Origin of the sequence: Falcatimonas sp. MSJ-15 (assembly GCF_018918265.1) — a bacterium.
Classification (GTDB): domain Bacteria; phylum Bacillota; class Clostridia; order Lachnospirales; family Lachnospiraceae; genus Falcatimonas.
On record NZ_JAHLQC010000003.1, the window covers coordinates 173,015 to 284,523 of the forward strand.

General features: G+C 36.1%; 94 protein-coding genes, 6 tRNA genes and 5 pseudogenes (1 of these 105 cut by a window edge). 84 read left to right on the forward strand and 21 right to left on the reverse strand.

The features are described 5' to 3' along the window. Positions 1 to 1,997: the 5' portion of an RICIN domain-containing protein gene (locus KQI85_RS16870; RefSeq protein ID WP_216574640.1), read on the reverse strand. It extends 1,333 nt beyond the left edge of the window; only the first 1,997 of its 3,330 coding nucleotides appear in the window; its start codon is at positions 1,995 to 1,997; its stop codon lies beyond the left edge, outside the window. A gap of 615 nt (positions 1,998 to 2,612) precedes the next feature. Between KQI85_RS16870 and KQI85_RS03130 the strand changes: the two genes are divergently transcribed. Continuing rightward, complete coding sequence (locus tag KQI85_RS03130) at positions 2,613 to 3,908, forward strand: MATE family efflux transporter (protein ID WP_216574641.1); 1,296 nt, start codon at positions 2,613 to 2,615, stop codon at positions 3,906 to 3,908. A 128-nt stretch (positions 3,909 to 4,036) separates the two neighbouring features. Here KQI85_RS03130 and KQI85_RS03135 read toward each other — a convergent pair whose 3' ends face one another. Continuing rightward, a complete protein-coding gene (locus KQI85_RS03135; protein WP_216574642.1) occupies positions 4,037 to 6,139 on the reverse strand; it encodes a methyl-accepting chemotaxis protein in 2,103 nt (700 codons plus the stop codon). Positions 6,140 to 6,229: 90 nt separating this feature from the next. Beyond that, entirely contained in the window at positions 6,230 to 7,120 is an 891-nt protein-coding gene (locus tag KQI85_RS03140; protein ID WP_216574643.1) for an alpha/beta hydrolase, read from the reverse strand. 907 nt (positions 7,121 to 8,027) lie between these two features. On the opposite strand from KQI85_RS03140, the gene KQI85_RS03145 reads away from it, so the two are divergent. From KQI85_RS03145 to KQI85_RS03300, 31 genes are all read left to right on the forward strand, one after another. Continuing rightward, positions 8,028 to 10,274: an alpha-amylase family glycosyl hydrolase gene (locus tag KQI85_RS03145; protein ID WP_216574644.1), complete on the forward strand. Its 2,247-nt coding sequence runs from the start codon at positions 8,028 to 8,030 to the stop codon at positions 10,272 to 10,274. Positions 10,275 to 10,451: 177 nt separating this feature from the next. Next, the gene (locus KQI85_RS03150; protein ID WP_216574645.1) at positions 10,452 to 12,575 is read left to right on the forward strand and encodes a methyl-accepting chemotaxis protein; all 2,124 of its coding nucleotides are present in this window, start codon (positions 10,452 to 10,454) and stop codon (positions 12,573 to 12,575) included. 440 nt (positions 12,576 to 13,015) lie between these two features. After that, positions 13,016 to 13,549 carry a stage V sporulation T C-terminal domain-containing protein gene (locus tag KQI85_RS03155; protein ID WP_216574646.1) on the forward strand — a complete coding sequence of 178 codons (534 nt, stop codon included), beginning with the start codon at positions 13,016 to 13,018 and terminating at the stop codon, positions 13,547 to 13,549. Between the two features lie 247 nt (positions 13,550 to 13,796). Continuing rightward, positions 13,797 to 14,015, forward strand: coding sequence for a helix-turn-helix transcriptional regulator (locus KQI85_RS03160; RefSeq protein ID WP_216574647.1), 219 nt, complete (start codon positions 13,797 to 13,799; stop codon positions 14,013 to 14,015). Between the two features lie 14 nt (positions 14,016 to 14,029). Beyond that, positions 14,030 to 14,635: a DUF1819 family protein gene (locus tag KQI85_RS03165; RefSeq protein ID WP_216574648.1), complete on the forward strand. Its 606-nt coding sequence runs from the start codon at positions 14,030 to 14,032 to the stop codon at positions 14,633 to 14,635. An 11-nt stretch (positions 14,636 to 14,646) separates the two neighbouring features. Beyond that, positions 14,647 to 15,207 (forward strand): DUF1788 domain-containing protein, encoded by a 561-nt coding sequence (locus KQI85_RS03170; protein WP_216574649.1) that lies wholly within the window; start codon positions 14,647 to 14,649, stop codon positions 15,205 to 15,207. 91 nt (positions 15,208 to 15,298) lie between these two features. Further along, positions 15,299 to 18,847 carry a BREX system P-loop protein BrxC gene (gene brxC, locus KQI85_RS03175; RefSeq protein WP_216574650.1) on the forward strand — a complete coding sequence of 1,183 codons (3,549 nt, stop codon included), beginning with the start codon at positions 15,299 to 15,301 and terminating at the stop codon, positions 18,845 to 18,847. Positions 18,848 to 18,862: 15 nt separating this feature from the next. Then, entirely contained in the window at positions 18,863 to 22,375 is a 3,513-nt protein-coding gene (gene pglX / locus KQI85_RS03180; RefSeq protein ID WP_216574651.1) for a BREX-1 system adenine-specific DNA-methyltransferase PglX, read from the forward strand. A 15-nt stretch (positions 22,376 to 22,390) separates the two neighbouring features. Next, the gene (locus KQI85_RS03185) at positions 22,391 to 23,293 is read left to right on the forward strand and encodes a hypothetical protein (protein WP_216574652.1); all 903 of its coding nucleotides are present in this window, start codon (positions 22,391 to 22,393) and stop codon (positions 23,291 to 23,293) included. A 42-nt stretch (positions 23,294 to 23,335) separates the two neighbouring features. Continuing rightward, entirely contained in the window at positions 23,336 to 24,793 is a 1,458-nt protein-coding gene (locus KQI85_RS03190; protein ID WP_216574653.1) for an RNA-binding domain-containing protein, read from the forward strand. 6 nt (positions 24,794 to 24,799) lie between these two features. Next, positions 24,800 to 27,403, forward strand: a complete 2,604-nt coding sequence (gene pglZ, locus KQI85_RS03195; RefSeq protein WP_216574654.1) for a BREX-1 system phosphatase PglZ type A — start codon at positions 24,800 to 24,802, stop codon at positions 27,401 to 27,403. A 20-nt stretch (positions 27,404 to 27,423) separates the two neighbouring features. Then, positions 27,424 to 29,541, forward strand: coding sequence for a protease Lon-related BREX system protein BrxL (brxL, locus tag KQI85_RS03200; protein WP_216574655.1), 2,118 nt, complete (start codon positions 27,424 to 27,426; stop codon positions 29,539 to 29,541). Continuing rightward, the gene (locus KQI85_RS03210; RefSeq protein WP_253293722.1) at positions 29,542 to 30,696 is read left to right on the forward strand and encodes a toll/interleukin-1 receptor domain-containing protein; all 1,155 of its coding nucleotides are present in this window, start codon (positions 29,542 to 29,544) and stop codon (positions 30,694 to 30,696) included. A gap of 3 nt (positions 30,697 to 30,699) precedes the next feature. Continuing rightward, positions 30,700 to 30,894, forward strand: coding sequence for a hypothetical protein (locus KQI85_RS03215; protein WP_216574657.1), 195 nt, complete (start codon positions 30,700 to 30,702; stop codon positions 30,892 to 30,894). Positions 30,895 to 30,992: 98 nt separating this feature from the next. Continuing rightward, complete coding sequence (locus KQI85_RS03220; protein ID WP_216574658.1) at positions 30,993 to 31,508, forward strand: stage V sporulation T C-terminal domain-containing protein; 516 nt, start codon at positions 30,993 to 30,995, stop codon at positions 31,506 to 31,508. Positions 31,509 to 31,933: 425 nt separating this feature from the next. Then, on the forward strand, positions 31,934 to 32,209 hold the full coding sequence (locus KQI85_RS03225) for an HU family DNA-binding protein (protein ID WP_216574659.1): 276 nt from the start codon (positions 31,934 to 31,936) through the stop codon (positions 32,207 to 32,209). Positions 32,210 to 32,331: 122 nt separating this feature from the next. After that, positions 32,332 to 32,571 (forward strand): RNA-binding S4 domain-containing protein, encoded by a 240-nt coding sequence (locus KQI85_RS03230; RefSeq protein ID WP_216574660.1) that lies wholly within the window; start codon positions 32,332 to 32,334, stop codon positions 32,569 to 32,571. Positions 32,572 to 32,721: 150 nt separating this feature from the next. Continuing rightward, positions 32,722 to 33,006 (forward strand): sporulation protein YabP, encoded by a 285-nt coding sequence (yabP, locus tag KQI85_RS03235; protein WP_216574661.1) that lies wholly within the window; start codon positions 32,722 to 32,724, stop codon positions 33,004 to 33,006. Positions 33,007 to 33,010: 4 nt separating this feature from the next. After that, the gene (yabQ, locus tag KQI85_RS03240) at positions 33,011 to 33,403 is read left to right on the forward strand and encodes a spore cortex biosynthesis protein YabQ (RefSeq protein WP_216574662.1); all 393 of its coding nucleotides are present in this window, start codon (positions 33,011 to 33,013) and stop codon (positions 33,401 to 33,403) included. 26 nt (positions 33,404 to 33,429) lie between these two features. Further along, on the forward strand, positions 33,430 to 33,729 hold the full coding sequence (locus KQI85_RS03245) for a septum formation initiator family protein (RefSeq protein ID WP_216574663.1): 300 nt from the start codon (positions 33,430 to 33,432) through the stop codon (positions 33,727 to 33,729). 166 nt (positions 33,730 to 33,895) lie between these two features. Next, a tRNA-Met gene (locus KQI85_RS03250) sits at positions 33,896 to 33,969 on the forward strand. A gap of 172 nt (positions 33,970 to 34,141) precedes the next feature. Beyond that, the gene (locus KQI85_RS03255; protein WP_216574664.1) at positions 34,142 to 35,338 is read left to right on the forward strand and encodes a SpoIIE family protein phosphatase; all 1,197 of its coding nucleotides are present in this window, start codon (positions 34,142 to 34,144) and stop codon (positions 35,336 to 35,338) included. A gap of 330 nt (positions 35,339 to 35,668) precedes the next feature. Then, on the forward strand, positions 35,669 to 37,246 hold the full coding sequence (tilS, locus tag KQI85_RS03260) for a tRNA lysidine(34) synthetase TilS (RefSeq protein ID WP_216574665.1): 1,578 nt from the start codon (positions 35,669 to 35,671) through the stop codon (positions 37,244 to 37,246). After that, on the forward strand, positions 37,239 to 37,763 hold the full coding sequence (gene hpt, locus KQI85_RS03265) for a hypoxanthine phosphoribosyltransferase (RefSeq protein WP_216574666.1): 525 nt from the start codon (positions 37,239 to 37,241) through the stop codon (positions 37,761 to 37,763). Before tilS ends, hpt begins: the two co-directional genes overlap by 8 nt. A gap of 81 nt (positions 37,764 to 37,844) precedes the next feature. Further along, entirely contained in the window at positions 37,845 to 39,683 is a 1,839-nt protein-coding gene (gene ftsH, locus KQI85_RS03270) for an ATP-dependent zinc metalloprotease FtsH (RefSeq protein ID WP_371820528.1), read from the forward strand. Positions 39,684 to 40,809: 1,126 nt separating this feature from the next. After that, positions 40,810 to 42,921 carry a glycoside hydrolase family 13 protein gene (locus KQI85_RS03275; protein ID WP_371820529.1) on the forward strand — a complete coding sequence of 704 codons (2,112 nt, stop codon included), beginning with the start codon at positions 40,810 to 40,812 and terminating at the stop codon, positions 42,919 to 42,921. 169 nt (positions 42,922 to 43,090) lie between these two features. Further along, positions 43,091 to 43,172 (forward strand) — tRNA-Tyr (locus KQI85_RS03280). A 6-nt stretch (positions 43,173 to 43,178) separates the two neighbouring features. After that, positions 43,179 to 43,264: transfer RNA gene (locus KQI85_RS03285), tRNA-Leu, on the forward strand. Between the two features lie 71 nt (positions 43,265 to 43,335). Further along, a tRNA-Phe gene (locus tag KQI85_RS03290) sits at positions 43,336 to 43,408 on the forward strand. A gap of 6 nt (positions 43,409 to 43,414) precedes the next feature. After that, positions 43,415 to 43,485: transfer RNA gene (locus KQI85_RS03295), tRNA-Gly, on the forward strand. A gap of 27 nt (positions 43,486 to 43,512) precedes the next feature. Beyond that, a tRNA-Gly gene (locus KQI85_RS03300) sits at positions 43,513 to 43,584 on the forward strand. Between the two features lie 237 nt (positions 43,585 to 43,821). Here KQI85_RS03300 and KQI85_RS03305 read toward each other — a convergent pair. After that, on the reverse strand, positions 43,822 to 44,511 hold the full coding sequence (locus KQI85_RS03305; RefSeq protein WP_216574667.1) for a Crp/Fnr family transcriptional regulator: 690 nt from the start codon (positions 44,509 to 44,511) through the stop codon (positions 43,822 to 43,824). A gap of 186 nt (positions 44,512 to 44,697) precedes the next feature. Between KQI85_RS03305 and KQI85_RS03310 the strand changes: the two genes are divergently transcribed. The 4 genes from KQI85_RS03310 to KQI85_RS16460 all read left to right on the forward strand — a co-directional run bounded on the left by KQI85_RS03310 (position 44,698) and on the right by KQI85_RS16460 (position 48,654). Further along, positions 44,698 to 45,522 carry an ATP-binding protein gene (locus tag KQI85_RS03310; RefSeq protein WP_216574668.1) on the forward strand — a complete coding sequence of 275 codons (825 nt, stop codon included), beginning with the start codon at positions 44,698 to 44,700 and terminating at the stop codon, positions 45,520 to 45,522. A 123-nt stretch (positions 45,523 to 45,645) separates the two neighbouring features. Then, on the forward strand, positions 45,646 to 47,241 hold the full coding sequence (gene hcp, locus KQI85_RS03315; protein WP_216574669.1) for a hydroxylamine reductase: 1,596 nt from the start codon (positions 45,646 to 45,648) through the stop codon (positions 47,239 to 47,241). 179 nt (positions 47,242 to 47,420) lie between these two features. After that, entirely contained in the window at positions 47,421 to 47,981 is a 561-nt protein-coding gene (locus tag KQI85_RS03320; RefSeq protein ID WP_216574670.1) for a biotin transporter BioY, read from the forward strand. Between the two features lie 517 nt (positions 47,982 to 48,498). Then, positions 48,499 to 48,654 carry a hypothetical protein gene (locus KQI85_RS16460; protein ID WP_253293723.1) on the forward strand — a complete coding sequence of 52 codons (156 nt, stop codon included), beginning with the start codon at positions 48,499 to 48,501 and terminating at the stop codon, positions 48,652 to 48,654. A gap of 105 nt (positions 48,655 to 48,759) precedes the next feature. On the opposite strand, the gene KQI85_RS03330 is transcribed toward KQI85_RS16460, so the two are convergent. Next, complete coding sequence (locus tag KQI85_RS03330) at positions 48,760 to 49,038, reverse strand: hypothetical protein (protein WP_216574672.1); 279 nt, start codon at positions 49,036 to 49,038, stop codon at positions 48,760 to 48,762. Positions 49,039 to 49,167: 129 nt separating this feature from the next. Next, the gene (locus KQI85_RS03335; RefSeq protein WP_216574673.1) at positions 49,168 to 49,755 is read right to left on the reverse strand and encodes a hypothetical protein; all 588 of its coding nucleotides are present in this window, start codon (positions 49,753 to 49,755) and stop codon (positions 49,168 to 49,170) included. 516 nt (positions 49,756 to 50,271) lie between these two features. On the opposite strand from KQI85_RS03335, the gene KQI85_RS03340 reads away from it, so the two are divergent. From KQI85_RS03340 to KQI85_RS03395, 12 genes are all read left to right on the forward strand, one after another. After that, a complete protein-coding gene (locus KQI85_RS03340; RefSeq protein ID WP_216574674.1) occupies positions 50,272 to 51,786 on the forward strand; it encodes a CehA/McbA family metallohydrolase in 1,515 nt (504 codons plus the stop codon). Further along, positions 51,765 to 52,508, forward strand: coding sequence for an HAD family hydrolase (locus KQI85_RS03345; protein ID WP_216574675.1), 744 nt, complete (start codon positions 51,765 to 51,767; stop codon positions 52,506 to 52,508). The genes KQI85_RS03340 and KQI85_RS03345 overlap by 22 nt, the downstream gene beginning before the upstream one ends. A 486-nt stretch (positions 52,509 to 52,994) precedes the next feature. Then, the gene (locus KQI85_RS03350) at positions 52,995 to 53,390 is read left to right on the forward strand and encodes a hypothetical protein (protein ID WP_216574676.1); all 396 of its coding nucleotides are present in this window, start codon (positions 52,995 to 52,997) and stop codon (positions 53,388 to 53,390) included. A gap of 23 nt (positions 53,391 to 53,413) precedes the next feature. Next, positions 53,414 to 54,415: a type II toxin-antitoxin system antitoxin SocA domain-containing protein gene (locus KQI85_RS03355; protein ID WP_216574677.1), complete on the forward strand. Its 1,002-nt coding sequence runs from the start codon at positions 53,414 to 53,416 to the stop codon at positions 54,413 to 54,415. Between the two features lie 340 nt (positions 54,416 to 54,755). Next, positions 54,756 to 55,538: a prolipoprotein diacylglyceryl transferase gene (lgt, locus tag KQI85_RS03360; protein ID WP_216574678.1), complete on the forward strand. Its 783-nt coding sequence runs from the start codon at positions 54,756 to 54,758 to the stop codon at positions 55,536 to 55,538. Positions 55,539 to 55,865: 327 nt separating this feature from the next. Next, positions 55,866 to 56,543, forward strand: coding sequence for a response regulator transcription factor (locus tag KQI85_RS03365; protein WP_216574679.1), 678 nt, complete (start codon positions 55,866 to 55,868; stop codon positions 56,541 to 56,543). Positions 56,544 to 56,736: 193 nt separating this feature from the next. Continuing rightward, positions 56,737 to 57,798 carry a sensor histidine kinase gene (locus KQI85_RS03370; protein WP_216574680.1) on the forward strand — a complete coding sequence of 354 codons (1,062 nt, stop codon included), beginning with the start codon at positions 56,737 to 56,739 and terminating at the stop codon, positions 57,796 to 57,798. Between the two features lie 130 nt (positions 57,799 to 57,928). Then, positions 57,929 to 58,696 carry an ABC transporter ATP-binding protein gene (locus tag KQI85_RS03375; protein WP_253293724.1) on the forward strand — a complete coding sequence of 256 codons (768 nt, stop codon included), beginning with the start codon at positions 57,929 to 57,931 and terminating at the stop codon, positions 58,694 to 58,696. Beyond that, positions 58,689 to 60,749: an FtsX-like permease family protein gene (locus KQI85_RS03380; RefSeq protein ID WP_216574681.1), complete on the forward strand. Its 2,061-nt coding sequence runs from the start codon at positions 58,689 to 58,691 to the stop codon at positions 60,747 to 60,749. The genes KQI85_RS03375 and KQI85_RS03380 overlap by 8 nt, the downstream gene beginning before the upstream one ends. 18 nt (positions 60,750 to 60,767) lie before the next feature. Beyond that, positions 60,768 to 61,343 (forward strand): GNAT family N-acetyltransferase, encoded by a 576-nt coding sequence (locus tag KQI85_RS03385; protein WP_216574682.1) that lies wholly within the window; start codon positions 60,768 to 60,770, stop codon positions 61,341 to 61,343. Between the two features lie 125 nt (positions 61,344 to 61,468). After that, a complete protein-coding gene (locus KQI85_RS03390) occupies positions 61,469 to 63,424 on the forward strand; it encodes an ABC-F family ATP-binding cassette domain-containing protein (protein WP_216574683.1) in 1,956 nt (651 codons plus the stop codon). 189 nt (positions 63,425 to 63,613) lie between these two features. Further along, the gene (locus tag KQI85_RS03395) at positions 63,614 to 64,198 is read left to right on the forward strand and encodes a 50S ribosomal protein L25 (protein ID WP_216574684.1); all 585 of its coding nucleotides are present in this window, start codon (positions 63,614 to 63,616) and stop codon (positions 64,196 to 64,198) included. Positions 64,199 to 64,397: 199 nt separating this feature from the next. On the opposite strand, the gene KQI85_RS03400 is transcribed toward KQI85_RS03395, so the two are convergent. Genes KQI85_RS03400 through speD form a run of 4 tightly spaced genes read right to left on the reverse strand, consistent with a single transcriptional unit; the run spans position 64,398 to position 67,796 of the window. Continuing rightward, a complete protein-coding gene (locus KQI85_RS03400; RefSeq protein ID WP_216574685.1) occupies positions 64,398 to 65,906 on the reverse strand; it encodes a polyamine aminopropyltransferase in 1,509 nt (502 codons plus the stop codon). A gap of 7 nt (positions 65,907 to 65,913) precedes the next feature. Continuing rightward, positions 65,914 to 66,345: a DUF350 domain-containing protein gene (locus KQI85_RS03405; RefSeq protein WP_216574686.1), complete on the reverse strand. Its 432-nt coding sequence runs from the start codon at positions 66,343 to 66,345 to the stop codon at positions 65,914 to 65,916. A 30-nt stretch (positions 66,346 to 66,375) separates the two neighbouring features. Further along, complete coding sequence (locus KQI85_RS03410; RefSeq protein ID WP_216574687.1) at positions 66,376 to 67,443, reverse strand: DUF4178 domain-containing protein; 1,068 nt, start codon at positions 67,441 to 67,443, stop codon at positions 66,376 to 66,378. Next, complete coding sequence (gene speD, locus KQI85_RS03415; protein ID WP_216574688.1) at positions 67,443 to 67,796, reverse strand: adenosylmethionine decarboxylase; 354 nt, start codon at positions 67,794 to 67,796, stop codon at positions 67,443 to 67,445. Before speD ends, KQI85_RS03410 begins: the two co-directional genes overlap by 1 nt. A 481-nt stretch (positions 67,797 to 68,277) precedes the next feature. Here speD and KQI85_RS03420 point away from each other — a divergent pair, with 481 nt between their 5' ends. Together KQI85_RS03420 and KQI85_RS03425 are read left to right on the forward strand one after the other, a co-directional pair. Further along, positions 68,278 to 69,975, forward strand: coding sequence for a B12-binding domain-containing radical SAM protein (locus KQI85_RS03420; protein WP_216574689.1), 1,698 nt, complete (start codon positions 68,278 to 68,280; stop codon positions 69,973 to 69,975). 189 nt (positions 69,976 to 70,164) lie between these two features. Further along, entirely contained in the window at positions 70,165 to 70,914 is a 750-nt protein-coding gene (locus KQI85_RS03425) for a PolC-type DNA polymerase III (RefSeq protein ID WP_216574690.1), read from the forward strand. Positions 70,915 to 71,089: 175 nt separating this feature from the next. Here the strand turns inward: KQI85_RS03425 and KQI85_RS03430 are convergent, their stop codons facing one another. Next, positions 71,090 to 71,692 (reverse strand): tetratricopeptide repeat protein, encoded by a 603-nt coding sequence (locus KQI85_RS03430; protein ID WP_216574691.1) that lies wholly within the window; start codon positions 71,690 to 71,692, stop codon positions 71,090 to 71,092. Between the two features lie 367 nt (positions 71,693 to 72,059). On the opposite strand from KQI85_RS03430, the gene KQI85_RS03435 reads away from it, so the two are divergent. The 6 genes from KQI85_RS03435 to KQI85_RS03460 all read left to right on the forward strand — a co-directional run bounded on the left by KQI85_RS03435 (position 72,060) and on the right by KQI85_RS03460 (position 78,305). Continuing rightward, positions 72,060 to 73,613, forward strand: coding sequence for a VanW family protein (locus KQI85_RS03435; protein WP_216574692.1), 1,554 nt, complete (start codon positions 72,060 to 72,062; stop codon positions 73,611 to 73,613). A 384-nt stretch (positions 73,614 to 73,997) separates the two neighbouring features. Further along, positions 73,998 to 74,978: an AIR synthase-related protein gene (locus tag KQI85_RS03440; RefSeq protein WP_216574693.1), complete on the forward strand. Its 981-nt coding sequence runs from the start codon at positions 73,998 to 74,000 to the stop codon at positions 74,976 to 74,978. Between the two features lie 688 nt (positions 74,979 to 75,666). Further along, entirely contained in the window at positions 75,667 to 76,149 is a 483-nt protein-coding gene (locus KQI85_RS03445) for an Lrp/AsnC family transcriptional regulator (RefSeq protein ID WP_216574733.1), read from the forward strand. Continuing rightward, positions 76,146 to 77,315 carry an aminotransferase class I/II-fold pyridoxal phosphate-dependent enzyme gene (locus KQI85_RS03450; RefSeq protein ID WP_216574694.1) on the forward strand — a complete coding sequence of 390 codons (1,170 nt, stop codon included), beginning with the start codon at positions 76,146 to 76,148 and terminating at the stop codon, positions 77,313 to 77,315. The genes KQI85_RS03445 and KQI85_RS03450 overlap by 4 nt, the downstream gene beginning before the upstream one ends. Positions 77,316 to 77,328: 13 nt before the next feature. Beyond that, the gene (locus tag KQI85_RS03455; protein WP_216574695.1) at positions 77,329 to 77,799 is read left to right on the forward strand and encodes a chemotaxis protein CheX; all 471 of its coding nucleotides are present in this window, start codon (positions 77,329 to 77,331) and stop codon (positions 77,797 to 77,799) included. A gap of 14 nt (positions 77,800 to 77,813) precedes the next feature. Next, positions 77,814 to 78,305, forward strand: a complete 492-nt coding sequence (locus tag KQI85_RS03460; RefSeq protein WP_216574696.1) for a tRNA (cytidine(34)-2'-O)-methyltransferase — start codon at positions 77,814 to 77,816, stop codon at positions 78,303 to 78,305. Between the two features lie 192 nt (positions 78,306 to 78,497). On the opposite strand, the gene KQI85_RS03465 is transcribed toward KQI85_RS03460, so the two are convergent. The 3 genes from KQI85_RS03465 to KQI85_RS03475 are packed head-to-tail and all read right to left on the reverse strand — an operon-like array spanning position 78,498 to position 83,018. Continuing rightward, positions 78,498 to 79,922 carry a cell wall metabolism sensor histidine kinase WalK gene (locus tag KQI85_RS03465; protein ID WP_216574697.1) on the reverse strand — a complete coding sequence of 475 codons (1,425 nt, stop codon included), beginning with the start codon at positions 79,920 to 79,922 and terminating at the stop codon, positions 78,498 to 78,500. Further along, positions 79,919 to 80,623 (reverse strand): response regulator transcription factor, encoded by a 705-nt coding sequence (locus KQI85_RS03470; RefSeq protein ID WP_216574698.1) that lies wholly within the window; start codon positions 80,621 to 80,623, stop codon positions 79,919 to 79,921. Before KQI85_RS03470 ends, KQI85_RS03465 begins: the two co-directional genes overlap by 4 nt. 16 nt (positions 80,624 to 80,639) lie before the next feature. Beyond that, positions 80,640 to 83,018 carry an endonuclease MutS2 gene (locus KQI85_RS03475; protein ID WP_216574699.1) on the reverse strand — a complete coding sequence of 793 codons (2,379 nt, stop codon included), beginning with the start codon at positions 83,016 to 83,018 and terminating at the stop codon, positions 80,640 to 80,642. Between the two features lie 188 nt (positions 83,019 to 83,206). Between KQI85_RS03475 and KQI85_RS03480 the strand changes: the two genes are divergently transcribed. The 15 genes and pseudogenes from KQI85_RS03480 to KQI85_RS03550 all read left to right on the forward strand — a co-directional run. Next, positions 83,207 to 84,517, forward strand: a complete 1,311-nt coding sequence (locus KQI85_RS03480) for a S1C family serine protease (RefSeq protein ID WP_216574700.1) — start codon at positions 83,207 to 83,209, stop codon at positions 84,515 to 84,517. A 90-nt stretch (positions 84,518 to 84,607) separates the two neighbouring features. Beyond that, complete coding sequence (locus KQI85_RS03485; RefSeq protein WP_216574701.1) at positions 84,608 to 85,555, forward strand: HD domain-containing protein; 948 nt, start codon at positions 84,608 to 84,610, stop codon at positions 85,553 to 85,555. An 11-nt stretch (positions 85,556 to 85,566) separates the two neighbouring features. Then, complete coding sequence (gene rlmD / locus KQI85_RS03490; RefSeq protein ID WP_216574702.1) at positions 85,567 to 87,225, forward strand: 23S rRNA (uracil(1939)-C(5))-methyltransferase RlmD; 1,659 nt, start codon at positions 85,567 to 85,569, stop codon at positions 87,223 to 87,225. Positions 87,226 to 87,268: 43 nt separating this feature from the next. Then, the gene (locus KQI85_RS03495) at positions 87,269 to 87,649 is read left to right on the forward strand and encodes a hypothetical protein (RefSeq protein WP_216574703.1); all 381 of its coding nucleotides are present in this window, start codon (positions 87,269 to 87,271) and stop codon (positions 87,647 to 87,649) included. A gap of 212 nt (positions 87,650 to 87,861) precedes the next feature. Continuing rightward, complete coding sequence (locus KQI85_RS03500; protein WP_216574704.1) at positions 87,862 to 88,008, forward strand: hypothetical protein; 147 nt, start codon at positions 87,862 to 87,864, stop codon at positions 88,006 to 88,008. Between the two features lie 15 nt (positions 88,009 to 88,023). Then, a complete protein-coding gene (locus tag KQI85_RS03505; protein ID WP_015569151.1) occupies positions 88,024 to 88,761 on the forward strand; it encodes a hypothetical protein in 738 nt (245 codons plus the stop codon). Positions 88,762 to 89,193: 432 nt separating this feature from the next. Continuing rightward, positions 89,194 to 89,610, forward strand: a pseudogene (locus KQI85_RS03510) (tyrosine-type recombinase/integrase); the annotation flags it as partial. Positions 89,611 to 90,270: 660 nt separating this feature from the next. Beyond that, the gene (locus KQI85_RS03515) at positions 90,271 to 91,308 is read left to right on the forward strand and encodes a helix-turn-helix domain-containing protein (RefSeq protein ID WP_216574705.1); all 1,038 of its coding nucleotides are present in this window, start codon (positions 90,271 to 90,273) and stop codon (positions 91,306 to 91,308) included. 111 nt (positions 91,309 to 91,419) lie between these two features. Then, positions 91,420 to 91,623 carry a hypothetical protein gene (locus KQI85_RS03520; protein WP_216574706.1) on the forward strand — a complete coding sequence of 68 codons (204 nt, stop codon included), beginning with the start codon at positions 91,420 to 91,422 and terminating at the stop codon, positions 91,621 to 91,623. Positions 91,624 to 91,843: 220 nt separating this feature from the next. Further along, entirely contained in the window at positions 91,844 to 92,857 is a 1,014-nt protein-coding gene (locus KQI85_RS03525; protein ID WP_216574707.1) for a virulence RhuM family protein, read from the forward strand. A 6-nt stretch (positions 92,858 to 92,863) separates the two neighbouring features. Next, entirely contained in the window at positions 92,864 to 94,855 is a 1,992-nt protein-coding gene (locus KQI85_RS03530) for a recombinase family protein (protein ID WP_371820536.1), read from the forward strand. Positions 94,856 to 94,955: 100 nt separating this feature from the next. Continuing rightward, a complete protein-coding gene (locus tag KQI85_RS03535) occupies positions 94,956 to 96,254 on the forward strand; it encodes a hypothetical protein (RefSeq protein ID WP_216574708.1) in 1,299 nt (432 codons plus the stop codon). Between the two features lie 93 nt (positions 96,255 to 96,347). After that, positions 96,348 to 96,527: a hypothetical protein gene (locus KQI85_RS03540; protein ID WP_118445739.1), complete on the forward strand. Its 180-nt coding sequence runs from the start codon at positions 96,348 to 96,350 to the stop codon at positions 96,525 to 96,527. 124 nt (positions 96,528 to 96,651) lie between these two features. Beyond that, entirely contained in the window at positions 96,652 to 97,455 is an 804-nt protein-coding gene (locus KQI85_RS03545) for a ParA family protein (protein ID WP_216574709.1), read from the forward strand. After that, a pseudogene (locus tag KQI85_RS03550) lies at positions 97,410 to 97,583 on the forward strand (CHAP domain-containing protein); the annotation flags it as partial. The gene KQI85_RS03545 and the pseudogene KQI85_RS03550, both read left to right, overlap by 46 nt. Before the next feature lie 32 nt (positions 97,584 to 97,615). On the opposite strand, the gene KQI85_RS03555 reads toward KQI85_RS03550, so the two are convergent. Beyond that, the gene (locus KQI85_RS03555; protein WP_216574710.1) at positions 97,616 to 97,975 is read right to left on the reverse strand and encodes a helix-turn-helix transcriptional regulator; all 360 of its coding nucleotides are present in this window, start codon (positions 97,973 to 97,975) and stop codon (positions 97,616 to 97,618) included. Between the two features lie 248 nt (positions 97,976 to 98,223). On the opposite strand from KQI85_RS03555, the gene KQI85_RS03560 reads away from it, so the two are divergent. From KQI85_RS03560 to KQI85_RS03615, 13 genes and pseudogenes are all read left to right on the forward strand, one after another. Continuing rightward, a complete protein-coding gene (locus KQI85_RS03560; protein ID WP_216574711.1) occupies positions 98,224 to 99,090 on the forward strand; it encodes an AraC family transcriptional regulator in 867 nt (288 codons plus the stop codon). Between the two features lie 2 nt (positions 99,091 to 99,092). Then, complete coding sequence (locus KQI85_RS16465; RefSeq protein ID WP_253293726.1) at positions 99,093 to 99,317, forward strand: hypothetical protein; 225 nt, start codon at positions 99,093 to 99,095, stop codon at positions 99,315 to 99,317. A gap of 21 nt (positions 99,318 to 99,338) precedes the next feature. Continuing rightward, a complete protein-coding gene (locus KQI85_RS03565) occupies positions 99,339 to 100,142 on the forward strand; it encodes a C45 family peptidase (RefSeq protein ID WP_253293727.1) in 804 nt (267 codons plus the stop codon). A 1-nt stretch (position 100,143) separates the two neighbouring features. Beyond that, positions 100,144 to 100,338, forward strand: a complete 195-nt coding sequence (locus tag KQI85_RS03570; RefSeq protein WP_081703188.1) for a cysteine-rich KTR domain-containing protein — start codon at positions 100,144 to 100,146, stop codon at positions 100,336 to 100,338. Between the two features lie 472 nt (positions 100,339 to 100,810). After that, positions 100,811 to 101,239 carry an ECF-type sigma factor gene (locus tag KQI85_RS03575; protein WP_216574712.1) on the forward strand — a complete coding sequence of 143 codons (429 nt, stop codon included), beginning with the start codon at positions 100,811 to 100,813 and terminating at the stop codon, positions 101,237 to 101,239. 586 nt (positions 101,240 to 101,825) lie between these two features. Beyond that, positions 101,826 to 102,182, forward strand: a complete 357-nt coding sequence (locus KQI85_RS03580) for a type II toxin-antitoxin system PemK/MazF family toxin (protein WP_216574713.1) — start codon at positions 101,826 to 101,828, stop codon at positions 102,180 to 102,182. 111 nt (positions 102,183 to 102,293) lie between these two features. After that, positions 102,294 to 102,446 carry a hypothetical protein gene (locus KQI85_RS03585; RefSeq protein WP_015522582.1) on the forward strand — a complete coding sequence of 51 codons (153 nt, stop codon included), beginning with the start codon at positions 102,294 to 102,296 and terminating at the stop codon, positions 102,444 to 102,446. A 52-nt stretch (positions 102,447 to 102,498) separates the two neighbouring features. Next, positions 102,499 to 104,169 (forward strand): recombinase family protein, encoded by a 1,671-nt coding sequence (locus tag KQI85_RS03590; protein WP_216574714.1) that lies wholly within the window; start codon positions 102,499 to 102,501, stop codon positions 104,167 to 104,169. A gap of 342 nt (positions 104,170 to 104,511) precedes the next feature. Next, entirely contained in the window at positions 104,512 to 105,000 is a 489-nt protein-coding gene (locus KQI85_RS03595) for a Panacea domain-containing protein (protein WP_253293728.1), read from the forward strand. Beyond that, positions 104,993 to 105,793 carry a hypothetical protein gene (locus KQI85_RS03600; RefSeq protein ID WP_216574715.1) on the forward strand — a complete coding sequence of 267 codons (801 nt, stop codon included), beginning with the start codon at positions 104,993 to 104,995 and terminating at the stop codon, positions 105,791 to 105,793. The genes KQI85_RS03595 and KQI85_RS03600 overlap by 8 nt, the downstream gene beginning before the upstream one ends. Positions 105,794 to 105,838: 45 nt before the next feature. Further along, a pseudogene (locus KQI85_RS03605) lies at positions 105,839 to 106,024 on the forward strand (transposase); the annotation flags it as partial. A gap of 393 nt (positions 106,025 to 106,417) precedes the next feature. Beyond that, positions 106,418 to 107,188 carry a hypothetical protein gene (locus tag KQI85_RS03610; protein WP_216574716.1) on the forward strand — a complete coding sequence of 257 codons (771 nt, stop codon included), beginning with the start codon at positions 106,418 to 106,420 and terminating at the stop codon, positions 107,186 to 107,188. A 288-nt stretch (positions 107,189 to 107,476) separates the two neighbouring features. Next, positions 107,477 to 107,614, forward strand: a complete 138-nt coding sequence (locus KQI85_RS03615; RefSeq protein WP_371820539.1) for a hypothetical protein — start codon at positions 107,477 to 107,479, stop codon at positions 107,612 to 107,614. 3 nt (positions 107,615 to 107,617) lie between these two features. Here KQI85_RS03615 and KQI85_RS16895 read toward each other — a convergent pair. The 6 genes and pseudogenes from KQI85_RS16895 to KQI85_RS03640 all read right to left on the reverse strand — a co-directional run. After that, positions 107,618 to 107,995: pseudogene (locus tag KQI85_RS16895) on the reverse strand (hypothetical protein); the annotation flags it as partial. A gap of 94 nt (positions 107,996 to 108,089) precedes the next feature. Beyond that, positions 108,090 to 108,983 (reverse strand): SEC-C metal-binding domain-containing protein, encoded by an 894-nt coding sequence (locus KQI85_RS16900; RefSeq protein WP_173816613.1) that lies wholly within the window; start codon positions 108,981 to 108,983, stop codon positions 108,090 to 108,092. Next, complete coding sequence (locus KQI85_RS03625) at positions 108,983 to 109,468, reverse strand: hypothetical protein (protein ID WP_173816612.1); 486 nt, start codon at positions 109,466 to 109,468, stop codon at positions 108,983 to 108,985. The genes KQI85_RS16900 and KQI85_RS03625 overlap by 1 nt, the downstream gene beginning before the upstream one ends. Positions 109,469 to 109,634: 166 nt before the next feature. Continuing rightward, on the reverse strand, positions 109,635 to 109,850 hold the full coding sequence (locus tag KQI85_RS03630) for a transposon-transfer assisting family protein (RefSeq protein WP_216574717.1): 216 nt from the start codon (positions 109,848 to 109,850) through the stop codon (positions 109,635 to 109,637). 1 nt (position 109,851) lies between these two features. After that, a pseudogene (locus KQI85_RS03635) lies at positions 109,852 to 111,072 on the reverse strand (YodL domain-containing protein); the annotation flags it as partial. A 50-nt stretch (positions 111,073 to 111,122) separates the two neighbouring features. Next, the coding region (locus KQI85_RS03640) for an integrase core domain-containing protein (RefSeq protein WP_216574718.1) at positions 111,123 to 111,509 on the reverse strand (387 nt) is incomplete at its 5' end.

The window sequence follows — 111,509 nt, forward strand, 5'->3', positions numbered from 1 at the left end:
TATTTCTGTGCATTAACATTCTTAATATAATACCATCCGTCAGATAATGAGGCAGCAGTTACTGAAGATGAAGAATCTGAACTGCTTCCTGAATCAGGAACTGTATTTGTAGTATGGCTGCCTACTGTATATACTTTTGGCTGTGAAGGAAGGGCATATCCTGTACCAAGATAGTAATCTGTATAAGCACCCTGATTATAACCTACATTCTGTGCAGCAACCTGACAACGGTATTGTGTATTGTGCATTAATGTATAGATTCTGTATGATGTAACGTCTGTTGTACTATAGATACGAAGAGCATTGCCATCTGTTGTTGGCCAGATGATCTCTTCTCTCCAGTCACCTAAGATATCAGCAGTAAGACAAGTGTTGGCTTTAGTTGTATTGTTGGATGTAACTCCTTCACCTGTGAGAATTCTTCCGTTGGTATAATCATCAACATAAGTTCTGTCAAGTGCTTCCTGTTCAAGATCTGCATCCCAGTATATAGCATAATTCATACCCCACTTAGTGATGTCAGACCATTTGCCGACTTTGTTACCTTTTGCATCATATAGAACTGAATCTGCGTATGAAGCCATCTCAGCTGTTGAATTACCAGGGATAAAGTTACCGGCGATACAGCGTCCTGTATCGGTAGAAGCTTTTACTCTGAATAATATCTTACCTGTCTTGGCATCCCATTCTGCAGAACCATAAGTCTCTTCAAAACAACCCCATACTTCAAGGCCGTCTCTTGTAGGATCAAAATCACTTACATGAATAGCATCACCATGTTTGAGTCCTGTTGAATATAGACCTTTTCCGTTGTGGTCGATTGTACATGCACCATATACAATCTCATCGTATCCATCACCGTCAACATCAGCAGTAGCAAGATTATGGAATCCCTGACCTTTGTAAGCTGAGTTGCCTGATGAATTGCTGTCAAATGTCCAGCGTTTGCTTAATTTTTTGTTTTTTACATCGTAAGCTACAAGGACGGATCTTGTATAATAGCCACGACACATAACAACACTAGGTGTCTTGCCATCAAGGTAAGCTACAGTTGCAAGGAAACGGTCAACTCTGTTGCCATAGCTGTCGCCCCATGAAGATACTTTACCTCTTCCTGGCTCATAGTCGATAGTATCAAGGGCAGCACCTGTTTTACCATCGAATAATGTAAGGTACTCAGGACCGGATAAGATATATCCGTTTGAGTTACGGTAATCCTTTGATTTGTCACCGATATATTTGCCTTTGCCGTCTTTTGTTCCATCGGCAGTCTTGCATACCATCTCGGCATAACCGTCACCATCAAAGTCATATACCATGAATTGTGTATAGTGAGCACCGGCTCTTATATTAACACCAAGATCAATTCTCCAGAGCATAGTTCCGTCTAACTTGTAGGCGTCAAGATAGACATTACCTGTATACCCTTTTTGTGAATTGTCTTTAGAATTAGATGGATCCCATTTTACGATAATCTCGTATTCACCATCACCATCAAGGTCAGCGACACTACAGTCATTAGGTGAGTAAGTGTAAGTCTCACCTGACTTAGTTTTGCCTGAAGCAGGTTTTTGTAATTTGACATCCTTATACTGGTTGCCCCATACAGATACTGCATCAGACTGTTCACTTTCTTTGCCATTAACTACAGTTCTTATGTAGTAACTTGAAGAAGTGCTTCCTGATTTGTCAAGGAAGTTTGTGCTGTCTGTGATTACACTGCTGTTGATTTTCTTGCCATCACGATATACGTTAAATCCTATGTTAGTAGGATCTGTGCCAAGATATCTCCAGCCGACATACACGCCATCTGTAGTCTTCATGGCAATAAGACCACGATCGAGATATTCAACCTGCCTTGAACCAGAGGCAGCTTCAACTGTGCTTTGGTTAGTCTTTTTGTCATAGACATACAGAGAAGTTGTGGCAACTGCAACTGCAAGGAGTGCAGCACCCGCTTTCTTTAGAAAGCTGAGCTTCTTTACGTTTTTTTTCATAAAACCTCCTTATGAAATATAAAATTAAAAAATCCGAAATAGTTAATTGTATGAATGATCAATGGGGATTTTGTTGAAAATGTACAATTAATAGGGCGCAATTTTGGACTTTTTTATATTATATAAAACGTAGTACTATTTTACTATAAGGCGAAAGTACCAATAGAACTAGTACGATAGACTTATTTTTGAAAAATATGTCAAAAAACTGTTTAAAAATATTTAGTTTCTACTGAAATTTTCAGAATAAATACGCAAAAACGGGAAACTAATAAAAAGTTTCCAAACGAAGAAAATAGGATTTTCAAGCTAAAATCAGGAACTAGGTATGCGAAAATTCAAATATAGACAACTTTTTGTTTTGAGTGTGGACATAAAAAATATAATATGTTACACTTGTTAAGTCGGACGGTGCATTGGATGCACCCTGCAAGGTGTTTTGGATTATTAATGTAAGTAATGGGATTAAAACCATATGATAGATGTGCATTTGCAATGTAGAATATACTATAAGTTACATATTGTAATCTGAGATTCCCGGATGGACAGAGATAATTGGCCAGATAAGACATTAATCTTATCTGGTTTTTTTATTAATAATAGGAGGATATGAAAATGAATGTAAAGAAACAGTTTATGAAGTATGTGTCGCTTAATATCCTTGGAATGATAGGATTGTCGTGCTATATACTTGCAGATTCATACTTTATATCAAAAGCACAGGGAGCTAATGGACTTACTGCACTTAATCTTGTACTTCCTTTGTATAATCTGATATTTGCAATAGGTGCAATGATTGGTGTTGGTTCAGCAATAAGATATTCTGTCGGCAAATCAAAAGGTGATGCAGACAGTGAGAGATATGTATGGAATGCAATTGTATGGAATGGAATTATTGGAGTTATATTTATCTTAATTGGATTATTTTTAGCAGAGCCACTCTTAAGAATGCTTGGAGCAGATGATGAGATAGTAAAAGTCGGAGTACCTTATACAAGAATATTTATGATGTTTGCACCAATGTTTATGTGGAATCTTACTGCTAATGCGTATGTAAGAAATGATAATGCACCACATATTGCCATGATAGCTACACTGTCAAGCAGTCTTTTTAATATAGTATTTGATTATGTGCTTATGTTCCCGCTTGGATTGGGAATGAGAGGTGCAGCGTTAGCAACAGCCTTATCACCGGTAATAGGAATTGCAATATGTATGACACATCTTTTATCTAAGAAAAGCAGTGTTAAAGTAAAAGTATGTATGATATCAGTTAAAAAACTTGTCATGTCATGTCAGGTTGGTGTATCTGCATTCGTTGCGGAGATATCATCAGGTGTTATAACACTTGTATTTAACTATATTATATTAACACTTACAGGTAATGTCGGAGTTGCAGCTTATGGAGTTGTTGCTAATGTTGCACTTGTAGTAGTTGCTGTATTTAACGGAATTGCGCAGGGAAGTCAGCCACTTATCAGCAGTTCGTATGGAAAAGGTGATGAAAAAGATGTAAAGATACTTCGTAATATGTCACTTATAACAGGTTTTGTATGTGCAATAATTCTCTATACATTCTTATATGTATGCACTGACAATGTAGTTGCAATATTTAATGGTGAGAATGATATAATGCTTGCAAAATATGCACATGAAGGTGTGAGAATATATTTTATAGGAATATTTTTCTCCGGACTTAATATAATCGGCAGCAGCTTTTTTAGTGCTGTTGAGAGAGTAAGAGGTGCATTTATAGTATCAATGCTTAGAGGATTTGTCCTTATAATATTAAGTGCTTTTATAATGTCAGCACTTCTTAAGATGACAGGAATATGGATGGCTTACGCAGTGGCAGAAGCTATTACCTGTGTTATAATGTTTGCATTTATGCGTGAAAAAAAGAAAAATTAGAAAACAAAAAATAAAATCCATAAAGCAAAGAAGAAACGAAAAATAGCCATGACTTTTGCTATATTTTAATTAAAAAGACTAATTAAGTAGCATATAAGCATGGCTATTTTTATTGGATTTTTAGTATATTATTTTTTGTTAAAATAGTTATGTATATATTCCATAATCTCGTGGTTATCTTCAGGCATCTGACATCCAACGATAAAAGAGCCTTCGTTGTTAGAACTTCGTATAATGCGGCCTTCAAGAATATTCCTTGTTCCAATGTTAAAATCGTCAACAGTAACAGATACATGCTCACCTTTGCACTCCTTAAATGCTTCATTATGGCATTTAAAAGAGAAGCCGTTGGCACTTATATTACATAATCTTGCGTCATAAGTCTTGTTAGTCTCTTTTATAAGAACTTTACAACTGTTAGAGATATCTATACGAGGATATTTTCTTCTGTTAATAATAGTAGGTTTTGATGCAACATAGATTACAAAACGGTGGGAACTTCTATCATCAGCCTTAATAATATCAGCATTTTCAAAGCAATATAGGACATTACCGGCAGTGATTTGTATATTACAAGCACAAGGCATACGTTTTACCGGAAGATCTTTTTCAAAAGATATAAGCAGATGATCATTCTCATTAGAGATAATCTCACCATGATATTTATCTTCATCTTTAGCATCTTTTGTAAATGTTACAAAGGCTTTCATTCCACTTACAAGATCTTCAACACCCATGAAACCACCTGTTCCAAGTTCGCTCATAAGTGCTTCAACAACAGTCTCTATGTGATCTATATTAGTAGCAGTTTCAGCATATTTGCTAAGCATAATCTTGGTTGTATCATCAGATGCTTCAATGCATTGAGTCATAGTATCTACAACTTGTGATACCTGTTCCATATTATTAACAAGATGTGAGTTGGAAGTTTCAACTTCTCTTATAGCAGAATCAATGACATCTATATGATTACCAAGAAGTGTTGCATCATCAGTAATGGTGCTTACGCTTTTATTGATATCAGTAATCTTTGAGATTGTAACCTGAATAAGCCTGAGTGTCTCTTCCACAGATGAAGTCATCTTGTCAGAAGTTTCTCCAAGACGAACAAGAGCATTTTTAATCTGACTTGATGAATCTTTAGTATCTGAACTTAATGAACGAATCTCATCAGCTACAACAGCAAAGCCTTTACCGGCTTCACCGGCTCTTGCAGCTTCAATAGAAGCATTTAATGCAAGGAGATTAGTCTGTCCGGATATATTCTCAATTGTTGAAATCTCAGATTTAACCATCTCGAATTCGGATTGAAATTCTTTTAATACATTCTCGACTTCTATTGAGAGTGCTGACATAGTATTAGTAGTAGTTACAACACTTTCAAGTTCGGAATAACTATTTTGGGCATGTTCTCCTGATTCATTAGTGAGTTTAACCATATCAGATATAAGACCTACAACGTTTTGCACTTGTTCATTGATATCTGTTGTCATATCAAGTGAAGAAGAAGTCTTTTCCTGAAGAACCTGATTATTATCATTAAGTTCATTCATCTTGGTAACGACATTAGTGGCACCATCTTTATTCTCGATAGCAAGTTCACGAACAACAGTTACACCATCGACAACAGCATTGCTTGCATTTTTAACCTTAGATACAGTCTTGATAACACGATCAAGATCAGATTTGATGCTGTCTGTCATTGCACCGTCAGATTCATTAAGATGATTAATTGACAATACATAACAGATATAACACAATACAATGCATGAGAATTGAAGCTGATAATTCTTAATATCAGCAGCTGATGTCACGCCATTTAGGCATTTGATTATGATGTTTAATATGATACTCATCGAATTGGTTATTGCACAAAATACCATAAAACGTCTGTTTTTATAGATTACAAGCAGACTTGTTACAGGAAAAATATAAGTAAATGCGATTGGTGAATCTGATGTACATATTACAAAAGTATAGAATATTCCATAACCAATAGCAAGTGTATGCCTGTAATAGTCTGTTGAAGGTGACTTAAGTTTAAGCATAATCTGACCTGCTATAAAAGGCAGCCAACAGAGTATCAGAAATACTATATAAAAATTTGAAGGATACAGACCGTCTTTTACATCTGTTCCATAATTAGCAGTTAACAGCAGTGCGAATATAAGCCATATATTTCTGGCTCTCTTATTGGCTTTAGCTTTAAAAGCTTTGGCATCATAATTCATAAATACTCCTCCTTGTTGTGATTATAATATATGCAATTACAATTAGCCGTCATAATATAAAAAGCGTTGCAATTACTATATAGAAGTTTATTAAAAAGTCTTTAAATATTGTGTCATATTATGTATCTCGCATATACTCTCTGGAATATATGGCTCAAACACGCTGAATGCGTGAGTAAGTTTCTTGTTTTTAGGGTAATCTGTAAGTTTGTGAATAATATTATATTTTGTGAGTGCTTTTTCAAATCGGATGGTATAATTCCTTAGCATGTCATTGTGGCTTGTAACAAGATAGCATGGTGGAAGCGAGCCGGCAATATCTTTGATATCTGGATTGGTATATGGAGCGAAAGAACTGCGTTTATAATGTTTTCCATATAAAAAAGACGGAAGAAACATACCTATCTTGTCATATCTTGTTGTATAGAACATCCCACTTATAAGACCGAGAGCACGGATTTTTAATGATGAAGGACGTACTTTAGCTGCCAAGGCAAGTTTGTCACAGTTTTGCATTGCAACTGTGTATATGGATATACAGGCACCGCCACTGTCAGCTACCAGATATACCTTATCTTTATCACAGTTATATCTGTCTAATAGATTGTCATTAATATAATCCATAGCTCTTGAGAGATCATCATATTGTCCAAATGCATCAACATCAGGAACAAGACGATATTCGACACTGAATACTATAAAACCACATTTGCACAGATTAGCACAATAATAGCTGTTGAATTCTTTGCTGCCAAGAATCATTCCGCCGCCATGGACATTGACAATAACAGGAAGTGCATTATTCTTGTTATTAGCCGGACGATATACATCAATTCTGTGTGCTTTTTCACCATCACCATAAGGAATATCATGTATAATGGAGACATCTTCAGGCAGTTTCATTAACTCGCTTCGTCTTAATGAAGATTCATTGAACTCCTGACGCTGCTTATAAAACATATTTCTTAAAAAATTATCCATATAATAAATACCTCATAAAATAAAATATACAATACAAAATATTAATCGTCACGAGATCACAAAATGTGAACTTAGATAAATCTACATTTAAAAATCTCATAAGGAAGGTTTTCTAAGATTTCGGACAATTGTATGTATCAACGAAAACACGCTTTCGCTAAGTGTCAATCGTAACGGTACTAAGTTTGTTGGAAGTCTTTGCCTTCCAACGCACTAAGTGCCGACGATTTCCCCATTGTTTTCTTTTGATACATACAATTGTCCGAAATCCAATATACGTTTTTTAGAGATTTTTAAATGCAATACTGGCTTACGATATAATATTTTCGCAAATATATATTAGCTTTTGCGAAAGTGTAACTGCGAAACTCAGCGATAACGTAAATCAGATTGGCAGAGTATAAATAGCATCATAAGAAAACAATGTGGTAATCGTCGGCACTTAGTGCGTTTTACACCGTAGGTGTAGAACAAACTTAGTACCGTTACGATGGACACTTAGCGAGAGCGTGTTTTTGTTGATGCTATTTATACTCGGTCAATCTTGAATATCCCCTATTTGAGTTTCGCTTAGATATATTTTCGAAAAAACTTTCAGAAAGATTATCACAATTGTGACAGTGGATGAGTGTAAGAAATATGAGAGTAAAAGATAAAGAGACAGCGGATTAGTGCAGGATGTACATAAAATAGTGCAGAATGTATAGAAAATATGTAAAAAATTATGCAAAGTGACATTATCGAATTGTTTCGAAAAATAAATGTTGCACAAATTGCGAAAAGAAACTAAAATAAAGTTGTTAAACTTTAAATGGCCATGAGAGTTTACATGAAACCTAATTGAATAACACAACAATATGACATATCACAGATAAATATGTCATAACCAGTTAAACGGGAGGAAACCATGAAACTTAAGAATTTACGCAACACGTTCACGACAGTTTTGTTATCAGCAGCTTTTGTTATAAGTAGCGGTTCTTTAGCTACTCCCTTAAATGTAGAGGCTGCGAACCAGTCAGATGTCTATTATGGACTTGCAGATAATATTCAGGATGGAGTTATACTGCATTGTTTTGACTGGACATACCAGCAGATAATTGATGAACTTCCTGATATAGCAGCAGCAGGTTTTACATCTGTACAGACATCACCGGCACAGGCTGCGGTTACAGGATATAGTACATGGTATTATCTATATCAGCCTAATGGTTTTTATATCAATAACTCAGGACTTGGCTCAGAAGAAGATCTAAAACGTCTATGCGATGAAGCAGACAAATATGGAATAAAAGTAATTGTAGACGTTGTAGCAAATCATCTTGCCGGAGATCATTCCAACATAGATGGAGAACTTAAAGGTTCACAATTCTGGCATTGGTATGGTAACAGTATAAACTATTCAGATCGTTATGCTATTACACATGGTAACATAGGAATGCAGGATCTTAACTCAGAACATGGTACAGTTCAGAATAAAGTTAAGAACTACATCGCACAGTTAAAAAATGATGGTGTAGATGGTATTCGTTGGGACGCAGCCAAACATATATCACTTCCATCAGAGAGCTGTTCATTCTGGAGTAATGTAATTGACAGCGATATGTACAATTATGGAGAGATTCTTGATAATCCTGTTGAGAATAACCAGTCGTATGCTAATTCATTAATCAATGAATATACTAACTATATGTCAGTTACAGATAATAAATACAGCAGTACAATTCTTGGTGCAATTAATGGCGGAACAGTATCATCATCAATCGGTTACTGGACACAGAATGCAAGCGTTAGAGATAACAAACTTGTATACTGGGCAGAAAGCCATGACACATATTCTAATAATACTAATGAAGGCGGATGGACTAAGTACATCGACCAGAATAAAATCGATCGTGCTTATGCAGCAGTTGCCAGTCGCAATAATGCAACATCACTCTATTTTTCAAGACCATCACAGACATCTAAGACAGCTATAAAAGTTGGTGAAAAAGGAAGCACACATTATGAGAGCAAAGAAGTAGCAGCAGTTAACCATTTTCATAATGCATGTATAGGAGAAGCCGATTATTATACAACTTATGATAACGTATCAGTGACTACAAGAAAGAGTGGAGCAGTGCTTGTACTTGGAAGTGGTTCTAATAGATGGGTAAGTGTACCAAATGGTGGTCAATATACAACACCTGGAACATATTATGATGAGATAACAGGTAATCAGTTCACAGTTACAAAAGATACAATATCAGGAACTGTTGGAAGCACAGGTATAGCAGTATTCTATAAGACAGATCCCGAGCCTGTAAGCCCTGTAGTAAGAACAGACAGAGAATCATGTACCTTTGCAGACAGTATCGATGTTAATTATACAATAAGCAATGCAGATTCATATACAATCACAGTTAATAATGTAGAGTCAGATAAGACATCATTTATATTTACAGAAGACACAAAAGTAGTAATCAATGCAACTAACAGTGCAGGAACTACAACAAAAGAATACACATATACAAAAGACATATCAGACACATCAGAGAAAAGAATATTATATGTAGATACTAATAACTGTTCATGGTTTAACAACGACAAGGCAGTAGCAGCAGTAAAAACAGATAAAGACAGTGAATATACTAAGATGACACAGACAACAGTTGATGGAAAAACAGTATATATGTTATCTGTTCCATCATCAGCAACAACTGCGACATTTGCAAGAATGTTGCCAAGTGGCAAGCGTTATAACGAGAAGACAGTTACACTAAATAGTAACTACAATTATTATACATCAGATAATAACTGGTCAACACTTACAGCCAGCAAATATGAAAGTTCAGAAGTAGTTAATCCTGTAACAACAATATCGATATATTTTACAAATAATGGTAACTGGAATAATGTATACGCATATACATGGGGCGGAAGCAGCACTAATGAGCAGTGGCCTGGAACTAAGATGACCTATGTATCAACTAACGAATACAGCCAGAAAGTATACAAAATTGACATTCCTTCAGATGTTACCGGAATCATATTCAATAATGGAAGCGGAATACAGACGGTTGACATAACAACAGGTATTGCAGATGGAACAGGATACTATATATTAACATCTGGCAGTAAATGCACAGTAGGAACATACATTTATGAGAAATAGATATCTGATTAATTAAAATTTTAGCCAGGCTTTCTCACCTATTCAGTATTTTTTACATAAATCCGATAACACAGTAAATATTACAAAATCGTAATGTCACAAAAACAGGCTGTATATAACAGACATAAGTGATGTTAGATGGTAGTTGAATATAATTGTGGAAAGGATGTTAAACATATGGAAAAGTACGATGAGTCCTTTTTTAGGGCAAAAGCAAATAGAAAAGCAGGTGGGACCTGGCTTGTATTGGCGATTATTATTACAATCTATTATGGAATAAAGATGACAAAAGGAGAATTTGCAACAGGTTATTTTATAGCGTCAATGTTCGTAGGATGGACAGGTATTGTTGTTACAGCAGTAGTATTAAAAGTACAGGGTTTTGCAAGCAAAAATTATAAATGGGTACTTGGTATAGGATATATGCTATTCTATGCTGTTATCGCATGGACAGCGCTTGATCAGATTTCATATATATTCATCTTGCCATTGTTATCAATACTTATTCTCTATAAAGATCCAAAATATATAAAGGTAATGATGGCAGTTACGTTATTTGTACTTTTCTCAAGTAATACATATAAAGGAATTGTAAAAGACATGATGGACTTTGTTAAAAGCGAAGAATGTGCATTACAGTTTGCGATAGTTGTGTGTTGTTATGCATGTACTAATATGGCGATAAAACATCTTATTGAATCAGATGGTGCACTTACAGGTTCGATAGAAGACAACCTTGCAAGAGTCGTTAAGACTGTAGAACAGGTAAAAGGTGCAAGTAATGCAGTAGTAGATGGTGTTACAGTTGTAAGAGAACTTGCAGATGAGAATAGAGTTGGAGCTAACGATGTAGTAAAAGATATGCAGACTCTTTCAGAGAATAATGGAGTACTTAATGAAAAGACACTTTCATCAATAGATATGACTAAAGTTATAGACACGCAGGTAAGAGAAGTTGCAACACTTATTGAAGAAGTAGTTGAATTAATTGGTGGATCAGTAAAACATGCCAATGTCAGTGCAGAAGAACTCATTGAAGTAGTAGAGACAACTAATAAGATGGCAACACTTTCTAAAGAAGTAGAGCAGATTCTTGAGACATTCAAACAGGAATTTAAACGAGTAAAAGAAGAAACAGGAACAATTGAAGGTATATCTAATCAGACTAATCTTCTTGCACTTAATGCATCAATTGAAGCTGCAAGAGCCGGTGAAGCCGGAAAAGGATTTGCTGTAGTAGCAGACGAGATAAGAGAATTAAGTAGTGGAACCAAGACATCGTCAAGCAGTATCATGGAAGCATTATCACATCTTGAAGCAACATCAGAGAAGATGATGGAATCAATCTCTGAGACAATAGAACTTATTCAGGTTAACATAGACAAAGTATCTAATGTTAATAAGAGTGTTGCAGATATCACTAACGATGCGACAAGTCTTGGAGAGAATATTAAGGTAGTAGACAGTGCAGTTAAGGAAGTTGAGAACTCTAACCAGACACTTACAGACAACATGAATCAGGTTGGAGAAGTCATGGACATTATGACACAGAGCATAGACGGAGCAGAGAAGACAACAAGAACTATGTTAAGCAAGTACGATGCAAGCGTTACAAGTGCAATGGAGATAGAAAAAGTTGTTGGAAAACTCATGGAAGAACTTGGTGTAGGTGGATTCATGGGTGTTCAGGATATAATGAAAGGAATGAAGATAGTTATTGTTCCAAACAGTCCTGTCAATGGCAAAAAAGAAGCTATAGGTGAAGTTGTAGCGAGAGAAGATAAGACAATCTTTGTAACATTAAAAGATGAAAATGCAGTAATAATTGCCAAAAATGATAAACATACAACATGTAAATTACGGATAGTAGTAGATAATGTATTATACAGTTGGGATAATGTTAATATACAGATAAGTAACCAGAGACATAATGAAGCAGGGCAGTATAAACTTTATGTTGATACTAATCCACAGGTATATAACAGAAGAAAATATCCAAGAATGCCATTTGACAACAGATGTACTATAAAAGTAGAAGGTGATGATAGAAAATATCAGGGCCGCATGGTTAATATAAGTGCAAATGGATTCGCATTCTGCGTAAAAGATGATATATTTGAAAATCTTAAAGGCAAAGATGTAACACTTGATATAGAAGAGTTTGAAGTACTTGGAGATAGAGCACTTGAAGGACGTATTATAAGAAGCTCTAATAATGAAGGTGAATATATAGTAGGATGTAGAATGCCTGAAGACAGTAGAGAGATAAAAGAATATGTAAGCAGACACTACAGTGAATAAAGCTTTACATATCCTATAATTTCATATTTGAAAATTGATCATAAGGTCAGACTTAGTGAAAAGCTTAGTCTGACCTTATATTATGTGACATAATACAGTTGAGATTGCAAAGTGTGCAAAATATAAAATATCTGCAATATATATTGAAATTAGGTGTAATATAAGCATGTTTCTTTGATATGATTTTTCTAATATGATTTTTCTAATATAATTTCTGGTATGATTTTTTTAATATGGTTTTTCTAATAAGTTCTTTCTTACATTAACTAAATATTAGAGTAAGGAAATATGTATAAAAATTTGTATTTTTTACATACTACTTATATAGCATAGAATATGGATAGTATTTAAGTTTAGTGTAATATTTTTGCGACTAAAGTTTCTATCTATGTAGCATAAAAAGAAGATACTATGTAAGAAACAGGAGGAAAGTATAGATTATGAAAGCAACCGGAATTGTACGCCGAATAGATGAGCTTGGAAGAATAGTAATTCCAAAAGAAATCCGCCGTATTTTTAGAATAAAAGAAGGCGATTCGCTTGAGATATTCACATCTCATAATGGCGAGATAATACTTAAGAAATATTCACCATTCGAAGAACTTGAAGACTTTGCACAGGCATATTGTGATGCAATCTGGCAAAATACCGGTAACATAGCTATAGTGACAGATAAAGAGAGATATATTGCGTGTAGTGGGAAAAAAGACATAAAAGATAAAAGTATAAGTACCACATTAGAAAAAATAATCGATGAGAGAGGCAGGATGGCAGGTTATAGAGGTGATAGCAGTTTCTTAAATCTTATTGAAGATGATGATATAACAGCAGAAGCAGTAGCACCTATTATCAGTGCAGGAGATGCAGTTGGTGCAGTAATTGTGCTTAATAAAGATAATGGAAAGAAATTTGGCGATGTAGAGAATAAGATGGTACAGATAGCGGCAAGTTTCCTTGGTAAACATCTTGAATAATTATTATTTAAGCCTTTGGTAGAGCAAAAATGAAAAATACAAAGGAAGGTTTTCGTAGTGTAGTGATAATTCGTTTTATCTCTCAAAATCTCTGATTTTCTAAAAATGTAAATTAGAAGTGTGGGTTTGTAAAGTTAGAATTTGAAAATTTGGTATTCTAATTGTATGACTCACACTTTTATGCTATGATAGGGGAAGTAGTATAAATACTGAGCTTTAGATAGAAGTGATTGTGAGAGGTGACAATATGGCAGTATGCTATAAAAAACTATGGAAAATGCTGATTGATAAAGACATGATAAAAAAAGATTTACGGTTACAGACCGGTTTCAGCTCGACAACAATGTCAAAGTTGTCAAAAGATGAAAACGTCAGCATGGATGTAATAGAAAAGATTTGTACGGTGTTAAATTGTGATGTTGGAGACATCATGGAATTTGTTCCTGATAAAAAAGAGGAACATTAAGGAGGTACGGTAGTATGGATCATTCTTATCCTTATATTGCATCTTTGACCAGAGAGCCGTTCCTTTTCTACGAGATGCGTTCTACTGCAAAGCTGATGGCAGAAGGAAATTCAGATGATGCGATTGTAAAAGAAATTGTAGAGCAGAATCTTTTCCAGTACCCAACAGAAAAATCTATCACACGCATGGCGAAAGCCTGCATCAAACGGCTTCATGCACTAGAAGATAATTCTCTGGTTTCTGCGATTGCTTCACAGCCGACGGATGTGGCAAAACAGATTTGTCTGTATGCGTTGATGAAGCAGAGCCGACTGGTCTGGGAATTTATGCTGACCGTCATTGGCGAGAAGTACAGAATAAGGGACACGTCTTTTGGTAAGATAGATTTGAATACATTTTTTATGCGTTTGCAGGAGCAGAATGATACCGTAGCTTCCTGGAGCGATACCACAATAACAAAGTTAAAACAGATCATTGCCAGAGTGCTTGTCGAAACAGAATATCTCGACAATCGGGGGGCAGATCATTTGAATCCAGTATGGCTGCATCCTGTTTTGGAGAATGCCATCAGAAGCAATGGCGATACGGCGATACTGCCAGCGTTTAATTGCTTTTCATAGGAGGTAGCCTAATGAGTGATATAAAAGAACGCCTGGACAAAGTTCGGGCATTGATCCAGGAACCGGAGTTTCTGGAAGGCAAGGGACTCAGCAATGAGGTGAATATCAGAATCTTCTGTTATGAACCGGAGAATGAAATTGTTGTCCGCCATTTTGTAAATCAGCTGGAAATTGATCAGTCCTTAGATTGCCATTTGATTGTTTGTAATTTATATAAAACATTTCTCTCTATCTGCGATGATATGGACATCACAGATGCGATTCCCGATATGGAAGAAGCTGACGGAAGTGCTTATCTTCTGGAGCAGCTTAATTCTGCAATCGGCAATGGAGAGTTTATTGAAAAAATTCAGTATGAGCCACACGAACCGGGTGATGTGCTGATGCTGACAGGTGTAGGCGAGGTTTTTCCATTTATGAGAATCCACACGTTACTAGAAGCCTTACAACCATATTTTTCGGATGTTCCGATTTTGGTTATGTATCCGGGTGAGTTTGATGGTCGTCATGTAAAACTATTCAATCGCCTGATACCAAATGATTATTACCGGGCATTTAATGTCATAGAGTAAGTGTTAGTAAGAAAAATATGCTCGTATATTTGGCGAGCGGCGAACGATAATTATGCACAAAGTTCATAATAGATTAAGGGGAGATAAAGCCATGATGATTCAAGATATGTTTGCAGATGACATCAACCGCAAAATCAATGGTGTCATTAAAGTTGACCAGGCTGCTGACGATGTAATCGAGCAGGAATTAAATGAATATGTAATCACCAGAGAATTGAAGAAACACTTCATTACATTCTTCAATTACTATGGAGATGCCTTTGACCAGCCAACCGCTGATATGGGTGTTTGGATTTCTGGTTTCTTTGGAAGTGGTAAATCTCACTTCCTGAAAATGCTTTCTTACCTTCTAGAAAATAAAGAGGTAAAAGGTATCCGCAGTGTAGAGCGTTTCCGTAAAAAGTTTGAGGACGATCCAGCAACCTTTATGCTGATCGACCGTGCTACAAAGGGACCGACTGAGACGATTCTGTTCAATATTGATATTGAGGGATTCAGCAATAAAGACAAGACGGCTGTTCTTCGTGTTTTTGCAAAAATGTTCTATAACCATCTGGGATTTTACGGCGAGAATCTGAAAGTTGCAATGATGGAGCGTTATATTGACCAGCAGGGCAAGACCGAGGAGTTCCGCAGAGTTTTTGAAGAAAAGAAAGGCAAGTCATGGCTGGAAATGCGCCGTGCCTTCGCTTTTAATGGTAAGTTCATTATTCCGACGCTGATGGAAGTTCTAGACATGAGCGAGGACGATGCTAGGGCGTGGTTTAATGATAAAACCGCAACAGAAATTTCTATCGCACAACTTGTTGAAGATATGAAAGCTTATGTAGATACTAAGCCTGCTAACTTCCGTTTGCTGTTTATGATTGACGAGGTTGGTCAGTATGTTGGTACGGATACCGATATGCTTTTGAATCTCCAGTCTCTGACTGAAAAAATCGGAAGTGAGTGCGAAGGAAAGATTTGGGTGATCTGCACCGGACAGGAAGCTATTGATGAGATAATCAAAGTTCGTGCTGATGAGTTCTCACGTATCCAAGCTCGTTTCAAAACAAGACTGAGTCTATCATCTTCCTCTGTGGATGAGGTCATTCAGAAGCGTATTCTGAAAAAGAAAGTGGAAGCTGCCAAAGCCTTAGAAGGTGTTTATGAGAGAAATGCTTCGGTTCTTCGTAATCTGTTCAGTTTTAGCGGTTCTATTCTGGACATTAAAGGCTACTCCGGTCCGAGGGAATTTACCGAGAACTTCCCGTTCGTGCCGTATCAGTTCATCATCATGCAGAAGGTATTTGCTGAAATCCGAAAGCACGGAAATTCCGGTAAGCACCTGTCCGGTGGTGAGCGTTCCATGCTCTCCGGTTTCCAGGAAGCTGCACAGAAAATTCAGGAGAAGGATGAGTATGCACTTGTGCCGTTCTTCCGCTTTTATGATACCGTACATACTTTCCTGGACGGTTCTATCCGTCGAGTAATCGAGCGTTGCCAGAAAGCTGCTGACAACGGCGATGGCATTGAACAGCAGGATGTGGATGTACTGAAACTTCTATATCTGATTCGATATATTGATGATATTCCTTCCAATCTGGACAATATCGTTATCCTCATGGCAGACGATATTCGTGTAGATAAGATTATCATGCGTGAAGCTGTCCGTGGATGTCTTGACCGTTTGATGAGCCAGAACTATATCGGCAGAACCGGAGACACCTACAATTTCCTGACTGATGAGGAACAGGACATTCAGCGTGAAATCCGAGATACCAATGTGGATACTGCTTCTATCGTGGAGCGTATCGCCCAGATGATTTACGGCGATATTTTCACAACCAAGAAGTTCCGTTATGGAAAATATGACTTTGCTTTCGATCAGATGGTGGATGGCATTACAGTTGGTGTGGCAACAGGCGGTATGCGTCTGCGTTTCCTGACCGTTGCTACCGATGTCATTGAAAAAACAGATTACCGTCTGATGGCAGAATCCAAGGGCAACGAAGCAATCGTTGTTCTGGCTGATACGCCTTACTATGAATCTCTGGAATCTGCCATGAAGATTCGTAAGTATGTAAAGCAGAGAAATGTAAGCCAGCTTCCAAAGAGTGTGCAGAAAATCATCAGCGATCAGCAGGACGAAGCCGGAAAATATGAGCTGAGTGCCATGACCGAATTGCAAAATGCTATCGAAGGGGCGCAGTTCTATGTAGATGGTGAGCATTTGGAAATTAAAGCCGGAAATGCCAAGAGCAAGATTGACCAGTCTCTTGAATATCTGGTTGCTCATGTATATAGCAAGCTCGACCTGATTACAGATAATGCAGGCAGTGACGTAGATATTATTGCGATTCTGACAGGTGCGGTAACAGCACTTCCGGGCATGGAGCCGAACCGGGATGCTGCTTCTGCCATGGAAGAATATCTGGAAATGCAGGATGCGAAAAAGCTGCCGACTTCCATGGCAGATGTGCAAAGCAAATACAGTGCGATTCCGTATGGCTGGAAAGAAATCGACATTGCTGCGGTTGTGGCACAGCTGATTTATTCCCAGAAAGTAACCATCAAGTATGCAGGCAATACCATTCAGCCGGATGACCCGAAACTGCCGGATATGCTCCGTAAAAAGAGTGAGATCGGTAAGACTTCCATCAGCAAGCGTAAGACTATTTCCGCTACAATGATGCGTGATGTAAAATCAATGCTCCGTGATTATTTCGATGTTATGGATGTACCGGATGATGAAGATGGTCTGATTCGCTTTGTGATTGAGAAATTCAGTGAACAGAGAGATTACTATGTTTCTTTAGATGTACGTTATGACGGACATAAATACCCGGATCATGCATTGGTACAGGAAGCTATTCGTATGATGGATGAGCTACTTTCTCAGAAGAAAGATAATATTGCTCTGATTGAGCGTGTCTTGAAAAAAGAGGATGCTCTCTTTGATAACAAAGAAGCCATGAGCAACGGCATTGAAAACTTCTTCAAGACTCAGGTAACAGTATTCGATCAGGCAGTGCAGTTTGAAAAATCGTTACATGATGACCTGGACCGTATTGCAGAAAATGAGGAAGCACATAAGGCGCTGAATACCATTCGTCTTATTACCATGGTTCAGACTGAAGGCAAGTTCAACTATAATCGGATTCGTGAACTGAATCCGCTGATGGAAACGGTTCGTACCGCCCATGACAAGATGCTGGAAGAAAAACGTGCCGAGGTTCTGGAAACGGTTCGTCAGTGTATGGAAGCTACCCATACTGCTGCAAATGGTGATTACAAAGCATCCCATCTGATTGAAAAATCGGACAAATATTTCAGTCAGTGCAAGGAGAAAATCGCAGAATTAAAGAGCCTTGCACTTTTGGATGCCATGTTCCTGCCGATGTGCCAGTACAAGGATGATACCGTCAGCAATATCGAGTCTGTTCTGACTCCACCTGCAGCGAAACCGTCAGTACAGCTGACACAGCCGAAAAAAGAAACTGTGCCTGTAAAGAAGAAAGTGGTTCGTGCTTATAACCGTCAGGTTGTATTCCAGGCAAAGACTTTACAGACGGATGCGGATATTGATGATTATGTAGAGAAGATTCGTTCCCAGCTGAAACAGTTGTTGAAGAATTGCGACGAGATCAAGCTGAACTAACGAGGAGAGATGAGTATGGATAAGAATGTGATTAAAAAATTTGCTGTCTGGGCAAGAACAGAGCTGATCGCCCGTGTTTCACTGAAAGGTGTGGAATACGGTATCACGGAGGACAACATTGAGGATGCCAATGCGGACAGCGTTGGTGGCAAAGTCCTCACTGCTGATGAAAAGAAACAGCGTCAGGCTCTGATTGCCGAGATTAACGATAAAGGATATAAGCAGGTCATGGAGGAGGTTGCCTATACTTGGTTCAACCGCTTCTCTGCTCTGCGATTCATGGAAGTCAATGGTTATCTTCCTTCCCATGTGCGTGTATTCACGGACGAGGAAAACAACTTTAAGCCGCAGATTATAGCCGAAGCTATTCATCTGGATTTGGATGGATTGGATATGGAAAAAGTCTATGAGCTGAAAGATGCCGAAAAGACCGAAGAACTGTATAAATATCTGCTGATCGTGCAGTGCAACGCCCTGAATAAGATTTTGCCGGGAATGTTTCAGAAGATTGCGGACTATACCGAGCTTCTTCTGCCGGACAATCTGCTCCGTGAAGGTAGTGTGATTCAGCAGATGATCGAGCTGATACCGGAGGATGACTGGAAGGATGCTGTCCAGATCATCGGCTGGCTGTATCAGTATTATAACAGTGGGAAAAAAGACGATGTTTTCGCAGCACTGAAAAAGAATGTAAAAATCACAAAAGAAAATATCCCTGCAGCGACCCAGCTTTTCACACCGGACTGGATTGTTCGCTATATGGTTGAGAACAGTCTTGGTCGTCTGTGGCTGGAGGGACACCCGGATGTCAAAGAGCAGCTTCTTCCGACAGAGGAAGAACAGTCTACTTATGCTGCCGGAAACCGTGACCCGGAAGATACCAAATGGCACTACTATCTGGAAGAATCCCAGCAGGAGCCGGAAGTGCAGGCACAGCTTGCAGAGATTCGCAAGGAGTACGCCGCACTGACACCGGATCAGCTGAAAGTTATTGACCCATGCTCTGGTTCTGGTCATATCTTAGCGTATATGTTTGATGTGCTGATGAAAATTTATGAATCCTATGGCTATACTACCCGTGAAGCAGTGGCAAGCATTGTGGAGAACAATCTTTACGGTCTGGATATTGATGACCGTGCGGCACAGTTGGCTTATTTTGCGGTAATGATGAAAGCACGTCAGTATGACCGCCGCTTCTTCAGCCGTGGCATTCAGCCCCATGTATATGCTATTGTAGAGAGTAACCATGTAGATAAATTTGCTGTGGACTATTTCTGTAACGGCGATATGAAGCTCACAGCCGCTATGGATACCATTATCAGCGAATTGCATGATGCAAAGGAATATGGTTCAATTCTGACTGTAACACCACAGGATTGGACTGCTCTGTATGACCGATTTGTAGAGATTACGGAAGATATAAATATGTCCCGTGATACGGCATTGAGAGAATTACTGCCGTTGGTGCAGGTGGCAGAAGCTCTGGCGCAGAAGTATGATGCGGTTGTGACAAATCCGCCGTATATGGGCGTTGCAAATATGAGTTCAAACCTGTCTGAGTTTGTGAAACAAAAATATCCTGATAGCAAAACAGATTTATTTGCTGTTTTTATGGAAGTTTGTAACAATCGAATTAAGAAAAATGGCTGTCAAGCTATGATAGCTATGCAATCATGGATGTTTTTGAGTAGTTATGAAAAATTGCGTGAAAAACTGTTACACTCGAATAATATGATAAGTCTTCTTCATTTAGGAATAAAAGCATTTGAAGAAATAGGAAATGATATAGTTCAAACTGCATCATTTGTTGTACGGAAAAACGTAATTTCTAATTATACAGGAAATTATTTTAGACTCTTGACACATGATAGAGAAGAAAAAGAAAGGCAGTATTTAGAAAAAGAACAGATGTTTTTGTTCTGCCAATATAGGTTCTTTGAAATTCCTGGACAGCCTATTGCATATTGGGTTGGTGAAAATACATTGGAAGATTTTGTGAAATTGCAAAAGCTGGGGGATGTTTCGAAACCAAAACAGGGAATCGCTACTGGCGATAACAATCGTTTTTTGCGTCTTTGGATGGAAGTTGACTATCAAAAGATAGCTTTTGGTATTGATAGTGGTGAAAAGGCTGCTAATAGTCTTTATACATGGTTTCCATATCAAAAGGGCGGTGATTTTCGAAAATGGTATGGGAATAATAGCTATGTGATAATTTGGAAAAACAATGGAGCTGTTGTTAAAAATTACAAAGGAGCAGTTATAAGAAACTCAGAATATCATTTGCGTGAAGGTTTAAGTTGGACTTGGATTACCACGGGATATTTTGGAGCAAGATATTCTCCAGCTGGTTCAGTTTTTGATGTAGCTGGATCAACGCTTTTTGCCAATAGTAAATTGTATTATATTCTCGCTTATTTATGCTCAAATGTTGCGGATTACTTAGTGAAAATCATAAATCCGACAATTAACTTTAGTAATGGCGTAATATCTAAGTTGCCAATTACTTTGGATTTACCAGAATCTGTTGAAAAAATAGCATTAGAAAATGTTAATATTTCAAAATCTGACTGGGATTCCTTTGAAACCTCATGGAACTTCCAGCACCATCCACTGATTCTTAAAGTTCCTACCATTGCCGAGGCATTTGAACAGTGGCAGACAGAATGCGACAACCGCTTTAATCAGCTAAAAGTTAATGAGGAAGAACTAAACCGCATTTTCATCGACATTTATGGCTTGCAGGATGAGTTGACACCTGATGTTGAGGATAAGGATGTTACTGTCCGCAAGGCTGACCTTGGCAGAGATATTCGCTCTTTCATTTCCTATGCGGTTGGCTGTATGTTTGGTCGTTATTCTCTGGATATGGATGGGCTTACCTATGCAGGTGGCGAATGGGATGCAAGCAAATACGCTTCTTTCCCTGCGGATAAGGATAACATTATCCCAATTTGCGATGATGAATATTTCGAGGATGATATTGTCGGTTTGTTCGTGAAGTTTGTGAAAACTGTCTATGGCGCAGATACGCTGGACGAAAACCTGAAATTCATTGCCGATGCTCTTGGCGGCAAGGGTCAGCCGAAGGACGTGATTCGGAATTATTTCCTAAATGATTTTTATGCTGACCATTGTTCAAGATATTCTGTAACAGGTTCTGGAAAGCGCCCGATTTACTGGTTGTTTGACAGTGGCAAGAAGAACGGTTTTAAGGCTCTGATCTATATGCACCGCTATCAGCCGGATACCATTGCCCGTATTCGTACCGACTATGTGCATGAACAGCAGGCACGTTATCGAACTGCTATTGACGATCTGGAACAGCGTATTGCTACTAATGCTTCTACCAGCGAGCGAGTGAAACTGAATAAAAAGCTGACCACCTTACAGGCACAGGATACTGAAATCAGAACCTATGAGGAAAAGATTCATCACCTTGCTGACCAGATGATTTCTATTGATCTGGATGATGGCGTGAAGAAGAATTATGCAATTTTCCAGGATGTTTTGGCTAAAATAAAGTAAGGAGGGCTTGTGTGAATGGACAATATATATGCTACGTTTTTACAAACTGCGGGATTATATGACTCTAAAGAGATTTGTGAAGATAACATTGCTGACTTGATTGAGTTACTTAAAGGAAATGTTAAAATTAGCGCTTATTGTAAAGAGTGCAAGCAAGAACGTGTTTTTAGCATGAAACCTATTGAGTATTATTTTGAAACGGGTCCAGAGGGGGATGAAGAAATTAGTTGTGCATCTCTTGGTGAGGAAATAGAGTCACTTCAAAATATGATATTTAGCACCAAAGCCAGACAAGAAAAGAGTCCTGCTGAAGAATGGAAATGGATAAATTTGCAAATAGCTGATACGACGAGATTAATGAAATTGGAATATATTTGTTCAATGGATGAGAAGCATCATCTTGATTATATTGTTCTGACAACGGACAATTCAATGATGAAAATTGGGCAGTATCCATCTATTGCAGATATGACATTTCCAGAATTAGATGCTTATAAGCATGTGATTTCTAAACAAGATCGAAAAGAGCTTGGAACTGCCATAGGGTTATTTGCAAGTGGTATTGGTGCAGGTTCATATGTTTATTTGAGACGAATTCTTGAAAGACTTATTTATCAAGCAAAAGCAACTGCGGGAGATAAAGTTAATGATGAGAAATTTGAACAGGCAAGGGTGGCTGAACGAATTAAGATGTTACAGGGATATCTGCCGGAGATACTCACCCAAAATACAACTATTTACGGAATCTTGAGCAAAGGTATTCATGAGTTGAGCGAAGAAGAATGTCTAAAGTATTTTCCTGTTGTGAAAGAATGTATTTATCGGATACTCGGTATGTGGGAAAGTGAGAGAAAAAATCAGGCTGATGAAGTTGCTTTAAACAAAGCACTGAGTTCAATTTCTTCATCAATTAAGTAAAAGTATGGCAGTAAGGGCTGCCAAAGAGAGCGAGGTGTTACAATGACAATAGAAGAAATTCTTGCAGGAGAATCGAAGAATGTAGAGTTCAAAGAGAATCTGCCGGAGAAAGGCATCAAATATATGAAGTCTGTGGTTGCCTTTGCAAATGGAACAGGAGGAAAAATTATTTTCGGAATTGCAGATAAAACCAGAGAAGTGGTTGGCTTTGACAAGGAAGATGTGTTCAAGAAAATGGATGCCATTGCCAATGCTGTATCAGACAGCTGTGAACCGGCAATCATCCCGGATATTACTTTACAGACGGTTGATGGTAAGACTGTCATTGTGGTAGAGGTTTCTGAGGGCAGACAGCGCCCGTATTATATCAAAGCTCTTGGCAGAGATGGCGGTGTATATGTCCGTGTTGCCGGAACTACCCGCCTTGCCGACGAGTATATGGTAAAGGAGCTGCTGTTCGAGGGCAGTAACCGCTACTACGATCAGGCTTTGTGTACGGGATTTAACATCACAGATGAAGATATTGATGCACTTTGCAAGGCAATGAAAGAACAGGCAGTCAAGAATGCCTATAATGAGGAACAGAAAGCATCTATCAAAGATGTCGGCAGACAGCAGTTGCGTTCATGGGGTGTTTTGATTGAGCGTGATGGAAAAGATTATCCGTCTAATGCCTTTGCTATTTTGACAGGCAATGGTGGACTTCACGTTGCAACGCAATGTGGCGTGTTCAAAGGTACAACGAAAGCGGTATTTGTTGACCGTAGAGAATATACCGGTCCACTTTGGGAGCAGATAGATGAAGCATTTCAGTTTGTTCTGAGAAATATTCATCTGGGTGCTACTATTGTGGGAATTTATCGGCAGGATATTTATGAGATTCCCCCGGATGCCATTCGTGAGTTAATTATCAATGCAATGATACATCGTAGTTATCTGGATCATGGTACGATACAGGTTGCCGTATATGACAATCGATTAGAAATCACTTCTCCAGGAAAACTGCCAATGGGACAAACTATGGAACGTATGAAAGAAGGCTATTCCAAAATCAGAAATGAAGCTCTTGCCCATGCATTTGCTTATATGAATTTGATTGAGCATTGGGGAAGCGGCATTCCGAGGATTATTGATAAAGTGAAAGCTGCCGGACTGCGGGAGCCTGAGTTTATTGGTGGCGAAGTTGATTTGCGTATCAATATTTATCGAGGTCAGGTTGACGGCACTGTTGTTGACCTCAATGCCCCCAATACCGCCGTTAAACCGCCGATAAACCGCCGGGAAACCGCCGATAAAGTGCCGACAAATGAACAGGAACAGCAAATTTATAAGTATGTATCGGAAAATGTAGGCATTACAACGGCACAGGCGATGAAACTTCTTGGCATCAAACAGCGTAGAACCAGAGAAATACTGGTTAAAATGGTTGAAAACGGTTGGTTGAGAAAAGAAGGTGCTTCAAGAAGCACAATATATGTAAAAAATACGGAAGGGAGATAATGCAGCATGGATACAGACAAAGTAATACAAGACTTAAACCGCAGATTCGCTGCACCTCTGCTGGAGTTTTATCAGCGTCGTATTATCTTCTGGTACGATGAAGATAAGGAATTTGAGGATAAGCTGGATGAAGTGGTTCTGGAAAATGCAAAGGTGATTGCGCTGACCGGAAATAATGCGTTTTCTGTGAAGAAACTGCTTTCGGTAGATGATTTGACCACAAACTATCTGGTTTACAGTCCGTGTGTCTACAACCGCCCGGATGATAACTGGCTTCTGGATGTGGAGCTTTACAGTGAGGAGTTCCGGGCAGACCTGATTTCCATCTGGATGGATGAGATGGGTCTTACATCGAATCCGGCCATGCGAAAGCAGGTCAAGAATTACCGTGCTTATTTCAATGCGAAAGACCGTCGGTTGAAAGTCAGCACACAGAATAAAGTTCCGGCAACGCCTGCACAGCTGCACATGGCTGTCATGGCGGCAATCTGCGGATTGAAAGCTGCACAGCCGAATATGATTCTCCGCAGTGTGTTCCGTGCCGGACTGGATTTGAAGAACAATACTGTTTATCAGGATTTTGTAAAATATCATGCAGATGGTGCATTTTGGGCGATGGTTCGTCAGGGTTGCGGATTTGTGGAGGAAGAACCAGACCTCGGACGACTGGCAATTCATTTGTTGTTGACTGCCGCTACCCGTACCATGCGGCAGGAGTATCTTGCCGGATTGGATGGATTCATTTCCATGCCGCACCAGGCATATTGCTATGATTTTATTTCTGAATGGCTTCATAGTGAGGACATTCAGCAGTTATATGATGTGGCACGGTATGTTGAGGATGAAGCCCGTCTGCATCAGCGCTTTGAAAAGCTGACTGTTGACGATTTGGCAGGAACGGAATGCTTCCCGTGCATCAACGAAGTGATTCTGACAAAGCTGATGACAGAGATCAGCGACCATATCATTGATGTGGATACCATAACTTCTACCGTTGAAAAGCGGAGAACCTGTGCGTGGTATGAACCGTTTGAAAATTTCTATGATGGTATCTTGCAAGTGGCGAATATGCAGAGCTTCTTCAAGGAACACTCTGCCGGATTCCATACCGCAGAAGCAAAAGGCATCTGGAAAGAATACACGGAAAGCTACTATCAGATGGATACCTATTATCGCTTATTCCATCTGAGCTTCCAAAAGAGCCTGGAAACTTCCAATATCTTGCTTGACGATTTGTTCAAGCACGTTGTCGATAAGGTGGAAGGACTCTATACGCATTGGTTCTTAGGTGAACTGGGTAACAACTGGTCAGATGTATGTGCGGATGAACTGGCAACCTACGGCAAGGTTTTGGAAGTGCCACAGCAGGAAGAATTTTACCGTTCCCGCATTAAGACTTCGGATACCAAGGTATTCGTGATTATTTCGGATGCCATGCGTTATGAAGTGGCGGCTGCAATGGCAGACCAGCTCCAGAGAGAAACACAGAGCAAGGTTTCCATCAGTAGTATGCAAAGCATCTTCCCGTCTATCACAAAGTTTGGTATGGCAGCGTTATTGCCACATAAAGAACTGACGGTAGAAGTTCGGAACGATGTTTTGACGGTTCTGGCAGATGGTCAGTCTACGGCAAGCACTTACCGGGATAAGGTTCTGAAAACAGAAGATCCGGCAAGTGTGGCTTTGAAATACAATGACATCATTGCCATGAAGCGAGCAGAACGAAGTGCGCTGGTAAAGGGCATGGATGTAGTTTACATTTATCATGATACCATTGATGAAGCGAGCCATACTTCTGATACCGCTGTTTTTTCTGCCTGTGATAAGGCAATTTCAGAATTGAAAAACCTTGTGCGTATTATTGTAAATGAATTTGGTGGCACGAATATTCTAATTACGGCTGACCATGGATTTCTTTATACATACAGTCCGCTGACTGAGGATGACAAGGTAGACAAGACCAGCTTTAACGGTATGGATGTGGAATATGGCAGACGCTATGCAATCATGCAGAAAGGCGCACAGCCGAACTATTTGTTGCCTGTGAAGTTTCTGGGCGGTAAAACAGAATTTGATGGATTTGCACCGAGAGAAAGTATTCGTATCAAGATGAATGGCGGTGGCATGAACTTTGTGCATGGTGGTATCAGCTTGCAGGAAATGGTTGTTCCAGTGATTGAATACCACTATCTCCGCAATGATTCTATGGAATACAAGCGCAATAAAAAGAAATATGATACCAAGCCGGTAACAGTCAATCTGTTGTCTGCAAACCGTAAAATCAGCAATATGATTTTCTCATTGAACTTCTATCAGAAGGATGCAGTCAGTGCAAATCGTGAGGCGGCTACCTATCAGGTTTACTTTACGGATGAGAACGGAAAACAGATTAGTGACGTTCAAAAGATTATTGCAGATAAGACCAGCGACAACGGTGCAGAAAGAACTTTCCGCTGCCAGTTTAATCTAAAGTCTTTGAAATACAATAATACAGATGTATATTATTTAGTAATTGAAAATGAAGATAAAAAGAGTACTCAGATACCGCAATGTGAATCATTCCAGATTGACATTGCCTTTGCAGTGGATGAGTTTGATTTCTTTAGTTAATACTGCAGGAGGAAAGAAAGATGGAGCAATTTACAGAGGGTGAAAGTACCCGTGAAGAAATAAAGAACAAGCTCCGTCAGAACTTTGACGGTAAGATTGTTCGGAAAGACCTGACAAAGAAAATCAAGGAAGGGGCGAATGTTCCAGTTTATGTTCTCGAGTTTCTATTAGGTCAGTATTGTAGCTCAGACGATGAAACGGTCATTGAAAAAGGTGTACAGAATGTGAAGCGTATTCTTGCTGATAACTTTGTGCGCCCGGATGAATCACAGAAGATTTTGTCTCAGTTACGAAAGAAAGGCAGTCACACGATCATTGATATGGTGACTGTCCGATTGGATATGAAAAAGGACTGCTTTTTTGCAGAGTTTTCCAATTTAGGAGTTGGTAATGTACCGATTGCTGACGAATACCCAGAGAAATTTGATCGTCTGCTCTGTGGTGGTATCTGGTGTATTATTCAGCTGGATTATGAGGTTGAGGGCGACAATAACTTTGGCATTGAGGATATTGATGGAAATCCGCTTCGTTCCAAACAGAAGAAGCAGAAAGATATTTCTCCGATTAGCATCCGTAAGCTGACACCGATCCAGATGCCGCATATTGATATTGATGAGCTGAAGCAGGGGCGAAAAGCATTTACGAAAGATGAATGGTTGGATATTCTTCTCCGTTCTATTGGCATGGAGCCGGATGAATTTACATACCGTGAGAAATGGCTGCTCTTAACTCGTATGATTCCATTGGTTGAGAACAATTTTAATCTTTGTGAACTGGGACCAAGAAGCACTGGTAAATCTCATCTCTACAAAGAGATTTCTCCGAATAGTATCTTGATTTCTGGAGGACAGACGACAGTTGCAAATCTTTTTTACAATATGGGACGTAAAACAGTCGGCTTGGTTGGCTTGTGGGATTGTGTTGCTTTTGATGAAGTGGCAGGTATCAAGTTCAAGGATAAAGATGGTATCCAGATTATGAAAGACTATATGGCATCCGGTTCTTTTGCTCGTGGCAAAGAAGAAAAGGCTGCTACTGCTTCTATGGTATTTGTAGGAAATATCAATCAGAGCGTGGATGTGCTGTTGAAAACATCTAGTTTGTTTGCTCCTTTTCCGCAAGAAATGGGAACAGACACGGCATTTCTTGACCGTATGCACTGTTATCTTCCGGGCTGGGAGATACCGAAGTTCAGACCGGAGCATTTTACCGATGATTATGGTTTTATCAGTGATTATCTGGCTGAATTTATCCGGGAACTTCGTAAGGAACAGTATAGTGATGCACTTGACCACTATTTCCGCTTGGGAAGAAATCTGAATCAACGTGATACGATTGCAGTCCGCCGTATGGTAGACGGTTATCTGAAGTTGATGTATCCGAATGGTGAATTTACCAAAGAGGAACTAGAAGAAGTTATTCAGATTGCATTGGAAATGCGTCGCCGTGTCAAAGAACAGTTGAAAAAATTGGGAGGCATGGAGTTTTACGATGTGAACTTCTCCTATATCGACTTGGAGGATATGTCAGAACATTATGTTTCTGTACCGGAGCAAGGCGGCGGTAAACTGATACCTGACGGAATGTGCAATCCGGGACAGGTTTACACTGTATCCAGAGGTAAAAGCGGCATGATTGGTGTGTTCCGCCTAGAGAGTCAGATGCTTCCGGGTAATGGCAAGATTGAACGAACAGGTTTAGGCAGTGATTCTAAGTGCAAGGAAGCAGTGAACACTGCATTTAACTATTTGAAAGCAAATGGCAACCGGATCAGTGGATCTATCAGTACATTGACCAAAGATTATATTATCAACTATCAGGATTTACAGGGTATTGGCATGACCGAACAGTTGGCACTTTCTACGTTAATTGCCCTTTGTTCGATTGCACTGGGAAAACCAGTGGTTGGCAATCTGGCAATCTTGGGAGATATTACAATCAGCGGCACGATGATAAAGGTGGATGAACTTGCAAATACACTTCAAGTGTGCCTAGATAGTGGCGCAAAGAAGGTGCTGATTCCGAGTACCTCATTTGTGGATTTTGCAAGCGTTCCGTCTGAATTGATGAGCGCATTTCAGCTGATTCCGTACCAGAGTGCGGAGGATGCGGTATTTAAGGCATTGGGGGTAGAGTGATTGAAGAAAGACTTAATTGAACTTATAGATTCACGAAAAGAAATAGAAAAGATGTTCCATCCGTTTGATGGCGGCATGGGAACATCATTTGAACGGATCAGTGATGTGCCTGAATTTCAAAATTGGCTTCAAGAAATAAAATTGGAATTACAGGGAATTTATGATCGAACTCATGACACTTTTGTGTGGGAAACTATCAATTTGTGTGGCAAGCGTCTGGATGATTTTACGGAGAAAAAGTATTTTATTGAGCTTGTCGGAAAACTTCAGGCTATTAGAAAAAATATTGATAAATATTATCCAGACGAAAAGAAAGAGGCAGAATTGTCACACTCACAAGGAGGTGTTTCTGGTATGAAAAAGAAACCGCTTATTTTTATAAGTCATTCTTCTAAGAATAAGGATCAAGTTGCAAAAATTGCGGACTTACTTCGTTCAATCAATTTAAGCCCTCGTAGAGATATTTTTTGCAGTTCCCTTCCGGGATATGGAATACCAAATGGAGCCAATATTTTTGACTTTTTAAGGGAACGGTTCCTCAATTATGACTTACATATTATTTTCGTACATTCGCCAGAATATTACGAAAGTCCAGTCAGCTTAAATGAAATGGGGGCAGCATGGGTACTAAGAGCCAATGCAACGTCGATGCTTCTTCCTGGCTTTGATTTTTCTGGAATGAAAGGTGTAATTGGAAGTGACTGCATTGCTATTAAGTTGGATGGTGATCGTTCAGAAGTAAAAGATCGCCTGAATCAGTTGAGACGGGAATTAGAATCAGAATTTGATATTTCGGATAATGAAGATATTATTTGGGAAGAAGCAAGGGACAAGTTTATCAGTGAAATAAATGGCGATGTATCAGCCCAAAATGAGAATATCAGTGCTGCACCTGCCTTAATTACAGAAGAAATGAAGCAACTTCTTAAAAAAGTGGCAGTTGCACCGGGAGGGCAGATTCTGATAACTTCAGATTTGGAATCAGGTACATATATTCAGATTGGCAGCGAAGTAGTTGCTAAGGAATATCCAGATAGACGTGAATATGCTGTTTGGGAAGAAGCCCTTAATGCTTGTTTGCAAGCAAAATATATTGAAAGAAAAAGCGAAGCAATTTGTGTAATTACGAATGCTGGCTATAAAGCAGTTGAGTAGCAAATGACACGACAAGAAGTGTTTAACTGGTGCGGGCAGCAATACGGTACAGAGCCAGAATACCCGTGGGATGACTGGAATGTTGTTCTGCGCCACACAGACAATCAAAAGTGGTATGGCTTGATAATGGAAGTCGGAAGAGATAAATTGGGACTTTCCGGGGATGGCGAAGTTGATATTCTGAATGTGAAAAGGTAAATATCACGGACGGAGAACACATTGAAATCCTCTGGAAGTCCAAATAATCCAGTATTTATGCGGGTTTCCGGGGACGGAAATTTATTTTTTGACTTTGATTGACAGGATGGGATGAGCTTGGAAGAATAGTAATTCCAAAAGAAATCCGCCGTATTTTTAGAATAAAAGAAGGCGATTCGCTTGAGATATTCACATCTCATAATGGCGAGATAATACTTAAGAAATATTCACCATTCGAAGAACTTGAAGACTTTGCACAGGCATATTGTGATGCAATCTGGCAAAATACCGGTAACATAGCTATAGTGACAGATAAAGAGAGATATATTGCATGTAGTGGAAAAAAAGACATAAAAGATAAAAGTATAAGTACTACATTAGAAAAAATAATCGATGAGAGAGGCAGGATGGCAGGTTGTAGAGGTGATAGCAGTTTCTTAAATCTTATTGAAGATGATGATATAACAGCAGAAGCAGTAGCACCTATTATCAGTGCAGGAGATGCAGTTGGTGCAGTAGTTGTGCTTAATAAAGATAATGGAAAGAAATTTGGCGATGTAGAGAATAAGATGGTACAGATAGCGGCAAGTTTCCTTGGTAAACATCTTGAATAATTAATACTGCTGTTAAACTGAAACTATTCAATTACTTTTGTTAACACCACCCGAATATATAGAATAGATAGTAATATCATTACGTCAAAACCCGTCAAAAAACATCAGAAGATATACTAATAAATATGGGACTTGGATACTAGTAAATGGTACTTTAGTATTATAAAGTATATAGAAAAAAATAAGGTTGATAATGAATATACACACAAAAGGATGTTCACCATATAATTTTGATACAATTACTGTTTCACTTTTAAAAAAAAATGCCTAAACCACGCAAAAATACGCAAAATTCCTTGACAAACCTAGGCAAAACGTATATAAAAGAAAGTGAAGGTAATAGTTCAAAGCCTAATGGACGAGTACTTTTAAAGCCATAAAGGCACATAAAATTATATGATAATCATTAAGAGGAGGAGTCATCCATGAACAAAGCAGAATTAGTTGATGCTATCGCAGAAAAGACAGAATTATCAAAAAAAGATTCAGAAAAAGCTTTAAAAGCTTTTACAGAAGTAGTTGCTGATGAATTAGCAAAAGGTGGAAAGATCCAGTTAGTTGGTTTCGGTACATTTGAAGTAGCTGAAAGAGCTGCAAGAGAAGGAAGAAACCCAAGAAATGGTGAAACAATGAGCATCCCAGCTTCAAAGGCTCCAAAGTTCAAAGCTGGTAAAGCATTAAAAGATTCAGTAAATGCATAATTAGTTAGTAAAAAGTAATATACACATTAATATGTGTTACTGATTAAACTGCCACATCATAATATATGGTGCGGCAGTTTTTTACTATATAAAAAAATATAATTGCAAGAAGGAGAAAAAATATGAGATTAGATAAATATTTGAAAGTATCAAGACTTATAAAGCGTAGAACAGTAGCCAACGAAGCCTGTGATGGTGGAAGAGTTCTTGTAAATGATAAAGTTGCAAAAGCATCAGTTAATGTAAAAGTAGGTGATATAATAGAGATTCAGTTTGGTAACAAGTCAACTAAAGTTGAAGTTACTAATATTCAGGATTCTATTAAGAAAGAAGATGCAAAAGAGATGTTTAAATACTTATAAGGATTTAGAATGTTAGAATTAACACAATAATATCGTTCATATAAGTGCCTGCTTTGGCATAGTATATACTGCATATTGATGTAATATAATATATCAGGTGATTGCAAAACACAATTATTAATGCGTAGTATATAGATAGGGAGTGTGTATATGGAAGAGCGAATTGTGTCTAAGAACCATAAGATTACGATAAATAGCAGAAAAAATGGAACGATAAGTGGTGTTAATGATGTAATATCATTTGATACAGAGAAGATAATTCTAGATACAATAGGAGGAATTCTCACAATAAGAGGTCAGAAACTCCATGTAAAGCGACTGTCAGTTGAAAAAGGCGAAGTTGATATTGAAGGGATAGTAGATGGATTTGGTTATAAAGAACAGGGAAAACCTGAGAAAAATAATCAGTCAGTAATGAAAAAATTGTTTGGATAGCCAGATGATACGAGAAGAACTAGAACTGATGGCAGCAGCATTTTTTAACGGGGCAGTGATGTGGGGGATCTATGACATAATCAGGATAAAACGCAGAGTGTTTACGACAGGAATAATACTCTCTGTGGCAGAGGATATAATATACAGTATAATTCTTGCGTTTACAATATTTAGAATAATATACATATATAATTCAGGCTATGTGCGTATATTTGCACTTGTTGCAACTTATATGGGCATGGGCATGTTTGAAATCTTTGCAGGAAAATTTATAGTAGAATACGGTTCAAGATTACTTAACATAATCCGAATTAATATTATGAAAGTATTAAAAAGACTAACTAAAAGTATAAGAAAAGTAATAAAACTGCTGCGAAGGTTTTTACCGCAAAGATAACATAGCAGCTTAGGAGGCATAAAGAAATGGCACGTAAAAACAAAACATCTAATAAATTTAACAGTATATGTATAATAGTGATTCTTCTTGTATTTAGTGGAACTATGATGTTTAAGATGATAGAGACTAATCAGAAGAATTATGACTATAAAAGTGAAGAAGAAAGATTAAAGGCAGAGATAAGCGAGCAGGAAGCCAAAAAAGAGCAGCTTGCAGAACTTGAAGAAGAGATGAAGACACTCAAATACGTTGAAAAAGTCGCAAGAGAGAAGCTTGGACTTATGTATCCTGATGAGATAATATTTAGACAGGATGATAATAACTAAAAGCCAAGACATGATAACTAAAAACCACAGAAGCAGTAACTTCCACGACAAGTCATATAGGGGTGGAAGTTAGTTTTACAAATGAGGAAAAAGTAATAATCAAAAAAATAAAAAAAGTAGTTGACAAGTCGAGCTGATATTTGCTATAATACGACTTGTCAGTTTTGGCGGAATAGCTCAGTTGGCTAGAGCACACGGTTCATACCCGTGGTGTCGTTGGTTCGAATCCAATTTCCGCTACTGAATAGACCGGTAGGTATTAACCTGCCGGTTTTTTTTATCTGTTTCTCTGTAAAGTATAGTTCTAGAAAGCATATATCAGTCATAAATTACACCCGTTCAAAATATATATAGAATAGGAATTTGCGAATATAGAGTAGAGAACTTCGAGTATACAATAGGAGTGGGTGTGATGAGACATATAATTGGAACATTTAGAAGAAATGGAGTATCGGATAACAACTGTGATATAGACAGAAAGTTTGAGAATGAGAGACTAAGACATGCAGGTGAGAGTCTAAAAGTGCTTGGTGATACATACAGAGAACTTGATATGCTTAGAAAAGATGCAAAGATAAGCAGAGGGCGTGATGCAGCAGTGAGCCAGCTATATGATATGTCAGATGTGTTCAATGAGTATTCAGGTGCAAGGTGTGAGAAAGTAACAATATCCGGGAAGAAATATACCAGGCTTACATTGGCGATGCATAGACGAGGAATAAGTGCAGATAATATAACACTTGTTAAAAAACGTGATAAATACTATGAAGTAAGTCTTAATGCAAAGATAGTAAAGACTTCATGTGCAACTGCAAAAGAACTTGCTGATATAATAAGTGTATGTTTGGAGAGAAGATTTATTCCGGATGAAGCATCAAGACATGTAATTAACAGAGAGTTTAACAGATATGTATTCATAGAAGAAGCACCATACAGAACAATACATGGTGTCGCACGATGCAAAAAAAGTGAAAGTGATGTGTCAGGGGACAACTTCTCGGTATGCACACCTGACAGTATAAGAACTGTTATGTGTCTAAGTGATGGAATGGGGAGTGGCAGGATAGCAAATTGCGAGAGTGAGATAATGATAGAACTCATGGAGAGATTTATGGAAGCAGGATTTATGGAGACAACAGCGATTAAGATGATTAATCTTGCATTTGCAACAGAGAATTACAACGCAAGGCCGCTTACTATGGACGTAGCAGTGATAGACAGGTACAATGGGCAGATGAAACTAATAAAGCTTGGAGCTGCACCGACATTCATAAAGAGAGCGAACACTAAAGATGTTGAGATAGTATACTCATCTTCAATGCCGGCAGGAGTATTCGAGCGAGCGGACATAGAAGAGACTGGTACAAGCCTTAGCGATGGGGATATGGTAATAATGGTTAGTGATGGAATAATAGATGCCATTAAGAGCGATAATAAAGAAGAATATCTTCAAGGTATGATAGCAGCGATGGAAGTCAGTAATCCTAAGATATTTGCAGACCGCCTGCTAAGAGGAGTAACATTAAACAGTGATATGATAAAAGATGATATGACTATAATAACAACAGGTATATGGAGCCGAGATACGAAAAACTTGATTTTGACATAAAAATTAAGTATTATGTAGAATGTTGATTGTCAGATAAGCGAGAAGCATATGATGGCAGAGTTAAGTATAAGGTTAGAATAATAAAACATAGTAACACATATATAGATGATATTATTAAAAAAGTGCGTAAGCGTAAGTATTGAGTTAAACTAATAAAATGGAGTAACACCTATGCAGATGATATTACCAAATTGGTATACAAATGTAACTATTAAGTTAAATTGATAAAATAGAATGCCACATATATAGATAATATTATCAAATTGCCAATAAGTACGCAGATAGAAGAATAAAACCGAAGAATACATAGTAAAATGAGAGGTGATATACTTGAAAGAAAAAGTTTTTGCATATATTAGAAAAAACAGACTTATACAAGAAGGAGACAACATCGTGGTAGGATTATCAGGTGGTGCAGATTCGGTAAGTCTGTTTTATATTCTTAGAGAATATAAAAAAATGGTGCAATTTAAGCTGTATGCTGTCCACATTAATCACAACATTCGTGGAGAAGAAGCACTAAGAGATGAGAAGTATGTGGAAAAAATATGCGAAGAGGAAAATGTACCACTTTTTATTTTTTCATGCGATGTGACAGGAATTGCAAAGAAGAACAGATTAAGTGTCGAAGAGGCAGGACGAATTATAAGATATGAGAAATTCAGAGAAGTGCTTATTGCACATGGTGGTGGCAAGATAGCAGTTGCACATCATATGAATGATCAGGCAGAGACTATAATGTTCAACATGATAAGAGGCAGTGGAATAAAAGGAATTGGTGGAATGAATCCTGCTAATGGTGATATTATCCGCCCGCTTCTATGCGTTAAGAGAGCTGAGATTGAAGAATATCTGTCATCGATAGGGAGAGAATATTGTACAGACAGCACCAATCTTCATGATGATTATATGCGCAATAGATTAAGACTTAAGCTTATACCATATATAGAAGAGAATATTAATGCTAATTTTGTTGAGAATATTAATGAGATGGCACAAATTTTGAGAGAAACAGATGATTTCATGGCTGATTGTACCGATAAAATATATGGTGATTCGCTCATTGAAAAAGAAGATAAAAAAGTTATACTTGATACTAAGATATTAAGAACTGCTCATCCTGCGATAGTGAAAAGAGTGATAAGAAAGTCATTCCTAGAAGCAGGAATGGGACTTAAAGATGTAACTAAGACACATACAGAAGACGTTGCAGCACTTATAACAAAGACTACCGGAAAAAGTGTGATGCTTCCGCTTGGATATAGAGCTGTCAATGAATATGAGCGACTTATTATTGCAAAAGAAAGTATTAAAGAGAAAACTGTAATTGGTAAAGTAGTGCCGATAGACATTGATTTGACAGGATATAATGTTAATACAATACCAGCAAAAGAGATAAAGACAGCACATACTGACATAGCCACGAGTGGTCTTAATGCCAATACAATACCTGCAAAAGAGATAAAAATAGCACATACTGACACAATTACGAGTGGTTCTAATACCAAGGTAATGCTGACAGAAGACAAAGCAATAATATATAATGAACCATATACGAAGACAGTTATTAAGCTATGGTTAGAAGAATGGAATAATAATCAAAAAATATCATCAAATGACTATACGAAAATGTTTGATTATGATAGAATAAGTGGTAATTTGCAGATTCGTGCCAGACAAAGTGGGGATTATCTGATCATAGATAAATCAGGCAAAAAGAAAACGCTTAAAGCCTATTATATAGATGAAAAAATACCCAGAGATAAGAGAGACACAACACTTGTAATAGCAGAAGGTAACAGTGTGTTGTGGGTCTTAGGACACAGAATTAGTGAAAAATATAAAATCAGCGCAGACACAAAGACAGTTCTGTGCATCAGTATTATGGAGGATTTAGAAAATGGCTGACATTAGAGTTCTATTATCAGAAGAACAGATTGATAAAAGAGTAAGAGAGGTTGCTGTGTTAATAAACAAAGATTATGCAGGCAAATCCGTACATCTTATCTGTGTTTTAAAAGGAAGCATATTCTTTACATGTGAACTTGCAAAAAGACTTGATATGCCTGTAACTATTGACTTTATGCAGGTATCAAGCTATGGCAGCGATACAGTATCAAGCGGAGTTATTAATATAAAAAAAGAGCTTGATGAGTCAATTGAAGGAAAAAATGCAATAATTATCGAAGACATAATTGATTCAGGTAATACACTTTACTATTTAAGAGAACTTTTATTAAAGAGAAATCCTGAGAGTCTTAAGATATGTACATTACTTGATAAGCCAGACAGACGAGTAAAAGATGTAAAAGTAGATTATGTATGTTTTGAGATACCGGATGAATTTGTTGTCGGATATGGACTTGATTATGATCAGAAATATAGAAATCTTTCATATGTTGGAGTTGTTGAGAATCTTGATTAAAAAAGATTTTTTAAAGTATGCATAAGAGGACAGTTAATTAAGACATTGAGCTGAAGATAATAACGAGAGGAGGTGTGGCTGTTGAAAAAACAGTCATTTAGAGGAATTGGTTTTTATATTGCATTTTTAGTAATACTTGGAATTGCATATTATTTTGCAAAGACAACAGTTGACAGCAGATATGATTATACTTATGAACAGTTTATAAAAGCACTTGATGATAAAGAAGTAACTGCTGTAACAATTAAACAGAATAGGGAAGTTCCAACAGGACAGGTACTTGTCAAATTAAAGGGAAGTAATGATTATAGGAAGTTCTATGTAACAGATACAGGTGATATTGAAAAACTACTTGAGAAGGAATATGATATATATCCTCAGGTAACAGATGTGCCAAGGGATAGTACATTCCTTACAACGATACTTCCACTTATAATATCTGTACTGTTCATTGTTGTAATAATAGCAATGATGAATAACAGAGCTGCAAACTCAGGCGGAACTAATGCAAAGATGATGAATTTTGGCAAGAGCCGTGCGAGAATGTTCAATGCAGCACAAGGCAAGAATGTTACATTTAAGAATGTAGCAGGTCTTCAGGAAGAAAAAGAAGAACTTACAGAGATAGTAGATTTCTTAAAGAATCCTAAGAAGTATATACAGCTTGGAGCAAGAATTCCAAAAGGTGTACTTCTTGTCGGACCTCCTGGAACAGGTAAGACACTTCTTGCAAAAGCAGTAGCAGGAGAAGCAGGAGTTCCATTTTTCAGTATATCAGGTTCAGATTTTGTTGAGATGTTCGTTGGTGTTGGTGCATCACGAGTAAGAGATCTTTTTGAAGATGCCAAGAAGAATGCCCCATGTATTGTATTTATCGATGAGATTGATGCAGTAGCAAGAAGACGAGGAACAGGCATGGGCGGTGGACATGATGAAAGAGAGCAGACACTCAATCAGTTACTTGTAGAGATGGATGGCTTTGGTGTTAATGAAGGAATTATCGTAATGTCAGCGACTAACAGAGTTGATATTCTTGATCCAGCTATACTTAGACCGGGAAGATTTGACAGAAAAGTAGCAGTAGGAAGACCTGATGTAAAAGGAAGAAGAGAGATACTTGAAGTACATGCAAAAGGTAAGCCACTTGCTGATGATGTGGATCTTGATAAAATAGCACAGACAACTGTAGGATTCACAGGAGCAGATCTTGAGAACCTTATGAATGAAGCAGCAATATACGCAGCTAAGAATGGCAATCTTTTTATAAAACAGGAAGATATCAACAGATCATTTATTAAAGTTGGAATTGGTGCTGAGAAGAAGAGCCGAGTTATATCAGACAAAGAGAAGAAGATTACAGCATATCATGAAGCAGGTCATGCAATACTGTTCCATGTTCTTCCAGATGTCGGACCGGTACACACAGTATCAATAATTCCTACAGGTGTAGGAGCAGCAGGATATACAATGCCACTCCCTGAAAAAGATGAGATGTTTAATACAAAAGGCAAGATGCTTCAGAATATCATAGTAAGCCTTGGAGGTCGTATTGCAGAAGAGCTTATATTCGATGATATTACAACAGGAGCATCACAGGATATTAAGAGTGCTACAAGCACAGCGAGAGCCATGGTAACAGAATATGGCTTCTCAGATAAAGTAGGTCTTCTTAATTACAATAATGATGACGATGAAGTATTCATTGGAAGAGACCTTGCACATACAAGAAATTATGGCGAAGGTGTTCAGTCAATTATTGATGAAGAAGTTAAGAATATCGTTGATGATTGTTACAAAAAAGCAAAAGATATCATAATGGAAAATATTGATGTACTTCACAAATGTGCAGATCTTCTTATGGAAAAAGAGAAAATTAACCAGGAAGAATTTGAAGCTTTGTTCGAAAGTACTAAGGAATAGTACTAATGACCGGTGATTTAGAATTGCCGGTCATTTTTATGACAATTTATTATCAAAAATTACGTTCGAAAAAGTGTTGGCTGTATAAACTGATGTTAAAAAGCCCAAAAAAAACTAAAAAATATGGTAAACTTTGTGCAGACTTATCGGTTTCCCTTTGTTATAATTAAGAACGTAAAAACCCCCCCAATACATTATATAGTTTTTGCTACACCCCATAAGAAACGAAATACCTTCTCCTAAAAAAGACAGCAGATCGCAGGCTGTCTTTTTTACTGTCTATTTATCTAGCAAGTATCAAGTATGCATTTAAAAATCTCACAAGGAAAGTTTACGAAGCTACAAGAGGCTTAATATATATCAACAAAAACACGCTCTCGCTAAGTGTCCATCGTAACGGTACTAAGTTCGCCACACGTCTTTAACGTGTAGCTTACTAAGTGCCGACGATTACCACATTGTTTTCTTTTGATATATATTAAGCCTCTTGTAGCTGATATACGTTTTCTAGAGATTTTTAAATGAATTGTTGGCTTACGTTCTAGCTTATAAAACTGGAGAGTAAAAAATATCAACCTATTGGAGTATTATAAAACCCATGTTTTGGATAATGTAAAGCAGTGATTATAAAATTATATATTTGGGTTAGAATACTAGATTTGGGCAAAATATACTATGCAATAATGACATATAGAATTGCTCTAAAATCTAAGCGAAAGAGTAGCTGCGAAACTCAGGGAAAATGTAAATTGGATTGCCGGAGTATAAATAGTATCAAAAGAAAACAATGTGGTAATCGTCGGCACTTAGTGCGTTGGAAGGCAAAGCCTTACAACAAACTTAGTACCGTTACGATGTACACTTAGCGCAAGCGTGTTTTTGTTGATACTATTTATACTTTGGCAATCTTAGATAACATATATTGGAGTTTCGCCTGTATATATTTTTTAAAAATCAATAATTGTATATTTTGGATAAATGTATCATAATAAATAGTAATGCGAAATAGTTACCATTTTGGGTTTGATTATAAAAGAAATTCTTAAGCAGTCGATAATTATTATGTCATTGATACATAATAATATCAGTGCATTATGTATCAGGTTAATGAAGGAGGGTTCTCTAAGTGGAGATTATAAAAAGATCAGACAAACTATTAGAGATGGAAAGAAAACAACTTTATATATCCAATGTAAAGCCAATACTTAATCAAAGAGCATTGTTTAGTGATGGAACAATGGCATATCGTAATCCACCACAGCCACTTAAAGGTGATAAAGTTACAATAAGATTCAGAACAGCCAAGTACAATGTTGATCAGGTCACGCTCGTAGTATGCGATGACAGACATATTATGAAAAGGGCATATTCTGATGATTGGTTTGATTATTATGAGACAGAGATAGAAGTTGGAGATGAACCGGTTGTATATTATTTTGAGATAATTCTTGGTGCAATTGTGTATTACTATAATCAGATAGGAGCATCAAGTTCACTTAATCAATATTACAACTTTAAGATAATTCCGGGCTTTGTTGTGCCGGATTGGATGCAAGGTAGCGTAATATATCAGATATACGTTGACAGATTTTGTAATGGTGATGAGAAAAACGATGTTACAGACAGAGAATATATCTATATAGGACAGCCGGTACACAAAGAAAAAGATTGGAATGCATATCCATGGCAGATGGATGTTGGACACTTTTATGGCGGAGATCTGAAAGGAGTTCAGGATAAACTTGACTACCTTAAAGAACTTGGTGTTGATGTTATATATTTTAATCCATTATTTGTATCACCATCTAATCATAAATATGATAGCCAGGACTATGATTATATAGATCCACATATCGGAGTTATTGTCGATGATGGTGGTAAGGAACTTGAAGAAGGAGATTATGACAATACGCATGCGAGTAAGTATATAAAGCGAGTTGCTAATCTTAAGAATCTCATAGCAAGTAATGCTTTTTTTGCCAATTTTGTAACTGAAGTTCACAAAAGAGGAATGAAAGTAATTCTTGATGGTGTATTTAATCACTGTGGATCATTTAATAAATGGATGGACAGAGAGAGAATATACGAGAATCAATCAGAATTTGAAAAAGGTGCATTTATAACAAAAGATAGTCCGTATGTTGGATATTTTAATTTTTTTGCAGATGAATGGCCATATAATCATAAATACGATGGATGGTGGGGACATGATACACTTCCTAAGCTTAATTATGAGAACTCCAAGGAATTGCATGATTATATTATAAACGTAGGTAAAAAATGGGTATCACCACCATACAATATAGATGGTTGGCGACTTGATGTGGCGGCAGATCTTGGACACTCACAGGAATACAATCATCAGTTTTGGCGTGATTTTAGAGATGCAGTTAAAAGTGCCAATCCGAATGCAGTAATACTTGCAGAACATTATGGAGATGCGTATGACTGGCTTCAGGGTGGAGAATGGGATACAGTAATGAATTATGATGCATTCATGGAACCGGTCACATGGTTTTTAACAGGTATGGAGAAGCACAGCGATGAGTATGTAGGCCCACTTCTTGGTAATAATGAGCATTTCTTTAATACAATGGCTCATCATATGTCACGAATGGGATTTCAGAGCATGAGTATAGCTATGAATGAATTATCTAATCATGACCATTCACGTTTTTTAACAAGAACTAATCATACAGTAGGACGTGTTAATACACATGGAAGTGAAGCTGCGTCTAATGGAATTAATAAAGGAATATTCAAAGAAGCGATTGTTATGCAGATGACATGGCCTGGTGCACCAACTATATATTATGGTGATGAAGCCGGTGTATGCGGTTGGACTGATCCGGATAACAGACGAACTTATCCATGGGGACATGAAGATATGGAGCTTCTTGAATTCCACAGAGATATAATTAAGCTTCATAAAGCTAATCCTGCTCTTATGAGAGGCTCATATAAGGCACTTTATGGTTCACAGAATGTAATAAGTTATGGGCGATTTGTGGATGATAATCTTATAGTCATAGCGATTAATAATAGCTTATATGAGGTTACAATAACTATTCCGGTCTGGGAGATAGGAATACATGATGGTGATAAAATAGAGAGAATATTGCTTACAACGCAGGATGGATATAATCTTGGCAAGACATTCTATGATGCACCTAATGGACGACTTACAGTAACATTAGAACCAATTCAGGCAGCGATATTTAGAAGAGTATATTGCTAAAATAAAAAAAATTAAAAAAAAATAAAAAAAGTACTTGCTTTATTCAACGCTTTATGGTATAAATATATCTTGTCAGGTGAAAACAGCTGATGTGTCTAATTCACTTTTTATTTTTTGATTATAATAAAAAGTCCTTATTGAGTATTTATTTGTGGATTAGGCAATTAATGGATGGATTCCCGAGCGGCCAAAGGGGGCAGACTGTAAATCTGTTGACTTCGTCTTCGAAGGTTCGAATCCTTCTCCATCCATTTGATGCCGGCGTGGCGGAATAGGCAGACGCACAGGACTTAAAATCCTGCGGGACTAATCTCCCATACCGGTTCGACTCCGGTCGCCGGCATTGATAGAATATATAACTTTTGAATCCTTTTTGTATATTTTGTTTATATGTTGTATTTTATTAAGTAGTAGGCCCAGATAGCTCAGTCGGTAGAGCAGAGGACTGAAAATCCTCGTGTCGCTGGTTCGATTCCGGCTTTGGGCACTGTTTGCGGGTGTAGTTCAATGGTAGAACACTAGCCTTCCAAGCTAGATACGTGGGTTCGATTCCCATCACCCGCTTTATGTGAGAACATAATTTAATATTGTGCGCGAGTGGCTCAGCGGTGGAGCACCTCCTTGCCAAGGAGGGGGTCGCGGGTTCGATTCCCGTCTCGCGCTTCCATCTTTGGAACCACAGTTATAATCCAATCCCGATACTGTGGTTCCTTCTTTTTTTGTTCTGGAATATAAGTGAATTTGTTTTAGAATATAAGTAATTTTATCCCAGAATGTAAGTGATTTTGATTCAAAATAAAAGTAATTTTATCTCAGCATATGAGCAACTTTATTCTAAAGTATAAGTAATTTTGTTTCAGAATAAAAGTAATTTTAGCTCTAAATATAAGCAATTGAATATTATAATATTTTGAAGGTATTTTTGTTAAAATCAATGATACCTTCTTTTTTTAATTTGGATAATTCAACAGTCATTGCACTTCTGTCAACACATAAAAAGTCTGCTAACTGCTGTCGGTTGAATGGAATGGTAAATGTACTGTCGGATGTAGATGAAGCCTGTGTGGACAGATAACTTAGAAGTTTTTCTCTTGTACTTCTCTTTGACATATATTCAATCTTTTTATTAAGCATATAATTCTTCTCTGTAAGAGACATCATAAGATTGGCAATTAATGCCTGATGGTGTGTGCATGAGGAAGAACAAGTTCTTAGGATTTTTCCTACATTAAGGAACATTATACGACAATCAGTCATAGCATATACATTAACTTCAGAAGGAAGATCACCTTTTATTGCATATATCTCACCAAACATATCTGATGAACTATATTTATTAATCAATGTGACATTTCCCCAATAGTCTTCCCTTGTGATGTGTATTGTACCATCAAGAACAATTCCGATATTATTAGTACATTGACCAACACGAAGAATAAGTTCACCTTTTTTATAATCCATAATTCTGGCATCAAGACATTTTATCATCGAATGAATATTGTCGGGTGTAATATTATAAAAAAGGTTACTTTTAATAAGAATCTGGTCATAAATATCATTATAGATGTTGTTGTTAATAATATTATTCAAAATTGTCACTCTCCCAAACTAAGTAATAGCGAAAAAAATATAAAATGTTGTAAAAACAACAGAATATAACCTGATGATAACATATAATGTTCAAAGAGTCAAAGAAACAGTAGAAGTAGTTGTATGGTGAGTATATGTGTTTATAAGTAAAAATATCCATATAGCTGCAAAGAAAGGAAATGACGTATGGTAAGAAGAGTTATTGAGATTGATGAAGAAGCCTGTATTGGTTGCGGATTATGTGCGAATGCCTGCCATGAAGGTGCAATAGGAATGGTTAATGGCAAGGCAAAGCTTATGAGGGACGACTATTGTGATGGATTTGGCGATTGTCTTCCTGCATGTCCGGTAGATGCAATTAAGTTTATTGAGCGAGAGGCAGCAGCTTATGATGAAGCCGCAGTACTTGCAGCGAAAAAAGCCAAAGAGACAGCTAATAAGTTAAGCAGTGCTATGAGCAGCATAAAAAATAATAATGCCAAAAGTAAGAATGAGATGAAAGACAATTTTACTGATGCAAATGGTAATTATAGTAAAAATAGAGATGCAGATATGATAGAACCTTGTGGATGCCCTGGAACAAGAGCACAGACTATAATTCATGATAATAGCTGTAATGTTAATAATAATGTAAGTGAAAAGATTCAGTCAGAGCTTACACAGTGGCCTGTTCAGATACAGCTGCTTCCAGTGACAGCACCATTTTATAACAATGCAAATCTTCTCATTGCAGCAGATTGTACAGCCTATGCTTATGGTGATTTTCATAGAAAATTCGTTAAGAACAGGGTAGTTCTTGTAGGATGTCCTAAACTTGATGATGCTGATTATCAGAGTAAACTTACAGCAATAATATCACAGAATGATATTAAGAGCGTGACAATAGTAAGAATGGAAGTTCCATGTTGTGGTGGACTTGAGAATGCAGCAAAAGAAGCTCTTAAAGCCAGTGGTAAGTTCATTCCATGGCAGGTTGTAACAATCTCAACAGATGGAAGAATTCTTGATTAATTAAATATATAAGTAAAAATAATTATAATATGTAAGTAAAAATAATTATAATGCACAATATAGTTTTTTGAAAAATTATTAAAAGTTGATTATAAATATATCAAAGAGTATGGAGGAAATAATATGTCAGGTAATATGTTTTGCTTTCAGTGTGAGCAGACAGCAGGATGCACAGGATGTACAGGTAAAGCAGGAGTATGTGGTAAAACAGAGAATACAGCATTACTTCAGGACGAACTCACAGGCGCACTTGTAGGACTTGCAAGAGTATGTCAGACTAACGAGAGAACTAAGAATGCAGAGAGATTAGTAGTGGAAGGTCTTTTTACGACAATTACTAATGTTAACTTTAATGATGCGACAATACAGAAATTAATAGATAGAGTGAATGAAGAAAAAGCGATAATCTCACCTGGATGTTCTGCTTGCGTGTCAAGATGCGGTAATACAGATAATTATGATATGAAAGCGGTATGGGAAGCTGATGAAGATATTAGATCACTAAAATCACTTATTCTATTCGGAATAAGAGGAATCGCAGCTTATGCATATCACGCAGCTGTGCTTGGATATGAGGATTCTAAGGTTACAGATTTCTTATTTAAGGCACTTGCAGTTATTGGCGAAGATCTTGAGATGGAGCCACTTTTACAAGTTGTTCTTGAGACAGGAGAAGTTAACCTTATTTGTATGGAACTTCTTGACAGAGCTAATACAGAGACATTTGGCAATCCGGAGCCTGTAACAGTTACAAAAGAGATTGAAAAAGGTCCATTTATTGTAATAACAGGGCATGATCTTTATGATCTTAAGTTATTATTAGAGCAGACAAAAGATAAAGGAATTAATGTATATACACATGGTGAGATGCTTCCTGCACATGCATATCCGGAACTTAAAAAATATCCACATCTTAAAGGTAACTTTGGTACAGCATGGCAGAATCAGCAGAAAGAATTTGATAATATTCCTGCACCGATTATCTATACAACTAACTGCCTTATGCCTGTAAAAGAGAGCTATAAGGATAGAGTATTCACAACAGAGGTAGTATCATATCCAGAGATGGTTCATATTGGTGAGGATAAAGATTTTACACCGGTAATTAATAAAGCACTTGAACTTGGTGGATATAAAGAGAATGTTGTTATGAGCGGAGTTAATGGTGGTAATACTGTTATGACAGGATTTGCAAGAAATGCAGTTCTCTCATCAGCAGGTGAGATTGTAGAAGCAGTTAAGAATGGTGCAATAAGTCATTTCTTCTTAGTAGGTGGATGTGATGGTATAAGAAAAGAAAGAAGTTATTATACAGATTTTGTAAAAGCAACTCCTTCTGATTCAATTATTCTTACACTTGCATGTGGTAAGTATAGATTTAATGATCTTGACCTAGGTAATATAGGACCATTCCCAAGAATTATGGATATGGGACAGTGTAATGATGCTTATAGTGCAATTAAGGTTGCACTTGCACTTTCAGATGCTTTTGAATGTGGAGTTAATGAACTTCCACTTACAATGGTTCTGTCATGGTATGAACAAAAAGCTGTAAGTATTCTTCTTACACTTCTCTATCTTGGAATTAAGGATATATACCTTGGACCAACACTTCCTGCGTTTGTATCACCTGGAGTATTGAATTTCCTTGTAGAGAACTTTGGAATAAGACCTGTTTCAACACCAGAAGAAGATCTTAAGAATATTCTTGGTAAGTAATGTACCAGAACTGTTAATAGTCTTGAGATGGCAATGAGAGAGAATATAATGAAGTCAAATGATAAAAAAGGTAATAAAATCGAATGTTAACTTACAATAACAATTAGTTGACAAATATACGAAAAAGGAATATTATATAATCTGTAAAAAATATTATGCAATATGCAGTGGAGGGTTTTATGGATAGTAATATTTCAATAAGTGAGAAAAAGATGTCAGTCAAGACTATAACAACAGTTGGAATGTTTACAGCAGTTGTATGTATACTGTCAGTTCTACAGATACCACTTCCAACAGGAGTACCGGTTGTATTACAGACTTTTGCAGTAGCACTTACAGGTTATGTTCTAGGCGAGAAAAAGGGAACACTTGCAGTGTTATTATATGTACTTCTTGGAGCTGTAGGTCTTCCAGTATTCGCAGGGATGAGTGGTGGCTTTGAAGTTATAATAGGTAAGACAGGTGGATTCATATATGGATATATTGTATATGCATTCATGTGTGGTATCGGAAGCCACTTTAAGAATATTGTAATTCAGTATCTTCTTGGAGCAGTTGGTATGACAGTATGTTATATATGTGGTGTTGTACAGTTTAAGTTTGTTATGGGACTTAGTTGGGCTTTATCATTTTCTTATGCAGCAGCACCATTTATTATAAAGGATTTAATATTCCTTGCACTTGCACTTTTTGCAGCAATGGCAATTAAAAAAGGACTTAGAAAAGCTAATCTTTTATAATATAATATTAATTATATAAAGACCACGACATCATATTATAAGCATATGTCTGCAAGGTAGTTTCAATGTATAGCAGTCAGATGATGTAAGATAGTAGTATCATAGAAAATATAAAAAATACCATAAAAATATAAGAAAACAGGTTAATCATACTAATACAGTGAATTGTAGAGTGAGTGGTTAATCTGTTTTTTTATAATTTAAATTTATCTATTAATCCATCTAACTTTCCCCGATTTTCAAGGCTTTGCAGCACTTGAAAATCTGATATACATGTCCTTTTCCCTTGTTTTTGTCCTTATGAGCAGCTTACAAGGGAAAGTTTTTGTTATTCAGTTTTGATTGTTAATTCAGTCCCACAACCTTATCTAAAAGTCTTGCCGAGTTTCGCTTGGCTTCTCTTGAACCGTGGGCGTAGACGTTCATGATAGTATGCACATCCGAGTGTCCTAAAAGCTCCTGCACATCCTTGGGCTCATGGGCGCTTGGACAATACGAAAAAGCATACACAAGAGCAATGTATAATGCGGTAAAAGCCGCAAATCCAGATTGGGAAATCGGGCAATCCTTTGATTCCAGTATCTTGAGCAGCGTGACGCGCAAATCTGTCGAGGCAAACTTGGTGCAGAGCGGAAACACCTTTATCACAAAAAGTATAGACTATTCTGTATAAACAACAGAGTACCCTGAGATTTATAATCTCAGAATACTCTGTTTTGAATTTACCAATATTTCTAAACTTGCTTTTGCGTTCCCTGATAAAATGTATGCTCACTTGCTATAGATTAATAGTTATCTCTCTATATCCAACTACTGCGATTACTTTTTCACACTTTTTAATAAATGCAATGTTTTTCCTTTCATTTTCTAAATCACATACCACCATCATTATATTTTTATCTATTTTACAATCTTGTACATATCTTTCTACATAATAATCATTAGCAACATATCCCGCATCATCAATTCCATTATGAAAGATGTCTTCTAATTGTTTTAAATCTATCACGTTTTTTGATATATAAGAAAAAATATCTAACACCTTATATTTTTTCATTTAAGCCTCCAACCAAGGGGATAATGCATTATGATTATCCCCTCATTCATATAAATGATATTACACATTTTAGTAATAAATAAAAGCATGTTACTTCTCATATTTTCATTATTTTACAGTGCTACTATTCTATCGCTTTACTACCTGCGATGTATTTGAAAAATATCCTGTTTCACCAGCTACGGTTGTTAAAACTACACCTGAGAATCCAACTCGCACTTTATCTTTATCCCCCGTATCTACATCATCTTTCAATGTACGGCTGGTATTCATTGATCCATAAAGCGATTTACTAAACGAGTTACTATAGTAAGTTGTCGGAAACAAAATGCTTGTACTTTTTACATAAGCATTTCCTGCCACTGTACTCATAGGTTCATCTGCAGAAATTGTAAAATATAACCGTCCTGTGTCATCATTCCAATCATTGAATCCCAAATGGAATATCGCCCATTCTAATTCTCCGTCGGAAGTAGCCATAGGCTGAGGAATCGCTGCAAGGTCTGTATCGTAAAAAATTGTCTGCTCAAATGTTCCATCTTCATTTTTTGTCAATACAACTGTTACTCCATCCGACAATTGCTCTGGTGTAACTTCAATGTCATCAATCTCAATGACTTGACTCTCTGCAGCCATGGTTGATGTTGCAGGTGCAAGAGTGCCAAACATAATAGCTACCGCACATAATGTTGATAGCAAAATTTTTTTAAGCTTCATAGTTAATTTCCTCCTTTTTAATGGATTCGTTACTAATTACTTGACCATAACAAATATTTCTCATTATAATCACATATAAGTTTTTCATGCACATTCGTATAATAAAACTTACAAGAAAATCATAACTATATTAAATGACATTGTCAATATCTATTTACGCTTTTCCATTGCATTTTATGAGGAGTCGCTGCTTCAATATACAAGGAAAAAGGATATAACAATTATTAAATCCTAAAAATGAGGTCATTTCAGAATTTAAATTTTTTTATTAAGGAGTAGTTTTAACATCTTTTAACGAAGATGAATTTAAGTTCTTCTTGCTGATAGTAGTAGGATAATCACTGATTTTTTACGCATATTTTACAAATATATTACTCTGATTTGATGTACAAATATATATATTATGTTAATATAAAAAACATGAAAATATATTAGAATGTATGATAAAAAATAGCTGTAAGGCTCTTACAATGGTATTATATGTGGGAACTTTTACAGTAAGAAAGAGTGAGATATATGTATAAAAAAATGACACTTGATATTAACACAGAGACAGGAATTATCAGAATGGAAACATTTCAGGTTCCAAAAGGAACAAAACGTCTTACAATAATGGTTGAAAAAGACAGAGAAGATCTTCTTGGTAATTTTATTATGGTTATTGATAGTAAAAAAAGACTTCGTATGCAAAAGATGCTTGCGTATGGAACAATGACAATAGGAATATCACAAGAGGCAGCTACCACAACAGCGGGTGGTGTTCCGGGAGAGATATGTGAAGGAGAATGGATATTATATTATGGATGTATGTTTATGGATATCAAGAATTATACAGGTAGATTACCGGTTGCAACTACAATTATAATAAGTGACGAAGAGACAGAACTTACAGAAGTAATCAATGGTGGGGCATGGATGACACCGGATGACCAATTTCATATTAATGATAAATTATATGATTGGAATAAGAGATATTGTGATGATAGCAGATGGTACAAAGGCGATTTTCATGCACATTCAATTATGTCAGATGGTAAAGAAAGTATTGAAAATATAATAAAAAAGGCAAAATATATGAATATGGATTACTATGTTCCAACAGAGCATAATCTGTATCATACAGGCTGGTGTAAGTGTGATATGCCTATAATACCGGGTGTTGAGATTACATCATATTCAGGTCATTATAATATATTTGGTGTTAAAGAAAGACCAGAGCTTCTAGAGGCGATGCTTTTATCAGACACAATAGAGAAGATGAATGCAATTAATATTATGATAATAGATGATCTATATGAAAAAGGTAATCTTATAAGTATTAATCATCCTTTTTTGCATATATGGCAGTGGCATATAGATGTTGAACTTGAGAAGATATCAAGTCTTGAGATAATTAATGATCCAACTTATGAATATTCAAGAAAAGCCAATGACAAAGCAATTGATTTCTTGGATTTTCTGTGGGCAGATGGACATATAATATATGGAATTGGTGGAAGCGATTCACATAATCTTATAGATGAGATATATGAAGGTGCAACAACACCATCTATAGCAGGCGATCCGGGAACTTATGTATATGCAGACGGATTGAGTGCGAATTCTATTCTTGACGGAGTGAGACATGGACATATGAATGTAACAAGATTTTGCGAAGTTATGCCAACAATAACAGGCAGGACAAGGGAATATCTTCCTGGTGACAGAATAGATGAAGATGAGATAGAGTATGTGCTTACAGTTAGTAATATCAAAGAGATACCGGTTATCTATAGAATCAGCAATGATATAGATGGAAGAGTAAGAAAAGATATGATTACAGATGTTAGATATGATGATAATGCCAAGACATATACAATTATAGAAAAGATTACTATGCCACAGGATGGATGGTATTATGTAAGATATGAAGTAAGGACAGAGCATGACGAATTCAGAGCATATATTAATCCAATATTTAGAGGTAATAAAGAAGTAGAATATAAGACATTTAATAAAGCAAAGAAAGTATGGGAAGAGACATGGCAATAAGAGGAATTATGTTTGATAAGGATGGAACACTCCTTGATTTTAATAGATTGTGGATTGATATTACAAACATTGTTGTAGCGAATATCTGCGACAGATATCTAAGTTCTGAATCAATATATAGTGTAGATATGCTTACACAGAGGATAAAGACAGAACTTGGAATTAATAATGAAGAGATAAGATATGACTCTCCACTTGCATATATGACATACAAAGAGATGGCAGGAGTAGTATATGATAATATCAGTGAATTAATAACAGATACTAAAGAACAATTTGAGCAGATATTTGAACAGGAATATAATAGAGCATTTAGTACTATGGAATTTGATTGTATTCCAACATGTAATATAATACATCTTTTTGATATATTAAAAGACAGAAATATAAGGATTGGGCTTGCAACTGCAGACAATAAGAATAATACAGAAAAATGTCTTAAAAAGATGCATATATATGAATATTTTGATTATATTGGATGCGATGATAGCACTGTAAGACCAAAGCCATGTGCAGATATGTTTGATATTTTTTGTGAAAAATATAATCTGAAAAGTGATGAAGTGATTATATGTGGCGATACAGTTAACGATATGATATTTGCGGGGAATTGCAAAGCACATTCAGCCGGAGTATTATGTGGGTTGACAGAATATGAAGATATGTGCGGCAAAGCAGAATATATAATCGATAATCCGGAAAAACTAATAGATATAATATAAGAATTCTTCAAAAATAATTATACTTTTAATATTTGTTAATATAAGAATATACTTCCATTAAATTTTTTCGCTTTTCCAGTTTCAGGATCATTGAATTTATACTCAAAATCATCAACACATTCCTTAATGCGATACATAACTTCACCACTGACATTTTAACATCACGATAATCATTTGGAAGAAGTACTTATGTTTTCTCAACGTCAGAAATCTGTCTGACTTTTTTTGAACAACAAAAAAAACAGCATTTATGGCGACTTGCCGAAAAATAATATATGATTAATTCTCAAAGATATATGGTGCTAAATCCTAAAGACGGGACATGGAGAAAACATGATTTAGAAGAAGATTATTTTACTCTCTTGATGGATCAAGAGGGTTTTTCTGTTGTGAAACAAAAATGATGATAGGATATTGACAAAAAACAATCATGATGTATAATGGTGATAGAAAAAGATAAAAAAGCAATCATTCAAGAAGGAGGAGATGCATATATTTGATATTACATTAAATGAGATTGATGTATACCTGACAGAGGTAAAAGATGCAATTCAAAAAAACCATTATAGAATTGAACTCAATTCTCACAGACAAGATAATAGAGATTTATTTTTAAACTATGTACTTGACGAAATGATGGCAAAAGATATTTTGCTAGGACTAACGGCGACAGATTTTTCTGAGGTATTGCAAAATGAACATAGAGGATATGAACATGAGCTGTTGTACGTCTTTGGCAAAGATGTAGAACTTTTAGAAAGAATGGGTAACACTAAAAAGACAGTGTCCTTGTATATAAAATTTAACAAGACGGATAACTGTTATGTGATTGTGGTTTCCTTGCATGAACAGAAATATCCGATAAGTTACTATTTTAAATAGTAATCTGATAAGGAGGAAATATCATGGCTGAGAAAGAAAGATTTGATTTTTGCACAGAGTGCAGAAAAGAAACTGAGTACACTTTGCAAAAACGAAACATTGTAAAAACGATTAAAGATGTAGAGTATACATTTAGCATTACAGTTGCATTATGTAATGAGTGCGGAGAAGAAGTGAGCCTTCCTGGACTGATTGATAAAAATATTCAGGAAGTCGACGAACAGTATAGGGCCTATGAAGGGATTGTTTCGGTAGGTGATATTGAAAAGCTCATGAAAATTTATAAGATTGGAAAGGCACCTTTATCATTGGCGCTCGGATTTGGAGAGGTGACTATTACGAGATATCTTTCTGGTCAGATACCGTCGAAAGAATATTCTGATATCATGAAGATGGCATTATCATCTCCAACTTTTATGAAAGAAAAATTGCAGGAGAATAAGGAAAAAATTGCATCTGCAGCTTATAATAAAGCAATGGATGCCGCAGTGCAATTAGAAACATTATTTTCGGTTTCAGATAAGATGTTGAGGGTAATTGCGTATGTGTTTGAGAAACTGGAAGAGGTAACGCCTCTTATGCTCCAGAAATTACTTTATTTTATTCAGGGAGAATCCTATGTTTTGAATGGTAAACCAATGTTTTGTGAAAATTGTCAGGCTTGGATTCATGGGCCAGTGTATCCCGAGGTTTATTATATGTTTAGCGATTTTAAATATAACCCGATTGAAGATGCACGTTTTGCAATATTTAAAGGTGCAGAAGATGAGTTGACAAAAGAAGAACAAAAAGTAGTTGATTTGGTTGTCAATACTTTCGGTGAGTATGGCGGAAAAATGCTGGAAAGAATCACACATGAAGAAACACCATGGAAGTTTGCACGAAAAGGATATGCAGACAACATTCCATCGCATGAAACAATTACAATGGAAAGCATAGAAAACTATTATACTGAAAAAAATAAAGAATATGATTTTACTGCTGAAGATGGTCTAAAACAATATATCAGAGATATTCTTCAATAAGTATGCTTAGGCATTCAATGACCACGTTCAGGATCGTAAAAACTAGAATCCTTCAAAAATAAGTATACCTTTAATATTTGTTAATATAAGAATATACTTCCATTAAATTTTACTTTTAATATACACCAAAAAAGTATATACTAATAAAGGTATAATTAATGTAATTTCGGAATTTTCTTTAAACAAATAATTCTGGATATATTTCCGATATGCTGTTTCCATTTTCTCGTCGTGCACACCGTGTACGCACTGCGAAAATGTTATTGCATATCAAAAATTTATCTCAGAATTCTTCATTTAGAAGATTCCGAGAGTACATATTAAAAACAGGAGGAATAAAATGAGATACATATTATTTAGTATAGGTTCACTTCATATATACAGCTATGGTCTTATGATTGCTATTGGCGTTATATGTGCATTTTTTATATCAGATAAGAGAGCTAACAAGTATGGTCTTGACAGCGATGTTGTATTCAGACTTGGCATGATGGCATTAGTATGTGGAATGCTTGGTGCAAAACTTCTCTATGTGATAATCAACTTTAAGTCGATAATTGAGACTGGAGATATTAAGGGAGCAATAACAGAAGGATTTGTAGTATATGGCGGAATAATAGGAGGAGTAGTCGGATGCTACATATATTGTAAAGTTAAGAAATACAGCCTTTCAGGATATTTTGACCTTATAATACCGACAGTTGCACTTGCACAGGGATTTGGAAGAATTGGATGTTTCCTTGCAGGATGCTGTTATGGAGAAGAGACAACACATGCATTTAGTGTTACGTTTAAGAGTTCACCATATGCACCTAATGGAGTGAAATTAATTCCAACACAGCTTATATCAAGTGCAGCAGACTTTATTAACTTTGGAATACTTATATTAGTAGCGGCTAAATTTAGAAAAAAGAACAAAAAGGGACTTATTACATCAATATATCTTATTAATTACAGCATTGGAAGATTTATAATAGAATTCTTCAGAGGCGATATTGAAAGAGGTAATGTAGGTGTATTGTCAACATCACAATTTATAGCAATATTTATACTTGCAGGTGGAATAGCACTTCTTGTATATGCACTAAGACACAATAAAAAAGAAGAAGCTGCACTTAATTAATTATATATACAACAGTCTGACAGATTGTAATATAATCAAACTGCCAGGCTGTTGTATTATATTATAATCTGTCAGACTGTTGTATATTAGTGGCGAAATAATGAGATGCAGAAGTTTTTTTGAATATTAAGGTTTTAAATATTAAGATTGTAGATGACTAAAGATTTAAAACTTTTCATGTAATTAATTTTCTATCTAAAAAGTGAGGAACTACTTGCCTGAAAAAGTTAAAAGAAACTATTTGCCTGAAAAAGTTAAAAGAAACTATTTGCCTGAAAAAGTTAAAAAAGATAACTTGCTAATTAAGTAGAGTGGGGGAAAAAGTATATGTATAAGATATTTATAGTTGAAGATGATCCGGTAATAGCACAGACACTTGCTGATAATCTTTTTAAGTGGGGGTTTGAAGCAGTTGTGGCAGATGACCTATGGAATGTGACAGCACAGTTTGTAAAAGAAGAACCACATATAGTTATTATGGATATAGTCCTGCCTTGTTATAATGGATATTACTGGTGTAATGAGATTAGGAAGATATCTAAAGTTCCAATAATATTCCTGTCATCAAAGAATGATAATATGGATATAGTCATGGCAATTAATATGGGTGGCGATGACTTTATATCAAAGCCATTTGCAACAGATATATTAGTTGCAAAGATTCAGGCAATGCTTAGAAGAACTTATGATTATAAGAGTGAGAATAGTGATAATATAGAACATAGAGGAGCTGTACTTTTGCTTGGAGAGGCAAGTCTTGTATACAAGAATCAAAAGATAGAACTTACTAAGAATGAATTCAGAATATTAGAAGTACTTATGCGTAATAAGAATAATATAGTAAGCAGAGATAAGATAATGAAGAAATTGTGGAATGATGACAGCTTTATAGATGATAATACACTTACAGTTAATCTTAACAGGCTCAGAAAAAAACTTGATGCAGCAGGACTTACAGAGTTTATTGAGACTAAAAAGGGGCTTGGATATATGGTATCTGATTAAAGATAGAAAAAACATAGATATATAGTACTTGATTAAAAGTGAAAAAAGGACATGGATATATAGTACTTGATTAAAAGTGAAAAAAAGACATGGGTTATGGTATCCGATTAAAGATACGAAGTAAGACATAAAGATATTTTTATAGTATATCAATGTGACTTATAAAAATATATAATGATTGGTGGGGAATGTAATGTATAGAAGATTTGCAAAGCATGAGCGTGGAACGATAATTGTATATGTAGCAAGTATAATTCTTGCGATATTATTTGCTATAGCATATGATATTAAACTTGAAGCTGTGCTTTATTATATAGGACTTGTAACGGAAGTAGAAGTGATATATCTTATTATAAGTTTTATAATGTATGCTAGAAAGGTAAAACAGCTTGAGAAATATTCTAATAATATTAATATATTCAATAACAATATTTTGATTAAAAAAACAGATGATATAGAAGAAAAATACGGTGATATAATTGATAAACTTTACAATCAGATTAATAATGAGATATCAGAAAAAGATAAAAAAATGAATGAACGAATATTATATTTTTCACTTTGGCTGCATCAGATTAAGACACCAATAGCAGCAATGAATCTGCTTGTTGAGAATATTGATAATAGTTCAAAGCTAGAGAGTGAATTATTTAAGATAGAACAGTATGCTGAGACTGCGATTAGTTATCTTAAAACTGAGAATATGAAAGAGGATCTTGTAATTGACAGATATAATCTTAAAGATATTATAAGCCAATGTGTGAGAAAATATTCTGTATTATTTATTGAAAAAAGGATAGGCGTAAGCATGGGTGATCTCGATTATGAGATTACTACTGATGAAAAATGGCTATGTTTTGTAGTAGAACAGATACTATCTAATGCGATTAAATATTCAATAAATGGTACAGTTAAGATATATGCTTATGAAGAAGATACAGATATGCCATCAGAAGATAATAATATCAGAGAAATAGAATATAATGCAGATAGAAAAATAGCAGATAATAAACAGAAAGTCTGCCTTGTGATAGAAGATGAAGGAATTGGAATAAGCAAAGAAGATATACTAAGAGTCTTTGACAATGGATATACAGGTCTTAATGGCAGACGGGATAAGAAAGCAAGTGGAATAGGACTTTATCTTACAAAGATTGTATGTGATGCACTTAATCATAAGATAGATATTGAATCAGAACCTGGAAAAGGAACACGAGTGAGTATACATTTAAATATCGCATTAAGAAGTGCCTGACTTACAAAAATGTAAGTTAGGCATATTATTTTGTAATGTTAAGTTATGGAACGGAGACAGAGAATAACGTAAGATTATATTGTAACAAGCAGGCGAAGAATTAGTAAGAGATAAGGACAAGGAGGACATTATGTCATTATTACAGGTAAATAATATTAAGAAAATATACACACAACGTTTCTCAAGACAACAGTATGTCGCACTTAATAATGTTAATTTTAAAGTTGAAGAAGGAGAGTTTGTTGCAATTATGGGACCGTCAGGAGCCGGTAAGACAACACTTCTTAATATACTTGCATCATTAGACAGAGTGACAAGTGGAGAAGTACTTCTTGATGGAAGAGATATGGGAAGTATTAAAGAGAGTGAACTTGCATCATTTAGACGTAATAATCTTGGATTTGTATTTCAGGATTTTAATCTTCTTGATACATTCACACTTAAGGACAATATATTTCTTCCATTAGTGTTATCACAGGAGAATTATGAAGAGATGTCAGCTAAACTTCAACCGATAGCAAAGACACTTGATATAACAGATATTCTTGAAAAATATCCATACGAAGTATCAGGAGGACAAAAACAAAGATGTGCAGTTGCAAGAGCAATAATAACAAAACCTAAGATACTTCTTGCAGATGAACCAACAGGAGCACTTGATTCTAAATCAAGTAATAATCTTCTTAATATGTTTGAATCAATTAACCGAAGTGGTCAGACAATAGTAATGGTAACGCATAGTTCGTATGCAGCAAGTTACGCTAACAGAGTTATGTTCATTAAGGACGGCGAAGTATATAGTGAGATATACAAAGGTGACAGAACAAGAAAAGAATTCCTTGATAAGATAGTATCTAATCTTCTTGTAATGTCAGATGGAGGTGTTTCAATTGGTTAGAAAATTATATATGAAGATGTCGCTTGATAATATAAAACGTAATAAAGAGATAACACTTCCATATATGATTGCAATGGCGGTATTATTTTTTATGTTTGATCTTGTGCTTGCAGTTGCATTTAACAAAGGAACAGAAGGTATGCCGGGTGGAGATGCAGTAAGAACTCTGTTTACAGTAGGAACAGTAGTATTATTATTCATAGCGATAGCATTTGCAGTATATCTTAATAATTTTGTGATAAAAAAACGTATAAAAGAATATGGAATGTATAACATACTTGGTCTTGAAAAAAAGCATGTAATAATGATAATGCTCTTAGAAAATACAATAATATATGTACTTTCATTTGTTATTGGAACAGTACTTGCTTTATCATTGTCAAAAATAATATTTATGTTATTTTTAAAAATATGTCATACGTCAGAGAATTCAAGATTTATATTTAGTATATATCCATATCAGAAATCAGCAGAATTATTTATTATTACATATATAGTCATATCAATTAAGAATATAATCACTGTAATACGTTTTAATTCAATTGAATTATTAAAAACAGATAAAAAAGGTGATAAGACATCAGTATTTGAATATGTAATAGCATTGGCAGGAATTGTAATTATGGCAATCTCATATTATGTTGCAAACAGAGTAGATAATGAAACTGATGCAACAGTATACTTTATGTTTTGTGCACTTGGAGTAATAATTGCCACATATATGATATTCCCCGCTGGAAGTCATATACTACTAAGAAGACTTAAAAATAATAAAAAATTCTATTATCGCCCCACTAATTTTATATCAACAGGAAGTCTTATGTACAGAATGAGACAGAATGCAATAGGGCTTGCAAGTATATGCATATTAAGTACAATGGTCGTAGTAACCGGTGCATATAGTTTTTCATTATTTTTCTCAGCTGAAGCTAATAGTAAAATATTAAGACCGGATGATATAGCATATACTATGTCAGAAGGTGACAATGTTATGCTTACAAAAGACTTAGTATATGATATAGCTAAGAAAAACAATGTTACAATAGATGATTATCGCAGATATAATTACAGATTATATGCAGGAGAACTTAATGATGGAGAATTTACAAGATACTCAGGCGATGAAAGTGCTTATACTAAAGTAATACTTATAGAACTTGCAGATTATGAAGAATTAACAGGACAGAATATTATACTTGATAAAAATCAGATATTATTATTTACATCAGATGAATATAAAGAAGATACTTTATCTATAAATAATGCAAAATATACAATCGTAAATGCCGATAAGAATAATATACTTACAAGTCATAAGTATTCAAAAGAGAAACAGAGAATATATATTGTTGCAAGGGAGGATGATATATATGAAATTCGTAAAGAATATTATAAGATGTGTTATGTTAGTTACGATTGGAACAGTTATGGGGATAATGATGTCAATTCCACAGGTGCGGATAATGAGGAAATGTCTGTAGAAGATGAACTTAATGCATTATTAGAAGATGATGAGGCGAAATATACAAAAGTAATTATTAATTGTAGTGGTGATGATAAAGACAGATATAATTATGCAAAGGAATTAAAAGAAAATTATGAGTATAAAGCTCCGAATTATTCATTTGTAGCTTATGAACTGTATCTTGAGGAGAACTATGCCATATTTGGAGGAACAGTATTTCTTGGTATCTTCTGTATAATAATATTTCTTACAATAACGATTCTGATAATATATTTTAAACAGGTCAATGAAGGATATGAAGACAGAGAGCGATTTGTGATACTTCAAAAAGTAGGAATGGATAAGCAGATGGTTGTAAAGACTATTAACCGCCAGATTATGATAGTATTTTTTGCACCGCTTATTGTAAGCATAATACATGTGTTTGCGGCACTTAAATCATTAAAACTTATGATTATGTATTTTCAGACAATGAATATGAGTCTTATATATGGCTGCATTATCGGAATGCTCATTATATTTGTAGCTGTGTATTTTATAGTATACAAAATAACGTCAAAGGTATATTATGGAATAGTTAAATTCTAAACAGATTGGCGGGATTATATGGAGATATGTGGAGAGAAAGTAATACTTAGAGATCTTACAAAAGAAGATATTGAGAAAAGATTATACTTTAATACTGTAGATATAGAGTGGCAGATGTGGGATTCGCCATGGCAGTATGAAGGAATGACAAAAGAAGAAAAAGAATATGAACTATCAGAGATGAAAGAGAGTATGGAGAACTGGCTTAAGAAGAATAAGAATATGCCAGATACAGACAGACGTTATGAATTTCAGATAGCTGACAAAGTGACAGGTGAATGTATAGGGTGGTGCATTGCATATCATATTAATGATGATTATGAGTATGATACAAGAGGAGAGTATATTGCAGTAGGAATAGATCTGCCACCAGAAGATATGCGAGGTAAAGGTTATGGAATGGAAGCACTTGGTATGTTCATAGAATATCTAAAAAAAGTCTTTGATGCCAGAATATATACACAGACATGGTCAGGCAATGTGGCTATGGTAAGACTTGCAGGCAAGCTTGGCTTTGTAGAATGTAACAGAGTAGCCGGTATATATGAAAAAGATGGCATAGTCTATGACGAAGTTACATACAGACTCAAATGATAAGGATAGATAGTTTTATTTATTGCGTTATTTTTTGACGTATCAATGGCTGATGTGTTAGAATAATCAGGTAACTGATAACCGGCAGTCATTGAGACTGTCTATTGAAGATGAGGAATGTAATTATGTTATACCAGATTTCAAATGGTTGTGTTGCATTTGCAGACAATACCGTTTTAGAACATATTAATTTTGAGATACGTAATACAGAGAAGATAGCGATTGTTGGACGTAATGGATGTGGTAAGACAACTCTTCTTAAACTTATATCAGGAGAAGTTGACCTCACTAAGAGAGATAGTGATGAAGATGTATTCATAGCTAAGTCAGGCAGACCAGAGATTGGTTATCTTAGACAGATAGCGTTTGATGATATTAATCTTCCGATGGAAAAAGAAGTAAGAAAAGCCTTTGCACATATTGAGAATATGAAAGCAGAGATAGACAGGCTTGCAAGTGAGCTTGAATATGATCATTCAGAGCAGAAAGTTAAATCATATACAAATCTTATGGATAATTTTGAAGCTATCGGCGGATATTTTTATGAAAAAGAATATGAAGTACTTATTCAGAAGTTTGGATTCAGTGAAGAAGATAAGAAGAAGCCTTTGTCTGAATTCTCAGGTGGACAGCAGACTAAGATAGCTTTTATTAAATTATTACTTAGTAAGCCTGATATATTATTACTTGATGAACCTACCAACCATCTGGATGTTGAGACAATTGAATGGCTTGAAGGATATATTAAGAATTATCCGAAAGCTGTTGTAGTTGTATCACATGACCGAATGTTTCTTGATAATATAGTTGATGTTGTATATGAGATAGAACATCATACAGCGAGAAGATATCCAGGTAATTATACTAACTTTGTAAAACGTAAACAGGAACTTTATGACAAACAGCTTAAAGATTATAAAGCTCAGCAAAAAGAGATTGAAAGACTTGAGACTATAGCGATTAAGTTTAAGAATAAGCCAACCAAAGCATCTATGGCACAGTCTAAGTTAAAAGCTATTGAGCATATGGATAAGATAGAGAAACCGGATGCATTTGATACTAAGACTTTTCATGCTAACTTTAAACCTCTTATGGAGACAGGTAATGATGTCTTATTTGTAAAAGATCTTGAGATAGGTTATGACAGACCATTATCTACAGTATCAATAGATATTAAGAAAGGCGATAAAGTAGGCATTCTTGGTGGTAATGGTCTTGGAAAATCTACTTTTTTAAAGACTATTATTAATGAGATTCCGGCTCTTTCCGGAAGTTACAAATATGGTGTTAATGTCCAGATAGGATATTTTGATCAGCAGATGGCTATGTATACAAGCGAAAAGCAGGTTATTGATGATTTGTGGGATGAGTTTCCTAATCTTACTCAGACGCAAGTGCGTAATCTGCTTGGTGCATTTCTCTTCTCGGGAGATGATGTATTCAAAAAAGTAAGTATGCTCTCAGGTGGCGAAAAAGTAAGACTTGCACTTTGCAAGATATTTAAGCGACAGCCTAATGTTCTTATTCTTGATGAGCCTACTAACCATATGGATATTGTTGGTAAAGAGACACTTGAAGCTATGCTTAAAGAATTCCCTGGAACTTTAATATTTGTATCACATGACAGATATTTTGTAAAACAGGTATCTAATAAACTCCTTGTATTTGAGAATGGGACTACTAAGGAATATAGATTTGGCTATGATGATTATATGGAACAGGTTGCAAAACAGAGAGAAGCTAATGGTGATATGGTGAAGTTTAGCGGTAAAGGGACAAGTGATGTAAAACCTGTTAAAGAGAAAGATGCAGAGGAAGTTATGACTGCAGCCAAATCAAGTTATAACTTTGGTAAAGAAAAGTCGAAACTTGAGAGAAGACTTAAGAAAGTTGAAGATGCACTTCACGATAAAGAGACTAAGACAGATGAGCTTAAGGATATGCTTGCAGATCCTGCTATTCAGTCTGATTATATAAAGCTTGGTGAGATTCAGGCACAGATTGATGAACTTGAGATGGAGATACTTGAAGATATGGAAGAATGGGAGAATATCTCAACTGAACTTGAACAGTATCAGTAGAAAGATTATATAGTATACGTGACAATAAGAGTATATACAATAAAAAGTTTTCACAGAAAGTTCACAAAAAATATTAATACTAACTATTGACATGTCTGATAAAAGGTGTTATAACAGTGTCGTATCAAAGATAAACCTAGTGTGCACAGGCGAATTGATTAATTTTTATAATTTTGGAGGAAAAGTTAAATGAATACTTTAAAAGCAGAAAAAAGAAATCAAAAAGCCAAGGCTTTGAGACGTGAAGGCTATGTAATTGGCAATTTAAGCGGACGAGAGATAGAGGGTTCAATACCTGTCAAGATGGTACAGGCAGATGTAACTGAACTATTTAAGACATGTAATAAGGGTAGTCAGATATACTTAGACGTTGAAGGTACTAAGTATGATGCTCTTATCAAAACAGTAGATTATGATCCTGTTAAGAAGATGGTTATGGATATTGAATTCCAGGCACTTGTAAGCAATGAGAAGATTCATAACGTAGCCGAGATAGTTCTTTGTAATGAAGAAAAAGTAACAGAAGGTGTTCTTGAAGAACTTCTTGAAGAAGTATCTTACAAGGCATATCCAAAGGATCTTGTAGATAAGGTTGTAGTAGATGCAGGAGATATGAGAATTGGCGATACAATAAGAGTAAGAGATCTTGATATTGCCAAGAATCCTAATATTGAACTCCTTACCGATTTAGATGCTATTGTTGTTAATGTAATCGCATCCAAGAATGTAGCTACTGATGATGATGCAGAAGAAGAAGGCGAAGAAGAAAAATAATTCTATATAGTTGATGATTAAGATATGCTTAATAAGCGGATTAATCATTAATGATAAACTGTAAATAGAGCAATAATAAATATAATAAAAAACTCCCATGACAGAGAACTAAGCGCTGTTGTGGGAGTTTTTTGGTTCTAAACTTTACTTGGGGGTAGAGTTTAGAACCGTTTTTCTATCTTATAGAACACTATATTTACTAATCCCAGTTACGAACTGCATCTGAATAATACTGAATTAGTACAGGTTTTGAAAGTGAATTGACATTGGCAGTTTCTTTTCCACTTAATTCATCTTTACCAAATACAAACATTGCAGGTGCATTATCATTAGTAAGATATTTTGTCTCGACATTAAAATTGAACTTAGTAGTGTCAAGTTCCTGTTTAGAAGCAAGGTTAAAGCCCCAGTCACCAAAGGCGGGAACCTGAAGATGATAAGGGGCAGTGTTAAAACCTTCGCTTTCGAGTGTCTTATTGATGCACCAGAAAGCTTTAGAAGCATAGTATGGACTTATAGACTGTACATTAATGATGCCATCTTCTGTAAGTGAATTAGCACACAGGCGGTAAAAGACATTAGTGTATAGTTTGTTAAGTGAATCATTGTTAGGATCTGGAAGATCTACTATTATTACATCATATTTGGCAGTGTTATCTTCGAGAAACTTATAAGCATCAGTATTAATTATTGTTAATCTGTCATTGGTCAGCGAGTTATTGTTAAGTGCAGATATCTGAGGATTCTCAGAGCATATTCGAATCATTTCAGGATCAAGATCCACGAGTGTTATATGTGTATTTTCATATTTGAGCAGTTCTCTTGCTGCCATTCCATCACCGCCGCCAAGTACAAGAACATTGTCATGTTTTTTGGCGATTGACATTGGAATATGCACGAGTGCTTCGTGATATCTATACTCATCAAGTGAGCAGAACTGAACATTACCATCAATATATAATCTAAGATCATCTCTGTGTTTTGTTATTACAACTCGTTGATATTTGGTCTGCTCTGAATAGATTACATTATCTCTATATAGACCATTCTCTATATAATTTGAGATGTTTTCAGAGAAAAACATACCTAAAGCCATTATACATAGAAGTGAACAGACAATTGCTTTGTATACAGGTGCGTTTTTGATACGGTCTTTGTATCTGAATACAATGAGCGTTGCAGCGATTATATTCATTGTACCTGTTAAGAATGCAGTTGAGAAATATCCAAGCTGTGGAAGAAGTATAAGTGGAAATGCGATAGAACCTATGAGTCCACCTATATAATCAATACTAAATAATGATGACAGAGTAAGTCTGAGGTTTTCATTATCTTCTTCTATTATTCTTGTAAGAAGTGGAATCTCAATACCTACAAATGTTCCTATTATAATTATCTCAGCATACATTACAATAGCATAACTTTCAAGGTAGAGATTAGCGAGAAATAAGCTTAATGCACTTATTCCGCCAAAGATACCAACTCCAATTTCAACAATCACAAAGCAATTGAACAGATTTTTTTTCATGTATTTAGATATGTATGAACCAAGTCCCATAGCACACATATATAGTCCGATTGTTATAGAGTACTGGAGTGTTGTATCGCCCATAAGGTATGAACTTACAGCACTTATTATTAATTCATAGCACATTGAACAACCAGATATTATTAACGTTGTAAAAATAAGAAGTTTATAATTTTTCATAATACACCTACATAATTACCCCACTTATAATTGTTGCAATACCGATGAATATTCCTGCAACCATAATTCCTGCAGCAGTATTGCCATTGCCAATCTCATCATTAAGATTGTATTTGCGGTTAAATAGACTTACAAGGTAATATCCGATACCAAGGAATATGACACCGATAAAGAAATATATAATACTTCCCAAAATACCTTCGCTGATACTTTCTTTGACTTCTGATATAACAGGTGACATAATTGCAGCTTTAAGAATTGTACCTATTGCGATGAAAGAGCCTGCACATAGGAATCCGACTGCCTGGTTACCTTTTTTTATCTCAGTAGGAAAATGACATGGGATAAGAAGGTCGATTAAAAAGTTTCCGGCAATCATAAGTATAATTCCGATTAATGCGTAAATGCTTACATCTAAAAGATCATATAAAATAGACATTGTAAAAGTCTCCTTTCTGTTGGTTATTAATTATTTACCACTGCTTAGTCCACCGCCTGAAGATGTTCTATGACTTGAACTTGACTGACGTATACTCTTTGAGTAAGTATTATAGTAACTGTCTGAATCATAACTAACTTCAGTGTCATTATATGAACTATATGGTGAATATCCAGAGTATGATGAGCGATCACTATAGTAACCCTTAGTGTAGTAATATCGTCTGTAATAGCGGCTTGTTCCTGTTGATGAATGATATGGGTCGGAATCTGTATAGTATGCATATTTTCGTGAAGATACCTGAACCAGAGTATCGCCATCTGTTGATGTATATATAAGACAGTATTCATTGTTAGTAAGAATTGCAATACTGTTGTCATCATCTTCGCTATTTTGCATTATACTGTTTGTTTTACCATCTATACCTGTGATTATATCCGTAACAGTTTCACTTATATCCATTTGTGATATGTATACAGTAGCTTTCTGCGAGTGCTCTCCGGTTATTGATGTACTGTAATGATAATTAAGATCATTGTTAGATACATAATCTTGTATAGCATGCTTCTTATTACCCGAAATCAGGAAAAAAGTAGTTGTAATAATAAATAATAATGGTACAAGCAATGCACAGATGGCCAATGTTTTAACAGGTTTTCTGCTATGAGAATGATATGATTTAGAATCCTCTCTATTGCTTATAAGATTAATATCATATTTTTCTATATAGTGTCCTTTTGAGTATTCTTTGTCACCATCCCAATCTTCGCAGGAATAGATAAGTTCTTCTGTCTGGTCTTCGTATTCCGTAAAATAGAAATGCTCGTTTGGATCAACATCTATATTGCCAAGTGCAGCAGTAACAATAGCAGAACCCGAATCGACAATATGGTATCTGCTATCAGGGGCTGTGCGGGTGTTATAGCTTATTGAATATTCATTATAAGTATCATCGATACTAAGCCATGCTTCATTTTTACCTTTAAGATGGTATTCATCCCATGAACAATTATCATTGGTGTTTCTGCAGGTCATTTTTCCGATTACTGTATAACGTTCTCCTTCAACTGTTATCACAGAACCTATTTTTAAAATCATTATTTCATCTTCTTTCTATGTGATATATTACGTTCAATTTTTTTATAGACAATATCAGTGGCATCAAATGCTTCTTTTAACATATTGGCAAGAATCTCAGGGAGATCCTCATTACATGAAAAGATATCAATAGCTGCGTAATTATATTCAGGCCATGTATGCACTGAAAAATGTGATGTGGTTATAACTGCGATATAAGTTACTCCATAGGGACTAAAGTGATGTGAACATTCTTCAACTATATCAGAGTTAATATCTGCTATAATCTTATGTGAGAGTTCTCTAATACGCACAGGATCATCAACAATCTGACTGTTACAACCATATAGATCAACTAAAAGTTGACATGCCATATTAATTATGTACTCCTTTCTTTTTTATAGTATAGTATAAGTAACTAAAAAACTTATATCAGTAATATACAGCAAAGCCTTATACTATGAAATGTACAGTAAAAACTTATACCGGTAATATACAGTAAAACCTTATATTAGTAATGTACAGTAAAGCCTTATACCAATAAATATACAGCAAAAACCTATACTGGATATAAGTAGTAATCTTTGCAGATATTTAATATATGCTTCATTATAACATATAGAAACTATAAGTGTTAAAAAATGTAAAAAACATTGACATATTTTATAATTTTTTTTCAAATATAATTATTTCAATTATGTATGATATGAAGTATAATGATATGGCGTTATAAATGTATTATAAGCAAAACGGAAACTGAAGATTAATAATAGAATGCAGTATTTCGTGGTGATATTGTAAAATCACAAAGCGTCTTCTATGCGAAAGCATAGTGAGAGATAAAGGAGAAAAAATATGAAAGTATTATTGACAGCAATTAATTCAAAATATATTCATTCAAATCTCGCTGTATACTGTCTTAAAGCTTATGCGAAGAAGTATATGGATAATATTGAGATAATGGAGTTTACTATTAATAATCAGACAGATTATATTCTATGTGAGATGTATAAAGAGAAACCGGATGTTATCGCAATATCATGCTATATATGGAATATTGGTATTGTAAAAGAAGTTACAAAGGAACTTAATAAACTTATGCCTGATGTACCTATATGGCTTGGCGGCCCGGAAGTATCTTATGAATCAGAAAAGACACTTAATGATATGCCTTGGATTAAAGGCATTATGTGTGGTGAAGGTGAAGCTACTTTTAATGAGATTATGGAGTACTATTTTGAAAAGAATAATACACTTAATCGAATTAATGGAATTGTATTTAGAGATGATAATGGTGAGATTATAAGAACGAGATACAGAGAACCTATGAATCTTGATGATGTGCCATTTCCGTATGAACATATGGAAGATTTTAAGAATAAGATTGTATATTATGAGAGCAGCAGGGGATGTCCATTCAGATGTAGTTATTGTCTGTCATCGATAGATAAGACAGTAAGATTTAGAAGCTTTGAAAAAGTTAAAAAAGAACTTCAGTTTTTCCTTGATAATAAAGTGCCACAGGTTAAATTTGTTGATAGAACTTTTAACTGTAAGAAGAACTATGCCATGGATATATGGAGATATATTATGGAACATGATAATGGAATAACGAATTTTCATTTTGAGATAGCGGCAGATCTGCTTGATGAAGATGAGATAGAGCTTATGCGCCACATGAGGCCGGGGCTTATACAGTTAGAGATAGGTGTTCAGTCAACTAATATTGATACAATAAAAGAGATAGATAGAGTTATGGACTTTGACCATCTCTCAGAGATTGTAAAACAGATTAATAATACTAAGAATGTTCATCAACATCTTGACCTTATAGCAGGGCTTCCTTATGAGACTTATGATATATTCAAAAAATCATTTAATGATGTATATGCACTAAGACCGGAACAGTTTCAATTAGGATTTTTAAAAGTTCTAAAAGGCTCTAAGATGTATATGAATGCCAAGGAATATGGAGTTGTATATAAGAGTACACCACCTTATGAAGTTATGTATACAAAATGGCTTACATTTGATGAAGTTATAAGCCTTAAGAATGTTACTGAGATGGTTGAAGTATATTATAACAGTGGTCAGTTCTCTAATACGATGGAGTATCTTACTAAGTGCTATGATACAGCATTTGATATGTATGATGCACTTTCAGCATATTATGTTAAGAATGATCTTTTTAGCATGAAACATTCAAGAATAACAAGATATACTATCCTTAATGAATTCATTATGGAGAATGTTAATGAAGAAGACAGACAGGTGCTTAATGAGATTCTCATATTTGATCTTTATCTTAGAGAGAATATGAAGACAAGACCTAAATTCGCAGGAGAAGTTAAGGATTATATGGAGATACTTAAGGCCCTTAACATTGATAAAAACAGAGGAAAGATGGTTCATGCAGAGAAGTTTTCGTATGATATAGAAAAGACTGTTAAGCAGAAACAGCCGGTAAAATATGAGAATTATGTAATATTCGATTATGAAAGACGTAATCCGCTTAATTATGAAGCATATTATACAGTAGCACCGTTACATTAAGATAGGGATTGATTTTAATAAAGATGATGTAGGAAAATTTTGCGATAAAACTTTCCTGCATCAGTATGATTGCCATATCAAGATGTGTATCAAAGAGTGTAGGAAAGCCTTATTATAAAGATTGTCTGTTGTATGCAAAAATAAATTTGTAAATGTTTGTTATAAAAATATAAGCGAAAGGAAAATATAATGAAAAAGTCAGAAGATGAATATACATATATTGCACTTGATCTTGAGACAACCGGACTTAGTCCCATTGACAATAGAATAATAGAGATTGGTGCAGCTAAAATTGTTAATGGAGTGATAGAAGATAAATTCATTACATTTGTCAATCCACAATGTCATATACCTCATTTTATAACAGACATTACGGGGATAAGTGACGAAGATGTGGAAAACGCACCGGTATTTGAAGATATATGTGGAAGACTTATAGAATTTCTTATAGGATATCCACTTCTTGGCCATAATATAATTATGGATTATAGTATGCTTAAGGAATCTTTTTTAAGATGCGGTATAAAATATAGCACAGAAGGAATTGATACACTTAAGATAGCAAAGAGCATACTTCCGGAGGCTGAGAAAAAGAGCCTTGAGTACCTTACAGAATATCTTGGCATTGAAGTAAATGCTCATCACAGAGCGTATGACGATGCAATCGCAGCGTATGAATTATATACAATTCTTTTGAAAAAAGCAAAAGAAGATAATATATATGAAACAGATGATATAGCAAAAATTTTTGGCTCAAAAGAGCTTGTATATAAAGTGAAAAAAGCATCACCTATAACACCAAAACAGGTAAGATTCCTTGGTGCACTTATTGCAGACAGGAATATAACTGTTGATAGAGATATTAAAAGCCTCACAAAAAGCGAGGCTTCAAGAGCAATTGATGAGATTTTATCAGGCGATTTTAAAGGATTTAAGTAGTAAGGATTAGATGACTTATTATTCATAATACGCAAATGTGAATATTCTTACAAAGGTGTATATCCTTACAAAAGTATATATCCTGACAAAGGTGTATATCCTTACAAAAGTATATATCCTTACAAATGTGTATATTCTTACAGATGCATATAAGGTTAAAGATAAGATTTTACATTTATGCTTTTAGCACAGTAAGTTTCTTAATTATGCTGTCTTTGGTAAGTGTATTAAGACTTTTTGCCTGTTTAATAAGCTCTTCAATCTTATCATTATCACCATTTTTGGAATACTCATTAGCAAGTGTAAGATATATTCTTGAAGAATCTGCCCCTGCCTGTATGGCATATTCGAGTACAGTTACTGCTTTATCTGCCATACCTTCTTCAATAAGACAATCTGCCCATGTATTAAGAGTATTGATTAGAATTGTAAAATTCTCATCGTATGATGAAAGTGCAGGAAGATTAGCGGCACCATACTTGAGTTTTAAATCGGTATTAGTTATACCTGCAAGATTGAGAATACGCTTATCAGCCAGCTTTTTAACCGTTTCCTGACATGATAATATTTTTTCACTACAATTTTCTAAAAAAGGTAGGGATTTTAGAGGAATTGTGATATAATCTAGTGAGTCAATATTTTGACGCCTTGTAAGATTGGCTTTCTGTTCACGAAGAAGAAAGTCCTCATGGGCTTTTTGGTTGGATTTACTGCTTTTGCCAAGCTCATATCTGAGCCATACTACGAATACGATGAAAAATGGTAAAAAAAGTTTCATAATGAACGCCTCTCTTATAATAGTATTTTAAATAATAATGTAACACATTACGTTATAGTTATAGTTTTATCAAAAGGAGTGAGTTGTAATGATAAATTTTAACAACAGCAAAACAAGAAAAAGGATATCAACAGTAATCATAGTTGTTCTCATTGTAGCAATGGTGGTTCCGATGATATTAAGCGCTGTTTTGTAAATCTATGTTTTAAATATACATAAATTAACAAAAAGTGTCAATAAAATAGCAAATTATTAGGGAGTAATGACCTTGCGTAAATATAAGTTAGTGTGTATACTATATTTACAAGTATAGTTTCCGATGAGGAGGATAAGGAAACTGTTATTAAAATGAGGAAGGATTAAAGAAATGAAAACTAGGAAAATTATTATTAGTTTAATTGCCACAGTGTTCGTTATCTGTCTTGGTTTTACAGGATATGTATATGCTGCCACAGTAACAGCAGATGATAATACAATATGTAATGGTGTAACAATCGGACAGTTTGATGTAAGTGGACTTACTAAAGATGAAGCTCTTAATAAGATTAACGATTATGTTAATTCACTCGCTAACAGCAATATTAACTTTACTGTACAGGGAGATACGGTAACTTATAAAGTTTCCGATTTTGAACTTACATGGTCTAATCCTGAAACTGTAGACGAGGCATATGATCTTTGCAAGAAGGGGAACATTCTTGAGAGATATAAGAGTACAAAAGATATAGAGAGTAAAGGTCAAAAGTATGATCTTAATCTTACAGTTAACGAAGAACTTTTAAAAGAAACTCTTGATAAAGCATTTGCAGCTTATGAAAAAAAAATGGTGAATGCTTCTATAAAAAAAGTAAGCGGACAGTTTGTTGTAACTGATAGTGAAGAAGGGCTTGGAATTGATATTGATACAACAACATCAAATCTTCTGTCACAGCTTCTTGATCCATCATGGAGTGGTAATGACTTTAATGTTGATGTTATAACAGAAGTTATTAAACCAAAATATACGAAAGATGCCTTTGCATCATTCTCATCAACTCCGCTTGGAACAAAGACAACAACATATACAGCCGGTGCTAAGAATCGTAATGCCAATATAAGACGTGCGACAGAACTTATTAATGGAACAGTTGTATATCCAGGTGAAGAATTTAACACTAATAGCATACTTAATCCATTTACTTATGAGAATGGATATTATGATGCAGGTTCTTACGAAGGCGGACGAGTTGTTGATAGTATTGGTGGTGGTGTATGTCAGGTATCATCAACATTATTTAATGCAGTTCTTTATTCAGAACTTGAGGTAACTGAGAGATGGGCACATTCAATGTCAGTATCTTATCTTCCATTATCAGCAGACGCAGCACTTGCCGGAGATTATAAGAATTTTAGATTTGTCAACAGTACAGATTATCCTATATATGTAGAAGGAACAACAACTTCAACTTCAGTAACATTCAGCATATATGGTGTAGAGACAAGAGATCCTAACAGAAGCATAGCTTTTGAGAGTGAGACTCTTGCAATATATGAACCGGATCAGGATGTTGTAACAGAAGATCCAACACTTCCGGCAGGAACAAGACAGGTTGTATCACAGGCTCATACAGGTAGTAAAGCACAACTTTGGAAGATTGTATATTATAATGGCGTTGAACAGAGCAGAAGTGTTATATATACAAGCACATACAAGTCAACACCTAATTATATAACAGTTGGAACAATGCAGACTGAACCAGAGACAACTGCTACACCAGAGATTGAGACAGATGAGAGTGGCAATCCAATACCAGTTGAGACAGATGAGAATGGTAATCCGGTACCAACACCTTCAGAAGGTGAGACAGCGGAGACACCATCAGATACACCACCTGATAATGATACTCCGGTAGAACCACCGGCAGAAAGTGTAGCACAGTAATTTAAGCAATTATTTAAGCAAGAAACATTGAAGATTTAGTTTCGTGCGTAATTTACGGCATTTGCAAAACTCATAATATAATTAAGTTTTTTGCAGATGCCGAATTTTTTTAACATGGATTAGTTAGTTGCAGATGCCGAAAATTTTTAATATGAATCAGTTAGTTGCAAGAATATCCTTTGACAGACTAGATTGGTGGATTGATTATATGCATGTACATCTTTAATTGACATTGGCATATCCTGTAAGTATGAATAGAAAGTATGAATAAAATAAAGAGAAAGGAAAATACTGTAAAACGAATAGTATATATGATTTGAAACTATCAGACAGAATCTGTAGATGTGATTGTGGAATTATTAGTTTTCAGTAAAGGTGTGATATATGAAGAGTGGAAAACTTCCAGAGAGTATGCTTAAAAGAAGCATTTTTAAGCAGATTAGAAATAAGAGAAAAGAAGTAATTACCGGGGCTAAAGTTGGTATTGATGGTGCAGTTATAGATGTAAGAGGTGCTGAGAGTGTAATCACATCATCATCATACGCATGTGGCAGCAGTGAAGAAGACGTGTATATGGCAGTTGTACATGGTGTTAATAATGTTAAGGTTATGGGTGGTAATCCTGTGGTGGTTGAAGATGTAATTCTTATACCAGAAGACTATAATGAACCAGAACTTAGAAAGATAATAGAGGCACTTGAAAAGGCAGCTTGTGATGCAAATATACAGATATGTGGTGGTCATACACAGATTGTATCAGCTGTTAATGAACCTGTTATTACAGTTAATGTAATAGGTATGACAGATAAGATTATGACTAAGTCAAAAGCACACGCAGGTATGGATATTGTCATGGTAGGATACTCTGGAATGGAAGGAGTATATCTTGCAGCACTTAAAAAAGAAGATGTAATAAAAGAAAAATATAATTCATACATATATGATATGATTATGGAATATAAAAATAATCTTCTTATAAAAGATGAAGCCAAGATTGCAATATCAGCGGGTGCAGATATTCTTCATGATATTGGAGAAGGTGGAGTCTTTGGAGCATTATGGGATATAGCACAAGTGGCAGGAACTGGTATAAAAGTTGATTTTAAAAAGATTCCTATAAAACAGGAGACAATAGAAGTATGTGAGATATTCGATATTAATCCATATGCACTTAAATCAGCCGGTTCATTTATAATTATATGTGACAGAGGCTATGATATGGCTGAATATCTTAGAAGTAATGATATAGATGCCACAGTAATAGGGACAACAACAGATAATAATGATAGAATACTTATTAACGAAGACGAAGTAAGATATCTAGAGCCACCAAAACGTGACGAATATTATTCTTTTTATGCATAGAGATGCATTTAAAAATCTCACAAGATAGTTCTTTGAGCAACGCCCGGATTAATATATATCAACAAAAACACGCTTTCGCTAAGTGTCCATCGTAGCGGTACTAAGTTCGCCATACATCTTAGATGTATAGCTTACTAAGTGCCGACGATTACCACATTGTTTTCTTTTGATACATATTAATCCGGGCGTTGCCAATATACGTTTTTAAGAGATTTTTAAATGGTTATTGGCTTACGATATGCAATTATGCTAAGTCTTAGTATTATACTTGCGAGAGTTTTACAATTATAAGTTTTTAGATTTTTTTAGACATTTTATGTAAATATGTGTATAAATGTATATATTTCACGAAAACGTAGCTGCGAAACTCATCGAAACGAAAATTGGATTGCCAGAGTATAAATAACATCAAAAGAAAACAATGTGGTAATCGTCGGCACTTAGTGCGTTGGAAGGCAAAGACTTCCAACAAACTTAGTACCGTTACGATGGACACTTAGCGGGAGCGTGTTTTTGTTGATGCTATTTATACTCTGGCAATCTTAGATTACATATATATGAGTTTCGCTTAAATATACTTTTCTAAAAAACTAATATATTTGGGAGAAGTGACGAAACTATAGTATGAATGCATAGATTTTGCAAAAATGTGAGCTTTATAAAAACATCATTTGGGGGACTGATTATGATTAGAGAGAAAATATTATCTATATTGGAGAAGAATAGCAGAATAGATCTTAAAGACGTAGCGATACTTCTTGGCGAATCAGAAGTAGATGTAGCTAATGCAGTTGCAGAACTTGAAAAAGAGAAGATTATATGTGGTTATCATACACTTATTAATTGGGATAAGACTTCTGAGGAGAAAGTTACAGCACTTATAGAAGTAAAAGTTACACCACAAAGAGGACTTGGATTTGACAGTATAGCAGAGCGTCTGTATAAATTCGAAGAAGTTCATGCAGTATATCTTATGTCTGGTGGTTTTGATTTCACAGTAATAATAGAAGGTAAGACTATGAAGAGTGTTGCACAGTTTGTATCAGAGAAGTTAGCACCACTCGATGCAGTATTAAGTACATCAACACATTTTGTCCTAAAAAAATATAAAGATCATGGGACAGTACTAGATGAAGAGACTAAAGATGAAAGGATGCTGGTGACACCTTGAGAAATCCATTATCAAAGACAATTACACAGATAGAACCATCAGGAATAAGAAAGTTTTTTGATATAGTAGCAGAGATGAAAGATGCCATATCACTTGGAGTTGGTGAACCCGATTTTGATACTCCATGGCATATAAGAGAGGAAGGAATATATGCACTTGAAAAAGGACGTACATTCTATACTTCTAATGCTGGTCTTATGGAACTTCGTGTAGAGATATGTAATTATCTTGACAGAAAACTTGGATTAAAATATTCTCCAAAAGAAGAAATAATGGTTACAGTTGGAGGAAGTGAAGCAATAGATGTTGCACTTCGTGCAATGCTTGATCCGGGTGATGAAGTTATAATTCCACAGCCAAGTTATGTATCATATCTTCCATGTACTAAGCTTGCAGGCGGAACACCAGTAATAGTGGAACTAAAGGCTGAAGATAAGTTTAAGCTGACTGAAGAAGCTCTTAAGGCAGCTATAACGCCAAAGACTAAGGTACTTATACTTCCATTTCCTAATAACCCAACCGGTGCAATTATGAATTATAAAGAATTAGAAAAGATTGCTAAAATTGTTATAGATAACGATATTTATGTAATCTCAGACGAGATTTATTCCGAATTAACATATAATGGTATTCATGCGTCTATTGCACAGATAGATGGTATGAAAGAAAGAACAATTGTAATAAATGGTTTTTCAAAAGCTTATGCAATGACAGGATGGAGACTTGGATATGCTGCAGGTCCACACATTATTATGGAACAGATGATAAAGATTCATCAATATGCAATTATGTGTGCACCAACAAATAGTCAGTTTGCAGCGGTAGATGCACTAAAAAATGGAGATGAAGATGTTGCGAGAATGGTTGAAGCATATAATCAGAGAAGAAGATATCTTATACATACGTTTAATCGTATAGGAATGGAATGTTTTGAACCGGAAGGTGCATTTTATGTATTTCCAAGCATAAGAAGATTTGGTATGACAAGCGATGAGTTTGCAACAAGACTTCTTATGGAAGAAAAAGTAGCAATAGTACCAGGAACAGCATTTGGCAATTGTGGAGAAGGATTTTTAAGAGTTTCGTATGCCTATTCGCTTGATAACCTGAAAATAGCACTTGGAAGAATAGAAGCATTTGTTAATAGGCTTGATATAAAGTTGTAAGGAGGCTTTTTTTATGGCAGATATTAATATTGAATATATTAATCCTTTCCTGGCATCAGCCAGCAGGATATTGAAGGATATGTGTCAGATAGAGACTAAGGTTGGCAAGCCTTATGTTAAGGCTAGTGAATTTGGAGGTGATACAATAATCATTATGATTGGTATTACAGGTGAATTCAGAGGTCAGGTGCTTATTGCTTTTGATAATTCAGTTGCACTTGATATAGCATCAAAGATGATGATGATGCCCGTATCAGAGATGAACGAGATTGCAACAAGTGCGATAAGTGAGATGGGTAATATGATACTTGGTAATGCAGCAACGATTTTATCTACAAAAGGCGTTGGAATAGACATTACACCACCAACTATATGTCGTGGTACAGTATCTTTTACAACAACTTATGCAAAAAATATTTGCGTTCCACTAACATATGGTGATAATATGTGTATTGAAATAGATATTGCATTAAAAGTAGAATAGGAAGTAACGTAGATATGAACATTGTATTATTAGAGCCTGAGATACCATCTAATACAGGCAACATCGGAAGAACATGTGTAGCAACAGGAACAAGCCTTCATCTTATTAAACCACTTGGATTTGATATAAGTGATAAGGCAGTTAAAAGAGCCGGTATGGATTACTGGCCACAACTTGATCTTCATGTATATGAGAATTATGAAGATTTTATGGAGAAGAATCCGGGAGCAAAAGTATATTATGCGACAACTAAAGCACCATATATATATTCAGAAGCTCATTATGAACCAGATTGTTTTATTATGTTTGGTAAAGAGAGTGCAGGAATTCCTGAGAAGATTCTCTATGATAATCAAAAGACATGTGTCAGAGTGCCGATGATAGGTGATATCAGAAGCCTTAATCTGTCTAATTCAGTTGCAATCGTATTATATGAAGCACTAAGACAGAATAATTTTGCAGGGATGAACTGTGAAGGTCATCTTCGTACATTTGAATGGAGATAGGATAATTAATAATAGTTAATAGTATTTGATTTATTTGATTATAAAACAATATATTAAAAACTCAGTAATCCATTTAGAAATCTCTAAAAAACATATATAAGCTCCAAAAGACTAATATATCAAAAGAAAACAAAGAATGTGTTTTTTATTGATATATTAGGTGTTTTGGAGCTTGTATATTATTGCACATTATTATATATTATCTTTCGCTTTAGAAAGTGTGAATATGAATTCAGTTCCAACACCTTCAGTACTTATGACATTAATATTCTCTTTATGCGTATTAAGAATCTCTTTAACTATTGAAAGTCCAAGTCCTGTTCCTCTCTTGTCTTTGCCTCGTGATAAGTCTGATTTATAAAAACGATCCCATATCTTAGGAATACTCTCTTTAGGAATACCAATTCCGGTATCTTTGACAGAGATGAAGACTTTATCACCTTTTTCAGTAGTGGTTATATGTATAAAAGAGTCAGTTTTACTGAATTTTATTGCATTATCAATCAGGTTATAGAGAACTTGTTGAATCTTACTATAATCAGCAAGAACATAATTCTCTTTTTCATCGAATATTAGATTAAATTTGATATTCTTAGATGAACATGTACCTTCGAATGTGAGAATAACCTGTTTGATCATCTGGTTGATATCAAAACGTGTTATCTCAAGGCGTGCTTCCTTGCTATCCATCTTATTAAGTGTCAAAAGTGAACTTGTAAGCTTGGTAAGACGTTCAGTTTCATTGATAACAATATTTAAGTATTTGCCTTGTAATTCCTGAGGAATTGTACCATCAAGCATAGCTTCAAGGTAGCCTTTTATTGAGGTAAGAGGAGAACGAAAGTCATGTGATATATTGGAGATGAACTTACGTTGATATTCCTCTGTCTCATTAAGTTCTTTTGCCATATAGCTCATAGCATTAGCAAGATTACCCATCTCATCATCTGATTGTACATTAAGTTCATATTTAAGATTGCCACCGGCATATTCTCCGGCAGCTACTGTTATCTTCCTAAGTGGGCGAAGAACCCACATTCTGAATATAATTAAGAATACCATAGAATATGCAAATACCATAAATACCATGATAAAAGTAATTATAAGATAACTGTCTTTTCGTGGAATAATATTATCAACAGGTTCGTGAATAAGAACATAACCTCGTATGCTATAATGAGAAGTGATTGGTGACATTACAGTTATCATCTCTTCGTCAAAATAGCCATAAAAATCACCCTGTTGATAATATTTGCCGCCATTGGCAGTTGGATCAAATTCTTCAATGACTTCAGGGATCTCGCTTGTCTTGCTTGTCTGCTTGCGTGTATCTAATACAATTGCACCTGTAGTGTCAATAATCCATATCTGTCTGTCCATCATTGTATCAAGTCTTTTAAGCTCAAGAGAAGTCTCATCCATTGTCGATTTACTGCTAAAATATGACGATGCATAAGCATTTACAATGGTATTAGCTTCTCGATACATTGAGTCAACTTCTTCTTTTATAAGATTTTTATAAAAGAGTTTGTTAGAAACTGTTGCCACTGTTATAAGACTCAATATTGCAAAGACTATATATCCGATTACGAATTTGGAATTAAGTGTCCGGTTCATCGTTTCACCTCAAATTTGTATCCAATTCCCCAAACGGTTGATATGCACCAGTTTGGATGATCTTTTATCTTTTCTCTGAGACGTTTGATATGAACGTCAACAGTTCTAGTATCACCAATATATTCATAGCCCCAGATGTGGTCAAGAAGCTGTTCTCTTGTGAATACCTGGTTAGGTGATGAAGCAAGAAAATATAATAATTCCAGTTCTTTTGGAGGCATCTCAAGGGATTCACCTTTGTATATAACTGAATAATTAGTAAGATTGATTGTAAGGTCAGGATATTCAACATACTCACCTTTTTGAACAGAATCAACCGGAATTGGTTTTGTTGTATATCTTCTTAATACAGCTTTGATTCTGGCTATAAGTTCTTTGGTATCAAATGGTTTTATCATATAGTCATCTGCACCAAGTTCAAGACCTAAGACTTTATCAAAAATCTCGCCTTTTGCAGAAAGCATAATTATTGGAACGGGTGAGTCTTTTCTTATCTCTCGGCATACCTGGTAGCCATCCATACCAGGCAGCATAAGATCGAGAAGAATAAGGTTAGGCCTAAAAGTCTGATTGGCTTTTAGTGCACTTTCTCCATCGTTAACAATCATTGTTTCAAAACATTCCTTGATAAGGTAGAGTGATACTAATTCAGCGATATTATTATCATCATCTACTATTAATATTCTTTGTTTAACTGTCATTAAATAATCCCCCAATTTATTTAAATTCTACGATTGTAACACCTGCATCGCCTTCACCAAATGTACCAAGGTGGTAAGATTTAACATTTTTCTGACGTTTTAGATGCTGATGTACAGCATTTCTTAAAGCTCCTGTACCTTTTCCATGAACGACACGAACTTTAGGAAGGTGTGACAAATAGGCATCATCAAGATATTTGTCTAATATTGCAAGTGCATCATCAACAGTATTGCCGATAAGGTTAATCTCTGGTGAGATAGAGAATGACTTAGACATCTTTATCTTACCCTGACCTGTTTTTGACATATTAGGACCTGTAACTACAGGCTCGTCAATTATCTCAAGATCTTTGATATTAACCTGAGAGCGGAGAATACCCATCTGTACAAATACTTCACCTTTTGCATTAGGTTTTGAACTTATTGTACCCTCTAGATTAAGGCTTAATACTTTTACTTTATCACCAAGTTTAAAATCTTCAGGTTTGTGAAGCTTTTTAGGTGCTTTGGTATTCTTGATTGCAAGATGATTCTGAACTTTGCCGAGTTTTCCACGAAGTTTTTCACGATCTCTTTCCATATCTCTGAGTTCAGGTGCTGCTTTTGCATATTTATTAAATTTCTTGATTGTCTCGTCAGCATAATCTTTAGCTTCTGTAAGAATCTCATTGGCTTTTTCATTGGCATTTCTAAGTATAGCTTCTTTTTTCGCTGCGATTTGTTCATTTTTGCTTTCAAGTTCTTTTTTGAGTGTTTCAATCTCGGCTTTGTAAGCTTCAATTTCGGCTTTTTCTTTTTCAATCTTTACTCTGTTAGTCTCAAGTTCTGAGAGTAAGTCTTCAAAAGCTTCATCCTGTGAATTAAGAAGTTTTTTTGCATTGTCAATAATGTAAGAAGGCAGGTTTAATTTGCTTGATATTGCAAATGCGTTACTTTTTCCAGGAATACCTATTAACAGACGGTATGTAGGGCTTAATGTCTCAACATTAAATTCACAGCAGGCATTACATACTCCGTCAGTAGTAAGTGCATAGACTTTAAGTTCACTGTAGTGTGTTGTTGCCATTACTCTTACTTCGCTCTTGTGAAGTGAAGTAAGTATTGCTGTTGCAAGTGCAGCACCTTCTGTAGGATCTGTTCCTGCACATAATTCATCGAATAGTACAAGTGAGCGATAGTTGGCTTTATCAAGTATCTTTACAATATTAGTCATATGTGATGAGAATGTACTAAGGCTTTGCTCAATGCTTTGTTCATCACCTATGTCTGCATAGATCTCTTCAAATACTGATATACATGAACCATCAAAAGCAGGAATATGAAGACCTGCCTGTCCCATAAGAGAGAGAAGTCCGACAGTCTTTAGAGAAACTGTCTTACCACCTGTATTAGGTCCTGTTATGATAAGTGAAGTGAATTCATCACCAAGATATACATCTATTGGCACTACTTTTTTAGGATCTATAAGTGGATGGCGGCCTTTTTTGATATTAATATAGCCGTCTTCGTTAATTGAAGGCTCGGATGCTTTCATTAATTTTGATAACCCTGCTTTTGCAAATATAAAATCAAGGTCTGTAAGTGTTGTAACATTCTTAGTGATATCTTCTGCATATGCAGCTACTTCGTTAGTAAGTCTTCCAAGAATTACTTCTATCTCATCATGTTCTTTGATCTCAAGTTCTTTTAGCTCATTATTAAGCTTTACTACTGACATTGGCTCTATGAATATTGTTGAACCAGTCTGTGACTGGTCATGAATCATACCTGGAACCTGAGATTTATATTCGGATTTGACAGGGATACAGTAACGGCCATTTCGCTGTGTTACAACATATTCCTGAAGATATGTTCTTTGTGTCTGTGAACTTACGATAGAAGTAAGTTCTGCTCTGATCTTCTCATTAGCATTACGCATTGCACGTCTGATTGACTTAAGCGTAGGGCTTGCGTCATCACTCATCTCTTCATCAGAGATAATACAGCGTTTAATCTCATTGTTAACAGGAGTTAATGGTGCGAGAACTTCAAACATATCGTCAAGAGAATCTTTTTCGATCTCGTCATTTTCCTGTCTTGAAAAAGCTTTTACTCTGTTAGTAACGTCAAGGACGCTGCTTATTGCTAAAAGCTCTGCCATTGACAGAATACTTCCGATTTCAAGTCTTTTTACTGAGGCTCTTACATCTTTTAAACCGGAGAAAGATACACTTCCTTTTTGAAAAATACGGCTTAGCGCATCTGAAGTGTTCTTTTGCATAAGTTTTATTTCATCTATATCTGATAAAGGAACAAGTTTTTCACATTTTTCTTTTGCCATTGATGATGAAGCAAGAGCAGTAAGTTTTTCGATTATTTTATTGTATTCAAGTGTTTTTAATACTTTGCTATTCATATCGTTATCTTCCTTATTATTATTGTATTTGTGAGGGTTTCGGTTACATTTTACCTTATATATGGTAAAACTTCAAACGTTTTTTCGGAGTGCATTATTTATTTTACATCTTTGTCATAAAATGTTCATATACGTTGTGTATAATAGTCAATAATTATGAGTATATTTTTTGCAAGGAGAGATATAATATGCGGGCATCGGGTAATGAGGAACACAAAGAAAATGATAAGGAGTATAGTCTTTATACAGAGCAGATTGCACCTAATCCTAGAAAAAAAATTAAAAAAACCATGATGAAAGCACTTAAAATCGTTGCATCAGCAGCATTATTTGGCACTGTTGCAGCTATATTTTTTGTGTTTTTTTCATCTGTAGCCGGTAAGCTTAAGAATAACGATGAAGAGCCTGAGAGTCCGACAATTACATTTACACTTGATGAAGATACTACAGAAGATGAGGAGACACAGACTCAGACACAGCCTATAGAAGATATAGTACAGAGTGCTATTGAGAAAAGAGAACTTACTAAAGATGATTATAAATCTATGTATGCCGCACTTATGGATGTAGCAGATAGTGGGATGAACTCACTTGTGACAGTTGTGTCAGTTGTTAATGAAGTTGACTGGTTTGATAATTCTTACGAGAAGAATGGAAATACATCAGGTGTGATTATAGCGGGTGATGATACTAGAATATTAGTTCTTACTAACTATGATGCGATAAGTGGCGCAGATAATATAAGAGTCCTGCTTGCAAGTGGCAATACAGTTGATGCAACTTTGTTAAAAGGTGATACAGCTACTAATCTTGCAGTTGTTGCAGTTGATAAAAGTGTTCTTAATGTTGCGGATCTTGATAAGATAGAAGTTGCTAATCTTGGTAATTCGTATATGGTTGAACTTGGAGAGCCGCTTATAGCGATTGGTAATATATTTGGATATAATAATACCATGAATTATGGTATTGCAACCGGTGTAAAAAAAGTAGTGCAGGAGACAGATGGAAGTTATACAATAATTAATACGAATATAACATGTTATAATGGTGGAACAGGAATACTTCTCAATATGGATGGACAGGTAGTTGGAATTGCAACATCAAAATATGATGGTGAAGTATCAGATGGAGTGAGACTTATAACAGCATATTCGATATCTGATCTTAAGATACTTATGCAGCAGCTCTCTAATAATAGAGATGTTTCATGTCTTGGAATATATGGCCAGTCGGTGACACAGTCAATGAAGACAAGCTATGGATTCCCGGCAGGTGTATATGTAACGAGTTCTAAGCAGGATTCACCGGCATTCGTGAGCGGTATACAAAGTGGAGATATTATTACCGGAATTAATGGACAGAGCATTGAGACTATGGAAGAATATCAGCAATTGCTCTATTCATATTCGCCAGGAGATGTTATAATGGTTAATGCGATGCGTCAGGGACGTGATGGTTATATTGGAATTGAATTTCAGTGTACTGTTGGTGTAGAATAAGTATAATAAGTGACTAAGATAGGGTAGAGATCTGGTCTATTATATGTATAAATAAAATAGCCGGTATGTTGCCGGAAGTGGAGGAAAAAAGTGAGATATATAGAAACATTGCATGAAGGCGATAGAATTACTTCTGTATATATGTGTAAACAGAAGTCTTCAGCAACAACAAAAACAGGAAAATCATACGAGAATGTAATAATTCAAGACAAAACAGGCTGTATGGATGCTAAGATATGGGAGCCTAATTCATCAGGAATTGATGATTTTGACGCACTTGATTATATTGAGATAAGTGGAGATGTAACAAGTTTTAATGGGATGTTACAGTTTAATATAAGACGTGTAAGAAGATGTGGTGAAGGTGAATATGATCCTAAGGATTTTCTTCCATCAAGCAAGAGAGATGTAGAAGAGATGTATGCAGAGCTTTTAGGATATGTTAAGAAGATTAATAATCCATATATAGCTAAGCTTGTCAGAAGTTTTTTTGTTGAAGATGAAGAATTCGTAAAAGCATTCAAGTTTCATTCTGCAGCTAAGAGCGTTCATCATGGATTCATAGGTGGTCTGCTTGAGCATACACTTGGTGTAACTAAGTTGTGTGATTTTTATGCGGATACATATCCGGTCATTAATAGAGATCTTATACTTGCAGCAGCTATGTTCCATGATATGGGTAAATTAAGAGAGATATCAACATTCCCTGAGAATGATTATACAGATGATGGTAATTTACTCGGACATATTGTTATGGGTGTTGAGATGATTGGTGAGAGAATAAGAACAATAGATGGTTTTCCACCAAAAGTTGCAAGTGAACTTAAACATTGTATACTTGCACATCATGGTGAATATGAATATGGATCACCTAAGAAACCGGCATTAATTGAAGCACTTGCACTTAATTTTGCAGATAATCTTGATGCTAAGATGGAGACGCTTACAGAGATATTTGCAGCGAATGAAGGTAAGAGTGAGTGGCTTGGATTTAATAGACTGTTAGACAGCAATATACGAAGAACAAGCGATAATTAGATGGAGGATGTATGATTTCTGTTAATAAAAATGATATGTATGTAGTTGATATAACAGATATGAGTACTGACGGAGAGGGTATAGGCAAGATTGATGGCTATACCCTTTTTGTTAAGGACACTGTTATAGGAGATAAAGTTGAAGTTAAGATTATGAAAGCTAAGAAGAATTATGCTTTTGCAAGGCTTATGAGTATAATTGAGCCTTCACCTGACAGAGTAGAACCAAGATGTGAGTTTGCAAGAAGATGTGGCGGATGTCAGATTCAGCATATGTCATATAAGAAGCAGCTTGAATTCAAGAATAATCTTGTGCTTAATAATCTTAAGAGAATAGGCGGGCTTAGTGATATTACACTTGAGCCTGTGATAGGTATGGAGAATCCTTATAATTATCGTAATAAAGCACAGTATCCGGTTGGAAGTGATGCTAATGGCAATATAATCATGGGATTTTATGCAGGCAGAACCCATTCAATTATTGAGAATTATAATTGTCATCTTGGAGTCAAAGAGAATGAGAAGATTCTTCTTAGAATTAAGAGATATATGGAAGATAATCATATTGCACCATATAACGAGGAGAAGCATACAGGTATTGTAAGACATATCCTTATTAGAAAAGGATTTACAACAGGTGAGTTAATGGTATGCGTTGTAGTGAATTCTAAGAAACTTCCACATGCTGACAGATTGTATGATTATCTTAAAGATATAGATGGAATGACAAGTATATCTTATAATGTAAATTGTAATAAGACGAATGTTATTCTTGGAGATAAGACAGTTACTGTATGGGGAAGTGATTATATTACAGATTATATCGGCGATGTAAAATATCAGATATCACCTAAGTCATTCTATCAGGTAAATCCTGTGCAGACTAAGAAACTCTATGAGAAAGCACTTGAATATGCGTCTCTTACCGGTAATGAGACAGTATTTGACCTATATTGTGGAATTGGTACAATCTCTCTTTTCCTTGCACAAAAAGCAAAGAAAGTATATGGTGTTGAGATAGTTCCTGAAGCGATAGCTGATGCTAATAATAATGCTAAGATTAATAACATAGATAATGCAGAGTTTTATGTTGGAAAAGCTGAGGAAGTAATTCCTAAGATGTATAAGGAACAAGGTGTAAAAGCGGATGTAATAGTGGTTGATCCACCAAGAAAAGGCTGCGATGAAGTGCTTCTTGATACAATGGTCAAGATGTTACCTAAACGAATCGTATATGTCTCATGTGACAGCGCAACACTTGCAAGGGATGTTAAGATATTGTGCGGGAATGGATATGAAGTGGAGAGAGCGGTAGCAGTGGACCAGTTTCCGCATACGGGGCATGTGGAGACGGTTGTTCTTTTGTCCCAACTGAAACAAAAGGCGGATGATTACATTAATGTTACGATTGAACTTGATGATGTGGATATAATATCTGCAGAGACTAAGGCAACATATGATGAGATAAAGAAGTATGTGGCTGAACATAATGCTGGCATGAAGGTTTCCAATCTGTATATTTCACAGGTAAAGAGAAAATGCGGAATTGAGGTTGGAAAGAATTATAATTTACCTAAAAATGAAGATAGCAGGCAGCCACAGTGCCCAGAAGATAAAGAAAGTGCAATTGTGGAGGCATTGAAGCATTTTAAGATGATTCAGCAGAAATAAAAGGAGTTTGATAAATCGGAATTTGTAGACGGAGGTACACAACATGAAAAAAATCAGCTTAGTGGTTTTTCCGGCTTTAACAATAGTGTTAGAAGCATTACCACTGGGAGCAGTTTGTACTTTTGCTCCATCTCCAACAGAAAGAGTAAGAGAAACATTTTCATACTTTAGCCTTATACCGTTTGGATATGCAAATTTTGCTCCACTTATTACAGGCATACTTACTGTTGTTATCTTGTTGCTTTCGTTGATTTCTTTGAAGAAGGATAGCGTTTTTAACGCCTTGTTTGTTCTTTCGATTATTACAGCAATTATTTCTCTTATGCCGTTGATGTATGGATTAAACAATTACTCCCTTGTAGGAGCTTTTATAACGATAGCCCTTGTAACAGAAAGCATTTTTGTTAAGGCACAACAGAAATAATGCGAAAAATCCAGTTGATCGAGCTGGAAAATATGAACTTGTTGGAGGAAAAACATCATGAAAAAAGATGTGTTTTTGTTGTTTGATACAGCATGTATATATGAAATAGTATGCTTGAATTATTTCTTAAAATTCACTGGCTCAGAAACAATATTCTGTTCTGTCAGAGGAAGTGATATAACATCGATGGAGGGGTACCGAATTGGAATTGATTGCAAGATATTCAATTCTGGGGAACTGTAGCAACTGTTCTTATCGTTGGAGGAACAATTGCAGAAGATGTGATTACAGGTGGTGGCGGAATTGCAGATGATGTCGCATCATTCTATCTTGCATACAGGTTGATGTTTGGACTATAACAAAGGAGATTTTTTATGTCGTTTAATTCACAGTTTAAACTTATTTTTGGTGAAACATTTCAAACAGAGGGTTTTCGATATTGCTCAAAATTGAATGTTTTTGTTAAAATGCTCAACGAAGATTTGATGGCTTTTTTTGGAGTAAAAACAGCTCCGGCATGGAATAAAGGGGCAAAAGGATTTTTCCTTACTGCAGGAATTATTTCTACCTATCATTCTTCTATCGATAAAAAATCAATATTGTATGCTGGACAGGATTTAAATTCATTCCTTCCACGAAATGAAGCAAGAGTAAGTTTTGAATATACCGAAGATACAATGGAAGAGATTATTTCAGCGACGGCTTTATATGTGAAGGAACGTTTGATGCCTATATTCAATCGAGTTTATGATTTAGATTCTTTTATTGATTTTTTAAAGGAATATTCGATTAATAAATTGCGCGCATGTGATACTTTTGAAGGGGAATCTCTTGTCTTGATTAAAACAGATAACCATGATGATTTTCAAACGTATTTCCAGCAGCATCTGGATGAATTATACGCACAAATTGATGCAGGAAATGTTGGTGATGGCTATACGAAAGAAATGGCTTATGATGATTTGTTTCATGGTATTATCGAAAGTATTGTATATCCTCGGGATAAAGTATATTCTGACAAGAGTTTATATAATGAGGCGCTGGAAGAGGCTGAGAGAAGAAAAAGTGAAAATATGAAAAAATTATATAGCTATCAAATATTGAAGAGCTGATTACTATAGCAATTAATCAAATTGATTTCAATAATGGAAGTTTAGTGTGATTTCTTGATGATGAGTGTTCTGAACTTCATTTTTGGAAAAATTAAGCAATGAAATTGAGGGGCGATTATCTCGCCCCTTTATCTTTGCTTTGATAAGGTCGATTGGCGTTCTGGTTGTCAGACTTTTCCTGATACCTTTTTATTTTGTCGTGTATGGTTTCGAACTTTGGAGTAACTTTCTCTCCGTATGCTTCTTCCCACTTAGAACGTTCTTTCTGATATGCGTCAAAGGCACGCTGTGCAGTATAGAATGCTGTGTAGAAGTCTTGTACTGTTGCAAATTCATGCTCTCTGACGATATTGGATAATCTGGCTTTGAGAGTTCGGATCTCTTCCTCTTTGGTGGCAATCTTGCTTTCAAGCTCTTTTTTCTTAGTAAGTAAATCGTTTTCAGTATGGAGAACTTTATCAGCGGTATTTTTACAGAGAGGTAATGGAAAAGAATCGGGTGCATTACGAGTATTACCATTTGGGAATGACAGAAAATGTGCCGGAGGATTACACCGAAATCTTCTTTGTATGCTTAAGGGTGGATGGCTGTCTGGAACTTCCGGCAACCATAGAAACAGCCTGCCGGACGGCAGGAAGAAAAGTACCGGAGATTGAAGGTTTCCATTTCCACACATTAAGGCATACCTACACGACAAACCTCTTATCCAACGGGGCTCAGCCTAAGGATGTGCAGGAACTGCTAGGACACTCAGATGTGAGTACCATCATGAATGTCTATGCCCATGCTACAAGGGAAGCAAAGCGGACTTCCGCAAGACTTCTTGATAAAGTGGCAGGCAATGATTAAACAACTGAATAATGAAAATTCCCTTGTGATTATCCCATAAGGGCAAAAACAAGGGAAAAGGATACATATATAGAATTTTCAATGGCAGAAAGCCTTGAAAATAGGGGAAAGTTAAGAATGTTAATAGATAAATTTCAGTTTGTGTGTATGGTAAATCTAAACTGTATTTTAGCAATATTTCCTTAGTGGGGGCAGAAAGTGCCCCCACTTTCACTATTTGGGGGCGAAAAGCGCCCCCAGAATTCAAAAATGGCTCCATTTTGCGCCCCCGTTTTTGAAATCTGGAATCTAAACAAGATTACAATGAAATCAGAACATAAAAAGTGGTGGCAAAAAGCGCCGTCAAAATCGTAAAGTGGTGGCAGAAAGCGCCACCAAAATGATAAAATGGGGGCAAAAAGCGCCACCACATATAATAAACAAAGGGTTCAAGGGAAAAATCCCTTGCTAGAACAGCATTTGGATGGAGACATCTCTAATGCGTATCTAGCCGTCAACCTAAGAAGTATCAAAGCAGCCAAGACAGCAGATTAATCATACAACATTTCTTATTGGTTAATTAATTTGAATAAAAATTAAACACTACTCAATTGTGCAATTTATATGAATCTGATATGCTGAGTATACAAAAGCTTTTGAATTTTTTAGGAGATGAAGCAAATGGATATAGGCGTTGTTATAAAAAAATATAGAAAAGAAGCTGGTATGACGCAGGAGGAGATGGCAAACAGATTAGGTGTGACGACACCGGCTGTAAACAAATGGGAGAATAGTAATTCCAAGCCGGATATTGAACTGCTGGCACCAATTGCGAGACTGCTTGATATTTCGCTTGATACATTACTTTCTTATCATGAATATCTTTTAGATACTGAAATCGAAGAAATTATCAGGAAGATGGACAGGATGTTTTCAGAAGAAGGCTATGAAAAGACTTATGAATGGGCATTGAGACTTATAAAGGAATATCCGAATTGTAACATGCTTATCTGGCAGGCTGCGGTAATGCTTGATGCAAGAAGAATAACGGATAAATGCACGAATCCGGAAAAATATGATAAGCAGATTAACGCATGGTATGAGCTGGCACTACATGATGAAAATGAAGAGATACAGCATCATGCAGCAGATTCCTTATTTGGATTTTATTTACGTAAGAAGGATTACACCAAGGCAGAAAAATATCTGGACTATTTTTCAGAACACGATCCTATGAAGAGTTATTATCAGGGAAGATTACTCCAAGAGCAGGGAAAAATCAAAGAAGCATATGAGAAATATGAAAATGTTATTTTTTCCGGCTTTAGTACACTTAATTTTGTGCTTTCCACAATGGCTGGACTGGCATTGCGGGAAAATGATATCGGTTATGCGAGATTTCTGTCAGGGAAAGTACAGGCAGTTGCCCATACATTGGAAATGGGAAAATATAATGAGTATTCGCCAATGCTGGATATTGTATGTGCAGGGAAAGATGTAGAGGGAACATATAAGGTGGTAAAACATCTTCTTGATAATGTGGGTACTATGTATGATTTTAGAAAGTCCGGTTTATATAAGCATATGAAATTCAGAGATATTGATGAAGCTATATTAGATGGTGTAAAAGAAAAACTTCTTGAACGATTCAGAAATGAGGAAGAATTCGGCTACATGGCAGGATATGAACCATGGGAAAAATTAATTTTTTACAGGTAAGCTTTTTTGAAAACTGCCGTTTGGTAAAATCTATTCCATTTTTAAAAGTCTTGAGATAAAATATGTTCTGTGAATCATTCACAGGATTATATTTTGAGGAGGGGCTTGGCAATGAACAAGGATTTTGAACGCTGCTGCAGCTTTCTTGCAGACATGATTATTAAATATGCACCACGGATAAGAGATGAAGTAGAGATGTGTATGATGATCAAGGATTCCATTGATGACGAGAAAGTTAACAGACAGAAACAATTTGACAGGTTCTGTTATTACTTAGGTGGAGTAAAACAGCTTCTGGACGAAAAGGCTGCATAGGCAACCGGCATCCTGCAGATAATATGCTGTAGGATGTATACATATATCAGGAGGCTTCATTCATAGCGAGTGGAGTCTCTTTTATTTTGCACTGTATATGTATAATGGAAAAAGTTTTGGTTGAACAGAGGTTGGAATGATGATAAGATTTAGTTGGGACAAATGTGAACACATGTGTTCACATTTCATAACTAAGAAGTAATGGATTGGAGAGGTGCTTATGGCAGATAAAATTGGAACCGATGAATATGGGGAAATACTTATATATCAGACTGATGATGGACAGACAAATATAGAAGTTAAAATAGAAGATGATACAGTGTGGCTGACACAACAGCAGATGTCAGAGTTATTCCAAACTTCTCGAACAAATGTAGTAGAACATATTAAGCATATTTATGAGGAGGGTGAATTAGACGAAATTTCAACCTGTCGGAATTTCCGACAGGTTCGAAAAGAAGGAAATCGTGAGGTGACAAGGCAGATTCCTCATTATAATCTTGATATGATAATATCTCTTGGATACCGTATTAAATCAGTGATTGCAACAAGATTCAGGCAGTGGGCGACAAAGCGGTTAAAAGAATATATGATTAAGGGATTTACGATAGATGATGAGCGTTTGAAAGGTAATGGTGGAGGAAATTACTGGAAAGAGTTACTTGACAGAATCAGGGATATAAGATCTTCAGAAAAGGTCTTGTATCGTCAGGTTCTTGATTTGTATGCTACAAGTGTAGATTACAATCCTCATAGCGAAGAGTCAGTTAGATTCTTTAAAATTGTTCAGAATAAACTTCACTATGCAGCACATGGTCATACTGCGGCAGAGGTCATATATCAGCGGGCAGATGCAGAAAAGCCATTTATGGGACTTACTTCATTTTCAGGTGAATTACCAGCATTAAAGGATATAGGAATTGCAAAGAATTATCTTGAGGAAAATGAACTCAAAGTATTAAACAATCTTGTATCTGGTTATTTTGATTTGGCAGAAATTAATGCAATTGAACATAAACCTATGTATATGGATGATTATGTAAAGCAGCTGGATAGTGTGTTGTCATCAGGAAACAGAAAGCTTTTAACTGGTTCCGGTTCTGTAAGTCATAAACAGGCATTGGAGAAAGCAAAGTCAGAATACAGAAAATATCAGGAGATTACTTTAACACCAGTCGAAAAAGCATATCTTGAAAGTATTAAAGAAGTTTCCAAGGAAGTAAAAAGGAGATAACATCTGATGAAAAAACAGCAGAAATGTTACATATATACAAGAGTTTCCACTTCCATGCAGGTAGATGGTTACAGTCTTGATGCACAGAAGGACAAGCTTAGAAAATACGCAGATTATCAGGAAATGTCTATCGTTGGTGAATATTCTGATGAGGGTAAATCTGGCAAAAGCGTGGAAGGCAGACCACAGTTTAAGCAGATGCTTGCGGATATAGAAAGTGGCAAAGACAATGTTGATTATGTGCTGGTATTTAAGCTGTCACGATTTGGAAGAAATGCCGCAGATATTTTATCATCATTGCAGAAAATGCAGGATTATGGGGTTAATCTTATCTGTGTAGAGGATGGGATTGACAGTTCCAAGGATGCCGGGAAACTGATGATATCTGTGTTATCTGCGGTAGCAGAGATAGAGCGTGAGAATATCCTTGTCCAGACAATGGAAGGCCGCCGACAGAAAGCGAGAGAAGGCAGATGGAACGGCGGATTTGCACCATATGGCTATCAGCTGGTAAATGGTGAGCTTATCATTGCAGAGGATGAGGCAGAGATTATCCGTATTATATATGATAAATTCGTCAATACAACGATGGGAATGGCTGCGATAGCTGCATTTTTAAATAACAGTGGTTATAAGAAAAAGCTTCGCCAGAATAACACAATCGAAGGTTTTTCTACATCATTCGTCAAGGGTGTGCTGGACAATCCGATATATTGCGGTAAGCTTGCATTTGGCAGAAGAAAAAATGAGAAGATTCCGGGAACAAGGAATGAATATCATATCGTAAAACAAAAGGATTACTTGTTAAGTGATGGAATTCATGAGGCAATCATATCAGAAGAAATGTGGAATCAGGCACACAGAAAGCGTCAGGAGACAGGTGTTTTACAGGTAAAAACGCACAGCCTTGAACATGAGCATATTTTATCCGGAATTATTAAGTGTCCTGTCTGTGGAAGCGGTATGTATGGCAATGTAAACCGCAAGAAGCATCCGGATGGAGGCTATTATAAAGATTATTTTTATTATGCCTGCAAACACAGGAAGCTTGTGGACGGACACCGCTGTACATATAAAAGACAGTGGAATGAAGACAGGATAAATGCGGCAGTAGAGGAGATAATTCGTAAATTTGTGAAGAATCCAAAGTTTGAGCAGGAAATCCGTAAGCAGATAGGAAGCAGCATTGATACTTCGGAGCTTGATCGGGAATATGATGGATTAAAAGACAGACTGAACCAGACAACCGGGGCGAAAAACAGGCTTGCTGACCAGATGGATCATTTATCTGTATCCGATAAGAATTATGACAAAAAATATAATGACATGCAGGAACGTTTGGACAAGCTATATGATGAAATCACTGATATTGAGAATGCCATGGAAGAAGTCGAAACAAGACTATATAATATCAGGCAGGACAAAATCTCAGAAGATAATGTTTACCAGTTCCTTTTATTCTTTGATAAGCTGTATGATAAATTTACAGATCTGGAAAAGAAGACATTTTTGAAGAGCTTCCTGTCTGATGTGTTTATCTATGAGGAAGAGCAAAAGGATGGCAGAATATTAAAAGGTCTCCGGTTTAAATTTCCTATATATATGAATGGCAGAAATGTATTAGGCGTGGATTGGGACAACGAGAGTACAGATGAGACGGTAGTACTGCTTTCCCACAAAAAGCCAGACGGACATATCAACGTAAAAGTTGAGTTTGGTGAGGGTGAGGGAAAGGTTCCGCTTGATAATATCGCTAAAAGAGCTGAAAGCTATAAGCCCAAAGAACGAGTGACCTACAAAATGATAAAGGAGTACATAGAAGCTAAATACGGCTTCAAAGTACATACCGCATATATCGCAGAGGTAAAGAGAGATTTAGGCTTGCCAATGTATGATGCTCCTAATGCGGTAGAAGAATTGAAACAGCCGAGGAAACATCCGACAGCGGAGAAAGTGGAAGCGATAAAGGATGCATTGAAGCATTTTGAAGTGATTTAATAATGGTGAGCGTATCATTAAAAATAGTGGTACGCTTTTCTTTAAAATATTTGGGAAGCAATATATAAGTGCTGAATATGCTTGAAAGGAGGAAAATGGAGTGAACCGTATTACAGAAATAACAAAGCGAGATATTTTAGATTTATTTCAGAATGGATTAGAGATAGACGAATTTTTTCAAACCCGAACCGTTACTTATAATTATTATGGTCGCCTTGAAGAAATAGATTTTCTTAAAAGATTATATGATTTGGAGAGAATGCCAAGTTTTGATTCAAGATTTGCAAATGCAGAACAGGATATTTGGCAACATACAGTGAATAATGATGATTATCCATACTGCTGGGTTTTTGAAGACAAAAGATTCAATTTACAAGATGGTAGCGATGAAGTATATTTAAAATTTCTTTGCGAAGTATTTCACCCTGCTGTTCGATATGATAAGGGATATTGGAAAGAATTTTTAGTGGCAACTAACAAGCTATTACAAAATGACGGTTATGAGATTTACCCTGCTGAGAAAATATCCAATCGTGATGTTTATGGATGGAGAATATATCAGCAAGAAGATAATACGTTGTTTATTCCATATTCTCAACGAAATGCAAAGGACATAAAAGCAAAAAAGATAGTATTGTCCATAAAGCGGAAAGCGAGAAATCAAATTTATCAGTTTCTGGAGCGATATAATATCGTATATCAAGCGACTGACGAAACGGGATGGAATTATAATACAACAGTAGCTGAGGATGTTTTCAATGAAATAAGGCAATTTTATGTGCCAAAGTGTTATAATGATAAAAAAGAATATGTTGAAACTGCTGATTTGCAAGTATTCATACTTTCTAATTCTCCATTTTGCGTGTTGGACGCAATAGAGTTTTTTGCGAAACATAGTATCTCAGATGACTTTGAACCACAGATTAATGCTATATTAAAACTGAATGAGATACCGTTTCAGCTTTCCAAGGGAAAGCTAATGAATACATTTGATACCCAGATAAATAAAAATTCCTTAGTGTCTGTTCAAGAAGTAGGACTGAAAGAGTTATTACAAGAGGCTTCAAAATATTATGATGAAAACAATTTGCAAATTGCAGTGGAGAAACTTTGGGATGCATTTGAGAGACTAAAGACATATTACTGCTCATCGACTGTAGATAAGAAGAAATCGGTTAATAAGATTATAATGGATATGGGTAATAATCAACAGCCGTTTTTAGAATTATTTGAAAAGGAATTTCATGAGCTTACCATACTTGGCAATAATTTTAGAATTCGACACCATGAAACAACAAAAACGGATATTCAGGATAAAAGGCATTATGAATATTTTTATAAACGTTGCCTGTCTTTAATTTCAACCGCAATCCAGTATTTAGATGGAAGAAATTTATGATAGAAATGAGTTTTTATCAAAATCTCCCAGTTATAGATTTGTATATTATTTTTCCGAAACTTATAATGAAGCTAAAGAAGTGGAGGTGTGCTTATGAGAGAGAAATTTAATCATCTGTATTTGGATAGCTACGAAAGAAAACTTTTGATACATAGCCTTGTAGAGTTAAAAAATCAGCTCATACAGCAAGGCAGATATACGGATTGTGTTGACGAGCTTATTTTTAAGGTCATAAATGCACCGTCCAAGAGAATGAAAATTGAATATGTCTAAGGCAAATTTCAAAGCCGCTTATTCTTATTGATTTTAAGAGTAGGCGGCTTTTTTGCGTTCTCTGGTACTGTTACATAGCTACCTTGACAAAGTGGCTAAATCTATGTGAAAGGAGGACGCATCTATGTCAAATTGCAAAGTAATTGCTCTGACTAACCAGAAGGGTGGTGTCGGAAAAACAACCACAGCGGTCAATCTGGGTGTAAGTCTGGTGCAGCAGGGTAAAAAAGTCCTGCTGCTTGATGCCGATGCACAGGCAAATCTCACGATGGCTCTGGGTTATAACAGACCAGACGATATTCCCATAACGCTCTCTACTGTGATGCAGAACATCATAGACGATAAAACACTTGATGTTTCACAGGGTATTATCCACCACAGCGAGGGCGTTGACCTACTTCCGTCAAACATTGAGCTGTCGGGCTTTGAGGTAAGGCTAATCAATGCAATGAGCCGTGAGCGTGTGCTGAAAACCTATGTCAATGAGGTTAAAAAGAATTACGATTATGTGCTTATTGATTGTATGCCGAGCTTAGGCATGATAACCATCAATGCTCTGGCGGCGGCTGACAGTGTAATTATCCCGACACAGCCCCACTATCTCTCGGCTAAAGGTCTGGAGCTTTTGCTTCGCTCCGTATCAAGGGTCAAGCGGCAAATCAACCCAAAGCTGCGGATAGACGGTATCTTAATGACTATGGTAATGCCCTGTACCAACATTTCTAAGGAAATTACGGCAACGGTCAAAAGTGCATATGGTCAGAAAATCAAGGTGTTTGATACCGAGATACCACATTCTATCCGTGCGGTGGAAGCTACCGCAGAAGGCAAAAGTATTTTTGCTTACGACAAAAGCGGCAAGGTTGCCGCAGCCTATGAGCAGTTATTTTCTTTGATTGGGAAGGCGACGGAGAAACCGACCATGTAGGCATTGTGGAGAAATGCGAAAACGGTGTTGTTTACACCGTGGAGGGTAATTCTGGCGACGCTTGCAGGCAAAAGCAATATACGGTTGGCAGCAGCTCCATCTATGGCTACGGTATTCCTGCCTATTAATATTAAGAATGGGCAAAAGAAAAACCAGAGGTTTATTCCTCTGGCTCTTTTGCCTTACATAGTCCGTTTACCGTTGCTTCTATGACGGAAAGCTCTTTATCGTCCAATCTGTTGAGCTGTGCGTCTAAGCGTCTGCGGACAGAACTTTTTTCGACTTCCTTATGGGGGAATATGTACTCGTCAACCGACACATCAAACATCGTAATAAGCTGGATAAACAGCTCGATGCTTGGATACTGCCCCTCGTTTTCGATAGGTTGGATGTGTCTGGGAGCATAGCCGATTATTCCAGAAAGCTGCTCCCTCGTCATCCCTCTGGCTTCACGGGCTTTTTTGATTGCCTGTCCTATCGGAGTAAAATCGAAGTCAAAATTATTGTTCCTTTCGTCCATTAGCTCACCACCTATACTCTGAAAATTTTACTCTTATATTTTACAGAGATGCGGCTTCCAGTTAAACGATGTGAAATCTCTTGGTATAGGAAGTGTAATTTCTTGTAACAAGAGATTAAAGCACGCCTGACATACTTGAAACTAATTTTTTATTCGGATAAACTATAGATAAGTTTACAAAAGCAGACATGAAAAGCGAGGAAAATATGCTCGTATTCTTGTATGCTTATATATGAGGAGGTAAGTAAATGGAATGGTTGAAAAGACTTGGAGCAGCCATTGATTATATAGAGGAAAACTTAGACAAGGAAATATCCTATGATGAAGCAGCTCATATAGCTTGTTGTTCAACATATTATTTTCAACGGATTTTTTCTTATGTATCAGGAGTGTCACTATCAGAGTACATACGCCGCCGTAAAATGACACAGGCTGCATTTGAGTTACAAAGAACAGATAATAAGGTTATTGATGTTGCTCACAAATACGGGTATTCATCTCCAACATCCTTTAACCGTGCTTTTCAAAGCGTACACGGGATAGCACCTATAGCGGCAAAAAGTATGGGATGTACCTTGTGTGCATATCCATCAATCCAATTTTCTATAAAAGTTTTGGGAGGCAGTGCAATGGCATATCACATTGAAGAAAAGAAAAATATTCGCATTATAGGAATTAGAATACCTCTTGTTGAAGATGCAGAGGAAAATATGCGGAATGTTCCTGCGTTCTGGAAAAAGGCAGTATTGGATGGCAGTATTTCCAAATTAGCAGAGCTATCAAACAAAAATCCAGACGGCATTTTAGGAGTCAGCGTTTATAATAATCCAGAGGATATATATTATTATATTGCTGTTTCGAGCAACATTCCCGTGCCAGAGGGAATGGTAGAATACATGATACCAGAGGGTATGTGGGTTGTTTTTGAAAACGACGGAGTATTTAAGGAAGATGTGCAGAGTGTTTTTCGCAGATTTTTGACAGAATTTCTACCGTTTTCTGGTTATGAATATGCAGGACTTCCAGATGTTGAAATATATCCAGTCTGCAAAGGACAGCCATCCAAAGGACATTCAGAGGTGTGGATTGCAATCAAAAAAGCAAAGGAGATTTAAGTATGTATCATTTAAGATTAAAAGGCGACCATTATCAGATGGGCGTAAAAAGAGGAAACATATTTCAAAAAGCTCATATTTCCTTTCCACTCCAGTTGGATAATTTTCAATTGGAACACGGGAAACAAAGCGAAGAAATTTTAAGAAAGTTTTTCCCAGAGATATGTGAGGAAGTAAGAGGCGTAAGTGACGCCATTGGCACAGATTATCTACACTTCATTTCTTAGATGTTGTGTATGGGCTGCTGTATGTATAACTTGGAGAACAACATCCCCGTTGAGGTTAGGGGCTGTACTGCTTTTGCATATTCAAGCAATGGCAGAACAATATACGGTAGAAATAATGACTTACCACCTTATCTGCGTGAAGGAAGCAAAAGTGAAATCTATGCACCGAAAAATGGAAACAGGTTCAATATCACTACTTCCTCTTTCATTAACGGCGAAGAAGGAGTGAATGAACACGGACTTGCTGTAGCAATGACTTTTGTAATGACCGACCTTGAAAAGATAAAAGCAGGTTTCAATTCTTGCTTTATTGTAAGATATTTGCTTGAAAAGGCAGATAATACCGAACAGGCGGTTTCCCTTCTTATGGGCTTGCCAGTATCTTCTAACTGCAATATTTTACTTGCAGATAAAAAAGGCAATATGGTAGTGGTTGAATGTACGCCAATTCTCAAAAAAGTTCGGGCGGCAGAAACTTTTGAAAATGGCAGTATTGTTTGTACTGTTAATAGTTTTACATCTGATGAGATGAAACCATATGACGATGCAAAAGGAAATGATTATGACTCGCACAGGCGTTACAGGACAGTATTAGACAGCTTTTCTTCGGAACGCATAAAAGATGAATACATTGAAACTACCGAACATCTCTTAAAAGGTGATTATGGGTTTATGTGCCAATATGATGATGAGCCAGATTTTGAAACAGTTTGGAGTTCAATATTTGATTTAGACAGCTTAGTAATCTATCGTGCAGAGGGTGACCCCAGAAAAAAGAAATTTGTTACAGATAATCGGTTACATGACCTTATAAGGCGAGGATAATATGCTGAGTATAAATTCCCAATGGATTTTATGTCCTCTTTGTGGGAACAAAACCCGAAACAAAATCAGAGAAGACACAGTTTTGAAAAACTATCCTCTTTACTGCCCGAAATGTAGACAGGAAACTTTAATTGAAGTCGAGAATTTACAAGTAACCGTCATCAAAGAGCCAGACGCACAGACGCAGAGCCGATGAATTTGCGAGGTAACTTGCAGTTCATTGGCTCTTTCTTTATACAGAATAGGTTGGATAAGCCCACCGAATAAAAAAAACGGTGCTTTTGGTGGGCGGATTTATCATGCCCTAATAAAAACTTATCTTCCCTCTAAACCCGTTTTGAGTTTGGAGGGATTTTTATGTGTTGGGCAAATCCAACCACGCTGCTTATCAGAAGCAGCAGCTATTTACATAGTGTCACGCACAAGTGAGGATAACTTGTTAAAAAAAGCCTTGCTTGCTCGTGGCACTTTTCTACTTTCCAAGTAGAAATCATATATCTATATTATAGAGATAATTATGCGTATTGCCGTAGAGGTCTTAGTACCTTTGCGGCTTTTTGTTTATCGCTTTTTATCAGAACGCAGGAGAAGCCTGCTTTTGGCGCTGGCTGTCGTAGCCCACCTCAATCTGAAATTTTTCAAAAAAATTCAGATTGGAGGTACACATTATGGCTTACAACAAAGCCAGAGAAGAAAAGAAATGGCGGCTCTGGAAAGAAGCCGAGGAAAAGCAGTTACGGAGCTTGGAGGTTAATGAGGACGATATAGAAAAGCTCCGTGTTCACGATTGGGCGATTTTTAATTCAGACAGACAGTATTATCAGCGAGTGCAGGAAACAGGTACATATCTTGACGAGCTTGCTGAAGATACTACACAACCCGAAGTCAAAACGGTTGCGGATTTTCTGGACAGTATCGAAAATCAGCACCTCTATCAAGTTTTGATTAAGGTGGACAGGCTTACATTGCAGATTGCTTTGATGAAGATACAAGGATATTCAACCCGTGAAATTGCGGTGTATCTGGATATTACTGAAAAAGCTATTTACAGAAGAATGGATAGGCTCAAAGAAAAATTAAAAAAGTTTTTTGAGTAGAGGGGAAAATTGAATATTCCCACGGGCTACAGGGTGAGAGGACAAAAAAACTCTTACCCTGTTTCCCTTTGTGTGGCGAAAACAGGATAGCTCCTTGACAACCGAATACCCATTCGCCAAATACTTTCTCTTTGTGATTGTGATGAGCATAAGCGTGTGCAGCGGTACGCCACGACCTGCCAAGCGGCAGCGAGCGATTGAAAGGTGGTGAGCCTATCTTTACCGACTCAAAATATCGGGCAGCTCCCGATTTCGCCATAACCCACAAAGAGGATAATGATACTCCCGTCCAGTCACAGTCCGAGCGTGAAAAAAACGTCGCAGGCAATGAGGGCGGCTCTGTCAGAACGACAGTTGGGGTGGAACTCCCGTGGCGCCAGTTCGCAGCTGACCGTTTGGCGACTTCCCATAGCATTTCGGGGTGTCGAGGACAAATTGAAATGCTCCTATCATATCAGCCAAACGAAAGGTGGTCATAAGAACAGAGATATTGATAATATTCTTCTGACCTTAAATACTTCCTTTTGTTTGGCTGCCTACATAGGCAGAACTAATCTGCCTGAATCCAGATGGGAGGTAAAACACAATGGAAAGAATTATTAAGCGTGGCGACATTTACTATGCAGAGCTTAACCCCGTTATTGGCTCAGAACAAGGCGGCACAAGACCTGTACTTATCATTTCCAATGATATAGGAAACAAGCACAGCCCGACGGTAATCATTGCAGCGATTACGAGCCGAGTACACACAAAAGCAAAGTTGCCAACACATACCCCAGTAAGTGATTATGAAGGGCTTGACAAGGACTCTGTTATCCTGCTTGAGCAGATACGGACGATTGATAAGCAGAGGTTAAAACAGTATATGGGAATGATGCCCAATAGCATAATGGCAAGAGTTGACAAGGCTCTTGCTATTAGTGTTGCACTTAAAAAAATATGAAAAAATGTGTAAAGCAGGTATGAGGGATATATTTGCACATTGGTAAAATGGCGGCTGTATTTCTATAATTTAGAGGTACAGCCGTTTTAGCTTTAACGGAGGTATTCGTTTATGGGAAATGAAAATTTTATTCAAAATACAGAACTGAAAAACGAACAGTTGAAAGATGAAACCGAAATATTCAATTCTTTTATCAATGTTATGGTGCAGATAGTTGAAAAATACGGAAAGACTGTTTTGCAGGAATTGGATTGTGCTGCGTAGGTTACGCAGCCTTACATATCACATTTCCCTATAAATTTATGGAGGTGGTACGATGAACAGAGAAGGAAAGAAATGTGTCTTATATCCGAGAGTAAGTACTGAAATGCAGGTGGACGGATATAGCCTTGAAGGGCAGAAGAATAGCCTGAAACGATTTGCTGACAGAGAGGAAATGGAGATTGTTGGTATATATGAAGATGCAGGTAAATCGGGGAAATCTATTGAGGGGAGACCTGCTTTTAAGAAGATGCTTTCCGATATAAAGAACGGATTGGAGATAGATTATATTCTGGTCTATAAACTTTCACGATTTGGAAGAAACGCAGCAGATATTCTAAATTCATTGGAGTTTGTACAGTCGTATGGAATAAATCTTATTTGTATTGAGGAAGGTATTGACTCATCACAGACAAGCGGAAAACTTTTAATTTCTGTATTATCTGCGGTTGCAGAAATTGAAAGAGAAAATATCATTGAACAGACAATGAACGGACGCAGAGAAAAAGCAAGACAGGGAGGTTGGAACGGCGGTTTTGCTCCGTATGGATATTATCTGAAAGACAATCAGCTCCTAATAGAAGAAACCGAAGCTGAAGCAATCCGAATCATATTTGATAAGTTTGCCAATTCAGACGTAGGGCTTGGCGGAGTAGCAAAATATCTTAATCTGCAAGGAATAAAAAAGATACCTCGTCAGAATGGAACGTTAGAAACATGGAGCAGCCATTTCATAAGGTTGATATTAGATAATCCTGTTTATTGTGGTAAGATTGCTTATGGCAGAAGAACACGAGAAAAGGTAAAAGGCACAAAAAATGAATATAAGCAGGTTCATACAGATGATTATATTCTGGAAGATGGACAACACGAAGGAATAGTTAGCGAAGAATTATGGCAAAAAGCTCACACAAAACGTATGGCAACAGGAATTAAGCAGCCGTCCAAAATAGGTAAGGACAGGTCACATCTGTTGACGGGAATATTAAAGTGTCCTCTTTGTGGAAGCTCAATGTATACGAATAAACATGCGTGGACGAATAAAGATGGCACATACAAAGAAGTTTACTATTATATCTGCGGTAGGAACAAGCAGGAGCGAGGGCATCATTGTGATTACAAGGCATCGCTTAGAAAAACAGACATTGAACCACTTGTAATTGAAGCTGTTAAAGAATTGGTAAGTGATAAATATTTTGCAAAAGAGATAGAAAAGCGTATGGGCGTACAGACCGATACCACTGCTATTGATAAGGAACTTGCCAATTATGAGAGCAAGCTGAAAGAAGTAGATTTGAATAAAGCCCGTCTGGAGCGAGAGATTGATAATCTGCCTATTGATGCTCGTTTTAGAGAAAGAAAAATCCACGACATGACATTAAGGCTTGATGGATTGTATGATACGATTGTCGAGTTGGAAGAACGGATTGAAGATGCAAAGCTGAGAAGAAATTCTATCGAAATGGAAGCAATCACTATGGACAATATTTACAAGCTTATGCTGAATTTCGGAAAGCTCTATGATATAATAAGTGACGAGGAAAAGAAAAGCCTTATAACTTATCTAATAAAGGAAATTCAGATATATCCTAATGGAGAGTCAGAGATGCCTTTGAAGTCGATAGAGTTTAATTTTCCGATATATCGTGATGGACAAGAGGTAAGGCGGCTCTTGTGGGAAAAAGGTAATACCGTTGAGACGGTATGTTTGCTGTCAAGGAAATAAAATCAAGTGCTGAAAAGTGGCATATTTCCGGGCTTTTTGTAAGGTTGGTATTATCAGAGAAGCCTTGCGGAAAGCTCGGTTTTCTTGTATGGAAACATATCTATTTTTCAGTCTGGCCGGAGAAAAATGAGTAACCGGAGAATAGCGGTAGGGTTTAGGCTGTGGATTAGATGTTATGGGTTGTGGCACTAGGATTGTTGTCAGAGCCGACCGCAGTTTAAGCCACTCGACACTAAGGGGCAGACTTGGCAGTGGAATAGATAACAGAAAAAATTTTCAAAAAGTTCACCAAAAACTTAGTGATTGTGATATAATATACATTTACAGAGGAAGGAGGTCGAGATGATGAGCTATAAAGTTTTAGACGTGTGTCGTCATGTAATTAATTATAGCAATGAACATGACTATGGAATTTCAAATTTAAAACTTCAGAAAGTACTTTATTTTATCCAAGCTTATTTTTTAACAAAAAAGAAAGACCACACTCCTTGTTTTGATGAGAAGATAGAAGCATGGGATTTTGGACCTGTTGTTCCAGAAGCTTACCATGAATATAAGCAGTACGGAAGTGGAGATATACCTACAATAGAATCATACATTATATTTGATGAAAATGATATATGGAATGCTAAAAGGGTTGAGTTTGAGGACACTACGATTACAGATGAAGACAAAGCTCTTATAGAAAAAGTTGTAGACAAATTTGCAGATTATTCAGCAACAGATCTTGTATCATTAACCCATAGACAGTCGCCATGGATTGATGCTCATGTTCCATATCAAAATAACGAGATTACAATTAATGCAATAAGGGAGTATTTTAATGGCTGATGACAATTTAGATGTATTGCTCCGGACGACTGACAATACAACAATGTCATTAGAGCAATCAAAAAAATTTAATAACACTAAAAGAAAAATCAATGGAATTTGCAAAGCATTATCCATGAATACTCAGAAGTACGATCCGCAGAAAACGGTTGAGAATATCGCATCATATATAACATCAACAAATAAGTTGGACAGGATTCTTTATTCGGAAATCAGCAATTATGTTTATTCGTTAGAAATGTCTCAACGAGGAGTTTTTGCTACAAATTTAGAAAAACTATTGTTATATTCTCTTGATGATGATAATTCGGTAGATGAAGACTGTAAAAAAATGATTGTAAAAATCTATGATCATTTTCAACTAGCATTACATCAGATGGAAAATGTCAATAACATTTTTGCAGATAGCATAGAAGAAGCGAAAGAAAACTTGCAAAAACAGATAAAAGGCGTTGAAAAAGAATACATCTCCATACTTGGTATTTTCGCTTCTATTGTACTTGCTTTTGTTGGGGGAATTACATTCTCAACATCGGTTTTGCAGAATATTTCTGCGGTTAGTGTTTTTCGATTGTTGCTGGTTGTTGACTTTTTGGCGTTTGTTCTTATTAATGTGATTTATATTTTGGTTAAATTCATTTTTACTATAAACGAAAAAAACGCAAGACTATTCAATGTCAAAGCACTGAATATTGCATGCTTGATTATTGCCATAATAATAGTGGTTTCATGGATACTTAATGTTAATCAGATACCAGATTTTATTTCGGAATTTTTACCTTGGAGTAAATAAAAATAACCCTCCCGACCATTACGGGAGGGCACTGAAAAATATACCATTTATATGTTGGTAGAAATACCACCAAGTAGGAGTGTTTCAAGTTTTGTGGGATATCTGAAAGGAAAGAGTACATTGATGATATTTGAAAGGTACGCGAACTTGAAATACAAGTATGAAAATTGCCATTTTGGGTGTCGAGGATACTATGTAGATACAGTTGGAGAAGTAATGAGTCTGTTGGAATGGAAAAAATTTTTTGAAGAATGAAGCAGAAAGAAAGCCGTGAAAGGGATAGATGTGGGTCCTGGCGATAGACAGATAAAAAGCAGACTGAAACTCTAGTGGTATAAACTCATCAAGATCCACAGGTTCTGAAAGCATAGAGAAAAAAGACGGAGAATCGTCGATGAGTTTGTTTTGACAGTCTGAAAAAATGTCGTTAAAAGAAATCTGATGGTATTTAGTAGTCGTAAATTTTCTCCTCCTTAGGTTAGTGAAATATGTTGGAGTTGCTACCTTTATTTTACCACTTTTGGAGAGAAAATTTATATAAATTAATAACAAAAACCCAGTGAAATCAATGGGTTATGGCATTTATAAAATGTCTATTTAGTGGTAATAATAAGGAGGTACATTATGCCAAATAGAGCTTACATGCATAACAAAAAAGGAAGTCCGGTTGATGCAAACAAAGTTGGGATTGAAAATAGGAATGTAAAATTCTTATGTTGCACGGAATACTGTAATGCTGAAATGATATTGTGCAAAGCAGGAACAGAAGAGGCTTATTTCAGGAGCAGGAAGAAACAAGATCATATTAGTGCAAAATGTATAAAGAATTCTATAGTATTTAATCCAGATACATACGATGAAGCGTTATTTGATATAAATTTTGCTTTTGAAAGCATGTTAGGTAGAAATCATACCGTTCAAACAATTGATAGAGGAGATACTGGATCTAGAAAAGGAGTTGTTGGAGGCCATAGGCGATTGAGAATACATACCTTGCCTATATTATATGCAATGTGTATATCAAAAGATAAGCGTGAAAGATACAATAGAGTACTGATTGATGATATATTTGCAGATAAGGACAATTATCAGAAATATTCCAATGGCATTGAAGGATTTAAGATTGTTGAAACCTCTTTTTATTATTTTACAGATGCAGAAAAATCTATTACTCTAAATTATCCATTGAATAATAAAGGATTGAACAGTTGGGTAAAAATACGATTTGAAGAAGAGGCTTTGTATAAATCTCAAAAAAGCAAATTGTATAAGTCATTGCACATTGAACCTATTATTATTGCAGGGGAATGGACAAAAGCTCCAGAGGGGTCTAAACATCATAGTGAATGTGTAATACATAAAAAGACACAGATTTATTATGCGGAACTACAATGAGAAAATAATTCGAATGTAATTATTTACAAACGAAATGTCCGGAATCAAGCTTCCAAGTCCCCAAAAGATTTGGAGGTTTTATTCTGCCCATTTTTAGAGTAAATGCTCCATAGCAAGTCCCTTTAACTTGCTGCAATCATCTGCAATAATAGTCTTATACTATACACAGTCAAAAAAGTTTAGTACTACACTTTTTTGACCGGATTCAGGAGGTCAAGACTATGAACTGAGTTTGACCAAGAATTCTTGAAAAGAGGTGTTTCATGCATAAGATATGCAGATGACATCGTGCTTCTTGCAAAGAGCAAGCGAGCATCAGAGAGATTCTTGGAAAGCAGTACAAAATATCTTGAGGAGAGGCTGAAACTTACAGTCAACCGAGAAAAAAGCCGTACTGTCAGCGTGTTTGCAATCCGAAAATTTTAATCCCTGCTGATGCTCCGCCCAGTATTCCTCAGCCAGTTTCCCGGCTACCTCGGTGAGCTGTCCGGCAAGGTCATCACCGGAAACATCATAGGTGCGCTCAAGCATGGCCTGCACCGAATCCAAATGGCGCTCCTCCAGCTGCCACAGCCAGGGAGTGCGGGAATGTTCACGGGTTCCGGTGTCGGAAATATCAAAAACATAGCGCAGGCGGGGTCTGTCCCCGGAATCGTCCACCAGAGCGATTCCCTTGGAGCCGCGCCTTACATACCGGCCCATCTTTTCATTCCACAAATCGTACTCTGCCCATTCCTGCCAGCTCCCAGTGAGTTGCGTTGCCACTTGTTCGGCCATCTGTGCATACATTTCGGATTTGGTTGGCATAGTGTTCTGTCCTCCTTTCAGTTTTGAGCAAAGAAAAGCAGGGGACCTCAAAAGATCTCCTGCTCAGTGATACCGTTACTCTATCAAACGATAATTATTCATTTTTACTATCTTGTATTATTAGTTGAACTTTGCATAAAGGCGAAATAATATTTCTCTCATGGTTATAATACATTCTATTTATGCAACACCTCTTAAACTTTTTCCCACTCCCACAGGGACATAAATCATTTCTGTTTGCTTTCTGAATTTTTGTATCCCTTCGTTGCTCAATTTTCGTTTCTATTTCAAAATTTTGAAGTGGATTTATTTTTAATTTTACAAATTCGTCCAATTTCTTGAACTTTTCTTTCTCTGGTATATCCCTATCCTCTTGTAGCTCAATAATACATCTTTTATCTTCTGGATGGCTAACCAGGCAAACCGCTTGCAATTCTTTAATTTCATCAATCATTTCTATTGCAAAATCGCCCCAATATAGTTTTCCTTTTCTATGGGGACAAGACAAGCTCTGCATTGACTTACCACATATACTACAATGCGATTTGGAAACAATATATTCGCTACTCGCAAAAACTCTGTATGGATATAATTTTTCGTATTGCAGTAATATAGCAACAATTTCCGGAATTTCTTTTCTGTCTTTAATATCAACAAATTCTCCTACTATCTTTGCTTCATCTAAACAGTCTTGCAAAATATCCCATGAGTTTTTGTATCTGTTTTCTATTAAACTCAAATGATAGCTGGCGAATGTCGAAAAGAATTTGAAATAATGTCTATAAATCATTTGGGCATTAGCTAATGATTCATCCCCTATGTCTATGGCTTTCGCCTTTATACTATCAAAAATATTATCGCAATCCTTATATTCTTTAAATGGATCACTAAAATTTCCTTTCTCAATCCTTTTCTTTAAAGAACATAATTTATTGCATACTATTCTTACTTCTTCTAATTCACAATGACTTTCAAAACTTTTTAGCATTATTCCTCCCACATCTTATTAAGATCTATTTTTTCAAAAGATTCCTTAAATGTTTTTGCATCCCCCTTATAATGAATAGACTTTTCTTTCTTACCATTTTTTACAATAAAGGTCATATCAACCTCTGCATTCTCCGTCTCTCGCCCTTTCATTTTCTCCCAGATATAATTGCTAACCATATTGATGGCAAAAGGAAGCAATACACTTTGAGCAATAAATATGATTGGCATCCAAATATCAAAAGAGTGAAGTGATCTAACTGTAATATCACCATCAGAAAGAATGTCATATTTATGATTGCTGTCATTTTCTCTGCAAAATTTCAAAAAATCTATTGTTTCTTGTGCAAAAAAATGACCTTGTTCATAAGAAGCCGGCACAGCAACAAATTCATTTTCTTCTATTTTTGCTAAACTAATTCCATTCTTTTCGCAATAATCATAAACATCCATACTACTATTTTTAATTGTAATATCGTTTTTCATGGCTTGTCTCCTTAAATGCTCATTTTTTCTTCAACATCATTATACTCTATTTAATCTCAAAAGAACAGGAGGCTTCCTCCAAAATAACATTTAAGAATCAGTCCAAATAATTGCATAATAAATGAAATGTTTTCTCGCTACATATAAGATCACTACAAAATTATCCTCACTCATCAAAATCCGGGTACAATTCCAATTCCGCAAATTCATCATCCGTCATGGCCTGAAGCTTGCGGAGGGTACTGTCTGTCAGCTCCATCAGCTCTGTTTCCTCTGCCGAAAGTTCACCACGCATCTCATTCAGGCTTTCAATCACCCCTGCGCGGCTGCCGGTATTATAAATGCACAACAGGTTCATTTCCTCAAAAGTGAAGTTTCCCATATCAAATCTCCCTTTCCGCACTCTTTTTGAGTGCTGTCTTTTTGTGTTCTGCCTTGGGCTGGCTTTTCAGCTGCTCCATGACGGACTTTTTCTTTTCCCGTTCCTCCCGATGGGCAGCGGTAGCCAGATCCATTAGGGAAATGGGCTGACCGCTGCGGGCCTGCTGTTCCAGCTCTGCCACCGTAGGCTCTTTTGCGCCATTGTTGATGATACCGTCGATCATGCCGTAATCGTCCTCCACGGTCATCTCCGCATTTTTCAGCGGATTTTCCGGCAGGAATCCGGGGTTCTGGGTAAAACCAACACTGTCACAGTAATGACAGGATACCTTACCGTCCTGCTTGATCGCAACGATGTCACTAACACTCATAGAAGGACTGTGAAAATCCGCCGGCTTTTGCAGATTAAACTGCTCATATAGTTTTTCCAGCTGCTCCGATACCGTGCCAGACTCCCTCAGAGGAGCTGTGTAAATGAGGTCATAATTGCTGCGGTCTATGGAAATGGCATGGGACTTTAACCAGTCCAAATTCATAAAGCGTACATTCTGTGGATCGTCACGGCTCACCTGATAGATGGCAAAGCAATCTCTGTTCTGAGCAAGAAATACCTGTTCCCGTTCCTGCTGATGTTCCTGGCGCTCCATGACCTTTTCGTGGAACTGAGGGCTTTTCTCCCATTCCTCACGGTCCACACCGAAAAGGCCGCCATGATCCATGATTTCCTGCGAGTCAAATACCATACTCTCCGTATTGTCCTCATGCAGTACATAGACAGTCAAACCAGCGGCATCCAGTTCCAGCGCCCGTTCTCTGGTGACAGGGAGCATCCCATCATAGAAGTAGCCGTATTCCTGCATATCCGGTGCAGATACCTGCTCATCAGGCATGGGGTATTCATCCAGCGCCTGCTCTTGTGCTTCCGGCAGCTGAGAAGAAGCAGTCATCTGACTGACCTCTGCCTGCATCTGCTGATAGGCAGCGTCTTGCAAGGTTTCAATCATAGGCAGGGGCGCATACTTTACTGAATTGCTGCTCAAATCGTTATCATCACAAATCTGAAGAACTGCCTTCATGCAGGAAAGCTCTGGCATATCCAGCTGACCTCCATCCAGCTCTTTCATGGATGCGGCATCGTAAAGGGTATAATCCCAGCCGCTGTCACAGGACTGGATATGAAGATAGGTAGCATTGTCGATCAGAAACAAAGCCTTGGTCCTATGTCAAGAAAAAGTACAAGTTAAACGTGAACTTTTCACCTCAATAATCTGTTTTATGCCACATTTATTTCCATTTGTCTTAGTTTTATCCAATATTTCTTTTCGTAATCATTAGGTGATGCATAATCACAATGACTGTGAATTCTTACTGTATTGTAAAACGCTTCTATATATTCAAAAACAAGTTTATATGCATGATTATAATCTATTATTTTGAATCTATTTATCCACTCTCTTTTAAGTAATGAATGGAAAGATTCAATACAAGCATTATCCCATGGATATGCTTTCTTCGAATAACTTAGTGTCATTCCTGTTGTCGCTTCTTCATAATCTTTAGCCGTATATTGTCTGCCACGATCTGAATGCATAATTAACGGTTTGTTAACATTTCTTACCCTTTTAGCTTTATTAACAGCTTCTACAACCCACTTTGTTTC

What these genes read in the sequence shown, in the direction of transcription:
- KQI85_RS03320 (WP_216574670.1), top strand. Translation starts at nt 47,421, where the DNA reads ATGGATAGTAATATTTCAATAAGTGAGAAAAAGATGTCAGTCAAGACT.
- hpt (WP_216574666.1), top strand. Translation starts at nt 37,239, where the DNA reads ATGGCTGACATTAGAGTTCTATTATCAGAAGAACAGATTGATAAAAGA.
- KQI85_RS03150 (WP_216574645.1), top strand. Translation starts at nt 10,452, where the DNA reads ATGGAAAAGTACGATGAGTCCTTTTTTAGGGCAAAAGCAAATAGAAAA.
- KQI85_RS16465 (WP_253293726.1), top strand. Translation starts at nt 99,093, where the DNA reads ATGTATCATTTAAGATTAAAAGGCGACCATTATCAGATGGGCGTAAAA.
- lgt (WP_216574678.1), top strand. Translation starts at nt 54,756, where the DNA reads ATGAGATACATATTATTTAGTATAGGTTCACTTCATATATACAGCTAT.
- KQI85_RS03470 (WP_216574698.1), bottom strand. Translation starts at nt 80,623, where the DNA reads ATGACAGTTAAACAAAGAATATTAATAGTAGATGATGATAATAATATC.
- brxC (WP_216574650.1), top strand. Translation starts at nt 15,299, where the DNA reads ATGATGATTCAAGATATGTTTGCAGATGACATCAACCGCAAAATCAAT.
- KQI85_RS03430 (WP_216574691.1), bottom strand. Translation starts at nt 71,692, where the DNA reads ATGAAACTTTTTTTACCATTTTTCATCGTATTCGTAGTATGGCTCAGA.
- KQI85_RS03225 (WP_216574659.1), top strand. Translation starts at nt 31,934, where the DNA reads ATGAACAAAGCAGAATTAGTTGATGCTATCGCAGAAAAGACAGAATTA.
- KQI85_RS03410 (WP_216574687.1), bottom strand. Translation starts at nt 67,443, where the DNA reads ATGATTTTAAAAATAGGTTCTGTGATAACAGTTGAAGGAGAACGTTAT.
- yabP (WP_216574661.1), top strand. Translation starts at nt 32,722, where the DNA reads ATGGAAGAGCGAATTGTGTCTAAGAACCATAAGATTACGATAAATAGC.
- pglZ (WP_216574654.1), top strand. Translation starts at nt 24,800, where the DNA reads ATGGATACAGACAAAGTAATACAAGACTTAAACCGCAGATTCGCTGCA.
- KQI85_RS03155 (WP_216574646.1), top strand. Translation starts at nt 13,016, where the DNA reads ATGAAAGCAACCGGAATTGTACGCCGAATAGATGAGCTTGGAAGAATA.
- KQI85_RS03160 (WP_216574647.1), top strand. Translation starts at nt 13,797, where the DNA reads ATGGCAGTATGCTATAAAAAACTATGGAAAATGCTGATTGATAAAGAC.
- KQI85_RS03440 (WP_216574693.1), top strand. Translation starts at nt 73,998, where the DNA reads ATGAAGAGTGGAAAACTTCCAGAGAGTATGCTTAAAAGAAGCATTTTT.
- KQI85_RS03515 (WP_216574705.1), top strand. Translation starts at nt 90,271, where the DNA reads ATGGATATAGGCGTTGTTATAAAAAAATATAGAAAAGAAGCTGGTATG.
- KQI85_RS03495 (WP_216574703.1), top strand. Translation starts at nt 87,269, where the DNA reads ATGAAAAAAATCAGCTTAGTGGTTTTTCCGGCTTTAACAATAGTGTTA.
- KQI85_RS03610 (WP_216574716.1), top strand. Translation starts at nt 106,418, where the DNA reads ATGCCAAATAGAGCTTACATGCATAACAAAAAAGGAAGTCCGGTTGAT.
- KQI85_RS03390 (WP_216574683.1), top strand. Translation starts at nt 61,469, where the DNA reads ATGTTATACCAGATTTCAAATGGTTGTGTTGCATTTGCAGACAATACC.
- KQI85_RS03140 (WP_216574643.1), bottom strand. Translation starts at nt 7,120, where the DNA reads ATGGATAATTTTTTAAGAAATATGTTTTATAAGCAGCGTCAGGAGTTC.
- KQI85_RS03190 (WP_216574653.1), top strand. Translation starts at nt 23,336, where the DNA reads ATGACAATAGAAGAAATTCTTGCAGGAGAATCGAAGAATGTAGAGTTC.
- KQI85_RS03425 (WP_216574690.1), top strand. Translation starts at nt 70,165, where the DNA reads ATGAAAAAGTCAGAAGATGAATATACATATATTGCACTTGATCTTGAG.
- KQI85_RS03335 (WP_216574673.1), bottom strand. Translation starts at nt 49,755, where the DNA reads ATGAAGCTTAAAAAAATTTTGCTATCAACATTATGTGCGGTAGCTATT.
- KQI85_RS03405 (WP_216574686.1), bottom strand. Translation starts at nt 66,345, where the DNA reads ATGTCTATTTTATATGATCTTTTAGATGTAAGCATTTACGCATTAATC.
- KQI85_RS03585 (WP_015522582.1), top strand. Translation starts at nt 102,294, where the DNA reads ATGGGAAATGAAAATTTTATTCAAAATACAGAACTGAAAAACGAACAG.
- KQI85_RS03385 (WP_216574682.1), top strand. Translation starts at nt 60,768, where the DNA reads ATGGAGATATGTGGAGAGAAAGTAATACTTAGAGATCTTACAAAAGAA.
- KQI85_RS03170 (WP_216574649.1), top strand. Translation starts at nt 14,647, where the DNA reads ATGAGTGATATAAAAGAACGCCTGGACAAAGTTCGGGCATTGATCCAG.
- KQI85_RS03465 (WP_216574697.1), bottom strand. Translation starts at nt 79,922, where the DNA reads ATGAACCGGACACTTAATTCCAAATTCGTAATCGGATATATAGTCTTT.
- KQI85_RS03590 (WP_216574714.1), top strand. Translation starts at nt 102,499, where the DNA reads ATGAACAGAGAAGGAAAGAAATGTGTCTTATATCCGAGAGTAAGTACT.
- KQI85_RS03570 (WP_081703188.1), top strand. Translation starts at nt 100,144, where the DNA reads ATGCTGAGTATAAATTCCCAATGGATTTTATGTCCTCTTTGTGGGAAC.
- KQI85_RS03215 (WP_216574657.1), top strand. Translation starts at nt 30,700, where the DNA reads ATGACACGACAAGAAGTGTTTAACTGGTGCGGGCAGCAATACGGTACA.
- KQI85_RS03530 (WP_371820536.1), top strand. Translation starts at nt 92,864, where the DNA reads ATGAAAAAACAGCAGAAATGTTACATATATACAAGAGTTTCCACTTCC.
- KQI85_RS03475 (WP_216574699.1), bottom strand. Translation starts at nt 83,018, where the DNA reads ATGAATAGCAAAGTATTAAAAACACTTGAATACAATAAAATAATCGAA.
- KQI85_RS03520 (WP_216574706.1), top strand. Translation starts at nt 91,420, where the DNA reads ATGAACAAGGATTTTGAACGCTGCTGCAGCTTTCTTGCAGACATGATT.
- KQI85_RS03505 (WP_015569151.1), top strand. Translation starts at nt 88,024, where the DNA reads ATGTCGTTTAATTCACAGTTTAAACTTATTTTTGGTGAAACATTTCAA.
- KQI85_RS03365 (WP_216574679.1), top strand. Translation starts at nt 55,866, where the DNA reads ATGTATAAGATATTTATAGTTGAAGATGATCCGGTAATAGCACAGACA.
- KQI85_RS16900 (WP_173816613.1), bottom strand. Translation starts at nt 108,983, where the DNA reads ATGCTAAAAAGTTTTGAAAGTCATTGTGAATTAGAAGAAGTAAGAATA.
- KQI85_RS03540 (WP_118445739.1), top strand. Translation starts at nt 96,348, where the DNA reads ATGAGAGAGAAATTTAATCATCTGTATTTGGATAGCTACGAAAGAAAA.
- KQI85_RS03595 (WP_253293728.1), top strand. Translation starts at nt 104,512, where the DNA reads ATGATGAGCTATAAAGTTTTAGACGTGTGTCGTCATGTAATTAATTAT.
- KQI85_RS03400 (WP_216574685.1), bottom strand. Translation starts at nt 65,906, where the DNA reads ATGAAAAATTATAAACTTCTTATTTTTACAACGTTAATAATATCTGGT.
- KQI85_RS03355 (WP_216574677.1), top strand. Translation starts at nt 53,414, where the DNA reads ATGGCTGAGAAAGAAAGATTTGATTTTTGCACAGAGTGCAGAAAAGAA.
- KQI85_RS03375 (WP_253293724.1), top strand. Translation starts at nt 57,929, where the DNA reads ATGTCATTATTACAGGTAAATAATATTAAGAAAATATACACACAACGT.
- KQI85_RS03340 (WP_216574674.1), top strand. Translation starts at nt 50,272, where the DNA reads ATGTATAAAAAAATGACACTTGATATTAACACAGAGACAGGAATTATC.
- KQI85_RS03165 (WP_216574648.1), top strand. Translation starts at nt 14,030, where the DNA reads ATGGATCATTCTTATCCTTATATTGCATCTTTGACCAGAGAGCCGTTC.
- KQI85_RS03575 (WP_216574712.1), top strand. Translation starts at nt 100,811, where the DNA reads ATGGCTTACAACAAAGCCAGAGAAGAAAAGAAATGGCGGCTCTGGAAA.
- KQI85_RS03580 (WP_216574713.1), top strand. Translation starts at nt 101,826, where the DNA reads ATGGAAAGAATTATTAAGCGTGGCGACATTTACTATGCAGAGCTTAAC.
- KQI85_RS03525 (WP_216574707.1), top strand. Translation starts at nt 91,844, where the DNA reads ATGGCAGATAAAATTGGAACCGATGAATATGGGGAAATACTTATATAT.
- KQI85_RS03370 (WP_216574680.1), top strand. Translation starts at nt 56,737, where the DNA reads ATGTATAGAAGATTTGCAAAGCATGAGCGTGGAACGATAATTGTATAT.
- KQI85_RS03560 (WP_216574711.1), top strand. Translation starts at nt 98,224, where the DNA reads ATGGAATGGTTGAAAAGACTTGGAGCAGCCATTGATTATATAGAGGAA.
- speD (WP_216574688.1), bottom strand. Translation starts at nt 67,796, where the DNA reads ATGGCATGTCAACTTTTAGTTGATCTATATGGTTGTAACAGTCAGATT.
- KQI85_RS03330 (WP_216574672.1), bottom strand. Translation starts at nt 49,038, where the DNA reads ATGAAAAAATATAAGGTGTTAGATATTTTTTCTTATATATCAAAAAAC.
- KQI85_RS03435 (WP_216574692.1), top strand. Translation starts at nt 72,060, where the DNA reads ATGAAAACTAGGAAAATTATTATTAGTTTAATTGCCACAGTGTTCGTT.
- KQI85_RS03230 (WP_216574660.1), top strand. Translation starts at nt 32,332, where the DNA reads ATGAGATTAGATAAATATTTGAAAGTATCAAGACTTATAAAGCGTAGA.
- KQI85_RS03345 (WP_216574675.1), top strand. Translation starts at nt 51,765, where the DNA reads ATGGGAAGAGACATGGCAATAAGAGGAATTATGTTTGATAAGGATGGA.
- KQI85_RS03460 (WP_216574696.1), top strand. Translation starts at nt 77,814, where the DNA reads ATGAACATTGTATTATTAGAGCCTGAGATACCATCTAATACAGGCAAC.
- KQI85_RS03420 (WP_216574689.1), top strand. Translation starts at nt 68,278, where the DNA reads ATGAAAGTATTATTGACAGCAATTAATTCAAAATATATTCATTCAAAT.
- KQI85_RS03480 (WP_216574700.1), top strand. Translation starts at nt 83,207, where the DNA reads ATGCGGGCATCGGGTAATGAGGAACACAAAGAAAATGATAAGGAGTAT.
- KQI85_RS03145 (WP_216574644.1), top strand. Translation starts at nt 8,028, where the DNA reads ATGAAACTTAAGAATTTACGCAACACGTTCACGACAGTTTTGTTATCA.
- hcp (WP_216574669.1), top strand. Translation starts at nt 45,646, where the DNA reads ATGTCAGGTAATATGTTTTGCTTTCAGTGTGAGCAGACAGCAGGATGC.
- KQI85_RS03630 (WP_216574717.1), bottom strand. Translation starts at nt 109,850, where the DNA reads ATGGGAAACTTCACTTTTGAGGAAATGAACCTGTTGTGCATTTATAAT.
- KQI85_RS03135 (WP_216574642.1), bottom strand. Translation starts at nt 6,139, where the DNA reads ATGAATTATGATGCCAAAGCTTTTAAAGCTAAAGCCAATAAGAGAGCC.
- KQI85_RS03245 (WP_216574663.1), top strand. Translation starts at nt 33,430, where the DNA reads ATGGCACGTAAAAACAAAACATCTAATAAATTTAACAGTATATGTATA.
- KQI85_RS03600 (WP_216574715.1), top strand. Translation starts at nt 104,993, where the DNA reads ATGGCTGATGACAATTTAGATGTATTGCTCCGGACGACTGACAATACA.
- rlmD (WP_216574702.1), top strand. Translation starts at nt 85,567, where the DNA reads ATGATTTCTGTTAATAAAAATGATATGTATGTAGTTGATATAACAGAT.
- KQI85_RS03565 (WP_253293727.1), top strand. Translation starts at nt 99,339, where the DNA reads ATGTATAACTTGGAGAACAACATCCCCGTTGAGGTTAGGGGCTGTACT.
- KQI85_RS03455 (WP_216574695.1), top strand. Translation starts at nt 77,329, where the DNA reads ATGGCAGATATTAATATTGAATATATTAATCCTTTCCTGGCATCAGCC.
- KQI85_RS03545 (WP_216574709.1), top strand. Translation starts at nt 96,652, where the DNA reads ATGTCAAATTGCAAAGTAATTGCTCTGACTAACCAGAAGGGTGGTGTC.
- yabQ (WP_216574662.1), top strand. Translation starts at nt 33,011, where the DNA reads ATGATACGAGAAGAACTAGAACTGATGGCAGCAGCATTTTTTAACGGG.
- KQI85_RS16460 (WP_253293723.1), top strand. Translation starts at nt 48,499, where the DNA reads ATGTATAATGCGGTAAAAGCCGCAAATCCAGATTGGGAAATCGGGCAA.
- KQI85_RS03350 (WP_216574676.1), top strand. Translation starts at nt 52,995, where the DNA reads ATGCATATATTTGATATTACATTAAATGAGATTGATGTATACCTGACA.
- KQI85_RS03310 (WP_216574668.1), top strand. Translation starts at nt 44,698, where the DNA reads ATGGTAAGAAGAGTTATTGAGATTGATGAAGAAGCCTGTATTGGTTGC.
- KQI85_RS03185 (WP_216574652.1), top strand. Translation starts at nt 22,391, where the DNA reads ATGGACAATATATATGCTACGTTTTTACAAACTGCGGGATTATATGAC.
- KQI85_RS03130 (WP_216574641.1), top strand. Translation starts at nt 2,613, where the DNA reads ATGAATGTAAAGAAACAGTTTATGAAGTATGTGTCGCTTAATATCCTT.
- KQI85_RS03625 (WP_173816612.1), bottom strand. Translation starts at nt 109,468, where the DNA reads ATGAAAAACGATATTACAATTAAAAATAGTAGTATGGATGTTTATGAT.
- brxL (WP_216574655.1), top strand. Translation starts at nt 27,424, where the DNA reads ATGGAGCAATTTACAGAGGGTGAAAGTACCCGTGAAGAAATAAAGAAC.
- KQI85_RS03255 (WP_216574664.1), top strand. Translation starts at nt 34,142, where the DNA reads ATGAGACATATAATTGGAACATTTAGAAGAAATGGAGTATCGGATAAC.
- KQI85_RS03395 (WP_216574684.1), top strand. Translation starts at nt 63,614, where the DNA reads ATGAATACTTTAAAAGCAGAAAAAAGAAATCAAAAAGCCAAGGCTTTG.
- KQI85_RS03555 (WP_216574710.1), bottom strand. Translation starts at nt 97,975, where the DNA reads ATGGACGAAAGGAACAATAATTTTGACTTCGATTTTACTCCGATAGGA.
- pglX (WP_216574651.1), top strand. Translation starts at nt 18,863, where the DNA reads ATGGATAAGAATGTGATTAAAAAATTTGCTGTCTGGGCAAGAACAGAG.